Here is an 83364-nt window from a genome sequence, read left to right on the forward strand (position 1 = left end):
TCAAGAAAGATCACCATGTCCCGTATCGCCACCACCTTTGCCAATTTAAAATCGAACAACAAGACCGGCCTGGTCACTTTCATCACCGCCGGCGACCCCGGCCCTGACGCCACCGTGCCGCTGATGCACGCGCTCGTCGAGGGCGGCGCCGATGTGCTGGAACTGGGCGTGCCGTTTTCCGACCCCATGGCCGAAGGCCCCGTCATCCAGCGGGCCTGCGAGCGGGCATTGAAATTCAATGTCGGCATCCATGACGTGTTTGGCTATGTGCGCCAGTTCCGTAAGACCAACCAGACGACGCCCGTGGTGCTGATGGGCTATGCCAATCCGATCGAGCGCATCGGCAGCACCGCCTTCATCGCGGCGGCGCAAGCAGCCGGTGCCGACGGCGCCATCGTCGTCGACTATCCGCCGGAAGAGTGCGAGCAATTCGCGGCCGCCATGCGCGAAGCGGGCCTCGACCTGATCTTCCTGCTGGCACCTACCTCGACCGAAGAGCGCATCGCGCAAGTGGCCAAGGTTGGCGGCGGCTTCAGCTACTATGTGTCGCTGAAGGGCGTCACGGGTGCCGGCAACATTGATACGGAACAGGTGGCAGAGCGCCTCGCAGCCATCCGCCAGCATGTAAAATTGCCTATCGGCGTGGGCTTCGGCATTCGCGATGGCGCCACGGCCAAGGCCGTTGCCAAGGTGGCCGATGCCGTCGTGATCGGCAGCCGCATCATCCAGGAGATAGAAAATGCCCCGGAAGGCGGCGCCGTCGACGCCGTACGCAGCTTTACGGCAGGCATCCGCGCCGCACTGGATGCCTGAGCAAGCTTGTTGTTTACGCAAGCTCGGGTGGCGGCAAAGTTCGACAGCCCGGCGATAAACGGCTACACTTCGGCCACTGATTTGCCTGTTATTGTGCAATAGATAAAATTTTTGGTGGCGCCCTGCGGGGCGTCGCCGTTTACCGTCTGCCGGGGGCGTCCACCGACGCTACCCCTACAAGGGCCCAAGGAGAAAATATGAGTTGGTTGGAAAAACTGCTGCCACCGCGCATCCAGCGTTCGGACGCCGCCGCGCGCAAGACCATGCCGGAAGGCCTGTGGGTCAAGTGCCCGTCGTGCGAAGCCGTGCTGTACCGTACGGACCTGGAATCGAATCTGCACGTGTGCCCGAAATGCGACCACCACATGCGCATCCGCGCGCGTGAACGCCTCGACAGCCTGCTCGACGCGGGCGGCCGCTATGAAATCGGCCAGGAAATCCTGCCCGTCGATACCTTGAAATTCAAGGACAGCAAGAAATACCCTGACCGCCTGAAATCCGCCATGGAAGCGACGGGCGAGACGGATGCGATGGTTGTCATGGGCGGCGCCATCATGAGCTTGCCGGTGGTCGTGGCGTGCTTCGAGTTCGAATTCATGGGCGGCTCCATGGGCTCCGTCGTGGGCGAGCGCTTCGTGCGCGGCGCGCAAATCGCGCTGGAACAGAAAGTGCCGTTCATTTGCATCACCGCCACCGGTGGCGCGCGCATGCAGGAAGGCTTGCTGTCGCTGATGCAGATGGCCAAGACCACGGCCATGCTGACCAAGCTGTCCGAAAAGAAATTGCCATTCATCAGCGTGCTGACCGACCCGACCATGGGCGGCGTGTCCGCCTCGTTCGCCTTCATGGGCGACGTCGTGATCGCCGAGCCGAAAGCGCTGATCGGCTTTGCCGGCCCGCGCGTGATTGAAAACACCGTGCGCGAAAAACTGCCGGAAGGCTTCCAGCGCGCCGAGTTCCTCGTCACCAAGGGCGCCGTCGACATGATCGTCGACCGCCGCAAGATGCGCGAAGAAATCGCCCGCTTGCTGGCCTTGTTGCAAAACCAGGCTGTGGAAGTACTGGCGTAATTTGATTTACCCCAAAACCTGAACTGCCGGGGTCGGACCCGATGGGGAGATTCACTCCAGTGGAGTGAATCTCGATCCCGCAGGGACCGACCCCAGTCTTCGGTTCGGGTCTCATGTCTTTCCCGCCTCGCGCACTCTTTTCAAGAAGTCTCCCATGCAAAACCTCCCCACCACCTTGCCGGACTGGCTCGCCATGCTGGAAACCCGCCATTCGGAAACCCAGATCAACATGGGCCTGGACCGCGTGCAAGCCGTCAAGGCGCGCATGCAGCTGGCTTTTACCTGCCCCGTGATCATGGTGGCGGGCACGAATGGCAAGGGCTCCACCTGCGCCATGCTGGAATCCGTGCTGTTGCGTGCCGGCTACAAAGTGGGGCTGTACATCAAGCCGCATTTTCTCGACTTTAACGAGCGCGCGCGCGTGCTGGGCGAGATGGCCAGCGATGAACAGATTGTTGCCAGCTTCCATGCCGTCGACGCTGTGCGCGGCGACACGCCGCTGACGTATTTCGAATTCACCACCCTGGCGATTCTGCATTTGCTGTCGCAGGCCAAGCTGGATGTGGCCATCCTGGAAGTGGGCCTGGGCGGGCGCCTGGACGCCGTCAACGTGATCGACGCCGATGTGGCCATCGTCACCAGCGTCGACATCGACCACACGGATTACCTGGGCGACACGCGCGAAGCGATCGGCTTTGAAAAGGCCGGCATTTTCCGTCCGGGCAAGGCGGCCATCTGCAGCGACCCCGTGCCGCCGCAGTCGCTGATCGACCATGCCGAAGCCATCGGCGCCGACCTGTGGCTGATGGGCCGCGATTTCAATTATTCGGGCGACAAGCAGCAGTGGAACTACGGCGGACGCGAGCAGCGCCGCAATTCGCTCGCTTACCCGAGCTTGCGCGGCGCCAACCAGATCCTGAACGCGACGGCCGTGCTGGCCGCCCTGGAAGTGCTGAAGCTGAAACTGCCCGTGGGCGCGCAGGAAGTGCGCACGGGGCTGGTGACGGTGGAGCTGCCGGGCCGCTTCCAGGTCTTGCCTGGCCGCCCCAGCGTGATCCTCGACGTGGCGCACAACCCCCACGCGGCCTCGGCGCTGAACCAGAACCTGGGCAATATGGGTTTCCACCCGTATACCTATGCCGTGTTCGGCTCCATGCAGGACAAGGATATCGATGGCGTATTGGCTGCGATGAGCGAACATGTCGACCACTGGTGCCTGACGGGCCTGCCTTCGCCGCGCGCGGCCACGGCTTCCGAGCTGGCCGCCAAGGTGCAGATCATGCTCGAAGACAAGCCTGACAGCAGCGAACATACTGTGTCTATTTTCGATGATCCGGCACAAGCTTTTGCAAATGCAATGAGCCGGGCCGGTGAGAATGATAGAATTGTGGTCTTTGGTTCTTTCCTCACCGTTGCCGGCGTGATGAAGGCCCGAAAATCCTCACTTCACTGAAACGCACTCGACTGAAAATCACGCATGGGCTTGTTCTCGAAACTGTTTAAAAACAAGCAAGAATCCTCTGGCGAAGACAGCGGCTTTTATGTCCCTGGCGAAGCACAGTCGCCGACCCGCAAGCGCGCAGCCAACACCTCCGGTGGCGGTGGTTCGCGCCGTGGCGGCAAGGAAGCGCCGGATCCGGTCTTGCCTGAAAAAAAGCGCGCACGCCGCCGCCTGGTCGGGGCCATTGCCCTGGCCTTGGGCGTGGCTGTCGGCTTGCCGATGCTGCTCGATTCCGAGCCGAAGGCGCCGTTCAACGATATCGCCATCGACATTCCGTCCAAGGAAAAGGCTGTTGCGCCTGCACCGGCGCCCGTGCCGGCCGTCCCGGCGCAAGCTGCAGCGAATGGCCTGGACCAGTCCGAGGAAATCGTCGACGCGCCGCTGCCGCCTGCGGCCAAGCCGACGCCCACACCGGCACCCGTGCTGGCCGCCGCCCAGCCTGCAACGGTCAAGCCAACTTATGTGGAACCGAAACCCGAGCCCAAGCCTGTCAAGGTGGAGCCGAAACCGGAACCGAAACACGAAAGCAAGCCCGAGCCGAAACACGAGTCCAAGCCCGAGCCCAAGCCTGAGCCCAAGCATGAAGTAAAGCCGGAAGCCAAGCCTGAGCCGAAGCCTGCCAAGCCGGCGCAATCGGCTGACGATGCCGCGCGCGCGCTGGCGATTCTGGAAGGCAAGCCACAAGAGAAAGCACAAGACAAGGTGCAGGACAAGGCGCACGACGCCGGCAGCGGCAAGTTCGTGGTGCAGGTGGCGGCCCTGGCGACGCAGGACAAGGTCGACGAATTGCAGGACAAGCTGCGCGAAGCGGGCATCAAGTCGTACACGCAGAAAGTCTCCAGCCCGGCGGGCGAGCGCATCCGCGTGCGCGTGGGCCCGTTCGGCAGCCGCGAGGATGCCGAAAAGACCCGCGCCAAGCTGCAAAAGCTAGGCCTGGGCGGCAGTCTGGTGCCGGCGTGATGTTGCAAGGCTGAACGCGCGTGACGATCTTCGATTACCTGGTGCTGTTCGTGCTGGTGACGTCCGTGCTGATCAGCATGATGCGTGGCCTGGTCAAGGAAATACTGTCATTGGTCAGCTGGATCGTGGCGTTCGTCATTGCCAACGCGTATGGCGCCACCCTGGCGAAATTCCTGCCGGAAGCTGTGCCGGGCGAAGCCATCCGTTTGTTGCTGGCCTTCGTCGTGCTGTTCATCGGCGTGCGCATTTTGATGGGATTGCTGTCCATGACGGTCGACGCGCTCGTCAAGGTGACGGGCCTGAGCCTGGCCGACCGCACCCTGGGCACCCTGTTCGGTGTGGCGCGGGGCCTTGTGATCGTGCTGACCGCCGTCATCTTGTGTGGCATGACTTCCATACCGCAGCAGCCATTCTGGAAAAACGCGCAGCTCAGCCCGCTCGCGGAGCAGGGCGCGCGCGCCATCAAGCCTTATCTGCCTGCCGCTTACGCGCAGCATGTGAAATTTTGAATTTTTTTAAAATCAGTAGCACAGTTTAGGAGCACACCATGTGTGGCATCGTCGGCGTCGTTTCCCATCAACCTGTCAATCAATTGCTCTATGATGCATTGTTGCTCCTGCAACATCGCGGTCAGGACGCGGCAGGGATTGCGACCAATCACAGCAGTATGTTTTCCATGCACAAGGCCAATGGCCTCGTGCGTGACGTCTTCCGTACGCGCAACATGCGTTCGCTGCAAGGCACGACGGGCATCGGCCATTGCCGCTACCCGACGGCCGGTTCGTCGAGCGAAGAGGAAGCACAACCGTTCTATGTGAATGCGCCGTTCGGCATCACCCTGGCGCACAATGGCAACCTGACCAACTGGGAACAGTTGAAGCTGGAAATGTTCAAGAACGACCGCCGCCACATCAATACCGATTCCGACTCGGAAGTGCTGCTCAACGTGCTGGCGCATGAAATCCAGGAAGCGACGACGGGCCTGAACCTGGACCCGGAAGCCATCTTCAAGGCCGTTACCGTGCTGAACCGCCGCGTCAAGGGCGGTTATGCTGCCGTGGCGCAAATCGCCGGCGTGGGCTTGCTGGCCTTCCGCGATCCGCATGGCATCCGTCCGCTATGCCTGGGCATCAATGAAACGGAGCAGGGTCCCGAATACCTGATCGCTTCCGAATCCGTGGCCCTGGAAGGCATGGGCTTCCGCTTCGTGCGCGACATCGGTCCCGGCGAAGCCGTCTTCATCGATGCTGACAAGAAATTGCACAGCGCCCAGTGCGCCGACAACGCCAGCCTGAACCCGTGCGTGTTCGAATTCGTCTACCTGGCCCGTCCCGACTCCGTCATCGATGGCGCCTCCGTGTACGCCACGCGCCTGAAAATGGGCGAGTATCTGGCCGAGAAGATCCGCGCCGAGTTGCCAGGCGTGCATATCGACGTGGTCATGCCGATTCCCGATTCCTCGCGTCCGGCCGCCATCCAGCTGGCCATGGCGCTGAACATCGAGTACCGCGAAGGCTTCATCAAGAACCGCTACATCGGCCGTACCTTCATCATGCCGGGCCAGGCGGCACGCAAAAAATCCGTGCGCCAGAAGCTCAACGCGATCCCGTCCGAATTCAAGGATAAAGTGGTGCTGCTGGTCGACGATTCCATCGTGCGCGGCACCACCAGCCGTGAAATCGTGCAGATGGCGCGTGAAGCGGGCGCGACGAAAGTCATCTTCGCCTCGGCAGCGCCTCCGGTGATCTACCCGAACGTGTACGGCATCGACATGCCGACGCGCGACGAACTGATCGCCTACGGCCGCACGACGGAAGAAGTGTGCCGCGAAATTACGGCCGACTACCTGGTCTACCAGGATATCGGCGCGCTGAAGCAGGCGATTGCCGACGTCAACCCGGCGCTCACCAACTTCGAAGCATCGTGCTTCGATGGCGTGTACGTGACGGGCGACGTGTCGCAGGAATACCTGGACCGCCTGGAATATGCGCGCCACCATCCGAAGGCGGCAGCGCCCGAAGATACGCCGCGTTCCCAGCTGAACCTGAACCTGGCGACGACAGAAGCATAAGTAACCTGCCCGGCCGATGCCGGGCTTTTTTTCGGGGTCAGACCCGTCGGGGGAATGCGCGCCAGTGGTGCGCATTCCGATTCCGGAGGGACTGACCCCAGCATTTGCCTTGGGGTTGCGCGGCAAATCGAATATTCGGAATTCTCACCATGACCACCAAAAAAACCTACGGCTTTACCACCACCATCCTGCATAACGACCGCCGCAAGGGCATTGAGCACGGTTCCCTGCACAAGCCCGTGCACACTTCCGTTGCCTTCGGTTACGCCGATGCGCGCCAGCTCGCTTCCGTGTTCCAGGGCAAGGAGCCAGGCTTCCGCTACGGCCGCCAGGGCAATCCGACTGTCTCCGCGCTGGAAGACAAGGTCAACAAGATGGAAGACGGCGTGGCGACCTTGTGCTTCGCCACCGGCATGGGCGCCATCGGCGCCGTGGTGCAATCCTTGCTGCGCGCAGGCGACCATGTCGTGTCGTCGGCCTTTTTGTTTGGCAACACCAACAGCCTGTGGCAAACGGTGACGGGGCAGGGCATCGGCGTATCGTTCGTCGACGCCACCGATGTCGCCAATGTCGCGGCCGCCATCACGCCGGCCACGCGCATCGTCTTTGTGGAAACCATCGCCAATCCGCGCACGCAGATCGCCGACCTGGCGAAGATCGGCGACTTGTGCCGCGAGAAGGGCATTTTGTACATCGTCGACAACACCATGACGACGCCTTACCTGTTCCGCCCGAAAGCCGTGGGCGCGGGCCTGGTGGTCAATGCCTTGACGAAATCCATCGGCGGCCACGGCAATGCCCTGGGCGGCAGCTTGACGGACACGGGCGTGTTCGACTGGACGCAGTATCCGAACATCTTCGAGAACTACAAGAAGGCGGCGCCGGCCCAGTGGGGTATCGCGCAAATCCGCGCCAAGGCCTTGCGCGACTTCGGCGCTTCGTTGGGGCCGGAAGCGGCGCACCATATCGCCGTCGGCGCGGAAACCATGGCCTTGCGCATGGACCGCACTTGCTCGAACGCCCTGGCGCTGGCCACCATGCTGGCCGCCGACCCACGCGTGGCGGCAGTGCATTACCCAGGGCTGGCGTCGCACCCGCAGCACGCGCTGGCCACCGACTTGTTCCGCAGCTATGGTTCGCTGTTCAGCTTTGAGCTGAAGGATGGCATCGATTGCTTCGATTTCCTCAACCGTTTGAATTTGGCTATTCCAGCGAGCAATCTGGGCGACACGCGCACCCTCGTCATTCCCGTCGCCCACACGATTTTCTATGAGATGGGCGCCGAGCGCCGCGCCAGCATGGGCATTGCCGAATCGCTGATCCGCGTATCGGTGGGCATCGAGGATGAGGCTGACTTGCTCGCGGATTTCCATGACGCCCTCGCTGTATAAAACGCCCGGGCAATAAAAAAGGGCCGCAACAGCATGACTGTGGCGGCCCTTTTTGCATGCGGCAGTTTAATGCCAGCTGCGCATCAGTCCGACGGCCAAACCTTCCAAAGCAAACTCGTCTTCCGGTGATACGGTAATCACCTTGAAGTCCGGGTTTTCCGGCAGTAGTTCGATGACGGAACCCGTTTTCTTGTAGCGCTTGACGGTGACTTCGTCGCCGATGCGGGCCACGACGATCTGGCCGTTCTTGGCGCTGTCGACCTTTTTCACGGCCAGTAAATCGCCATCCATGATGCCGGCGTCGCGCATGGACCAGCCGCGCACCTTCAGCAGGAAGTCGGGTTTGGCCGAGAACAGGGCCGGGTCGACGTTGTAGCTCGCCTCCAGGTTTTCCTGCGCCAGGATGGGCGAGCCGGCGGCCACCCGGCCGATCAGGGGCAGCGACATCAGCAGCGCTGCCGGCACTTTCGATGGCGGCGCTTCGGCGGCCGCGCCGATCAGGCGGATGCCGCGCGAGGTGCCGGGCGAAATCTCGATCGCACCCTTGCGGGCCAGGGCCTGCAAATGCTCTTCGGCCGCATTGGCCGATTTGAAACCCAGTTCATTGGCGATTTCGGCACGGGTGGGAGGAAAGCCCGTGTTTTCAATCGCGTCCTTGATCAGGTTCAGGATTTGTTCTTGTCGTGCTGTCAGCTTGATCATGAGCGGTGGGTGCATACTAAAATGCTGTCTATATGAACAGTCTGTATTTTTGTACAGTATCGCCCACTATGCAAGGGGATTTCCGTGTTTTCGGCGGATTTCGCAAGAAATACTTGTGCACCGATGAAAAGCGGCACGGCGCGCGGGCTTTTCGGGCGCAGGTAGAAGGAATGATTGAAACGTTTGCAAAAGGCGGTTATAATCTTCGGCTGACCTTCCCACACCCGTCTTGACGCCGGGGTGGGCGATTATCAATCCGACCTGAAGGAGTTTGCATGCGTCATTATGAAATAGTCTTTATCGTCCATCCGGACCAAAGCGAGCAAGTGCCCGCGATGATCGAACGCTACAAAGCCAGCGTAACCACCCGCGGCGGTTCGGTTCACCGCGTGGAAGATTGGGGCCGCCGTCAAATGGCTTACTCGATCCAAAAGCTGCCTAAAGCACACTACATCTGCCTGAACATCGAATGCGACAACGAGACCCTGGTCGAGTTGGAAACAGCATTCAAATTCAATGATGCCGTGTTGCGTCACCTGACCGTTAAAATGAAGAAAGCTGAAACAGCTCCTTCGCCGATGATGAAATCGGTACAACGCGAAGACGCGGCCAAAAGCCACCGCACCGAAGCACCAGCAGCCGCTCCAGCCGCAGCAGCAGCTTAATTCTTGACCAGGATCGTGCGCTGAACCAGCTACAAGTCACTGCCATCATTGCCGAGCGCGAAATATTGCGCTATACCCCGGCAGGGCTGCCGATTGTGAATGCAGTATTGCAACACAGTTCGCAGCAGATGGAAGCAGGGATTGCCCGTTTGACCGAGTTTGATGTTGCCGCGCTAGCCGCTGGCGAAATTTCAGGCCGGTTCAGCCAGGCAAGCTTGGGCGGGGTCTATCAGTTCACGGGTTTCCTGGCCAGGAAGAGCCGCAACAGCAAGAGTTTGGTGTTTCACATCATTGATTTTAGTGCAGTCAATTCTGACTAGCGCATTTTAGATACAGGAGCCTGACATGGCATTCGGTAAAAAGTTCGACAAAAATAAGCTCAAGCTTAAAGAAAAACGCAAACAGCAAAACCCGTTGTTCAAACGCAAGAAGTTCTGCCGCTTCACCGCAGCTCACGTTGAGCAAGTCGACTACAAAGACGTCGACACGCTGAAAGACTTCGTCCAAGAAAACGGCAAGATCATGCCAGCACGCCTGACCGGTACCAAAGCGCACTACCAGCGCCAAGTTGACACCGCAATCAAGCGCGCTCGCTTCCTCGCGCTGCTGCCATACACCGATCTGCACCACGCTTAATCGGTCAGATATTCCTGGAGAAGAACTATGCAAATCATTCTGTTAGAAAAAGTTGTTAACGTCGGTAACCTCGGCGAAGTCGTCAAAGTCAAAGACGGTTACGCACGTAACTTCCTGATCCCGCAACGCCTGGCACGTCGTGCTACGGCAACCGCTGTGGCTGAATTCGAAGTCAAGCGCGCCGAACTGGAAAAAGCTGCTGCCGCCAAACTGGCCGCATCGCAAGCCCAGGGCGAAAAACTGAGCGGCCTGACCGTTCAAGTTGCTCAAAAAGCTGGTGTTGATGGCCGTCTGTTCGGTTCCGTCACCAACTTCGACATCGCTGAAGCGCTGACCAAGCAAGGTTTTGCTGTTGAAAAAGCACAAATCCGCATGCCTACCGGCCCGCTGAAGATCGTTGGCGAGCACAACGTTTCGGTTGCTCTGCACACCGACGTGGTCGTGGAAGTTGTTATCGCTGTCGTTCCAGACGCGAACGCGTAATTGTCTGCGGGCCTGGCCCGCAAGCATTGCCGCACGATGAAAAGCCGGGTTCGCCCGGCTTTTTTGTGGCCTTTTTTTCGCTCAATTTCAGCCCTTTATTTTTGCCAGCACGCCGAAGCGGGTATAATTCGCGCCATGAACGCCCCCTCTGATCCGCAACTGGATTCCCTCCGTATTCCGCCGCATTCGATCGAAGCAGAACAATCCGTTATCGGTGGTCTGCTGCGCGACAATGCCGCATATGACCGCATCGCCGACTTCATGCATGCGGAGGATTTCTATCGCTATGACCATCGCATCATCTTCGAGCAAATCGTCAAGATGGTTAACGCTTCCAAGCCAGCCGATGTCATTACTGTTTTTGAAACCCTGACCCAGCTCGGCAAGGCCGATGATGTGGGCGGACTCGCTTACCTGAACGCCATGGCGCAAAACACGCCATCGGCCGCGAACATCCGGCGTTACGCCGAGATCGTGCGCGACCGCGGCGTGCTGCGCAAACTCATCACCGTCGCCGACGATATCTCCGGCACGGCCTTCAGCCCGCAAGGCAAGGAAGTCAAGCAGATGCTTGACGAGGCCGAATCGAAGATTTTCGCCATCGCGGAAGAAGGCGCGCGCGGCGCCCAGGGCTGGACCGCCATCCAGCCCCTGCTGACGCAGGTGGTCGAGCGCATCGATGAGCTGTACAGCCGCGACAACCAGAGTGAAATCACGGGCGTGCCTACCGGTTTCATCGACCTCGACCGCATGACCTCCGGTCTGCAGCCGGGCGATCTGGTGATCGTGGCGGGCCGTCCGTCGATGGGCAAGACGGCGTTTTCCGTCAACATCGGCGAAAACGTGGCCATCGACAGCGGCTTGCCCGTGGCCGTGTTCTCGATGGAGATGGGCGGCGCCCAGCTGGCCATGCGTATGCTCGGCTCCGTCGGGCAGCTCGACCAGCACCGCCTGCGTACGGGCCGCCTGAACGACGAAGACTGGCCGCGCCTGACGAATGCCATTCAAAAGATGAACGACGCGCAGTTGTACATCGACGAAACGCCGGCGCTCAATTCCATCGAATTGCGCGCCCGTTCGCGCCGCTTGTCGCGTCAATGCGGCAAGCTGGGCCTGATCATCGTCGATTACTTGCAGCTGATGTCGGCCAATACGCCGGGCGACAACCGCGCCACGGAGATTTCCGAGATTTCACGGGGCTTGAAAGGCCTGGCGAAAGAACTCGGTTGCCCCGTGATCGCGCTGTCCCAGCTGAACCGCTCGCTGGAACAACGCCCGAACAAACGTCCCGTCATGTCCGACTTGCGCGAATCGGGCGCTATTGAGCAGGATGCCGACGTGATCCTGTTCATTTACCGCGACGAGGTGTATAACCCCGACTCGCCAGACAAGGGAACGGCCGAAATCATCATCGGTAAACAACGTAACGGTCCAATCGGCAGCATCCGCCTCACCTTCATGGGGCAGTACACCAAATTTGGCAATTACAGTGGTGGCCTGGCGCTTTACCAAGGCGACTAACACAGCAGCACTGATATTCCATTGGCCGCCCCCTCATACGGGGCGGCTTTCTGTAGTAAATAACACGACTCAATGCTTAACGGAGAATGACATGTTTGGACGCTTGATGCCCACTGAGGGCAAGTTTTTTGAATTGTTTAACCAGCACGCGGAACTGTGCGTCAAGGGCGCGAAAGAGATGCTCGGCCTGATGACCAATTTCGACGACCTGGAAAACCGCGTACATGCGATCGAAAGCATCGAGAAACAGGCGGACAAAGTCACCTACGCCACCGTGGAAATGCTGCACAAGACCTTCATCACGCCGATCGACCGCGATGACATCCATCAGCTGATCACGCGCCAGGACGACATCCTCGACCTGCTGGAAGATGCGGCGCAAACCGTCTCGCTGTACGACCTGAAAGCCGTCACGCCGGAAGCCAAGCGCCTGGCCGAACTGGTGCTGGCCTGTACCGAAAAAGTGCGCGACGCCGTCGCCATGCTGCACAACATGGACAACTCGCGCAAGATCGTCGCCATCTGCGAAGAGATCGACCGCCTGGAGTCGGACGCCGACCACGTGATGCGCGCCGCCATGTCCAAGCTGTTCCGCGACGAGCCGGACGTGCGCAATCTGATCAAGCTGAAAGCGATCTACGAAATTCTGGAAACCGTGACCGACCGTTGCGAAGATGTGTCCAATATTATCGAAGGCATCATCGTCGAAAACGCGTAAGCGTTGGGCCTGTCCTGAACCAGAATCAGAAAAGAAACTACAATGACCATACAAATCAGCATCTACGTGCTAGGCCTGTTGATCGTCCTCGCGCTGCTGTTTGACTTCATGAACGGCTTCCACGATGCCGCCAACGCGATCGCCACGGTGGTCTCGACGGGCGTATTGAAACCGCAGACCGCGGTTGCCATGGCCGCCACGTTCAACTTCGTCGCCATCTTCGTGTTCCACCAGCTGACCGTGGCCGCCACGGTGGGCAAAGGAACCATCGACCCGGCCGTGATCGACCAGTACGTGATCTTCGGCGCGCTGATGGGCGCCATCTTCTGGAATTTGTTTACCTGGTACTACGGCATTCCCTCGTCGTCCTCGCACGCGCTGATCGGCGGCCTGGTGGGCGCCGCTGTCGCCAAGTCCGGCACGGGCGCGCTGGTCGCCGCCGGCCTGTGGAAAACCGTCGCCTTCATCGTCATCGCACCGGTACTGGGCTTCGTCTTCGGCTCGATCATGATGCTGCTCGTGTCGTGGATTTTTGTCCGTTCGACGCCGCGCAAGGTCGACAAGTGGTTCCGCCGTTTGCAACTGGTATCGGCCGCCGCCTACAGCCTGGGCCACGGCGGCAACGATGCGCAAAAAACCATCGGCATCATCTGGATGCTGCTGATCGCCGCCGGTTATTCCAGCGCGGCCGATGCCATGCCGCCGATGTGGGTCATCATCTCGTGCTACACGGCCATCAGCTTCGGCACCCTGTTCGGCGGCTGGCGCATCGTCAAGACCATGGGCCAGAAGATCACCAAGCTCAAACCGGTCGGCGGCTTCTGCGCCGAAACGGGCGGCGCGATCACCCTGTTCGTCTCGACGGCGCTGGGCATTCCCGTGTCGACCACGCACACCATCACGGGCGCCATCGTCGGCGTCGGCTCGTCGCAAAAAATGTCGGCCGTGCGCTGGGGCGTGGCGGGCAATATCGTCTGGGCCTGGATCTTCACGATTCCTGCCTCCGCGTTTGTTGCCGCAGTCGCTTGGTGGATTGGCCACCACATCATGTGATGGATAGCCAACGCCAGTAAAAAGGGAGCCTTGCGGCTCCCTTTTTTTATGCGCCGGCCAATTCCACCGTCAGCCCCTCGCAGGCGAGGAACACCTGCAAGCCGGCCAGGCGGCTCGCATAGCGGCCCATCACGTCGGCAAACACGGCTTCGAGCTGTTCGTCGCTGCGGGTCGGTTCGTGGTGGGTGCAGTACAGGCGCCGCGCGCCGCAGCGCAGGGCCAGGTCGAAGGCGGCGTCGAAGGTGCCGTGGCCCCAGCCCTGCTTGCCCGGGTATTCCTCGCGCGTGTACGAACAATCCATGATCAGCGCGTCGACGCCGGCGACCAGCGCGTCGATGCCGGCCTGGCGCTGCGCATTGCGCGCCGCGCAGGCCGCATGCTCGGCATGGCCGGGCGGATGCAGGTTGTAGAACGGTTCATGGTCGCCGCTGAAAAACAGCGCGGCGCCGCCGCAGTCGATGCGGTAGCCGAGGTTGACGACGGGGTGGTTCATTTCCGCGCCGCGCACGCGCGCGCCGCCCACCTCGACCGCTTCGCCGGGTGCCAGGGTGCGGTACTCGATGCAGGCCGCCATGGCCGCTTCGCTGACGGGAAAATAGCTGTTTTGCAGCTGCACCGCCATCACGTGCTCGATGCCGCGTCCGGCGGCCGCATCGTGGGCGCCGTGCAGGCGCATGCGGTTGCCGGCCACGAACAGGGGCGAAAACATGGGCAGGCCGTGGATGTGGTCCCAGTGGCTGTGCGTGATGAAAACGTGCGCGTCGACGGGTTCGCCTGGCGGCAGGTGCTGCGCCAGCGAGAAGATGCCGCTGCCCGCATCGAGAATGATCAGGCTATCGTTGTCGGTGCGCACTTCGATGCAAGTGGTGTTGCCGCCGTAGCGCGCCGTGCGCGGGCCGGGGGAGGGGATGGAGCCGCGCACGCCCCTGAACGTGAATTTCATTCAGTACCTTGTTACGGTGTAATTATTGTTGATTCTATTCTAATTAATAAGATTGGCGGCAACATTTATGCGTGTTGCGATACGGAAAGTTATTTCATTTTGTTGTAACTAAGTAATGTACAGTGCGCGGGACGGCCGTTACACTGGCGCTTGCCGGTTTCCCTTTTCTTTACCTGATTGCCACCAACATGCCTCAGTTGCACCCTGAGAAAATCGCCCACAGACTGGAGCAATTGACCGAACTCAGTGTCGCGCTCGGCCACGGCCTGGGCGGCGAGGGGCACGATATCGGCGCGCTGTTGCAGCGCATCGTGCTGCTGGCAAAAAGCATGAGCGGCGCCGATGGCGCGACCCTGTACCGGCCCGTGGCCGAGGGCCGCCAGCTGGCGTTCGACATCAGCGTCAACGACAGCCTGGGCATCGCGCAGGGCGCGGACATGGGCTTGCCGGGCGTGGCCCTGTACGACGCCGCCGGCCAGCCCAATCTGGCGTCGGTGGCCGCGTATGCGGCGAACCTGCGCCGCAGCGTGAATATCGCCGACGTCTACCGCGACGAGGGCTTCAATTTTTCCGGCATGCGCGAGTTCGACCGCCACCACGGCTACCACACGCAATCGATTTTGACGGTGCCCATGAGCGACCACGAGGGCGACCTGATCGGCGTGCTGCAGCTGGTCAATGCCAAGGATGGCGAGACGGGCCAGGTGCGCGCCTTTTCCTCGACCGACCAGCGCTTCATCGAGGCGCTGGCCGCGCAGGCGGGCGTCGCGCTGACGAATCAATTGCTCATTTCGCAGCTGGAAGAGCTGCTCGAGTCCCTGGTCACCCTGATCAATATCGGCATCGATGAAAAGTCGCCGTACACGGGCCGCCACTGCCAGTTCGTGCCCGAGCTGACGATGCTGCTGGCCGACGCCGCGCATGCGACGGACAGCGGACCGCTGGCCGATTTCCGGCTCAGCGACAACGAGCGCAAGCAGCTGTGGCTGGCCGGGCTGCTGCACGATTGCGGCAAGATCACCACACCGGTGCACGTGGTCGACAAGGCCACCAAGCTGGAAACGATCTTCGACCGCATCGCCCTGATCGACACGCGCTACGAAGTGCTGCTGCGCGACGCCGAGATCGCGGCCCTGCGCCAGCAGGCGGCGCAGCCGCAGCAAACAGACGCCATCGCCCGCGCGCTGGAACTGGAGCAAACGGCGCTGCGCGAAGAGCGCGATTTCATCCGCACGGTGAACGTCGGCGGCGAAAGCATGGCGCAGGCCGATCAGGAGCGCGTGCGGCAGATCGCCAGGCGCCGCTGGCGCGCGGCCGATGGCGAACTGCGCGATTTTCTCGACGCCGACGAGACGGAAAACCTGACCATCCGCGCCGGCACCCTGACGGCGGCCGAGCGGGCCATCGTCAACAACCATATCAGCGTGTCGATCCGCATGCTTGAAGCGCTGCCGTGGCCCAAGCACCTGCAAAAAGTGCCGGAATACGCGGGCGGCCACCACGAGCGCATGGATGGCAAGGGCTATCCGCGCGGGCTGACGAAAGAGCAGATGTCGGTGCCGGCGCGGCTGATGGCCATCGCCGACATTTTCGAGGCGCTGACGGCGCGCGACCGCCCCTACAAGAAGGGCAAGTCGCTGTCCGAATCGCTGCGCATCCTGGGTAACTTTAGCCTGAACGGACATATCGACCCGGAGCTGTTTGACGTTTTCATCCGCAGCAAAGTCTATCTGACCTTCGCTGAAAAGCACATGCATCCGAGCCAGATCGATGCCGTCGACGAGGCGGCCATTCCGGGCTACACCCCTTGAAGCTGTCGCTGGCCTGGCGCAAGCATGGGGCGCGAACGCTGCTGGGCATATTCCTGAGCGTGGCGGCGGCCGTGCTGTGCCTGGCCGGCAATGACACGATTGCGCGGCTGGACGCCATGCTGGGCGACTGGCGCATGCGGGCCGAGACGCCGCAGCTCGACCGCCGCATCGTCATCGTCGACATCGACGAGCAAAGCCTGGCGCGCGTGGGCCGTTTTCCCTGGAGCCGCGACGTCCAGGCGCGCCTGGTGCGCCAGCTTACGGGCCATTACGGCGTGGCCGCGCTGGGCTTTGACATTGCATTCCCCGAAGCGGACACCAGTTCCGGCTACGCCGTGCTGCAAGGCCTGGCGCAGGGCGAACTGGCTGGCGTGGCCGGCTTGACGGCGCAGCTGGAAAAACTGCGCCCGGCCATGGATTACGATGGCCTGTTCGCCGAAGCCATGCGCGGCCAGCCCGTGGTGCTCGGCTACAGCGTCTCGGAGCAGCAAAGGAAGGGCGTGCTGCCCAAGCCGGCCTTCACCGTCGCCGACCTGAATGGCCGCACGGTGACGGCTTACGTGGCGCGCGGCTACGAAGCCAATATCGCGCCCCTGCAGGCGGCCGCGCAGGGCGCCGGCATCTTCACGGCGCTGACCGATGCCGATGGCGTCGTGCGTTCCTCGACCCTGTTGCAGCGTATCGGCGACGGCTATTACCCGTCGCTGTCGCTCGCCACCGTCGCCGTCTACCTGCAGGCGCGCGCCATCGCTCCCCGTTTCACGGGCACGGCCGACACCCTGTCGGCGCGCGAGCTGGCCGGCGGCGGGCTCGAACACATCATGCTGTTTACGCCGCGTGGCGCGCTGGCGATCCCCGTCGGCGAAGCCTTGACGACGACGGTGCAGTACCGCGGCGCGGGCGGCCCCGATGGCGGCGCCTTCCGCTATGTCTCGGCGTCCGACGTGCTGGCCGGCACGGTGCCTGCCGCGCTGCTGAAGGGCGCCATCGCGCTGGTGGGCACCACGGCGCCCGGTTTGAACGATATCCGCGCCACGCCCGTGAATGCCGAATATCCGGGCGTGGAAGTGCACGCCAACCTGATCAAGTCCATGCTCGACGGGCGCTTCAAGGCGCGGCCCGACTATGCGCTGGCATTGGAACTGGTGCAGATCGTGCTGTTTGGCCTGTTGCTGGCGGGCGCCCTGGCCGTGTTGCCGCCGGCCGGCGTGATGCTGGCGACGCTGGGCGCGCTGGCGGCCGCCATCGGCATCAACCTGTACCTGTACACCGCGCACGACTTGGTGCTGGGCGGCGCCGTGCTGCTGTTGCTGATCGCGGCGCTGTTCATCGCCAATCTGGCGTGGGGCTACTTTTTCGAGGTGCGCAAGGGACGCGCGCTGGTGGCCCGTTTCGGCGAATACGTGGCGCCCGAGCTGGTGGCCGAGATGGCCGACGATCCGCAGCGCTACACCATGGAGGGCGAGAACCGCGAACTGACGGTGCTGTTTGCCGACGTGCGCGGTTTCACGGCCATTTCCGAGCAGCTGGCGCCGGCCGCGCTGCGCGAATACATCAACACCTACCTGACGGCGATGTCGGAAGATATCCGCGACAGCCATGGCGGCACCCTGGATAAATACATCGGCGACGCCGTGATGGCGTTCTGGGGCGCGCCCGTCGCCTTTGGCGATCACGCCAGCCGGGCCGTGGCCAGCGCGCTGCTGATGCAGGCCAGCGCGGCGCGGCTGAACCTGCAGTTTTGCGCGCGCGGCTGGCCGGCGCTGCGCATCGGCATCGGCCTCAATACGGGGGCCATGCATGTGGGCGACATGGGCTCGCGCATTCGCCGCGCCTATACCGTGATGGGCGACAGCGTCAACCTGGCCGCCCGCCTGGAAGGCGCCAGCAAGCTGTATGGCGTGGGCATCGTGGTGGGCCAGGCCACGCGCGCCGCCGCGCCGGATTTCCTGTACCGCGAACTCGATCGCATACGCGTGCTGGGCAAGCAGGAAGCGGTGGCCATCTTCGAGCCGCGCTGCCTGCTGGCCGGCGCCCGCGCCGCCGAACTGGCGCAGCTCGAACGCTGGCACGCGGCGCTGGCCAGTCTGCGCGCGCGCGACTGGGCGGCGGCCGGCGCGCAGCTGGCCCGCTTGCAGGCGGACTTTCCCGACGACGGCTTGTACCGGCTGTACGCGGCGCGCGTGGAGCAGTACCGCGACGCGCCACCGCCGGCCGACTGGGATGGCGTGACGGAATTGCACAGCAAGTAAGGCTGGCAGCGCGCCGGAAAATGCTAGCGATTGCGGCATTTTTATCCTGCTGCGCGCATGGTTTGTTGCGCTGCGATGAAAATCGCGGAGAAATGTTAGAAATTTCTGACTGGAAACTAAAAGCCGTCTAAAATTTGTCTTCAATCCATTGCCGGACGTGCAGGCGCCTGCGGGCCGCGCGCTTGTCCGGTTACACAAGAAATCCTTCACATGACATATCGTTTGGTGCACCTGCTTGCGGGTTCCGCGCTGCTGTTCGCCGTCGGCGCCGCCGGCGCTGCCGTTTCCGTGGATGAGGCCGTCCCTGCCGCGCAGGACGACGGCGTGCCGCGCTTCGAGATCCGCCGCTTTGACGTCCAGGGCAATACCCTGCTCGCCTCCGCGCAGGTGGACGCCCTGCTGGCGCCCTTTACAGGAGCGCAGCGCGATTTTTCCGATATCGCCCGCGCCGTCGAGGCGCTGGAAGCGGCTTATCGCGAGCGTGGTTACAGCGCCGTGCAGGTGCAATTGCCCGAACAGGAACTGGAACGGGGCGTGGTGCGCCTGAGCGTGCTGCAAACGCCGCTGGGCAAGCTCGCCATCAGCGGCAATGCCTGGGTCGACGAGGCCAACGTGCGGCGCGCCTTGCCGTCCCTGCGCGAAGGCGAGACGCCAAATGTGCCGGCCCTGTCGCAAAGCCTGAAGCTGGCCAATGAAAACCCCGCGCGCAAGATCGAAGTGCGCCTGCAGGCCGACGAGCCGGCCGGCGCCATCGACGCCATCGTCACGGTGACCGATGAAAAGCCGTGGAAAGCCATGCTCAATGTGGACAATACGGGCAATGCGCAAACGGGCAAGACGCACGTGGGCGTAGTGCTGCAGCATGCCAACCTGTTCGGCCGCGATCACGTGGCCAGCCTGCAATACACGAGCAGCCTGGAAAAGCCGGACAAGGTGGGCGTGTATGGCGCCGGCTACCACTTGCCGCTGTATGCGCTGGGCGACTCGATGGATTTTTTCGCCAGCTATTCGAACGTCGATTCGGGCAGCATCTCGGCCGGCATTGTCGACCTGGCCGTCAGCGGCCAGGGCAGCATGGCCGGCATCCGCTACAACCAGAACTTTGCCCGCAGCGGCGATTTCGAACCCAAGCTCGTGTACGGCGTCGACTACAAGGCTTACCGCAACAGCGTGCAATTGTTCGGCATGGAACTGGGCGCCGACGTCACCGTGCACCCGCTCAGCGTCAGCTACATCGGCAACTGGACCTTGCCGACGGGCGAGACCAGTGTGGCGGTCACCTTCGCGCATAACATTCCAGGTGGCAAACACGGCGCGCAAGCCGATTTCGACCGGGTGCGCGCACACGCCAAGGCCGCCTACAACACCTTGCGCCTGAGCGCCAGCACGGGACGCGTGCTGGCCGGCGACTGGCAATGGCGCGCGCTCGTCAACGCGCAAGTCACGCCGGATGCGCTGGTGCCGGGCGAACAGTTCGGCGCCGGCGGCGCTTCGTCCGTGCGCGGTTTTGCCGAGCGCGAGGTATCGAACGATTCGGGCGCCAACCTGAACCTGGAATGGTACACGCCGAACTGGTGCGGCCAGGCGCTCGGCTACCAATGCCGCGCGCTGGCTTTCTATGACACGGCATGGCTGCGCCGCAACCATGGGCTGCCCGGCGAAAGCGCCTCGCAGGCCATCGGCAGCGCCGGGCTCGGCCTGCGTTTGCTGCTGAGCCGTTACGCCAATTTGCAACTCGATTACGCCCACGTCGTCAATGGCGGCGACACGGGACAGCGCGATGCCAATCGCCTGCATTTCCGCCTCGCCTTGGCCTACTAGTATCAGGATGAACACCATGCACAACCACGTTCAACACGCCTCCGTTTTCATCCTGACGCCACCGTTTGCACCACCCTTGCGCCGCACGGCGCTGGCGCTGCTGCTGGCCGGCTGCTTTGGCGCGGCGCAGGCCAACCCCGCCTTGCCGCAGGTGGTCAACGGACAGGCGACGTTCAACCAGCAGGGCAACATCTTTTCGATCACGAACACGCCCAACACCATCATCAACTGGCAGAGCTTTTCCATCCATGCGGGCGAAATCACGCGCTTCATCCAGCAAAGCGGCAATAGCGCCGTACTCAACCGCATCACGGGACACGACCCCAGCAAGATCCTGGGCAGCCTGGAATCGAACGGCAAGGTCTTCCTGATCAACCCGAACGGCATCGTCTTCGGCCAGGGCGCGCGCGTCGATGTGAACGGGCTGGTGGCGTCCAGCCTGGGCATGACGAACGAGGATTTCCTGGCTGGCAAGCGCCAGTTCACGGCCGGCGGCGTGGCCGGCGGCGTCGGCAATGCGGGCACCATCAATGCGGGCAAGGGCGGGCAAGTGCTCCTGATCGCGCCGAACGTGGAAAACACGGGCATCATCACGGCGCCGAACGGTGAAGTAATCCTGGCAGCCGGGCGCAGCGTGCAGCTGGCCGACCCCGGCAATCCGCAATTGCGCGTGCTCGTCTCGGCGCCGACCGACCAGGCCCTGAACCTGGGCCAGATCATCGCCCAGGGCGGCAGCATCGGCATGGCCGGCGCACTGCTCAGCCAGCGCGGCGTGCTCAACGCCAACAGCGCCATCGTCGGCGACAATGGCAGGATCGTCCTCAAGGCCAGCGGCAAGGCGCTGCTCGAAGCGGGCAGCGTCACCAGCGCCACGGGCGCGACCGATAAGGGCGGCGACATCCAAGTGCTGGGCGAGAAGGTGGGTTTGCTGGGCAATGCGAAGGTCGACGCCAGCGGCGCGGCGGGCGGCGGCACGGTCTTGCTGGGCGGCGACTACCAGGGCAAGAACGCGGCCGTGCAGAATGCGCGGCAAGTGCTCGTTGGCAAGGACGCCAGCATCCATGCTGATGCGATCGTCAGCGGCAACGGTGGCAAGGTCATCGCCTGGGGCAATGAATCGGCGCAGGTGCACGGCAGCATTTCCGCACGCGGCGGCGCGCAGGGTGGCGACGGCGGCTTCGTGGAAACCTCGGGCCATTACCTGGCCGTCGACGGCATCCGCGTCAATACCAGCGCGGCGCATGGCAAGCGCGGCAACTGGCTGCTCGATCCTTACGATATCACCGTGATCGCCGGTTCGGACGGCCAACTGGGCGACGTCGACCAGTTCGCCGATGCGCCATCGACTGGCAACGCCAGCATCGGCGCCGACCTCATTTCTGGCGCCAGCAGCAACGTCACCTTGCAGGCAACGCATCGCATCAATTTCAACAGCGCCATCAATATCATGCAGCAAGGCGTGGGCCTGACGGCGCAGGCGGGCGAAACGATCAATGTCAACGCATCCATCAGCACCAATGGCGGAGCCGTCAGATTGTTGGCCAATGATGCCAGCAGCGGCAGCGTTGGCGCTGTTGGCTCGCATGTGAATCTGGCCGCGCCGATCACCAGCAATGGCGGTAGCGTTTATCTGTCGGGCGCTGGCGTGAGTGGCGCCGGCGTGGTCAATGTCGGCAGCGGCCATCTGAGCCTGATCAGCAATTTCCAGGGCGGTGCTATCGACCTGACCGGTAGCGGAGATCAGTTGCAGGGCAGCGGCATTGCCGGCCAGACGGTGATCCTGCAGGCAGACAATATCGGCATTAACGGCACGCTCAACTTCGGCGGCACGGCCGGCGGCGCGAACGTGATCATCAAACCTTTGAGCAGTGCGCGCAGCATCGACCTGGGCACCAAATCGGGCTCGGCCCTCAGCTTGGACGCGATTGAACTGGCTGGCATCTCGGCCGCATCGCTGACCATCGGCGACGGCACGAACACGGGCGGCATGCGGATATCGGATGCGCTCGCGAGAACCGGCGATCTGCACCTCAATTCAGGTTCCGCCATCACGGCCACGAGCGCCGTGACGGTGGACGGCAGCTTTGTGCTCGACGGCGGCAACTGGGTGCAAAACGCGGCCGTCCTGCCAGGGTTCAGCGCCAGAAGCTTTGCCATCGGCAGCGGCGCCAGCTTCCTGCGTGCGGTCGGCGGCGATGGCGGCGCGTCCTCGCCCTATCTGATCGCCGATATCCATGGCTTGCAAGGCATCGGCAGCCTTGGCTTCGGCAACAGCTATCGCCTGGCCGGCAACATCGACGCCAGCGGCACCGCGAACTGGAACGATGGCCAGGGTTTTGTGCCGATCGCCGGCAGCGGCGGCGGTTTTTCCGGTGTGTTCGATGGCGGCGGATTTACTCTCAGCAATTTGAAAATCGACCGCAGCGGACGGTCCGGTTCGGCGGCAGGCCTGTTTGGCACCGTCCAGGGCGGCACCTTGCGCAACCTGACCCTGAGCGGCGGCAGCGTCACCGGTACGGCCAACGTGGGTGCGCTGGCGGGCGAGGTCGTCAGCGGCAGCATCGACGGCGTGAACAGCAGCACTTCCGTCAGCGGCCAGCGCAATGTCGGCGGCCTGGTGGGCAGCAACGGCGGCGCCATCACCATGTCCAGCAGCAGCGGCGCCGTCACTGGCGTCAATGCCGATGGCGGCGGCGCCATCGGCGGCCTGGCGGGATGGAATGCATCCAGCGCCAGCATCACGACCTCGTACGCCACCGGCGTGGTGACGGGCGCGCGCGAGATGATCGGCGGCCTGGTCGGCAACAACCAGGGCGCGCTGAGCCAGTCTTATGCCACCGGCAATGTCACTGGCGCGCGCAGCATCGGCGGCCTGGTGGGTCTGAACGGCGGCAGCATCGATGATGCATATGCCAGCGGCGCCGTGGGCCGGGCCGGCGTTGCCGATCCCATCCTGGCCTGGGAAAACATGGGCGGGCTGGTCGGCGAAAGCACGGGCAGCGTCAGCCATGTCTTCAGCAGCGGCGCCGTGACTGGCAACGGCTATGCGGCCGTGGGCGCGGTAGCCGGCCGCGTGGCCTCCGGTTCCCCGTTCAGCTATGGTTTTTTCAATTATGAAACGTCGCTGGTGCAGATGGATGGCGGTGGTTCCAGCGGACGCAGCACGGCGCAGATGCAGCAGCAGGGCAGTTTCAACGACTACAATTTCGGCAGCACCTGGCGTATCTACGAAGGCTACACGACGCCGATGCTGAAGGCTTTTCTCAAGCCGCTGCAAGTGAATCTTTCTGGCAATGCCGCGGGCAAGGTCTACGATGGCCAGCTGGCCGCCTTCCTCGGCGCGATCGGCTATGTGGGATTGCTCGATGGCGACACTGGCGTGAATGGCAGCCTCGGCTACGGCAACGCGCGCAACGTGGGCAGCTATGCGGCGACGGGCCTGTGGTCGACCAAGTACGACATCACGATGGGCGGCACGACGACCTTCGCCATCACGCCGCGCGCGCTGACGGTGAGCATCGGCGGCAATGGCAAGATCTATGACGGCACCCTGGGCTACGACGGCGTCAATTTCGTGCTGGGCAATGTGGTGGCGGGCGACAACATCAGCATCAGCGGCAGCGCCGCCTTCCTCGACAAGAATGCGGGCGGCAGCAAGGCGGTGCACGCCAGCGGCCTGGCTCTTGGCGACAATGAGCTGGGTAACTACAGCCTGGCCGCGACGACGGCGGACGGCACGGCGGCCATCACGGCGCGCGTGCTGAACTATAGCGTCACGGGCGCGCAAAGCCGCGTCTACGACGGCACCGTGCAAGCTGGCCTGAATGGCTACTTCGAAGGCATGGTTTCGGGCGACCAGGTCGGCATGGCCGGCTTGCAGGGCAGCTTCCGCGACAAGCATGTCGGCACTGACAAAACGGTTGATTACCAGGTGGCGACCGGCCAGCTGACGGGCGCCGATGCGGGTAACTATGTTCTCAATGGAAATGCGGGCAGCACCACGGCCGACATCACGGCGCGCACCCTGAACGTGAGTTTCAATGGCGTCAACAAGACCTACGACGGCACGACGGACGCGCAAGTGAACTTTGGCGACGACCGCATCCAGGGTGACGCCTTGACGGTGGCGGGCAATGCCGTGTTTGGCAACAAAAAAGCGGGTGTGGGCAAGGCAGTACATGTGACGAACGTGGGTGTGAGCGGCGACGACGCGGGCAACTACGTGCTCAATAGAAATGCGGGCAATACCACGGCCGACATCGCGGCGCGCACCCTGAACGTGAGTTTTAATGGTGTCAACAAGACCTACGACGGCACGACGGGCGCACAGGTCAACTTTGGCGACGACCGCATCCAGGGCGACGCCTTGAGCGTGGCGGGCAATGCCGCGTTTGGCAACAAGAATGCGGGTAACGGCAAGGCGGTCACGGTGACGAACGTGGGTGTGAGCGGCGACGATGCAGGCAACTATGTGCTGGTCAGCAATGCAGGCATCACCACGGCCGACATCGTGGCGCGCACCCTGAACGTGAGTTTTAATGGCGTCAACAAGACCTACGACGGCACGACGGACGCACAGGTCAACTTTGGCGACGACCGCATCCAGGGCGACGCCTTGAGCGTGGCGGGCAATGCCGCGTTTGGCAACAAGAACACGGGTAGCGGCAAGGCGGTCACGGTGACGAACGTGGGTGTGAGCGGCGACGACGCAGGCAACTATGTGCTGGGCACCAACGCCGGCAGCACCACGGCCGACATCACGGCGCGCACCCTGACCGTGAGTTTTAATGGCGTCAACAAGACCTATGACGGCACGACGGGCGCACAAGTGACCTTTGGCGACGACCGCATCCAGGGCGACGTCTTGACGGTGGCGGGCAATGCCGCGTTTGGCAACAAGAATGCGGGTAGCGGCAAGGCGGTCACGGTGACGAACGTGGCGCTGGGTGGCGACGATGCAGGCAACTATGTGCTGGTCACCAACGCCGGCAGCACCACGGCCGACATCGCGGCGCGCACCCTGAACGTGAGTTTTAATGGCGTCAACAAGACCTATGACGGCACGACGGGCGCGCAAGTGAACTTTGGCGACGACCGTATCCAGGGCGACGTCCTCACGCTGGCGGGCAATGCCGCGTTTGGCAACAAAAAAGCGGGTGTGGGCAAGGCAGTACATGTGACGAACGTGGGTGTGAGCGGCGACGACGCGGGTAACTACGTGCTCAATAGAAATGCGGGCAATACCACGGCCGATATCGGCGCGCGTGCGCTGAACCTGTCCGGCGTGGTCGGCAACAAGGTCTACGATGGCACGACTGGCGCGCAGCTGAGTCTGGGCGATGACCGTGTCGCCGGCGACAGTTTAGTGGCCTCGGCAGTGGCCAACTTTGCGGACAAGAACGTGGGCGTAGGCAAGGCCGTGCAGCTCGCTGGCGCGGCGCTGACGGGCGCCGATGCGGACAATTACTTTATCGTCCTGCCGACGGGCTTGCTGGCCAGCATTACGCCCGCCAGCCTGACCCTGGTTGGTCTGAGCGCCTCCGGCAAGGTGTATGACGGCAGCACGAATGCGGCAGTCAGCGCCACGGCGAGCGGCGTACTGGGCCAGGATGTGGTCAGTGTGGTTGGCGGCAGCGGCAGCTTTGCCGACAAGAATGCGGGTGCCGCAAAACTGGTGACGGCCAGCGGCTTCCGTCTGGCGGGCGCCGATGCGGGCAATTACACCCTGGAAACGACGGGCGGCACGGCGCAGGCATCGATTGCGCAAAAGCAATTGTCGACCTGGGTCGGCAGCGGCAGCGGCTTGTGGAGCGATGCGGCCAACTGGGACGGCGGTGTCGTGCCGGAAGGCGCGAACGTGCTGGCCGTCGACTTTAGCAACAGCAAGGGCATCGTTACCTACAGCGCGGCGGCCGGCAGCACCATCCTGAAAAACCTGAATTCGGCGACGGGCTTGCTGTTGACGGGCGGCAGCCTGACCTTGGGGGAAAGCGCGCTGGACCTCTCCGTGCTGGGCGGCCTGGCCGGCCTGGAAATCAGCGGCGGCAGCTTGTTGCTGAACGGCAGCCTGTCGGCGGACCGCTACGCGCAAGGCGGCGGCCTGCTGAGCGGCAATGGCAACTTGCTCGTCGCTAACAGTTTCAATCAGGCGGCCGGCGCCATCCGCCTGGCGGGCCAGCTGGCCATCACGCAAGCGGCTGGTGATTTGCGCTTCGCCAGCCTGGCGGCGAACGAAGTGAAACTGAGCGCCCTGAACGGCGCCATCGGCCAGGACGGCGCGCTGCTCGCCAGCAGCGTCACTGCGCAGGCGCGCGATGGCATCGTGCTGGGCCATGCGGGCAACCAGGTAGGCAGTTTTACCGCCAGCAATAGTGCAGGGGGCGGCATTGCGCTGAACAATACCTCGGCGCCGGGCACCCTGACCCTGGGAACGCTCACCACCGGCGCGGGCAATATCGCCATCGACAACACGGGCGGCGTCACGGCGGGCAATATCAATGCGAATGGCGGCAACGTCAGCGTGACGGCGCACAGCCCCGTCATCGTCAACGGCAGGATCGCGGGCAACGATATTGCGCTCGATGCCAGCACGGATGTGGTGCTGGGTGATGGCGCGCAACTGGCGGCGGTGCGCAATGTCAGCATGACGGCGGGCCGCGACATCAATGTCGGCGGCAATGCGCAGATCGCTGGCGGCGGCAATGTCAGCGCCAGCGCGGGCGCGAATGTGCGTTTTGCGGACACTGCCAGCGTCACCTTGCCGGCAGCGGCCAGCATGAGCATGCTGGCGAAAACGGGCAGCATCACAGGCGACGCGGGCGTGCGCATCAACCGCCAGCGCAGCGGCGTGACCCTGCTGGCGCCGAATGGCACGGTGAGCATGGCGGACGCCATCTTCCTGTCAGCGACCACCATCGACAAGCCCGTGATCGACGCCGCCACGAGCGCGGCCATCGATGATGCCTTGCGCATCATCAAGCAGGCCGATCGTGCCAACGATACGCTCGTGTCCGCGCCGCAAGCCAAGCCGGACGACAAGAAGAAAGACAGCAAGGATGTTGCCGAAGCCAAAGATAAACCCACAGGATACAAACTCGATGATGCCGCTAAAAAAATGTACTGCAATTAAGGCCTTGCTGTGGCTGGCCCTGACGTGCGTGGGTGCGCACGCCTGGGCCGGACAGGTGGCCGGCACCGTCATGCAACTGAGTGGTCCGCTGATGGCCAAGAAGATGGACGGCAAGGTGAAAATCCTGGCCATCAAGTCCGAGGTCGAGCAGGGCGATACCTTGCTGACGGAAAAGGAGACTTATGCCTTGATCAAGCTGATCGACAATAGCGAAATCACGCTGAAGCCGAATACCAGTTTCGTGATCGAGCAATTCAGCTACACGGCCGAGCAGCCCGATGGCGACCATGCCATCTTCAGCTTGCTCAAGGGAGGCTTGCGCTCCGTCACGGGCCTGCTGGGCAAGCGCAACAAGGAGCGCTTCGAGATGAAAACGCCGGCCGCCACCATTGGCATCCGCGGCACGACGTTTATTGCCAGCTATGTCGCTCCCTCGGCAATGCCGTTGCCAACGGCGGCGCCATCGGCAGGACCAGGCCTGGCTCCGGGCCTGTATGTGCACGTGCTTGACGGCCTGATTCAGGTGAGCAATCCGGCTGGCGCGCAAAGCTTTGCTCCGGGCCAGTTTGGCTTTACACCCAACTTCAGGCAGCCGCCTGTGTTGTTGCCCGTCAATCCAGGCCTGCCGTTCACGCTGCCGCCGGCCTTTTTGCCATCGCCCTCAAGCGGCGGCGCCCCTGCCGGCGGCACCAAGGCGGCCGCCATCGACTGCGTGGTGCGCTAAGTCTTCAAGCAAGCTCTGCACACCGTGCAAATAGGGCTTGACCTTCCCATCATGGGATAGCAGATCCTGACCCTATTCGTTAATCTTTCGTACAGGATCTGCCATGAACCAGAGTACACTCGCTCCCGCCAATTCCAGTCCGCCCCCTCCCGCCGCCGCGCATGCGCAGGCGCTGGCCATCGAAGGCATGACTTGTGGCTCGTGCGTGGGCCGCGTGGAAAAGGCCCTGGCCGCCGTGCCCGGCGTGACCCAGGCCAGCGTCAACCTGGCCACGGAAGTGGCCAAAATCACATCCGATACGCCGATTCCCCTGGCCACCTTGCAGGCGGCCGTGGAAAAGGCCGGCTACACGGTGGCGCAGCGCGAGATCGACCTGAACATCGCCGGCATGACGTGTGCCTCTTGCGTAGGCCGGGTGGAAAAAGCCTTGCTGAAAGTGCCCGGTGTGCTGGGCGCCAGCGTCAACCTGGCCACGGAAAGCGCGCGCATCAAGGTGACGGGCGGCTTGGAAGCGGGCACCCTGATCGCCGCCATCGACAAGGCCGGCTATGTAGCCAAACTGCCCGCCGCCAGCCAGTCCAGCGCGCCCGCTGCCGCACCGAACCGCGACGGCATGAAAGTGGCGTTCGCGGCCGTGCTGGCCTTCCCCTTGATGCTGCCGATGCTGCTCGAGTGGGCCGGCATCCATCTGATGCTGCCCGGCTGGCTGCAATTCGCGCTGGCGACACCCGTGCAGTTTTACTTTGGCGCGCGTTTCTACAAGGCAGGCTGGAAGGCGGCCCGCGCCGGCAGCGGCAATATGGACTTGCTGGTGGCGCTGGGCACGAGCGCCGCGTATGGCTTGTCCGTCTACCAATGGCTGACGGCGGGCGAAATGCTGCCGCACTTGTATTTCGAGGCGTCGGCCGTCGTCATCACCCTGGTGCTGCTGGGAAAATGGCTGGAAAGCCGCGCCAAGCGCCAGACGGCCTCGGCCATCCGCGCGCTGCAAGTCTTGCGTCCGGAATCAGCCCGCGTGCGCCGCGACGGCGTCGAAATCGACTTGCCCGTGGAGCAGGTAAAAGTGGGCGACCTGGTGGTCATTCGTCCCGGCGAGCGGGTGGCCGTCGATGGCGTGGTGGTGGAAGGCGCCAGCCAGATCAATGAGTCCTTGATCACGGGCGAAAGCTTGCCGGTCGATAAGCATCCGGGCGACAAGGTCACGGGCGGCGCCATCAATGCCGACGGCTTGTTGCTGGTGCGCACGCAAGCCGTGGGCGGCGAGACGACCTTGTCGCGCATCATCCGTCTGGTGGAAGATGCGCAGGCGGCCAAGGCGCCGATCCAGCACCTGGTCGACAAGGTCAGCGCGATCTTTGTTCCCGTGGTGCTGGTGCTGGCGCTGCTGACCATGCTGGGCTGGTGGTTCGCCACTGGCGAGCTGGAGAACGCCATCATCAATGCCGTGGCCGTGCTGGTCATCGCCTGCCCCTGCGCGCTGGGCCTGGCCACGCCGACGGCCATCATGGCCGGCACGGGCGTGGCTGCCCGTTATGGCATTTTGATCAAGGATGCGGAAGCGCTGGAAGTGGCGCACGCCGTCAATACCGTCGTGTTCGACAAGACGGGCACCTTGACCATTGGCAAGCCTGCCCTGGCGGCCCTGCATGCGCATGGCATCGACGATGCCCGCCTGTTGCAACTGGCGGCCAGCATCCAGCGTGGCAGTGAACACAGCCTGGCGACGGCCGTGCTCGATGCGGCTGGCGCGCGCCACATCGAGCCCTTGCCCGCCACGGCTCTGTCTGCCTTGCCGGGCCGCGGCCTGGCAGCCCAGGTCGATGGCCTGGAATTGAAACTGGGCAGCACGCGCCTGATGCAGGAGTTGCACGTGGACATGACGCCGCTGGCGGCACAGGCCTTGTCGCTGGAAAACACGGGCAACACGATTTCGTGGCTGGCTTCGGGATCGGAACTGCTGGGCTTGTTCGCCTTTTCCGACCAGGTCAAGCCGAACGCGCAGGCGGCCATTGCCCACTTGCACAGCCTCGGCATCCAGACGGTGATGTTGACCGGCGACAACCAGGGCAGCGCGGACGCCGTCGGCAAGCTGCTGGGCATCGACACGGTGGCGGCGAAAATGCTGCCGGCCGATAAAACCGCTAAAATTGTCGCGCTGAAAGGCGAGGGCGCGAAAGTGGCCATGGTGGGCGACGGCATCAACGATGCGCCCGCGCTGGCGGCCGCCGACGTGGGCATCGCCATGTCGACGGGCACGGATGTGGCCATGCATGCGGCCGGCATCACCCTGATGCGCGGCGATCCGGCCCTGGTGGCGGACGCCATCGATATCTCGCGCCGCACCTACAGCAAGATACGGCAGAATCTGTTCTGGGCATTCATTTATAACCTGATCGGCATTCCCTTGGCCGCCTTCGGCCTGCTCAACCCCATGGTGGCGGGCGCGGCGATGGCCTTCAGTTCGGTCAGCGTGATCAGTAATGCCCTGTTGCTGCGCCGCTGGAAAGCCCGCAGCGCGCATACCAAGGAGTCATAGGATGAATATCGGCCAGGCGGCAAGCGAGACGGGCGTATCGGCAAAAATGATACGCTACTACGAGAGTATTTCATTGTTAAAACCCAGCGCGCGTAGCGACGCCGGTTACCGCATCTACACGCCGAACGACTTGCACGCCCTGCGTTTCATCAAGCGCGGGCGGGGGCTGGGCTTTTCGCTGGAGCAGATCCGCGAGCTGCTGTCGCTGTGGCAAAACGACCAGCGCGCCAGCGCGGACGTGAAAGGCATCGCGCTGGCCCATGTCGCCGATTTGAATCAACGCATCGCCGAACTGACGGAAATGCGCGATACCCTGGCGCACCTGGCGCAATCGTGCCATGGCGACGACAAGCCCGATTGCCCCATCCTGCAAAGCCTGGGGCTGGCCGGTGACAAGGAAGCGAAAGCATGTTGCCCTTGATGTAAGTCAACGGAGGTGCCTATGGCGTATGAACTGTACTATTGGCCCGCGATACAGGGGCGCGGCGAATTCATCCGTCTGGCCCTGGAAGAGGCGGGCGCCGACTACCGCGACGTCGCCCGCTTGCCTGAGCGCAAGGGGCAAGGCGTTCCCGCGATGCTGGCCTGCCTCGATGGCGGCAGCACGCCACAGGCCGCCTACGCTCCTCCTGTGCTGCGCGAGGGCGACGTGCTGATCGGCCAGACGACGAATATCCTGTTGTATCTGGGCCGGCGCCTGGGCCTGGCGCCACGTGCGGAAAGCGGCCGTTTGTGGCTGAACCAGCTGCAATTGACGATGGCCGACTGGCTGACGGAAGTGCACGACACGCACCATCCGCTGTCGATGAATCAGTATTACGAAGAGCAAAAACAGGTGGCCACGCTGCGCAGCGCGGATTTCCGCCAAACTCGTTTACCCAAGTTTCTCGATTATTTCACGCAAGTGTTGCTGAACAGCCGCGGCCAGTATCTGGTGGGGGCCAGACTCACGTATGGCGACCTGTCGCTGTTCCAGATGCTGGCCGGCCTGCAGTATGCGTTTCCGCAAGCCATGGCGCGTCTGGCGCCGCAGTATCCAGTCTTGTTTGCGCTGCACGATATGGTGGCGGCGCGGCCGAACATCGCCCGCTACCTGAAGTCAAAGCGCAGGATACCCTTCAACGAGGAGGGCATCTTCCGCCATTATCCCGAACTGGATGGATAAAAAAACAGCCGGCGCAAGGGCCGGCTGTCTTGTCGAAGCGACTGCTGTTATTGCGCGCTGGTAACGGGAAATCCCGCCTCCACGATGGCGGCGCTGATGGCGCCCAGTTCGGCCGGTGATTCCACCGTGACGCGCTTGCTGGCCAGGTCGATCTGCACCTGGGCTTGCGGATCGATGGCTTGCACCGCTTTCGTGACCGAGCCGACGCAATGGCCGCAGCTCATGTTTTCAACTTGTAACTGGTACATGGCAAGCACTCCTTGAATGGTTAAGTGTGTCCACTGTAAGCCTTACCCCAATGGTAAGGTCAAGCTTAGTGCAGCAGAAAATCGTCAGCCTGCATGGGCGGCGGCACGTTCTCGTCCTGCACGGATTCGCGCAAGCTGATTTCGATGGCGCGGCACATGGCCGACAGCGGCAGATCGTTGGCGTCTTCGCCGAACGGTTCCTCGATCTCGTCGCCCAGCGCATCGAGGCCAAAGAAGGTGTAGGCGACGATGGCGACGACGAAGGGCGTCATGAAACCGAGCGAATCGACGAGGCCGAAAGGCAGCAGGAAACAGTACAGATAGGCCGTGCGGTGCAGCAGCAGCGAATACGAAAACGGAATCGGCGTGCTGCGGATGCGTTCGCACGAAGCGCCCGCGCCCACCATGGCCGAGACCGTGTTATCGATCTGCGTGGCCAGGATGCTGTCGATGCGGCCTTGCCGGACGCAGTCGGCCAGGTCGTGGCCCATCTGCAGCATCAGGTAGTCGGACGGATTCGATGCCTTGCAGGCCGCGTCCCATTCGGCCGGACGCAGCAGCGGCTGTAAATCGGCCGGCCCGCGCGTGTCGCGCAGCTGGTGGCGCAGGGCGTGGCAAAAGGCGATGGTGCGATAAATCATGCGCACGCGCACGTCTTCCAGGCCCAGCCTGGCGTGGGCCGGCGTGTCGCTGCGTATCATCGTCTGGCACTGGCGCGAGAAATTCCGGCTGCGCAAGACCAGTTCGCCCCACAGCTTGCGCGCTTCCCAGTAGCGGTCGTAGGCGGCCGTGTTGCGAAAGCCCAGGAAGATGGCCAGCGGCAAGCCGATCAGGGTGAACGGGATGGTCGTGAGGATCACCTTGTGGTCGAACAGGGTGCCGTGGCACCAGGTGACGAGGGTGGCGATCAGGGTATTGACGATGAGCGTGGTGCGGATGCGCGGCAGGACGGAACCGCGCACCACGAGGAACAAGCGCAGCGCCGAAGGACGCTCGCGCACGATCATGCGGTGCTCCCTGTGGGGAGCTGGGCCGGCGGGGAACGGCGCGCCCGGTGATCGTTAAAAGGGGTAAGGCGGAGTGGCAATGGCCGGGAACAAAAAGCCCGCGAGGTATGCGGGCTGAGCTGGGTGTGCATGGGAAGCAGTGTAGGGGAGACGGCTTGAGTATAGGCCGCTGACCCGTTTCCAGCCAATTCACAGTGATAATGGGCATCATTCATTTCATGAATGAATATTTCATTTGTAATTTAAATTCGCGTCATCACCTCAATGACGATTGTCTTTTTTCTTGCGCTGTGGCCAGTCGCAGCACTCGAAGATATCAGCAGTATCACATGCCTTGTCCAGGCAGTTCATCGATGGCAAGTCACAGGGCACGTCGCAGTCGCAATACCCCGCCTGTGCCTGGCGGCGCGCGCTGCGCCGTACTTGCGGATGCAGCGCGAGGTGTTGGCGATGCCGTTCGCCGCAGGCGCGCAAGCGGCGTTGCAACAGGGGCAGGCCCGTGCGCAAGCCATGACGTTCAATCACCCGGTAGCCATAGGCGGAGCAGCTGTCGCGCCCCGTCAGCACGCGGTAGGCGCAGGAAAAACCTTTCCATGGCGACAGGTAGCGCTGGTAGGCGCGAATGGCCCACAGGGCCAGGCGTGTGCCGCAAGTGTCGAACGAGAAAATGCCAGCTCCTTTGCCGAGGGCGTCAAGACGGTGGTGCGAGCATACGACAAGTGCCAAAAAAATAATAGCGCCAGCGGCCTAGGCTGCCATGATTTTCCAGCCATACCAGCCGAATGCCGCCACCCACGCCAGCAAGATCGCCAGCCCCGGCAGCAGCAGCCACTTCACCGCCGCCTCTTCCCACGCCGCATACGGCTTGCCGCCGCGCATGATGGCCAGCAGCGCCTGCCCCCCGTTCAAACCGGCAAACGGCAGCAGGTTGAAGGCGCACAGTTTCAACGAGAACAGGGCGAACGCCAGTGCAAAGCCGTGCGTGCGCGCAAACGTTTCCCCATCACCCAGCAATGCCTGCGCCGTCGACAACGGCGCCAGCGCACCGTGGACGATCTGCCCGAAGGCAGCGACAAAGCGCTCCCAGCCCGACGCCCCCATGATGCCCAGCGACAAGGCCAGCAGCACCCCCACGCCGCTCAATGGCAGCAGCACCTGCTTCCACAGCGGCTGGAAGTTATAGGCGTCAAGACATGGATCGTCGTCATACAAGGTTTCCTCGCGCGTATCCTTCAGCACCACGTTGCCGGCCAGGGGCAGCAGCTTGACCTGGACCTTTCCCACGGCCAGCAGGGTAGGTCCCACGCCGTAGCTGACGCTGCGCACGGTAATGCCGAATGCGCGAGCGCACGCGGCCATGACGGAAATGTGGATGAGCATGAAGAGGGCGGCGCAGAGCAACAACGGGAGAATGGGATGCATTGCAGGAAAGTTGGGATGGTCAAAGCCATGTATTAGAACATAGCGCCAGGAAAGCTCTTGCCCGGTAGCGCGCATGTCAATCGAATCACTCTTGCTAGAAAAATAATTCTGAGGTGTAATGTCTTTAGCAAAAATATATATTTAGTAATTTTCAGGCGCGAGATCGCCTATTGGGAGTCGCTGATGCTCGCTTCGCCGCTTACGGACTTCACGCAAGCCACCAGATTACTGCAATTGACCACGCCACTGGGCGAAAATCGCTTGCTTGCCGAATGCGTGCGCGGCGAAGAAGGGCTCAGCCAGGGGTTTGCGTTTCAGATCGCGGCCCTGTCCACGGACGCCGCCATCTCGCTGCGCACGCTGATCGGTCAGCCCGCCCTGCTGCAGTTGTTGACCGCCACCAGCACCGACGACTGGCGCCCGTTTCACGGCCACATCACCGCTGTCGAATTGGTTGGCGCGAATGGCGGCCTGGCGCGCTATCACCTGACTGTGGAACCGTGGACGGCGTTCCTGGCGCACGGCCGGGATAGCCGCGTGTTCCAGGACATGACCGTGTGCGACATCCTCGATGCGCTCTTTGCCACGTATGAGGGGCAAGGCAGGCTGGCGCCCGCATGGCGCTTCGATATTGCCGAGCGCGCCGTATATCCACAGCGCAGCCTGACCACCCAGTATCAGGAAAGCGACCTGGCGTTTGCCGAACGGCTGATGCTGGAAGAAGGCCTGTTTTACTATTTTGAACATATGGGCGACGCCAGCAGCCCGTCCCTGGGCGGCCACACGCTGGTCATCGCCGACCATAATGGCGCGTTTCCGCCAAATGCCCAGCCCGCCGTCAACTTCACGCAACCGGGCGCCGTGATGAAGGTCGACAGCATCGACCGCTGGCGTACCGAATGGCGCCAGCAAACCAATGCCATCGAAATAGGCAGTTGGGATTACCGCTCACGCGATCAGCGACCAGTCGCCGTCCATGGCGACTTTTCCGGCGCGACCTTGCTCAGCCGCGACGTGCCTGGCGCTTATGCTTACGCGTCGCGCGAACAGGGGCAGCGCATCGCCGTCAGGCAGTTGCAAGCGCTGCAGGCCTGCAAGGAGATCCATGTCGGCGCCGGTACCGTGCGCACGTTGTCGCCCGGGACCACTTTCACCTTGCACGGCCATGCGTTATTCGACGCGGCCAGCGATGACGAACGCCATTTTTTAATCGTACGCACGGTTCATTTGATGCATAACAACTTGAGCGCCGACTTGCAGGCCAGCATCAGGCAGAGAATCAGTACCGGCCTGCTGGCCATGGCGATCAGCAAGGAGCAGGACAGCGGCCTGCTCCAGGGGGCGGGCATCGCCGAACGGCCCCTTTACCGTAACCGCGTTGATGCGATCCGCAGCAGCACTCCTTATCGCGCCACAGGCGCCGACCAGCACGGCCGTCTGCTGCATCCGCGCCCGACCGTAGCCGGGCAGCAGACGGCGATCGTGGTCGGCCCTCCCGGAGCCGTGATCCATACCGACCGAGATCATCGTATCAAGGTGCAATTTCACTGGCAACGAGGCACGCTCAGCCACAGCCGCCTGCCACACCCGCATGCCGACAGCCATACTGGCGCGCCTGGCGACGATGGCGCCGGCACCTGGGTGCGCGTGGCTACCACGATGGCGACCATGGCGGGCGCCAACTGGGGCGCAAATGCAGTGCCCCGCGTCGGCCAGGAAGTGCTGATCGATTTTTTAGAAGGAAACATCGATCGTCCGGTGGTCATCGGCACAGTCTACAACGGCCAGGGGCAGTCGGATGCTCAGCAAAACCAGGTGACCCACGGCGCGGGCGCAGCGACCGGCAACTCCCCGGCCTGGTTTCCGGGCGCTGCGGCCGGCCACGCCCATCCGGCGGCCTTGTCCGGCATTAAGTCGCAAACAATGAGCCATAGCGGCTTGGGCAGCGGCGCCTACAGCCAGTTGGTGTTCGATGACAGCCCTGGCCAGTCGCGCCTGTCGCTGCAACGCCATGCCGCCGCGCACGAAGGCACGGCGGAATTGAATCTGGGCCACTTGCGCCACCAGACGGACAACCAGCGCCTGGCACCGGCCGGTTTTGGTGCCGAATTGAAGACCGAACATGGCGCCGCGCTGCGTGCAGGACAAGGCCTGTTGCTGTCGACGCATCAGCGCAGCGGCGGCAGCGTGATGGATGCAAGCGAGGCGGTGGCGCAAATCGAACACAGCCTGGCGCTGCAAACGACACTGGCGCAAACTGCGCAAAAACATAACGCCGGTCTGAAGGACGAGCAAGGGCAGGCCGAAGCGGCGCCCGACACCTTGCCCGCGCTGCGGCAAATGCGGCACAGCATCGACACACTCAAGGCTGGCGACGGCAGCGGCGCGGCCCAGGTCATCGCCTACAGCGCCCCCCTGTTGCAACTGTCCAGCCCGGCCGGCATCGCCGCCACCACGCCGGCCCATGCCATCTTTGCTGCAGGCAACACCATCAGCATCGTGGCCGGCCATGACATCAACTTTGGCGCGCAAGGTAACCTTTTCCACGCTGTACAGTCCGGTATCAGCCTGTTCACCTATGGCAAGGTCAGCAAGGCCGACAAGCCGAACCAGGAAACCGGCATCAAGCTGCACGCCGCCAGCGGCAAGGTCAGCAGCCAGAGCCAGTCGGATGAAACCAGGCTGACCGCCGACAAGGCGGTGACAGTGGCAAGCACCAGCAAAGGCATCAACATCGCGGCCAAGCAGCACGTGCTGATGACAGTCCAGGGCGCTTATATCAAGCTCGAAGGCGGCAATATTGAGATCCACGGGCCGGGTAAGATGGAGTTCAAGGCCAGCATGAAAGAGTTGACGGGGCCGGCGCGCAGTACGGCGAAGCTGCCCTATTTGCCGAAGGCTGGCCAGGCTAAAAATTTCCTGGAATTGAATTATCGCTGGGACGATCTGCAACCGATGGTTGGGGCACCGTACACGCTCTTGTTTGCCAACGGCGTCACGATGGAAGGCAAGCTCGACGCGCACGGCTTTGCCCGCCTGGATGATATTCCGAACAGCGGCGCAGTGGTGCTGTATGGAGAGGACGAGCGTGACGCCGAACCGCGCAAGAAACAGAAAACCAATCAGGTGATCGGCGCTAAACCGCGTAGCGATGAAGAGGCGCAAGCCGTCCTTGAAAAATATCTGGCGCAGGAAGATGCGTATTACAACGATAATTATTTTCCAGACGAATTAGCCGAGATGAGTGCTGAGCGAACACCGGGCGCGGGGAGCCGCACACTCGAATACGATTTCCACTATGACGATTACCGCTATGCCGACGAAGAGACACCTGAAGACAGGGAAACCGAGAAAAATTATCGCGAGCGGCACGACAATGGTGAGGGGCAGGCATGAGTAATGTCGTGGGCGCTGTAGGGCCGGGCCATGGCAATGTCGTCTCGCCTGCCGGACGCGCCCTGCGCGAAGCCGACGATGGTATCGGCGGCTGGCTGGCCGAACTGGTGACAGGAGCAGGGTCCTCTCCATCGCACATCATCGTCACCGGCATCCTCGGAGTGATTCCGGGCGTTGGCCAGGCTATGGATGCGCGCGATCTGATTTTGGGCGTGATCCAGATTTCCAGATATCCTGCGGCAGTGGGCGGCTGGGTGGAGTTGGTGATCACCCTGGTCGGCTGCGTTCCGGTAGTGGGCGACAGCCTGAAAGTGGGTTTTAAACTCATGAAGCAAGGCAGTCATTTTGGCCGCGTGCTTGAAGCGGTCTCGCCTACCCTGCGCGGCAACGTTGAAAAATTCATGCGCAAGATCGATTGGGGCGCGCTAAGCAAGGATAGCAAAGGCCTGTTCAACAGTGCCATCGAAACCTTCATCGACGGCATCGACAGCTGGGTGGTCAAAGCCATGGCAGGCGGACCGGAAATCAGACAGCTCATCGGCGAACTGAAGGCGTTGCAGAAGCAGGGGCCGCGCATGATCGACGATGCCTTTGCCGACCTGAAAAAAGTGCACGCGAAGATGATGGGAGATGAACTTCCTCACACCACGGCGGCGCTAGGAGCGGCCACGGGCAAGGTGGCGCGGCAAGAGGCGCAGGATCTATCCAAGATCGTTGCCACGAAAGAAGGAAAGGCCGTCGCAGGGGGCGACAAGAAACTGCTGGCAAAGAAAAACAAGGACGCGAAGGAAAACAAGGCCACGCCGAATACCACCAAGGTGAATACCAAGAAAAAAGGCGAGAAAAAGAAAAGTTGGCGTAGCGGGGTGCCTGCGGAGCACATTACTGACTACTCTGTGAAAAACAAACATATTGCTTTTCACAAAGCTAATAATGGGGGTGTTTTGACTGAAGAACATAGCATGCCGCACAACGGCCTTGATCACCTGTGGTCAAATCCCTTGAATTTGATACAACCATTCGTGGTTGGCGAAACCAAGTCAAGCATCTTTGATTCCTTTAATTTAATCAATGCGTTGCCTTGCGAGATGAAAGAAAAATTTAATGCATTGAGAGAAGATGAAGCTGCCAATCCTCTCAAAAATGGAAGACCTAATATATTTGATAGTGAAGGACGCGATGAATATGCCGATAAGATCGTAAATGTAGGGCGTTCTGGAAATACAGGAGCCATAAGAGGCGGCCTGAATAAAGCCAATCGTGAAACAAAACTGGCTGCCCAGATGAGCCACGCCTGGATTGTCAATGCTCTGGAAAAAGAAAATCTCACAGCGCAAGGTATGATTATTAAAAAACTGATTAGGAAATATGAAAAATCCCAAGCGTCTGATAAAAGTTGCAGCCGCCCTTATGAGCGCTGGATTTGCTTGGTAACCGGAAGGCAATTGGCGCAGCATAAAAAATCAAACGGAAGTAAACATGCGATACAATTAATTTTTAATATTCCAGATAATTTAATGAATAGATAATTTAGAGGGTGACTTGTGGAAAAAATTATTGAGATGGATGATTTTCATAAGAGTAAAAGAGAAAAATTATTATCCTATGATATCTATAAGGAAAAGTGCGAGGATATAATTGAAACTTTTGACGTTGTGGGTGATAGCCTTAATAAAAATCAAGTTCATCTAAATAAGATTGAGCCTGTAAAGCTAATGGTCGCCACAAGAAGGCGATCTTGGGATGCAATAGATTTTCTCTCTGTTCAATATAGCGCCGGCATCGAAATTAAAAAAATAAGAAATTTTTATCCTGAGGTGCTGAGTTATTGGGAATCCTACGCCAAGTATAACGAGATTTACGATTCTCGACAAATATCAGAAAGTGATAGAGGTTTTCCACATTTCGAATTACCTGGTAATGATTTTGATCGTGTAAATAGGATGATGTGTTTTGGTATTTTATTGGGCTGGGATAATGCAATTCCACTTCTGGTGCCAATCATTGATTTTAATAATTACCAAAAAGATGGGATGCTGGAGCGGATGCTCGGGTTCTTTGTCAGTAGCAGACCGGAACCTCCCGACTCTTGTTTGCGGCATCTGCCATATTTTAAGACATTGAAAATTTTTTCAGCAGCGGAAAAAGATCGTCCAGCTTTGATGGCCGAGTATTTGGACGATTGGTACCACGCCAGCCGGCGCGAGCCATATTACGATGCGCATACGCGCGATATCTCATTCTGGGGTTATTGGTCCTGGGAAGCCGCAGCCATCACTTTTTTGCTCGACATCGACGACAGCAGTTATGCCAGCGCGCAGTTCTATCCCAAGGATCTGGTCGATTTCGCAAGGCAGGCCAGAAAGGATTACGCGCCGGAAGGCAGCGACCCGATGGCGCCCAAGGAACTGCGCGCCAAGGCTGGCGATCCCTGCCCTAAGGCTGGATTATGGCAGTCGCTCGATGTGGTGCCGGAACTGCGTCGTTATCAACAGAACGAGGAAATGGACAATCTGGGTTCGGTGTATGGATTGACCGTCTGGCGATTTACTGAACATGAACAATGACTGCATTGCGTATCTATTTTCGAGTCTGAAAAAGCATCACTTGAAATCCAGGATATAGTCCGCTGCACGGGACGCATGGCCCTGCGGGGCAGCAGCCAAGCGCGGCACACGTAAAAAAGCCCCGGCCGCAATCGCTGCAGCCGGGGCTTTCGAATGAATGGGCAGCTTGCGCCGCCCGCTATCAGTTACTGCACGTTACAGCACTTCGCTGGCGTGGTCGGCCAGGCGCGAACGCTCGCCGCGGGCCAGGGTGACGTGGCCGCTGTGGGTCCAGCCCTTGAAGCGGTCGACCACGTAAGTCAGGCCGCTCGAGCCTTCCGTCAGGTAAGGCGTGTCGATCTGTGCGATGTTGCCCAGGCACAGGATCTTCGTGCCGGGACCGGCGCGCGTGACGAGGGTCTTGACTTGTTTCGGCGTCAAGTTTTGCGCTTCATCGATGATGAGGAACTTGTTCACGAACGTGCGGCCGCGCATGAAGTTGAGCGACTTGATCTTGATGCGCGAGCGGATCAGGTCTTGCGTTGCCGCACGGCCCCATTCGCCGCCATCGGAGTCGGACTTGTTCAGCACTTCCAGGTTGTCGTCGAAGGCGCCCATCCATGGCGACATCTTTTCTTCTTCCGTGCCTGGCAGGAAACCGATGTCTTCGCCCACCGGCACCGTCACGCGGGTGACGATGATTTCATTGTAGAGCTTGGTTTCCAGCACTTGCGCCAGGCCGGCGGCCAGGGCCAGCAGGGTCTTGCCGGTACCGGCCTGGCCCAGCAGGGTGACGAAGTCGCATTCCGGATTCATCAGCAAGTTCAGGGCGAAGTTCTGCTCGCGGTTGCGCGCCGTCACGCCCCACACATTGTTCTTCGTGTGGCTGAAGTCGCGCAGGGTTTGCAGCACGGCCGTCTTGCCGTTGATCTGTTTTACCTGGCCGTAGAATGGCGTTTCGCCGTTTTTCGGTTCCAGGTAGATGAACTGGTTGACCAGCAAGGATGGAATGAACGGGCCCGTCACGCGGTAGAACGTCGAGCTGTAGCCGTTCTTGCTTTCCTGCCAGGATTCCATGTCCTTGCCGTGCTTGTTCCAGAAGTCGTCCGGCAATTGCACGATGCCCGAGTACAGCAAGTCCGTGTCTTCCAGTACATGGTCGTTGAAGTAATCTTCGGCCGGCAAGCCCAGGGCGCGCGCCTTGATGCGCATGTTGATGTCTTTCGACACCAGCACGACGGGGCGGCCTTCCTGTTCCGACTCCAGCGAGCGCACGACGGCGAGGATCTGGTTGTCGGCCTTGCCAACTGGTAAGCCAGCCGGCAGGTCGGCGCTTTGCAGACGCGTCTGGAAGAACAGACGGCCCTTGGCATCCTTGTTGCCCAGCTTGGACAGCAAAATGCCGTGTTCGATGGCGTCGTCGTCCGTGTTGCTGATCAGGGCGTCGAGCGTGCGCGAAACCTGGCGTGCATTGCGCGCCACTTCCGTCATGCCCTTTTTATGGTTGTCCAGCTCTTCCAGGGTCATCATCGGCAGGTACACATCGTGTTCCTCGAAGCGGAACAGCGACGATGGATCGTGCATCAGCACGTTCGTGTCGAGCACGAACAGTTTGCTGATGCCGCGCTGGTCGGCGGCGCGGCTGGCGGACGACTTGAGCTGCACTTCGACCGCCTTGTGCTTGGCCGGATGTGGCTGCTCGGCTTGCTTGACGGGCTTGATCGGCGTGACCTTGCCTTTTGCCGCCGGCCTGGCTTTTGCTGCCGGCGCGGCAACGACGGCAGGAGCGGCCGCAGGCACAACAACGGCTGGCGCAGGCGCCGGCTTGGCGACCATCAGGGCCGCCACTTGCTTGATCTTCGTGGCCGCATTGCGGACCGGCTTGGCAACTTCGGCGATCGCCGCTTCAATGATCGGTGCAGCCACTTTCTTGGCTGCCGGGGTTTTGGTGGCCGGGCGCGCTGCGCCTGCGGTTGGGTAATCTTGGGTGGCCAGGATGGTGGCTGGCTTGCTCGGTAATTTTGGCAGTGGCATCAGGATCTCAATCAAAAAATTTCTGGAATGAATCGCCCATGGGCAGCCAGCTTCTGGCGGCACTTCTCATGGGGTGGATGCGGGGGAACAACAATGCTACAGGACGAGTAACTGCCGGAAGGCCGGCAGCATGGCCGGTCATGGACGCCATAGTCGGGCTACAGGCCCGCCTGGCGGAGTGGATGGAGGCGCTTCGTTGACTCAAAATGGCGATAGGTACCGTGAACTGAACTGCGGTTGAACCAGGCTCGCTGGAAGCCGACAACGCGCATTGGATCAATATGGACGATCAATTCAGATGCGCTACGAATTCCAGCACTTCTTCCACGTGAGTTGCGACCTTCACGCCTCTCCATTCTTTCACCAATCGGCCCTGGGCGTCAATCACAAACGTGCTGCGCTCGACGCCACGCACGGTCTTGCCGTACATCTGTTTCATCTTCATGACGTTAAACAGCAGGCAAACGGCTTCGTCCGGGTCGGAAATGAGCTCGAATGGCAGCTCCAGCTTGGCTTTGAAGCTTTCGTGCGAGCGCAGGGAATCGCGGCTGATGCCGTAGATTTCCACACCGGCAGCGACGAATTGCGAATACGCATCGCGGAAGGCGATGTTTTCCGTGGTGCAGCCAGGAGTGTTGTCCTTCGGATAGAAAAACAGCACCGTGGCCTTGGCCGGGCGGCCCAGCAACTGAAAGGTCTTGCCGCTGGTCATGGCGGCGCTAAAGTCGGGTATGCTAACGAGGGATTGGCTATCAGCCACAGGTTCTCTCCTGAACGGTGATCATCAGCGCTGGTTTTTAATCTGGCAACGCATCCAGGTGCAACAATACAGCATTCAGGCCGCTTTGCCCTGCACAATCAGGCGTCCCGAACGGCCTGGCAACTCATCCCAGGTGACGGGACAAACGGGCAAGTCCGTATTTTTTATCTTTTCATAATAATCGCCCATCGCTGCAAACTGGTAGCCCTGGGCTTTCCAGCCAGCCAGCAGTTGTTCGAAAATGGGGGCGAGTTTCTGTCCTTCAAGTTCCGCGTGCAAGGTATACACGTGATCGCGGGGATTATCCGCCGTCAGCGACAATATATGCGCGGCAACATTGCCGGTCGTGATCAGCTTGCCGTCGATTTCGCAGCCCAGCAATTCATCCAGGGTGGGCAGAGTGGTGGGCAATTGTACGCATTGCAGGATGGTGTTGCCATTGCGCACGCGGTGCGGGCCATTGCTGGCATGCACCATGGCGCCGCGCGCGTCGAGCATGGCGCGGCCGTCGGAGGCAAAGCGGTAGCCGGCCGTGTCGTGTTCGACAAAGGCGCTGACATTCATTTGCCAGCCGGCCGCGCCGTGCGTGTGCGGCTTGGCGCCAAACACTTGCTCGTAGCGGTTGGCGGCCTTGCGCATCATGTTGATGGTCCAGGCGGCGTTGCGCTTGGCCACGTTGTCTTGCCACAGGGTGTGATCCCAGGTGTGGATGCCGCACTCGAAACCGGCATCGCGCACGGCGCGCAATTGCGCCGCGCATTGCTTGCCGATATCGGGTCCCGGCAGCAAAGTGCCGTACATCAATGTTTTCAAGCCGTAGTGTTCGACCACCGAGGTGCGCGAGACCTTGCTGAAAAAGCCCGGTTTCAAGGCGCGCCGCAGGGCCCAGCCCGTATGGTCGGGGCCCAGCGAGAACAGAAAAGTGGCCTTGGCCTGGTGCGCGGCCAGCATGCGCACCAGATTGCCCATGCCTTCACGGGTGCCGCGATAGGTATCGACGTCGATTTTCAGGGTCAGGAACGGCTTGCTCAACATTAATCCATCAGTGCTTTGGCTTGGGCTACCTGGCTGCGGTAGGCGTCGAAAATATTGCGCAGGGAATCGGCCATGGTGGTGGTCGGCGCCCAGCCCAGCTCTTCGCAGGTATTCGTGATTTTCGGCACGCGGTTTTGCACGTCCTGGTAGCCGGCGCCGTAGTAGGCGCCCGAGGTCGTTTCCACGATGTTCACGTGTTTCGCGCCTTCGGCGTATTCCGGATATTCGGCGGCCAGGGTCAGCATCATGCCGGCCAGGTCGCGGATCGAATAGTTATTGATCGGATTGCCAATGTTGTAGATCTTGCCGCTGGCGATGCCGTTCTTGTTGGCGATGATGCGCATCAGCGCATCGATGCCGTCGTCGATGTAGGTGAACGCGCGTTTCTGCGCGCCGCCGTCGACCAGCGAGATGTTTTCGCCGCGCACGATGTGGCCGAAGAATTGCGTCACCACGCGCGAGGAACCTTCTTTTGGCGTGTGGATCGAGTCCAGGCCCGCGCCGATCCAGTTGAACGGACGGAACAGGGTGAAGTTCAAGCCTTCCATGCCGTAGCCCCAGATCACGCGGTCCATCAGCTGCTTGGCGTTCGAATAGATCCAGCGCGGCTTGTTGATCGGGCCGCAGATCAGTTCCGAGTTTTCCGGGTCGAATTCCTCGTCATGGCACATGCCATACACTTCCGAGGTCGACGGGAAGACCAGGTGCTTGCCGTACTTGGCGGCCGAGCGGACGATGGGCAGGTTGGCTTCGAAGTCCAGTTCGAAGACGCGCAGCGGCTGCTTGACGTAGGTCGATGGCGTGGCGATGGCCACCAGCGGCAGGATCACGTCGCATTTCTTGACGTGGTACTCGACCCATTCCTTGTTGATCGTGATGTCGCCTTCGAAGAAGTGCATGCGCGACTTGTAGTTGTCATCTTCCAGCAATTCCGTGATGCGGTCCGTGTTCATGTCCATGCCGTAGACATGCCAGTCGGTGGTTTCCAGGATGCGCTTGGACAGGTGGTGGCCGATGAAGCCGTTGACGCCTAAGATGAGGACTTTTTTCATGTGAGATTCTCTTGTGTGATATCAGTGTGTGCTGACGCGGGTGGTCAGACTTGCTTGCAACTGCTGAGCCGAAACCGGCTCCCCGGCAGCCCTCAGCGCGGAAATGGCCAGCATGCGGCCGTCTCCGCAGACGCCAAAGATGCAATTATCCACTACCGCCAAGCCAGGTGGCAAACTTCCTGCTGAAAGCTTGCTTAAACGGGCTTTTTCGATGATGTAAATGACATTGTTGAATTCGGTGAACGCGCCGGGATAGGGGGGCGCGACGGCCCGGTGCAGGTTGTATACCTGCTGCGCCGGTAACTTCCAGTCGATGCGGCCGTCTTCCGGCGTGCGTCCGCCAAAGTAGCCGCCCTGGCGCAAATCGTTGAGCTGGCGCGGCGCCGTGCCGTCTAGCAAGGCCGGCAGCACGTGCCACAAGGTTTGTTCCGCCGCCACGGTGACCTTGCCGAATACTTCGAAGGCCGTGTCGTCGGGCAGGATGGGCACGGCCGTTTGCGCGACGATGGCGCCGGCATCGGGCTTGACCGTCATTTCATGCAGGGTGGCGCCCGTTTGCGGGGCGCCATGCAGCACGGCCCAGTTGACGGGCGCGCGGCCGCGGAACTGCGGCAGCAGCGAGCCGTGCATATTGTAGGCGGGCGCGACTTCCAGGATGCTGGCCGGCAGCATGTGGCGGTAGTAAAAGCTGAACAGCATGTCCGGTGCCGCCGCCTGCACCTGCGCCAGCAATTCGGGCGCGCGCGCGTCCGAAGGCGTGATGTACGGAATGCCTTCGGCCTGGCACAGGCTGGCGACGGATTCGAACCACAGGTTTTCCGTGGGGCTGTCTTCGTGCGTGACGACGAGGGCGATGTCGACGCCGCCGGCCAGCAGCACCTTGATGCAGCGCACGCCGACATTGTGGTAGCCGAAGACGACGGCGCGTGGGGCGCCCATCAGCGGCCCACCTGGCGCTTTTCCAGGCGCACATACGATGCCGCCTCGGCTTCCGCCTGGACCATGCCGTCCTGCAAGATGGTTTGCACCACGTAGCGGGGTCGGGCGCGCACTTGCTGGAAGATGCGTCCCACGTATTCGCCCACCAGGCCGATGCCGAACAGGATCACGCCCATCAGGAAGAAGGCGATGGCGAACAGGGTAAACACGCCTTGCGCCTCGGCGCCGAACAGGAAGCGGCGCGCCAGCAGATAGATCACCAGCACGGCCGAACTGAAGGACAGCAGCATGCCCAGCATCGAAAAGATTTGCAGGGGTATCAGCGAAAAGCCCGTGACCAGGTCGAAATTGAGGCGGATCAGGCTATACAGCGAATATTTCGACTCGCCGGCCGAGCGTTCCTCGTGCTCGACGGTAATTTCCGTGGGCTTGCGGGCGAACGTGTAGGCCAGGGCGGGCACGAAGGTGTTGACCTCGGCGCACTGGTTGACCAGGTCGATCACGTTGCGGCCATACGCGCGCAGCATGTTGCCCTGATCGGTAATCTTGATATTCGTGATCTTTTCACGCAGACGATTCATCATCTTCGAGGCCAGGGTGCGCCAGGCGGAATCTTGCCGCTTGCGCCGGATCGAGCCCACGTAATCGTAGCCTTCGCGCATCTTCGCCACCAGGTTGCCGATTTCTTCGGGCGGGTTTTGCAGGTCGGCGTCGAGCGTGACCATGATCTGCCCGCGCGACGCTTCAAAACCGGCCAGGATGGCCATGTGCTGGCCATAATTACCGTTGAACAGGACGACGCGCGTGACGTCGGGGCGCTGGCGGAACTGTTCCGCCAGGATGGCCACCGAATTGTCGCGGCTGCCGTCGTTGACGAAGATGATCTCGTAGCTTGTCTGCAAGGCGTCGAGGGCCGGATACAGGCGGGCGAACAGGCTGGCCAGGCCATCCTGCTCGTTGTAGATTGGAATGATAATGGACAGTTCAGGTTTCATCGGCGCGCTGCTCATTTGATGAGTATGGATTTGACGGTGGCGACGGCGCGTTCCACGTCCTGTGTCGTCATGGCGTAGAACATCGGCAAGGTCACGGTCAGGCGGCCGATCTTTTCCGAGACGGGGAACATGCCCTCGGTAAAGCCGCGTTCGCGGTACATGGTAAACAGGTGGATCGGTGCGTAATGATAGCCCGTTCCCACGTTTTGCTGCGCCATTTGCTGCATGAAGTCAGCGCGCGTGCCGGGGCCATTATCGGGCAGGATGATCTGGAACAAATGCCAGTTGCTGTTCTCAAAATCCTGCACCGGCAGCTGGGCGCCGCTCAGGGCTTCGAAGTCGCTGCCGAATTGCGCAAAGTAATGGCGCGCCAGCGCGCGGCGGTGGGCCGTGATCGCATCGATATTGGCGAACTGGCCCAGGCCGATGGCGGCCATGATGTCGCTCATGTTGTATTTGCCGCCCAGCACGTCGACGTCGATGCCGTCGACGCCGCTGCGCGTGACGCCCTGCAGCCGGTATTTCTCGGCCAGCTTGGCTTCTTCCAGGTTGTTCAGGACCAGCGCGCCGCCTTCGCCCGTGGTGATGTTCTTGTTGGCCTGGAAGCTGAACGAGACGAAGTCGCCAAACGCGCCGATGCGCTTGCCTTTCCACGTGGAGCCGAACGCTTGCGCCGCGTCTTCCACGACGCGCAGCTTGTACTTGTCTGCAATCGCGTACAGGCGGTCCATGTCGACGGGCAAGCCGGACAGGTAGACGGGGATGATGGCTTTCGTGCGCGGGGTGATGGCCGCTTCCAGCTTGTCGAGGTCGATATTGCGCGTGACGGGGTCGATGTCGGCAAACACGGGCGTGGCGCCCACTTCGATGATGACGTTGGCCGTCGCTACCCACGACACGGGCGTGGTGATGACTTCGTCGCCGGGGCCGATGCCGGCGATGCGCAGCGCGATTTCCATGGTGCACGTGCCCGAATTGAAGGTGCGCACGGGACGCCCGCCGAAATACTCGGACAGCTGGGCTTCGAAGGCCTGCACTTTCGGGCCGCTGGTGATCCAGCCCGAGCGCAGCACGTCGCCGACGGCGGCGATGGTCGCTTCATCGATGGTGGGTTTGGAAAAGGGCAAAAAGGGCAGGGTAGAGGTCATGGGCGCAATTCTTGAATCTGTATTGGGTCAGGGTATCGGTATCGCCGAGGCTGCCAGTGCCGTGAAAGGCGCTGGCAGGCATGGCTATTTTATATCGTCAGTATGGCGGCGCAGCCAGTTCAGCGGTGAAAAATTCAGCTGATGCGGGGGCGGGGCAGGCTGGCCAGGGGCGCGGTCCGTGCTGCCTCGCTTCCCGGTTAAACATTATTTGTTGGCAATGACCATGCGGCGCGCATCTTCGGCAATCACGCGCATGGGCACGCCACGCGCTTGCAATTCCTTGTAACGGTTCAGGCTGATAATCGCCATGCCCCGCACGCCGGCATGGGCATCGTTCGTCCATTGCGTGATGAAAGTCTCGATGTCCGGAATGGACAGCTCGGGCTGCTGTTTCAGGCCAAACGTGAACTCATCCCAGTAATCGACGAGGATCACGGGCCGCTGCAGGTAATACGTCAGCGACTGCTCATAGATGCCGACCGAATAGAGCTTGGTATCGGCCGTCAGTTCGGCCTGGATCTGCGGCAGCATGTCGGTGCCTGCGCGGTTCTGGCCATACAGTTCGGAGCCGGCCAGGATGCAGTGCGTGGCCAGGAAGCCGGCGCCGGCGATGGTCAGCACGGTCATGTCGCGGCGCAGCTGGCGTGCATGCAGCAAGGCCAGGGCGCCGCCGGCCAGGGCGAAGAAGCCGGCCGCCATCAGCCATGGCTGGTAACCCTTGAGCGCGACCAGGGCTTCCGCGTCGCGTGCGCTGGCCTTGCCGAAGGCGATCGGTCCGCCGATCAGGATGGCCGCGCCCAGCACGCACAGCAGGCCGGCGGCGAACAGGCGCTGGCGGCGCGAAGCCGATTCCAGATACAGCGCCACCAGCAGGGCCAGCGCCGGGAAGACGGGCACGATGTAGCCAGGCAGCTTCGAGGTCGAATAGCTGAAGAAGAAGAAAATGAAGACGGCCCAGATCAGCAGCATCAAGCGGGGCTGGAAGGCGCCTTCCTGGCGCTGGAACGCGGCGACCAGGCTTTGCGGCAGCACGCCTATCCAGGGCAGGATGCCGGGAATGAGCAGCACCAGGAAGTAGTACCAGGCGCCTTCGCGCTTGTGGCCCTTCATCAGGAAGCGCTGGAAGTGCTCGTGGATGAAGAAGAAATGCGGCTGTTCCGGATTGCGCAGGGCGACCAGCACGAACCACGGCGTGGCGATGGCAAAGAACACCAGCAAGCCCTTGACAAGGTGCAAACGCGTCCAGATGCGCCAGTCGCGCGCGCACAGCGAATACAGCACCAGCACGCCGCCCGGCAGCACGATGCCGATCAGGCCCTTGGCCAGCACGGCCAGCGCCATGGCGGCCCAGCAGGCCAGCATCCAGTTGCGCCGCTCGTTCGCCGTGGCGTCGTCGCGCTGGGCGATCAGCAGGCTGCCCAGGGTGAGGGTCATCATGCCCGACAGGCCCATGTCCAGCGAATTGATCTGGCCGGAAGCGAGCCAGAACAGGCTCGACGCCAGCACCAGGCCAGCATACAGGCCCACGCGCGGGCCGAACACTTTTTTGCCCGCGTAGGCCGTCATGCACACGCCGATGATGCCGCACAGGCCAGTCCACAAACGCGCCTGCCATTCGCCCAGGCCGAAGGCGGCGAAGGTCAGCGCATTCATCCATGTTTGCAGCGGCGGCTTTTCAAAGTACTTGATGCCGTTCAGGCGAGTGGTGATCCAGTCGCCCGTGACGAACATTTCGCGCGCCATCTCGGCGTAGCGGCCCTCGTCGGGCGGTACCAGGGTACGGATACCCAGCGCATACAGGGTGACGACGATGAAGATGCCCAGCAGCGACCACATCAGCACCCGCGACGAGTGCAGCTCGTTGACGTTGATTTTCATGCGGCCTTGCCTGCGGCCGGGGCCAGAATCAGTGCCAGGGTGACTTTGCGGCCTTCGCCCATGAGGATATTGTAGGTGCGGCAGGCAGCCTGGCTATCCATGCACTCGACGCCGATGCGGCGCATGGTCAGCGCGGCCGTCAGCTTCGGGTGCACGAAGCGCTGGCGCTCGCCCGTGCCGAGGATGACCACGTCGGGTGCGTCGGCCAGGATTTGCGCGAAATGCGCCTCCGTTAATTCTTCGAAACTGGTGACTTCCCACGCGCGTGGCGGTGTTTCCGGCATGACGATCAGGCTGTAGTTGTAGGGCTGGGCATTGATCTCGACGCCGTTTTCGTCATAGCCGGTGACAGTCTGGTATTGTTGGGTGCTGCTGGCGTGGAGTTTCATGGCGATATCGGGGCTGGTCGTGTCGGTTGATCGGTGCGCGCGCGGCCAAACTGCGTGCCGCGGCCAAGGGCGTAAGCATGCCATAAATGACAGAAAAGAGCGACTGAAAAGCAATATCCTTTCCAAATTGCAATGTTCGGCGCCACAGTGGCAATGCCTGCCTGCGCCATGGTAATGCTGCAAGATTAAGGGAAGATGAAGATGGCGCCCGCCCGATTGCCGTGCGGAGACGCCGGCGTGGCAGAATCGGCGTCAAATGCTGGGGTTCGCCATGTTTAATTTGATAAAATGGCCTGTTTTCGGCGAGAATGGTTGTTTTCGCCTTGCAGTCTTTCGCATCGCAGTTTCACGGGTTCATAGTTCTGGCGCGGCTATCATGCTGCAAGCTTCGGTCTCCGCGCCGCATCACGACAGGGATTTATTTTGCGACCGATTCAGAAATCGAATAAATTGGCGGACGTCTGCTACGACATCCGCGGCCCGGTCCTGGAAAAATCCAGGCAAATGGAAGAAGAAGGCCACAAGATCACCAAGCTCAATATCGGCAATCTGGCCGTATTCGGCTTCGATCCGCCCGACGAGATCGTGCGCGACATGATGCTCAATCTGCAGAACGCGGCCGGCTATACGGATTCGAAAGGCATGTTCGCGCCGCGCAAGGCCGTCATGCACTACACGCAGGGCAAGAATATCGCCGGCGTGACCATCGATGACATTTACCTGGGCAATGGCGCTTCCGAACTGATCGTCATGTCGATGAACGCGCTGCTCAACAGTGGCGACGAAGTGCTGGTGCCGGCGCCCGATTACCCGCTGTGGACGGCCGCCGTCAGCCTGTCGGGCGGCAATCCCGTGCACTATGTGTGCGACGAGCAGAACGAGTGGTATCCCGACATCGAGGACATGCGCCGCAAGATCACGCCGCAAACGAAAGCCATCGTCGTCATCAACCCGAACAATCCCACGGGCGCGCTGTACCCGGTTTCCGTGCTGCTGCAGATCGTCGAACTGGCGCGCCAGCACCAATTGATCATTTTCGCCGACGAGATCTACGACAAGGTGCTGTATGACGAAGCCGAGCACGTGTCGATCGCCTCGCTGGCTGACGACGTGCTGTTCATCACCATGAACGGCCTGTCGAAGAATTACCGCTCCTGCGGCTACCGTTCCGGCTGGATGGTGGTCTCGGGCGAAAAGCGCCACGCAAAAGATTACATCGAGGGCCTCAACATGCTGGCCTCGATGCGGCTATGCGCCAACGCGCCGGGGCAGTTTGCCATCCAGACGGCGCTTGGCGGCTACCAGAGCATACAAGACCTGGTGGGGCCCGGCGGGCGCCTGTTGAAACAGCGCGACCTGGCGCACAAGCTGCTGACCGATATCCCGGGCGTCACCTGTGTCAAGCCAAAGGCCGCGCTGTACATGTTCCCGCGCCTGGACCCGGAGATCTATCCGATCGCCGACGACCAGCAGTTTGCCTATGAATTACTGGCCGAAGCGAAGGTCCTGATCGTGCAGGGCACGGGCTTCAACTGGATCGCGCCCGACCATTTCCGCGTCGTCTTCCTGCCCAACTCCGATGACCTGACCGAGGCCATGGGGCGCATTGCGCGCTTCCTCGAAGGTTACCGCAAGCGTCACGGCCGGGGCTGAACCAGCCAGCAGCAATCTCGATCAACCTGGCGCCGCCCAAAGGGGGTGCCACTTATGAGCAGTCAAGCACAACTATGAAATCCATCAAGATCGGCCTGCTGGGCCTGGGCAACGTCGGTTACGGCACGTTCAGCGTCCTGAAACGCAACCAGGAAGAAATCAAGCGCCGCGCGGGCCGCGGCATTGAAGTCGTCGCCGTCGCCGTGCGCGACGTGGCGCGCGCCGAAGCGCTCGTCGCCGGCGGCTGCAAGGTCGTCAATGACCCCTACCAGATCGTCAACGATCCCGAGATCGACATCGTCGTCGAACTGATCGGCGGCTACGACCTGTCGAAAACCCTGGTGATGCAGGCGATTGCCAACGGCAAGCACGTGGTCACGGCCAACAAGGCCCTGCTGGCCGTGCACGGCAACGAAATCTTCGCCGCCGCCCAGGACAAGGGCGTGATGGTGGCCTTCGAGGCGGCCGTCGCCGGCGGCATCCCCATCATCAAGGCGCTGCGCGAAGGCTTGACGGCCAACCGCATCGAATGGATCGCCGGCATCATCAACGGCACCACCAATTTCATCCTGTCCGAGATGCGCGACAAGGGCCTCGATTTTGCCACCGTGCTGAAACAGGCGCAGGAACTCGGTTACGCGGAAGCCGACCCCACCTTCGACATCGAGGGCGTCGACGCCGCGCACAAGGCCACCATCATGTCGGCCATCGCCTTCGGCATCCCGGTGCAGTTCGACAAGGCCTACGTGGAAGGCATCAGCAACCTCAATGCCGTCGACATCCGCTACGCCGAGCAACTGGGCTACCGCATCAAGCTGCTGGGCATCACCAAGCGCGCCACCGTCAACGGCGTGGAAGGCATCGAGCTGCGCGTGCATCCGACGCTGATCCCGGCCAAGCGCCTGATCGCCAACGTGGAAGGCGCCATGAACGCGGTGCTGGTGCATGGCGACGCCGTCGGCGCCAGCCTGTATTCGGGCCGCGGCGCGGGCGCCGAGCCGACCGCTTCGTCCGTGATCGCCGACCTGGTCGACATCACCCGCCTGGCCACGGCCGATCCGGAACACCGCGTGCCGCACCTGGCGTTCCAGCCGAACGCGATGACCGATATCGCGATTCTGCCGATGTCGGAAATCACCACCAGCTACTACCTGCGCATGCACGTGGCCGACCAGCCGGGCGTGCTGGCCGACCTGACGCGCATCCTGGCCGAACGCGGCATCTCGATCGACGCCATGCTGCAAAAAGAGCCGGCCGAGGGCGAGACGCACACGGACATCATCATGCTGACGCACCAGACGCAGGAAAAGAACGTCACGGCCGCCATCGAGAAGATGGAAGCCCTCAATAGCGTGGTAGGGACGGTCACCAAGATCCGCCTGGAAAACCTGAGCTGAGCGTTTGCAGCGATCCATGCAAAACGGCGCCCGCGGGCGCCGTTTTTTTATGCGTGATGTTGCCGGATGACGGCGCCCATGCCCATGTGGTCATGGCAAGTAGGTCGGATTAGTGCGGCAAGGCCGCACGTAATCCGACAACATTGTTGGCATGGCCGATGGTGCTGTCGGATTACGGCCCTTCGGACCTAATCCGACCTACGCCTACACCGCTCAAGGCGCGGCGACGGGGCCTACATCCATGCCGTCATAGCTGGCCAGCAGGTTGTCTTGCGCAAACGCCATCAGTGCGCCATTGCGCGCGTGCAGGCTGTCGACGCCATGCACTTCGGCCTTTTCCACGTGCAGTACCCACACGGGCGGTGCCGCCGGATCGTCGAGTTCCGGCTGATACAGCTCCACCGGGCGGTAGCCCTGCAGCGCCAGCAGGGTGGCGGCCTGCTCCAGCGGTTCGGACGTGGGGTTGGTGAAGTAATAGCCCCACAGCAGCGGCTGGGACAGGTCCCACGGCGCGTTCTCGGCGATATTGGCAAACAGTTCGGTTACATCTTCTTTGGTCATCATGGCGCTGCCTTCCTTAAAATCTCAGGACGCGATCTTAGCATCGACTGGCGCCGGGGCGAAATACACGCCGACTTTCAGCCCATGTCCATTCGCCGCCGTCGCCAGTTCCAGGCGCGCGCCGTGCAGGGCCGCGATGTCGCGCACGATGGCCAGGCCCAGCCCGGCGCCGCCCGGATTGCTTTCCAGCGCCGCGCCGACGCGGTAGAACGGCGTGAACACGCGTTCGCGTTCCGTTGGCGGGATGCCGGCGCCGCTGTCTTCCACTTCCAGCAGCGTTTCGTCTCCACGGCCGCCCGCGCGCACGCGCAGGATCACGCTGCCGCCCTGCGGCGTGTAGCGCAGGGCGTTGTCGACCAGGTTGGCCACCAGTTCATGCAGCAGCAGGGCCTGGCCATGCACGGGCGCTTCGTCGGGCGCTTCCAGCGACAGGTCGATATTTTTGCCGACGGCGGCCATGGCCATCTCCAGCCCAACCTGCTGCGCCACATCGCGCAAGGACACCGTCTCCATCGCCAGGTTCTCGCCGCCATGCTCGATGCGCGCCAGGGTCAGCAGGCGGTTGGCCAGCAGCACGGTCGAATCGGTGGTGACGGCGATCGAACGCACGATGTCGCGCAGGGCGGCGATGTCCGGCGGCGCGCCTGCCTGGCGGTCGCATTCGCGCATGGCCAGTTCGGCCTGGGTTTTCAGCACCGTCAACGGCGTGCGCAGCTGGTGCGAGGCGTCGGCGATGAAGCGGCGCTGGCTGGCGATCAGCTGCTGCAGGCGCGACATGGAGCCGTTCATGGCGCTCACCAGCGGGCGCATTTCCTTGTGCACCAGCGTGGGATCGACGTCGGACAGGTCGGACAGGGTGCGCGTCTCGACTTCCGTTTTCAATCGCATCAGCGGGCGCAGCACCAGGCGCACGGCAAACCACACGAGGGCGCCCATCACCAGTATCATCGCCGCCTGCCAGATCAGGGTATCGAACAGGATCTGGTTCGACAGGCCGCGCCGCGCGTCCAGCGTCTCGGCCACCTGGATCAGGGCGATGCCGCGCATCGAGTCGTCATACACGGGCTGCAGCAGGGCGGCGATGCGGATCGGCTTGCCGTGGTAGTCGGCGTGGTAGAAGCGCACCAGGGCCGGATAATTCTGCGAGCGGGGCACGTTTTTCGGCACGGGCGGCAAGTCGCCATAGCCCGACACCAGCTCGCCATTGATGCCCGTCACCTTGTAGTAGATGCGGCCCAGGGTGTCGGTCTCGAAGCTGTCGAGTGCCACGTACGGCACTTCGGCCACTACCTTGCCGTTGACGATGGAGACTCTTTCGGCCAGCGCCCGCGTCGACGCCAGCAGGGAGCGGTCGTAGGCCATGTCGGCCGCGTCGAGCGCATTGCGGTAGACAAAAACGGCATCGAGCAGCACCAGCATCACCAGCGGGATGAGCAGCCAGCGCAGCAGCTGGCTGCGCAAACTGCCCAGCGGCCGGCCCTGCGCCCGGCGCCGGCGCAGGCGTTCCAGCAGGGGCGGGCGTGGGGCGCGCTCGGTCATTTTGGCGCGGCCGGCGCCATCGCGCTGCGCGGCTGCAGCAGGTAGCCGATGCCGCGCAGGGTGGTGATGACGGCGCCGTCGGGCGAGCCGCTTTCCACGCCGCTTTCCAGCTTTTTGCGCACGCGGTGGATATACAGTTCGATGGCGTCCAGGTTGGCGTCGTCGGCCAGCGCGAAGACTTCGTCGAACAGCTTTTCCTTCGACACGGCGCGCCCCGAGCGCGTGATCAGCGCTTCGAGCACCGCGTGTTCGCGCGGCGTCAGCGCCAGCGCCGCGCCACCATAGCTGAACATGCGCGTGACGGTGTCGAAACTGAGGGCGCCGCAGGTGTGGACAAGGGCTTCGTTGCCCTGGCTGCGGCGCAGCAGGGCTTTCACGCGCGCTTCCAGTTCGGCCAGTTCGAACGGTTTGGCCATGTAGTCGTCCGCGCCCAGGTTCAGGCCCTGTACTTTTTCATCGAGGCCGCCGCGCGCCGTGAGTATCATGACGGGAGTCTTGCCGCGCGTGCCGCCGCGCGCGCGCAGGCGGCGCAGCACGTCCAGGCCATCCATCTTCGGCAGGGTCAGGTCGAGCAGCACCAATGAATATTCCTGCGTGTGCAGCAGGGCGTCGGCATCGGCGCCGTTGTGGGCGGTCTCCACCGTCAGGTGCGCGTCGCGCAGGGCCTTTGCCAGCCAGTGCGACAGCTCCAGATGATCTTCCACTAATAATATGCGCATGGTCTCCGCCATTCGTTTGAAACGATACAGTGTAAGCCTGCTGGCGCCGCGCCGACAGGGGCGGCGATGAATAAGTTTGTCCTCCTTGTGGCTGGCGGACGACACCTGTCAGTCTGAAAGCGAATTGAAAGGATCACGATCATATAGTGTGATCCTGATTCATGAAATTGATCAGGCATATCACCAATAACTATATCTAAGGGAGACACTTTACATGAAGAAAACCGCATTCTCGCTGGCCGCCATGGCAGTACTTGCCGCAGCTGGCAGCGCCCACGCCCAGTCGAACGTCACCCTGTACGGCCGCCTGGACGCCGGCATCAGCAACACCAGCAACGCCGGTCCGAACAAAAGCTCGATGACGCAAGTGAGCTCCGGCGGCATGAACACCTCGCGCTGGGGCATCCTGGGCAGCGAAGACCTGGGCGGCGGCCTGAAAGCCGTCTTCAATCTGGAAGGCGGCATCCTGGTCGACACGGGCGCGGCCGACGGCGCGCTGTTCAAGCGCCAGGCCAACGTGGGCCTGGAAGGCGCGTTTGGCCGCGTCGTGCTGGGACGTTCGTTCACCACCGTGTACGATTTCGTGCTGCCATTCGATCCGATGGCGTATGCGCCGTTCTACTCGTGGGCCACCTCGGCCAACGCGACGGGCCCGAGCAAATACGGCATGACGACGGCCTTCGACAACATGGTCAAGTACTCGGGCAAGACGGGCGACTTCAGCTACGGCGCATCGTACGGTTTCGGCGAACAGTCGACGGGCAACTCGGACAGCGCCAAGCTGTCCACGGCCGTCACCTACAAGACCGGTCCGGTCAGCCTGCTGGCCACGTATGAACAGGTCAACGGCAACACCATCGCCGGCGGCGCGCGCGACAAGACCACCGTGTACCACCTGGGCGCCATGTATGACGACGGCCCGTGGAAAGTGCAGGCGGCGGCGCGCGACTACAAGCTCGATCCTGCGGCAGCCGGCAAGGCCGACGTGCGCGGCACCCTGTACTGGGGCGGCGTCAGCTACAAGACCACGCCGGTCGTCACCCTGACGGGCGTGATCTACTACCAGGACGTGAAAAACGTGGCGGCCAACCTCAATGCCGATCCGATCATGTACGTGGCGCGCGTGCGCTATGCCCTGTCCAAGCGCACCGACCTGTATGTGGCGGGCGCCTACGCCAAGGCCAAGCACAACCAGCTGGTCAGCCTGTCGCGTGACGACGCCGGTTTCGGCGACACGCAGCGCGGCCTGATCGCCGGCATCCAGCACCGCTTCTAAGGCATGACCATGCTGCGCACCGCGTTCCTGTCGCTGTTGTTGTTGTCCGCGCCGCTGCCCGCGCTGGTGGCAGCGGCCGCGCCTGAAGTCGACTGCGTGGTGCCGTCCAAGCCGGGCGGCGCCATGGACCTGACCTGCAAGCTGGCGCAGAAAGGGCTGCTGCAGCCCGATCCGGCGGCGGCAGCGCCGTTCGCGTCCTCGGTGCGCATCAGCTATCTGCCGGGCGGCATCGGCGCGGTGGCGTGGCGCTCGATGGGGTCGCAGCGCCGGCGTGCCGAAGCCAACACCCTGGTGGTGTTTTCGGGCGGTTCGCTGCTGAACCTGGCGCAAGGCAAGTTCGGCAACGCCAAGACGGGCGACGTGCGCTGGGTGGCGGCGCTGGGCGCCGACTACGGCATGATCGCCGTGCGCAGCGACTCGCCCTACAAGAGTCTGGCCGACCTGATCGCCGCGCTCAAGCGCCACCCCGACAAGGTGCTGATCGGCGTGTCCGGCACCATCGGCAGCCAGGACTGGGTGAAGATGGCGCTGGTGGCGCGCCAGGCCGGCATCGACCCGAAAGTGCTGCGCTTCGTGGCGCTGGAAGGCGGCGGCGAGATATTCACGGCGATGCAGGCCAACTACGTGCAGGTGATGTCGGGCGACACATCGGAAGCGACCCTGAACGCGGGCGACAGCCATGCGCGCGTGCTGGCGGTGCTGTCGGAAAAGCGCTTGCCCGGCGTGCTGGCCAGCGTGCCGACGGCGCGTGAGCAGGGCGTCGACGTGGTCTGGCCTATCATCCGCGGCCTGTGGATGGGGCCGCAAGTGCCGGAGCAGGATTACCAGCGCTGGGTGGCCACGTTCGACCGTGCGATGGCCACGCCGCAGTTTGCCCAGTGGCGCACGCAATCGGGCATGTATCCGTTCGCGCTGACGGGCGACAAATTGACGCAGTACGTAAACCAGGCAGTCGAACGCTACTCCAGGCAGGCGGCCGAACTGGGCCTGATGCGCTGAATCCCATAGCAAACCATACAACAATCACAGACGGAGACAAACCATGCAAACCAAAACCATTCTCGCCATCGCCCTGGCCGCCGCTTTCGCGGGTAGCACCGGCGCCGCTTTCGCCCAGGTGCCGGCAGGTTATCCGGCCGATTACCAGAAAATCATCGACGCGGCCAAGAAGGAAGGCAAGGTGGTGATCTACAGCGCCACCGACAGCAAGGCCGCCGCGCCGCTGATCAAGGATTTCAGCGCCCTGTATCCCGGCATCTCGGTCGAATACAACGACATGAATTCGACGGAAGTGTACAACCGCTTCATTTCCGAAGTGGCCGCCGGCGGCAACACGGCCGACGTGATGTGGTCGTCGGCGATGGACTTGCAGATGCGCCTGGCCTCCGATGGCTACGCCCTGAAATACAAGTCGGTCGAAGCGGGCAAGATTCCCGGCTGGGCCATGTGGGACGACCAGGCCTACGGCACCACGTTCGAGCCTGCCGCCATCGTCTACAACAAGCGTTTGCTCGATCCGAAGGAAGTGCCGAAGAACCACGACGACTTCGTCAAGCTGATCGCCACGCCGAAATTCAAGGACAAGGTCACCACCTACGACATCGAAAAGTCGGGCGTGGGCTTCATGTTCATGTCGCAGGACGCGAAGGAATATCCGCAGTTCCTGGCGCTGCAAAACGCGTTTGGCACGGCCAAGGTGCGCGTGCAGTCGTCGACGGGCACCATGATGGAGCGCATTTCGTCGGGCGAAAACCTGATCGGCTACAACGTGCTGGGCTCCTACGCCCTGGTGCGGGCCAAAACCGATCCGTCGATCGGCGTGGTACTGCCCAAGGATTACACCCTGATCCTGTCGCGCGTGCAGTTCATCAACAAGAACGCGAAGAACGTCAACGCCAGCAAGCTGTGGCTCGACTACATCCTGTCGCACCGCGGCCAGACCATCATCGCGAACGGCGCCAAGCTGTTCGCCATCCGCGCCGACGTCACGGGCGAGACCACCTCGGCGGACCTGATCAAGGAAATCGGCGCGGCCAATGTCAAGCCGGTGCCCGTGCATCCGATCATCCTGCAATTCCTGGGACCTGCCAAGCGCATGGCATTCCTCAAGCAATGGAAAGAAACAGCCGGCAAGAAGTAACGCCGTTCTGGCCGTCCGCAGGCGCGTGCCCGCGGACGGATGCCGTACCCTTCATTCATTGGATTCATCATGCAAACTGCTATCTTGCCGCTGCCTGCACGGTCGCGCTCTCCCTTGTCGCGCCTGAACTGGCCGCGCGGCGTGGTCGTGGCGATCACCATGGTCGCCATTTTCCTGCCGCTGTTCCTGATTTTTTATCAGAGCTTTCTGAACGCGCCGTTTTTCATGCCGGTGCGCGAATTCGGCTTTGATTCCTATCGTTTCATCTTCGATGATCCCGATTTCTCGATGGCCTTCAAGAATGGCCTGATGCTTGCCTGCGGCCTGACCGTGATCGCCGTGCCGCTGGGCGGCATGCTGGCCTTCCTGATGGTGCGCACCGATTTGCCTGGCCGCGGCTGGGTGGCGCCGATGCTGCTGGTGCCGATCTTTGTGTCGCCGATGGTGATGGGTTTTGGCTACGTCGTCTCGATGGGGCCCGTGGGCTTCTACTCGGTCTGGGCCAAGGAGCTGTTCGGCTTCGTGCCCTGGAATATCTATTCCTTCACCAGCATCGTCATCATCGCCGGCCTGACGCACGTGCCGCACGTCTACCTGTATGCCTCGTCAGCGCTGAAAAGCCTGGGTTCGGACGTGGAAGAGGCGGCCCGCGTGGCCGGCGCTTCGCCGGTGCAGGTCATGCTCAACGTGTCGCTGCCGATGATCATGCCGGCGCTGGCGTATGCGGGCGTGCTGGTGTTCTTCCTCGGCTTCGAAGTATTCGGCCTGGTGCTGGTACTTGGCGATCCGGAAGGCCATCTGGTGCTGCCGACCTATCTGTACAAGCTGACGAATAAACTGGGCACGCCGTCGTACCACCTGATGGCCGCCGTCGCCGTCTGCCTGGTGATGGTGACCATGCCGCTGGTGATGATACAGCGCTGGCTGCTCAAGTCCGCCAACAAATATGTGTCGATCAAGGGCAAGGGCGCGCGCAGCAAGGCGATGCCGCTGGGCCGCTGGAAGTGGCTGGCGTTTGCCTTGCTGGCAGGCTGGCTGATCTTCACCATCATCCTGCCTTTGAGCGGCATCGTGCTGCGCTCCTTCGTGCAGTACTGGGGCGAGGGCGTGCATCTGGCCGACGTATTGACCTTGCAGCACTTCCGCGATATTTTCGACCAGCCATCGCTGGTGCGCGGCATCGTCAACACCATCCTGATCGGCGTCGTCGGCGGTGCGCTGGCCGTGGGCTGCTACAGCTTCATCGCGCTGGCCATGCACCGCAAGCAGGACGGCATTACGCGCCTGCTCGATTACAGCGTGCTGGTGCCGCGCGCCGTGCCGGGTTTGCTGGCCGGCCTGTCGTTCCTGTGGGTGTTCCTGTTCGTGCCGGCCTGGCTCGACGGCATATTGAAAGGCATGGACAACGGCGTGGCCCTGTGGCTGAGCGGTCATGTGATTCCCGTGCTGCGCGAAGTGCGCTCGACGATCTTCGCCCTGTGGCTCGCGTATTCAGTGGTGTGGATGGCCTACGGCATGCGCCTCATTTCCACCGCGCTGTTGCAAGTGGGCCCGGAACTGGAAGAGGCGGCGCGCGCCGTCGGCGCCAACCGTGGCCAGGTGACGCGCGACGTGACCCTGCCGCTGATCAAATACGGCTTGCTGGGCGCCTGGCTGATGGTGTTCCTGATCTTCGAACGCGAATATTCGACGGGCGTGTACCTGCTCTCGCCGGGCACGGAAGTGATCGGCGCCATGCTGGTGTCGCTGTGGGCGGGCGGCTCGACCGATCTGGTGGCGGCGCTGTCCTTCATCAATATCACCCTGGTGGCCATCGGCCTGGGCATCGCGCTGCGCTTCGGCGTGAAGTTACACAACTGAGCCGCATAACTAAATACAAAGACTGAGACCACATCATGAATGAATTGACCGTCAATGAGCTGTACCTGGACTACGGCACCGGCGCCTCCGCCAACCAGATCCTGAAGGGTGTCTCGATGCACCTGAAAAAAGGCGAAGTGGTCGCCTTGCTGGGGCCTTCGGGCAGCGGCAAGACCACCTTGCTGCGCGCCGTCGCTGGCCTGGAAAGCCCGAAGGCGGGCACGATCCAGATCGGCGAGCGCAATGTCTTCGATGGCGCGAAGCATTTCGAAATGCCGGCCGAGCACCGCAACCTGGGACTGGTGTTCCAGTCGTACGCGCTGTGGCCGCACAAGACCGTCTTCGACAACGTCGCCTACGGCCTCAAATTGCGCAAGATGGGCAGCACGGAAATCGCCGCGCGCATCAAGGAAGTGCTGACGCAGCTGGGCCTGGGTCACCTGGGCGAGCGCTATCCGCACCAGCTGTCCGGCGGCCAGCAGCAGCGCGTGGCGATCGCCCGCGCGCTGGTGTACAACCCGCCCGTGATCCTGCTCGACGAACCGCTGTCGAACCTGGACGCCAAGCTGCGCGAGGAAGCACGCGCCTTCTTGCGCGAATTGATCGTGCGCCTGGGCCTGTCGGCTCTGATGGTGACGCATGACCAGGGCGAGGCGATGGCCATTTCCGACCGTATCTTGCTGCTGAATAATGGCAAGATCGAGCAGCAGGGCACGCCGCAAAGCATGTATGAAACGCCGGACACCCTGTTCACGGCCGAATTCATGGGCAGTAACAACCGCCTTCCCGGCAAGGTGGTGCAGCGCGAAGGCAATCAGGTGCGCCTGCTGGTCGATGGCGCCTCCATGCAGGGCGTGGCGCGCGGCGCCAACGTGGGCACGGAGGTGACCACCATGATCCGCGTCGAGGAAGTCAAGATCAGCGCCACGCAGGTCGACAATGCCATCGAGCTGCCGCTGCTGACGTGCATGTACCTGGGCGACCGCTGGGAGTGCCTGTTCGAACGCGGCGGCGCCGAGAACATCAGCCTGCGCGCCTATTCGCGCCACAAGCTCGAAGCGGGCAAGTACTGGCTGCACATGCCGGCCGATAAGCTCTGGGTGTTTTAACGGTGACGAGGTGGCCACCCTGGCCACCTCGCCCATGCTGCCACGTCCTTAATTCCCCCGCACGACGATTTCCTGCGCTTTCGGTTCGCGCTGGCGCATGAAGCGCACGATGGAATCGACGCTGACGACGTCGATCTGGCGCGTCATGCGGCGCTCGAACGGGTGATCGTCAAAAGCGATATTCGCGCGGAACATGCGCGCGCCCAGGCGCGTGGCGGCGGGTATGCTCAGCGTTTGCGGCGCGTAGCTGGCGCTGCGCAGCCAGGCTTGCGCTTCGGCGCGCGTTTCTATTTTGCCAGGCTCGTTGCCGGCAGCGGCCAGGATTTCCAGCACCCACTGATTCGAGTTCTGGTATTTGGTGGAAAACGGGTAGGCCAGCATATTGTAGTGCGGCTCATGCATACGTTTGGGCGTGCTCGACGTCAGCAGGCGCGCCAGTTGCTGCTGCGTATCCTGGCCGGGAATCAGGATCAGGGATTCATACATGAACACATCATCCATGAAGAAATTGCCCAAGCCTTCATTGAACAGCGACGATTGCGCCGTGCCGCATTCGTTGAGTTCATGCACCACCAGCCAGCGCCCTTTCGGGTGGTCGCGCCAGGCCAGGGCCACGTGCGAATAACGCAAATTGTACTTCGACAGGTCCTGGCCGACGCGCGCCACCAGGGCCACTTGCGCGCCCGAGCCATCGAGCGCCTGCAAGGTTTTTTGCGCCAGGTCCATCGACTTGACGAGCGTGGTGGCGTCGGTGGGTTTTTCCTCGCACGAGCGCCCCGCATGGGCGGTGCCGGCCAGGGCCAGGCTGATGAGAATGGCAGACAGGCGTTTCATGGGTTCACGCTTTCGAATGGTGGAGGATGGCATTGCCGGCCGCATTCGGCACATAGGCGATGGCCTTGCCCGACAGCACCAGCATGTGTCCCGTCGAGACGGCCACCACCTGGACCACCGTGCCGGCCGCCAGCGACAGGCCCTGCGCGGCTTGCTTGCCCAGCTTGACCGATGCCGTGGCCGCCTTCGAGGCGCCCTTGGCCGTGCTTTTGAGCACGACGACGCTGCCGTCGGCCACGTCTTCCACCGTGTCGATGACGATTTCACCGGCGGCGGCCAGCACGGACATGGAGCCGATCAGCACGATGGCCGACGCTGTGCTGGCGTTGTCGGAGGCCCTGCTGGCATCGGAATTGGCGGCCTGCGATGTCAGGCTGACGGCGCACAGCAAGGTCATGGCGAGTAAGTGTTTCATGGATGTCCTGTTCTTCTTGATGGGGGCTTACACTTGGGAGTGATGCAGCAGTGCCTTGCCCAGTTCATTCGGGATGAAGGCGATGGCCTTGCCGGACAGCACCAGCATGTGGCCGGTGGACATCGCCACCACGCTGACCACCGTGCCGGCGGCCAGTGACAGGCCCTTGGCCGCTTGTGTGCTCATCTGTATCGACGCGCCACCGGCCTCGGACGCGCCCTTGAGCACGATGACGATGCCTTCACCTACCGTCTCCACGCTGGCAACGATGATCTGTCCGGAGGCGACCAGCATCGACATGGAACCGGCCACCACGATGGCGGAACCCTGGCTCAGGTTTTGCGATCCTTTCGACAGGTTTTCCGAGACGGCAGCATGGGCCGAACCCGCCATGGAAGCGGCCAGCAGCGACAAGGACAAGCAGATGGGTAGCAAGCGTTTCATGGATGTCTCCTTCTTGATATGCCTGATTGGCAGAGGCATGATTGTCGACGGCAGCATTTCGGTCAATCAAAACGCTACTCGTAGTGGGCAGTCATACTCATGGTATTACTTTTTGATACTATATTGGCTTGTAGTAATTAAAGGATCGCCATGCCCCAGACCCACGCCTTGATCGAAGCCCTGAAACGCCTGTTGAAAGCGCGCTCCGTCACGTATGCCGAACTGGCGCAGCGCATCGGCATATCCGAAGCCAGCGTCAAGCGCATGTTTTCGCAGAAGCAATTCACGCTGCAGCGGCTGGACCAGATCCTGGTCGCCATCGGCAGCGATTTCCAGCAACTGGCGCAGGCCGTACATGCGGCGCAGGCCACGCCGACCCTGATCACGGGGCTGACGTATGCGCAAGAGAAGGAAATCATCGACGATCCCAGGCTGTTCGTGGTGGCCGTCTCCGCCTTGAACCTGCTGCCGCTGGAACAGATCATCGCCATCTACGACATCAGCGAGGCGCAAGCCGTGAAATACCTGCTGCGTCTCGACAAGATCGGTTTTCTGGAACTGCTGCCGAATAACCGGGTCAAACTGCTGGTGGCGCGCACGTTTGCGTGGATACCGGACGGCCCTATCCACACGTATTTCAAAAAGGAAGCCTATGGCGACTATTTGAACTCGCAGTTCGATGGTGAGACGGAATTGCTGCGCCTGGTGAACGTGATGCTGTCGAAAAAATCCACGGCAGCCTTGCTCGAACGCCTGAAGCAAGTGGCCGTGGAATTCTCGCAGCAGCACCAGGAAGACGCGCGCCTGCCTGGTGATGAGCGCCTGGCCATCAGCTTCATGCTGGCGGCGCGGCCGTGGATGCCGCGGACGTTCAAGGCACTGCTGCGGCAGTGAGTCGGCGCGTGCCGCGTTCAGACGGTTAAGGTTAAGGTTAATGTTCCTGCTCCTGCTTGTCGGCACTGCCATGTTCCGCTTTCATCTGCGACAGCAAACGCCAGGCAAAAGAGCCCAGCACGGCCACGCCCAGCAGCAGTGCGGCCCACAGCGCGGCCAGGCGCCATGGCGCCCCGTCCTTTGTGACGGGTGCTGGTGCCTCTACGCCCCCGTTGGGTTTGAGCGGACCGGCGCTGGCAGTCTTGAGCGCCAGCAGTTCGTCCGCCCTGAAGCCGGGCGCCACCTGCGCCAGCGGTTGCGCAACGGCGGCGGCGTTGCTGTTGCCGAATGCCAGCTGATAGGGCGGCTTGCCGCTGGCCAGGAAAACGACGGTGGCCGGTGTCCAGCCCAGGCGCAAGGAGGGCGCATTGGCTGCGGGGACAGGATGTTCCGTGGAGGTCTGCAGCACCCATTCGTTTGTTTGCGTCACGGGCATGGCCAGGTCGCCCGAGATCCTTTCTTTGCCATCGAGGCCGATGCGGTAAAACGTGGTGCTCAGCAGGGGATCGAAATAGGCGCCTTGCGCGGGACGCGCCTGGTGGCGCAGGTGCAGCCGGTGCCGGGGAACATAGCTGTTCTGGCGATACACGCCCAGGGTTACGGGCAGTACCGTATTGGTCTGTGTCAATTGCAGGGCGATGCTGTCGGCGGGAATGGCGAGAGGAGTGGCGTAGCGCCATTCATTTGCCTGCTTGCCGGGCGCGCCTTGCAGCACGACGCTGGCGCGCGGTGGGGGGATGTCCGTTTCGCTGACGGCTTGCGCCGTAATCGCCGCAAAGGCCAGCGGTTCGCCTGCTTGCCAGCTCAGGCGCGCATAGCGAAACGCGCGTGGTGCAAAGGCGATGCTGTCGTTGGCCAGGGTTTGCGTGTCGCTGTTGCTGAGCCAATTCAGGGTGGTGGTGCCGATGGCGTCCCATTGCTTCAGGTCGTCGCTTACTTCCAGCAGCACTTGCGCACTGTAATTGTCCGTGCGGGGCGGCGGCGTGAAGCGCAAGGCGGCGATGCGCTTGTCTTGCGTTTGCTTGCCCAGATCGAGGATCAGCGCTTGCAGCGCCGCCGTCGCCGCGGCCGTGCCGGCGCGAGCGCTGACCGACAGCAAGCGGCCATCGTCGGCCGTGCGGATGTCGATGCCTTGCAAGCCGTCGCCAGTTGCCGGCGCGCCCGTCACCGGGAAAATGCGCACTGGAATGGCTGTCCGCTGTGTGGCCGATTGCGCGGGCGGCGCGCCGATGGCATAGGCCAGGCGCTTGCCGTCGGCGTCGAATAACCGAACGTCGGCCAGGCTGGCCGAGCTGGCGTGCAGGTAGACTTCCCTGGGCAATGTTAGCTGCACGACGCCGGCGCCGGCCGGCGACTGGATGGGCATGCTCCAGGCATAGTCCTGTGGCCGGTCCTGGCCAGGCGCGGCCAGCGCGGCGCCTGCCACCAGCAGGCTGCAGCAGATCAATGAGGCTTTCATGCGGCTCCTTGTTGCGGTTCGGCCGGCGCTGGCGCGGCAGCCTTGGGGAAGGGCGCCAGGTAGCCGATCAAGACCATCAGCAAGCCGACACCGACAAACGAGATGATGCGTTCGATGCCGCCCACGTTGGACAGGTCGATCAGAAACAGTTTCACGACTACCAGCCCCAGCAGCACGGCGCCCATGCTCCATTGCTGGCGCCGCTGCTGGCGCGCCGCGTGGCGCATCAGCAGCAGGGCCGTGACGCTCCACACGAGCGACAGCATCGCTTGCACGAACTGCGAGGCCAGCATGGCGTCAAAGGTATATGGCACGCCCAGGTAATGCGACACGGTGCGCAGCAGCATCAGGTTGAACCAGCCATACAGCAAGCACGCGGCCACGACAGGCAGGCGCGTTTGCCACACGGCGGGCAGCGGGATCTGGCCGGCCGGGAATAAACGGTAGCTGGCAATGGCCAGCAGGACGGCAAAGCCCGTGCTCAGGTCCAGCGGATTGAGCAGCGGCAAATAGGGCAGCGGGGCCATGGCGCCATCGTCGAAAATGTTCCATGCGGCGATCAAGAGCAGCGACCATGCCGCCGCCAGCGGGATCAGATAACGCTGGTACCACTCTGCAATCGGCGCCACTGGCCAGGCGTTCGCTCGGCAGCGGCGGATCAGCAAGGCCAGTACCAGCATCATGGCCCACGCCGGCAAGTAGCGGGCCCAGGCAGGGCTGACCTTGTCTTCATGCTGTGCCAGCCAGGCGCTGACATGCATGGCGCCAACCGGCCACAGCATCAGCCAGGGCGCGCTAGTGCGCAGCGTATGCAACAGGCGCAGCGCCCGCACGTCGAGTTGCCAGCCCGCTTGCGGCCAGGCCCGCAGCAGGTATTCGCCGGCCGCCAGGGCGCTGGCCAGGGCCAGCCAGCTCAAGCCCGTCGGCAGGTAATCGCGCAGGTACAGCGCCAGCAGCATGTTGACGCTCCACAAGCCCAGGCCGAGCCAGGCGGCGACGGTGAACCAGCGCAGCTGCGGCCAATCGAGGCGCCGCGCCAGGAGGGCGAACGCGGGCGTCGTGACGGATACGGCGATCAGGTACAGCGCCAGCCAGTGCTCGCCCGCGTGCGGCTGCACCGTCAGGTCGCCGTCGATCAGGCGCAGCAGCCAGCTGGTGAAGGGCACGAGGATGGCGGCAAACCACAGCAAGCCGCTCCACACCAGCAGGGGACGCGCTACCAGGGCCGGCAGTTCGTCGCCGCCGCGCGCGCGCAGCGCAAGGAAGCGGGCGCTGGCGAAGGCGGCGGCGCCCAGCAGCAGCGCGCTGAGGAAGGAGCCGTCGAACAGGCTGGCCGGGTGCTGGTCCCAGGCCCAGCTGGCGCGGCTGAGCATGACCATGCCGGCCAGCACCTGCACGGCCAGCAGCAGGGCGCGCGGCGCATGCCATTGTTCGCGCCGCGCCAGCGCCGCCAGCAGGGCTGCCACTGCCAGCGCGCTGACGGTCAGCAGGTTCAATTGCGTGGCGGCATCCGTGCGCAGCAGGATTTCCGTCCAGATGCCGCCCAGCAGCCAGACCGTGGCGGCCGTCAGGAACAGCACGGACAGGCTGCGCATGAACTCCGGGTGCAAGTGACTGCCGTGGCGGCGGAAATTGTAGGCCATCACCAGCGCGGCGGCGGCCAGCAGCGTGCAGCCGAGCCAGATGTTGGCGTCCAGGGCCGCTGCCGTATTGAGTTCCTGCATGGCGCCAAGGAAAGCCAGCCAGGCGGCCCCCTGCACCAGCAGACCGAAGACCCAGGCCAGTGTCTGGCGCTGGCGCAAGCCGACCCAGACGATGCCCGCGCCTTCCAGCGCCCAGGCGGCGGAGGTCCAGCGGCCATCCAATGCGAACGGGATGGCCAGGGTGCCGAAGACGATGCCCAGCGCGAGGAAGGCTTCGGCCAGCAGTTTGAAGCCGTTCCTGCGCCACAGGGCCACGGCCAGTCCCGTGTAGGTCAAGCCGGCAAGCAGCGCGGAAAACGCCAGGCCGAAGTCAAAGTGCCGCACCAGGCCATATTGCAGGCCCATGGCCGCCAGCGGCGTGCCGAACACGAGCGTGCCATCCACGTAATGCTTCAAGCGTGGCGCCTGGCGCGCGCAGTAGGCAATCGCGATGCCGATATAGAACAGCACGAACAGGATCAAAAACAGCTGCGTCGACAGATAGTGCTCGGGCGTGTAGCGTAGCAGGCCCCAGGTGGTGGCGACGACAAAGGTAAAGCCAAAGCTCAGCACATTCAGCACGCGCCAGGCGCGTTTCAGAGCGATGGCGAAGACGCCCGCGTTGAGCAGCGCGTAATAGCTGAACAGGCCGATATGGTTGCCGCTGCCCGTCGATACGAGCAGGGGCACGGCAAAGCCGCCGACGATGCCGAAGACGGCCAGCCAGACGGCGTTTTGCAGCACGGCCAGCAAACACGTGAACGCCGTCAGCACGAACAGCACGGCAAACGCCATGCCGGCCGGAATCAGTTCATACAGGCGGAAGGCGCCAAACGTCACCAGCATCAATATCGCCAGCGCCGTGCCCTGCAGCGGCAGGCTGATGCCGGGACGGCTGATGCGGATGCGCCAGGCCCAGGCCAGCAGGGCGATGTCGGCCAGCGCGATGCCGGCCAGGCGCAGCTCGATGGGCAGCGTGACCTGCGCCGACACGTACTTGAGCAGGAAGCTGACGCCGAGGAAGAGGATCAGCAAGCCCAGCTTGGCGACCAGGTTGCCCGTGAACAGCCAGTTCTTCGCCCTGGCAACGAGACCGTTCGGGTGCGCGATCCAGGACGGGGTGTTGGGGACGGCAGGGGCGGCAGGGGCGGACTTGGGGAGGATTGGCGGGGCAGGCGGAACTGGTTTCGGCGGCACGGGTGCGGCTGGCGCGGGGGCTGCTGCCGGCGCGGCCTTCGCCACTTCGGCCACCTTGATCGCAGCGGCTTGGGGCGCGGGTGGGGGCGCCGGCACGGCCACTGGCGCCACGCTGGCAGACGCGGCCGCTGGTGCTTCGGCGCGCCCTTCCAGCGTGTGCAGGCGTGCCTGCACGCTGTCGACGTCCTTGCGCAGGCGCGCCGTCAGCAATTCCAGATCGGCCACTTTCCTGCGGTATTGCAGCACCTGCACGAAGGCGGTGATCAGCAAGCCAAATATGATCAGCGATATCAATCCAAACATGGGGCAGCTTTCCTGGATGGTCAGGGCGAAGGCGCCCGATGTATGCGCACATTACCTTATTATCAAGAAAAAGGCGTTTTTTGTTGTGCCATGGAAGTAGTAGGGTGCGGGGCCAGCATGGCGCGGCGCGGTGCTTTACGTATTGATGCCAAGCAAGATGACGACATTCAGATTGTCGTGCGCAAGATAGTGCTGTATTTTAGCAATTCCTTAATTGCCCGTTCCCCATGCCATGAGTCAAAGCAGCCAGTTTTCCTTATTGTCGCAGCGCCGTTTCGGGCCCTTCTTCTGGACCCAGTTCTTTGGCGCCTTCAACGACAATCTGTTCAAGACGGCCCTGATGGTGATCCTCGCCTACGATGCGCTGAGCTGGACCACGCTCGACCCGTCCACCATCACCAACCTGATCCCAGGCCTGTTCATTTTGCCGTATGTCGTGTTTTCGGCCACGGCGGGCCAGCTGGCCGACAAGTTTGAAAAGGCGGGCCTGGCCCGCTTCGTGAAATGGATGGAACTGGCCATCATGGCCGTGGCCGCCGCTGGCTGGATGACGCATACCCTGTGGCTGCTGGTGGCCGCTGTGGTGGGCATGGGCGTGCATTCGACCCTGTTCGGCCCCGTCAAGTATGCCTACCTGCCGCAGCAGCTCAAACCCGAGGAATTGGTCGGCGGCAATGGCCTGATCGAGATGGGGACGTTTGTCGGCATTTTGTTGGGCGAAATCCTCGGCGCCGTCTTGATCGTGCACAAGCCGCTGGGCGTGGAGCTGGTGGCCGGCGCGACCATCGCCGTGGCCGTGTTCGGCCTGCTCGCCAGCTACCGCGTGCCGCGCACGCCGGCGCCCGAGCCGGACTTGAAGGTGAGCCTGAATTTCGTCGCCGAATCGTTCCGCAACCTGAATTTTTCGCGCAAGAACCGTCCCGTCTTCCTGGCCATGCTGGGCAACTCCTGGTTCTGGTTTTACGGCGCCCTGATCCTGGCCCAGTTCCCCGTGTATTCCAAGGATTTCCTGCATGGCGACCATAGCGTGTTCGTGCTGCTGCTGACCGTGTTTTCCGTCGGCATCGGCACGGGTTCGCTGCTGTGCGAGCGCCTGTCCGGCCACAAGATCGAAATCGGCCTGGTGCCGTTCGGCTCCATCGGCCTGTCGCTGTTCGGCATCGACCTGTATTTCGCCAGCAATGCGTATGCGAATACGCAAGTGGTCGACGCGCTGGCGTTCGTCAGCCAGGCGGGCGTGCCGCGCATTCTGATCGACATCGTCATGATCGGCGTCTTCGGCGGCTTCTTCATCGTACCCCTGTTCGCCCTGATCCAGACGCGCTGCGATCCGAAACACATTTCGCGCACGATCGCCGGCATGAATATCCTGAACGCGCTGTTCATGGTGGCGGCGGCCGGCGTGGCCATCGTGCTGCTGGGACAAGGGTTTACGATTCCGCAGCTGTTCCTCGTCACAGCCATCCTGAATGCGCTGGTGGCCGCCTACATCTTCTCGCTGGTGCCGGAATTCCTCATGCGTTTCCTCGCGTGGATATTGATCCAGACCGTGCACAGGGTCAAAGTCGTCGATGGCGAGCGCATCCCCACGGAAGGGGCGGCCGTGCTGGTGTGCAACCACGTCAGCTATGTGGATGCCATCGTCATCATGGCGGCCAGCCCTCGCCCCATCCGTTTCGTCATGGACCACCGCATCTTCAAAATGCCGCTGATGGGCTGGATTTTCCGCACGGCCAAGGCGATTCCCATCGCGCCGGCCAAGGAAGATCCTTTCCTGATGGAAAAAGCGTTTATTGATATCGCGCAAGCGCTGCATGAGGGCGAGCTTGTCTGCATCTTCCCGGAAGGCAAGCTGACGCGCACCGGCCAGATCAGCGAATTCAAGGGCGGCATTGCGAAGATAGTCGAGCGCAGCAAGGTGCCCGTGATTCCGCTGGCGCTGCGCGGCTTGTGGGGGCATCTGTTGAGCCATCGCAACGGCCATTTGTTCGAGCGCGCCTTCAAGGCGGGCTTGCGCTCGCGTTTGTCGCTGGCCGTCGGCATGCCCGTGGCACCCGAGGCCGCCACGCCGGAACTGCTGCAACAGAAAGTGCAGGAATTGCGCGGCAAGTGGAAATAAGCGCTATTGCGTCTGCGTAGCCGCACCTGCCTGCCGCGCGAGGTGTGCGCGGAGCAGGGCGGCAATGGCGTCGAAATCCACCGGTTTCGTCAGGTGGTGGTCGAAACCGGCTTGTTCCGTGCGTGAGCGCGCCTCGCTTTGGCCCCAGCCCGTCAGGGCGATCAGCAGTACGTCGCGCCCTTGCGCACGCTGGCGTATCTGGCGCGCCGCTTCATAACCATCCATGTCCGGCATGCCCAGGTCCATCACCACTAGTTGCGGCCACGCCATGTCGACGGCCGCCAGCGCCTGCACGCCGCCATACGCGACCTTGGCGGCATAGCCTTCGAGCTGGAACAGGCTTTGCAAGGAATCGGCCGCATCGAGGTTGTCGTCCACCACCAGCACTTGCACGGGCTCGCTTGCGCCGGTGGGGGGCTCCTGGACGGCAGCCGGCGGCATGACGGCCGGGGCGTCGCCGGCGCTGGCCGGCAAGGTGACGATGAAGCGGCTGCCGCGGCCGGGGCCGTCGCTGTAGGCGTCGATGCTGCCGCCATGCATTTCGGCAAATTGGCGCGCCAGGCTCAGGCCGATGCCCAGGCCGCTGGCCATCTGGCCCTCCACCGTGCGCCCCTGTTCGAACATGGAAAAGATGCGCGCGATGGCGTCCGGTTCGATGCCGATGCCATTGTCTTCGATCATCACCTGCAGCAGGCCCTGTGCCAGGCGCACCGTGATGTGGATGTGCCCGCCGTCCGGCGTAAACTTCACAGCATTCAACACGAGATTGGCAAATATCTGCACCACCCTGGCATAGTCGGCGTGCAGCGTGATGGGCAGCGGCGGCAACGCCTGCGTGATGCTGATGTGCCGGCTGTCGGCGGCGGCCTGACACAGTTCCATCACATGGTCGAGCACTTGTTGCAATTCAATATCCTCGCGCTGCAGCAGTACCTTGCCGCTGGTGATGCGCGCCACGTTGAGCAAGTCATCCACCAGCCGCGTCAGGTGCGTCACCTGGCGCTCGATCACGCCGCTCACTTTGCCGATCTGCTCCGATGCCGGGTACAGGTGCTTGAGCAGGGCCACCGAAGTCTTGATGGGCGCCAGCGGATTGCGCAGTTCATGTCCGAGGCTGGCAAGAAATTCGTCTTTGCGCCGCTGCGTCTCGCGCACCTGGTACTGGCGCTGGCGCGCGCGCAGCATGGCATGGGCCGAGGTGATCAGTGTCAGTATGTGCACGGGGCGTTCCAGCAGGGTCAGGTTGCCCAGGGTGGCGACGGCTTGCTGCAAGGGCAGCGAATCGAGGCCCGCGTGCGTCAGCAGGAGGATGGGCAAATCGGACCAGTCCGGCTGCTGGCGGGCGTAGGCGTCGAGCACGGCGTAGGCGCCAGCGTGCAAGGCCTCGTCCACCGTCAGCACGCCGCCGGCGCCCAGCGCCAGCTGCTCGGCCATCTCGCCGGCGGAGCGGCAGGCGTGGCTGGCGATGGCTTCGCCGGCGAGTACCCTGGCGGCCAGGGCGGCGTCCTGGCCGCCAGGTGCGTAAATCAGGATGCGCTGCTCCATGGCCGTTCCTAGGGGAAGGGCGTGCCGCCGATGGTGGGCAAGCCCGACAGGATGCCGTGAAAGCCGGCCAGGGCCGGGCCGATGCGGATGCCCTGCGGGCTGATCTCGAAGCGGCGGATGCTGCGCTCGTGCGCGCTGCCGCGCTTCTTGAACACGGAAATGGCTTGCCGCACCTCGCCTTCCGTTTCGTAGTAGCGCAGCATGATGACGCTGTCGGCCAGGTAGCTGGCGTCGGCCGCCGTCGTCATCGAGGTGCCCAGCATGTTTTGCTGCACCCCGACGAGCAGGGTGGCCACGCCGCGCTGGCTCAGGTAATTGAGCAGTTCATGCAGATAGGTGCTCTGGAAACGTTCATCGGGCACCGCATGCATGTAGCCGTTCAGACTATCGATGACGATGACCCGCGCGCCCCTTTCTGCCGCGTCGACGACGGCCTGGGCGAATTCTCCCGGGGCCAGCTCGGCCGGATCGATTTGCTGTGCGCTCAGCAGGCCGGAGTCGAGCGCCGCCTGCAGGCGCATGCCGACGCTGTCGGCGCGGTTCAGCAGCTTGCTGCGCGCTTCCTCGAACAGGAACATGGCGCACGGTTCGCCGCGCGTTGTTGCCGCGTGCACGAATTGCGCCGCCAGGGTGGACTTGCCGCTGCCGGCCGGGCCGGAAATGAGCGTGCTCATGCCTTCTTCCAGGCCGCCGCCTGTCATGGTGTCGAGTTCGGGTACGCCGCTCGACAGGCGCTGATGGCCGCCATCGCGGCGCGTGTCGGCCGCCACCAGGCGCGGATAGACGACCAGGCCGTCACGGGCGATCTTGTAGTCGTGCGTGCCGCGGCGAAACGGCACGCCCCGGTATTTCACCACCCGCACGCGGCGCCGGTCATTGCCATAGTCCTGGTTTTGCAGCTCCAGCGAAATGACGCAATGGGCCACGCTACGCACTTGCAAGCCGTCGTCCAGCGCCGAACGGTCATCGATCAGCAGGGTGGTGCAGTGCCGGCTGGCCAGGTATTGTTTCAACGCCACCACCTGGCGCCGGTAGCGCAGGGGGTTTTCCGCCAGCAATTGCAGTTCGGACAGCGAATCGAGCACGAGGCGCGCAGGGCGATGCTTTTCGATGGCGGCCAGGATGCGCTGGTTGGTCGAGGCCAGTTCGATTTCAGACGGGTGGAAGATGGTGTACTGGCGCTCGGGGTCGAGGATGTCGTCGCTGGGCGCCACCTCTTCGATGGCGATGCCGGCCAGGTCCCAGCCATGCGACAGGGCCGCGCCGCGCAGCTCGATCTCGGATTCCGCCAGGGCAATATACAGCACCGGCACGCCGTTGCGCGCCCCTTCGGCCAGAAATTGCAGCGCCAGGGTGGTCTTGCCCGTGCCGGGCACGCCTTCGACCAGGTACAGGCGCTCGGCCAGCAAGCCGCCATCGAGTATGGCGTCGAGGCCGGCGACGCCGGTCGACAGCAGTGGCGGCGCCTCCGTGCTGCGCGCGCCATCCTGCTGTCTTGTATGTCGCTCCTGTGCTGTCATCGTTGCGCCCCCGCTTGCCACGCTGTGGTCACGTGTTGGTCACGCGTTGCTCAATATACTAGCGCGTCCGCTGTGGCATGTCTTTTCGATACCATTGGTAAATATTCATGGCGATCTGGCGTGTGTGCGCCAGGCAGTGTTGTGCGCGCGATCAAGGCTTCAGCAAAGAACGCATTACCCTGCTACAGTATTCATTCAATCCAACTTTCCGCATTGCCGTTTTGCCGCCGCCCGCCAGCTCCCTGTTCGAACTGGCTGACGTGCAGACGCTGTCGCTGTCTTCATTTTATTGCTTCATTGATAATTTAATTCGCTTGATAGTTACTATGTTTCAATTGTAACGATGCTTGACGATTTTAGAATGATCGTTCATTCTTTGATCTGCGTTAATAAATTTAGTCATTTCTAACGACACTAGCCAGCTTCTTTTTCAGAAAGTCCAAGATGCAACCAACCTTTTCCCTGACGTCGCCGCGTACGAGCGGCGCTATTGCCGTTCTGTGCGCCACTGTAATCATGGCCGGCTGCAGTAAAAAACAGGAAGCACCTCACGCGCAGCAAGCGCCACAGGTGGTCGTGTTTACTGTTAATCCGGCCGCGTTGCCGATGAGCGCCGAATTGCCCGGCCGTACGAATGCCTACCAGGTCGCCGATGTGCGCCCGCAAGTCGGTGGCTTGATCCAGAAGCGCCTGTTCGTCGAAGGCAGCGATGTGAAAGCGGGCACGGCCCTGTATCAGATCGATTCCGCCACGTACCAGGCGGCCGCCAATTCGGCCAAGGCCGCGCTGTCGAAAGCCAAGGCCAACTTGCTGACGGCCGGCCCGAAAGCGTCGCGCTACAAGGAACTGGTTGCCATCGAAGGCGTGAGCCGCCAGGAATACGATGATGCCGTCGCCGCGTTCGAGCAAGCCAAGGCAGACGTCGAGTCCGCCACTGCGGCGCTGGAATCGGCGAACATCAACCTGCGCTACAGCACCGTGACGGCGCCGATCAGCGGCCGCACCAGTCGCTCGACCGTGACGGCCGGCGCGCTGGTCACGGCGGGCCAGGCGGAAGCCCTGACCACGGTGCAGCAACTCGATCCGATCTACGTCGACGTGACGCAGTCGAGCACGGACTTGCTGCGCCTGAAGCGCCAGATGGCCGACGGCTCGCTGAAAAAAGTCGGCGAAGGCCAGGCCAAGGTTGACTTGCTCCTGCCGGACGGCAGCAAGTACAGCGAATCGGGCAAGCTGCAGTTTTCTGGCGTGAGCGTCGATCCGACCACCGGCAACGTGGTCTTGCGCGCGCTGTTCCCGAACCCGAAAGGCGAATTGCTGCCAGGCATGTACGTACGTGCTCAGCTGGAAACGGGCGTCGATGAAAAAGCCATCACCGTGCCGCAAGTGGGCGTGACGCGCAACCAGAAGGGCCAGGCAACGGCCCTGATCCTGAACAAGGAAAACAAGGTCGAGCAACGCGTGCTGACTACCAGCGGCACCGTCGGCACCAACTGGCTGGTGACGTCCGGCCTGGCCGCAGGCGACCGCGTGATCGTGGAAGGCTTGCAAAAAGTCAAGCCAGGCGCCCCCGCCGTTGCCGTGCCGGCCAAGGCTGAAGCTGCTCCTGCGCCTGCCGCTGCCGCTTCTGCCGCAGCATCGGCTGCCAGCGCCCACTAATTCAGGAGAATATTAATGGCCCGTTTTTTCATTGACCGCCCGATTTTTGCCTGGGTGGTCGCGATCGTCATCATGCTTGCCGGCGTGATTTCGATCCTCAGCCTGCCGATCGCGCAGTACCCGAGCATTGCCCCGCCGTCGATTTCGATCAGCGGCTCCTACCCTGGCGCCTCCGCCAAGACCGTGGAAGACGCCGTCACCCAGGTTATCGAACAAAAGATGAAGGGCATCGACGGCTTGCGTTACATGTCCTCGTCGAGCGATGCGACTGGCGGCATCAGCATCACGCTGACGTTTACCAGCGGCACCAATCCCGACATCGCCCAGGTGCAGGTACAGAACAAGCTGCAGCTGGCTACGCCACTGCTGCCGACGGCTGTCACGCAACAGGGTCTCGTCGTGTCGAAAGCGACCAAGAACTTCCTGATGGTGTTCGGCTTCATTTCCGAAAACGGCAAGATGGACCAGACCGACTTGAGCGACTATGTGGCCGCCAACGTCGTCGATCCGCTCAGCCGCGTGCCGGGCGTGGGCGACGTGACACTGTTCGGTTCGCAGTACGCGATGCGCATCTGGCTTAATCCGGCCAAGCTGCAAAGTTTCAACCTGACCCCGGCGGACGTGATCACGGCCGTGCAGGCGCAGAATGCGGAAGTGTCGGCCGGTGAACTGGGCGGCACGCCGTCCATCAAGGGCCAGCAGCTGAACGCCACCGTGTCGGCGCAAAGCCGCTTGCAAACGGTGGAACAGTTCGGCGCCATCTTGCTGAAAACCACGACCGACGGCGCCATGGTGCACCTGAAGGATGTGGCCAGCATGGAACTGGGCCGCGAGAACTACAACACCGTGGCTCGCTACAACGGCCATGCGGCAACCGGCGTGGCGATCAAGCTGGCGACGGGCGCCAACGCGCTCGATACGGCCAACGCGGCGAAAGCCATGCTGGGCAACCTGAGCAAGCAATTCCCTGAAGGCATGAGCTACCAGGTGGCGTTCGACACGACCCCGTTCGTGAAACTGTCCATCGAAGAAGTGGTCAAGACCCTGGTCGAAGCCGTCATCCTGGTGTTCCTGGTGATGTATTTGTTCCTGCAGAACTTCCGCGCCACCCTGATCCCGACCATGGCCGTGCCGGTCGTGCTGCTCGGTACCTTCGGCATCCTGAACGCGTTCGGTTACTCGATCAATACGCTCACCATGTTCGCCATGGTGCTGGCCATCGGCTTGCTGGTCGATGATGCGATCGTGGTGGTGGAAAACGTCGAGCGCGTGATGAGCGAAGAGGGCTTGTCGCCGCTGGAAGCGACGCGCAAGTCCATGACGCAGATCACGGGCGCGCTGGTCGGTATCGCCATGGTGCTGTCGGCCGTGTTCGTGCCGATGGCCTTCTTCGGCGGTTCGACGGGCGTGATTTACCGTCAGTTCTCGATCACGATCGTGTCGTCGATGGTGCTGTCCGTCATCGTCGCGCTGGTGTTTACGCCAGCCCTGTGCGCCACCTTGCTCAAACCGGTCGAAAAAGGCCATCACGCGACCAACAAGGGTTTCTTCGGCTGGTTCAACCGCAGTTTCGATAGCAGCAGCAACAAGTACCAGGGCCTGGTCGGCAGCATGATCCGCCACCGCGCCCGTTCGATGCTGTTGTACGTGTTGTTGCTGGCAGGCCTGGTGTTCGTCTTCATGCGCCTGCCGACCTCCTTCCTGCCGGAAGAAGACCAGGGCATCCTGTTTACGCAGATTCAATTGCCGACGGGCGCCACGCAAGAGCGCACCCTGAAAGTGATCGAACAGGTCGAAGACCACTTCATGAACAGCGAGAAAGACAACGTCGCTTCCGTGTTTGCCGTCGCCGGTTTCAGCTTCGGCGGTAACGGCCAGAATACGGGTATCGCCTTCGTGCGCCTGAAAGACTGGTCGCTGCGCAAGGATGTGGCGCAAAAAGCGCCGGCAGTTGCCGGTCGCGCCATGGGCAAGTTGTTGCAGATCAAGGATGCGATGGTGTTTACGTTTGCTCCGCCTGCCGTGCTGGAACTGGGTAACGCCACCGGTTTCGACATGCAGCTGCAGGATATCGGCGGTGTCGGCCATGACGCCCTGATGGCGGCGCGTAACCAGTTGCTGGGCATGGCGTCGCAGAATCCGGCCATGGTCGGCGTGCGCCCGAACGGCCAGGAAGATACGCCGCAGTACAAGATCGACATCGACCAGCAAAAAGCGACCGCGCTGGGCTTGCAGATATCGGAAATCAACCGCGTGCTGAGCGTCGGCTGGGGTAGTTCGTATGTGAACGACTTCCTCGACCGTGGCCGCGTGAAGAAAGTGTTCATCCAGGGCGACGCCAGTTCGCGCATGCTGCCGGAAGACTTGAACAAGTGGTTCGTGCGCAATACCGCTGGCCAGATGGTGCCGTTCTCGGCCTTCGCCACCGGCAAGTGGATTTACGCGTCGCCACGCCTGGAACGCTACAACGGCTTGCCGTCGGTAGAGATCCTGGGTACGCCGGCGCCGGGCCAGAGCACGGGCGCCGCCATGAACGCGATGGAAGAAATGGTCGCCAAGCTGCCGCCTGGCATCGGCTTCAGCTGGACCGGCGTGTCGCTGGAAGAGCGCGAATCCGGTTCGCAGACGCCGCAGCTGTATGCGCTGTCCTTGCTGATCGTGTTCCTGTGCCTGGCCGCGCTGTATGAAAGCTGGTCGATTCCGTTCTCCGTGCTGCTGGTGGTACCGCTGGGCGTGATTGGCGCCGTGCTGGGCACCTGGTTCTTCGGCCTGTCGAACGACGTGTACTTCCAGGTGGGCTTGCTCACGGTGGTGGGCCTGTCGGCGAAGAATGCGATTTTGATCGTCGAGTTTGCCAAGGAAATGCAGGAATCGGGCATGTCGCTGCTGGACGCGACCTTGCATGCGGTGCGTCTGCGTCTGCGTCCGATTCTGATGACCTCGATTGCCTTCGGCCTGGGCGTGTTGCCACTGGCCATTTCCAGCGGCGCCGGTTCCGGCAGCCAGAACGCCATCGGTATCGGCGTGCTGGGCGGTATGTTGACGGCCACGTTCCTCGGTATCTTCTTCGTGCCGGTGTTCTTCGTGCTGGTGCGCGGCTTCTTCTCGAAGCCGGACGCGCCCGCCACGCCGGCGACGCCTGGTTCGCCAGCCGTCACGCTTTCTAAGGATGCGCATTAATATGAAAAAAACGCTACTCTCCATGGCGGCACTGGCCTTGCTGGCCGGTTGCAGCCTGGCTCCCACGTACGAGCGTCCGGCAGCGCCGGCGCCCACCGCGTGGCCGACCGGTCCTTCCTACAAGGCCGACACGGCCGCCGCCGACGCCAAGCCGGTGGCGGACGTCGCTTGGCGCGAGTTCTTTGCCGATGCGCGTTTGCGCCAGGTACTGGAACTGGCGCTGGCCAACAACCGCGACCTGCGCGTCTCGATCCTGAACATCGAGAAGGCGCGCGCCACCTACGGCATCGAACGCGCCGCGCTGATCCCGACCCTGTCGGCGTCCGGTGGCCAGTCGGCCACGCGCATCTCGAAAAACCAGAGCGCCACGGGCGAAGCGTCCATCAATCGCCAGTACACGGCGAACCTGGGCGTGTCGGCGTATGAGCTGGATTTCTTCGGCCGCGTGCGCAGCCTGTCCGACAGCGCGCTGGAACAATACCTGGGCACGGAAGAAGCACGCCGTGCGCAGCAGATCAGCCTGGTGGCCGAAGTGGCCAGCACCTATCTGAACCTGGTGGCCGACCAGCAGCGCCTGCGCGTGGCGCAAGATACCTTGAAGAGCCAGCAGTCGTCGTATGACCTGGCCGTGCGCCGCTTCAGTGCCGGTGCGACTTCCGGCCTGGACAAGTACGATGCCCAGACCAGCGTCGAGTCGGCCCGTTCCGACGTGGCCGTCTACACGAGCCAGGTTGCGCTGGATCAAAACGCGCTGGTGCTGCTGGTGGGCGGCCCCGTGCCGGCCGACCTGCTGCCGCCAGCCGAGTTCGGCGCCGTGACGGCCCTGGCGGACATTCCGTCCGGCGTGCCGTCGGATGTGCTGCAACGCCGTCCCGACGTGCTGGCGGCCGAGCGCACCTTGCGCGCGGCCAACGCCAACATCGGCGCGGCGCGCGCGGCCTTCTTCCCGCGCATTTCGCTGACGGCGACGGCGGGTTCGGTCAGCGACAACCTGTCCGGCCTGTTCAAGGCGGGCAGCGGCACCTGGAGTTTCTTGCCGCAGATCAGCTTGCCGATCTTCGATGGCGGCGTGAACCGCGCCAACCTCGATATCGCCAAGGTGCAGCGTGAAATCTCCGTGGCGCAATACGAAAAAGCGATCCAGATCGCCTTCCGTGAAGTGTCCGATGCGCTGGCCCAGCGCGGCACCATCGACGAGCGCCTGCAGTCGCAGGTCTCGCTGGTCGAGGCGTCGACGAAGAGCTACACCATCCACGACGCGCGTTACAAGCAGGGCGCCGAGTCCTACCTGAACGCCCTGGTGGCCCAGCGCGCGCTGTACACGGCGCAGCAAAGCCTGATCACGGCGCGCCTGGCCAAATCGACCAACCTGGTGACCTTGTACAAGGTGCTGGGCGGCGGCTGGCAGCCTGAGCAGACAGCCGTCGCGGCGGCTGGCGGCGCCCAATAATCACGGGGACGCCGACGCCGGCCTTGCCCTTGTCCGCAGGGGCAAGGCCGGCGCGCTACTGGAAAATCATGAACCAAGTTGAAAAGAAGCATCCGGATTCCGAGCGCGCCAACACGCGGCGCAAGCAGGTGCTCGATGCGGCCGAAAGCTGCTTCAGCCGCCGCGGCTTCCACGGCGCCAGCATGGCCGAGATCTCGAAAGCGGCCGGCATGAGTGCGGGCCACATCTATAATTATTTTGACAGCAAGGATGCGATAATCGCCGCCTTCGTGCTGAAGAATATGGAGCGTGTCACCAACCTGATGCAGGATCTGGCGCAGCGCGAAGATCCGCTGCAGGCCGTGATCGACAATGCTGGCGAGCATGTGCTGGAAAGTCTGGATCCGAAAACGTGGGTGATGCCGCTCGAGATTTTTGCCGAAGCATCGCGCAATCCCGTCATTGCTGAAATGCTGCATTGCGCGGACGTGCGCTCGCGCAAGCTGTTTCTCTCCATCATACGGGATGCGCGCATCAAGCGCGGCTTGCCGGCCGACGAAGAGATGCTGGAAGGGCGACTCAATACCATGATCGCCATGTACCAGGGCTTGCCCGTGCGGGCGGTGCACAATCCCGACATGAAGGTCGAACCCCTGATCGCCGGTTTCCGCATCGTCCTGACGGCGCTGCTGCTGAACGAATAGGGCGCCTGGACGGGCCATGCAAAAAAGTTTGCGCAGTTCGATATGAATCATGCGCAAAGCATGGCAAAAACCTAAAAGCCTCTGCTATAATTCCCACCTCGTCGGGGCGTAGCGCAGCCTGGTAGCGTACATGCATGGGGTGCATGGGGTCGGAAGTTCGAATCTTCTCGCCCCGACCATTAGATTCAAGGAGTTACGGCGCAAGCTGTATGAAACCCGGTACCGTATATTGGACATTGGTCTGGTATCGGTGCCGGGTTTTTCCGTTTACGCGACGTATGATTTGCGCATCGCCGCATGCCGATGGCTGCGATCGGCTGTCAGAAGCGGTCATTGCCGGAGTTTGATTGATTATTATTTTTATGCCTTTCTACGCCAGCCATGGCGTTCACCCCGCCATTCAGGGAGGTGGCACCTTCCATTGTGGCCGATTGCTTGACGATCAGGTTTTTCATGACGATCAGGTCGCCCGTGCAGATGGTGCTGTGCACGTTCGACGTGACCTTGTTGGCCGTGATGTTGGCGGTATCGTCGGGCAGCTTGGCTGTCGGGGTAATGCGTAGTGTGGATGCTGTCGCTGGTGTCTGGCGTGTTAAATTCCTGCGAGTACAGGGAGGGCAAGATAATGCCGCGCGTCATGTCGCCGCCCGGGGAAAAGATAATCACCTGTTCGCCGACCAGGTGCGCGTGCTGCTGGCGCGCAGTGTGGCTCGGTTCAGCCATTCGGTGGTGAGGCTCGGCCCAAGCCGCACGCTCGCCTTGTCCCCTTTGACCTCGGCAATGGTGCCTAGGCGGCTCACGTTTTGCAGCAAGCGGGTGAGATCGGACAGGTCGGCGTTCATGCAGTGCATGTTGCCGAAGTCCGCGTGCGGA

65 protein-coding genes, 1 tRNA gene and 1 pseudogene are annotated in these 83364 nt (G+C 62.3%); 40 read left to right on the forward strand and 27 right to left on the reverse strand.

Features of this window, described 5'->3' with window-relative positions:
* Positions 1-15 precede the first annotated feature (15 nt).
* The 7 genes from trpA to HWE17_RS17185 all read left to right on the forward strand — a co-directional run bounded on the left by trpA (position 16) and on the right by HWE17_RS17185 (position 7806).
* Positions 16-813, forward strand: a complete 798-nt coding sequence (gene trpA / locus HWE17_RS17155; RefSeq protein ID WP_176389560.1) for a tryptophan synthase subunit alpha — start codon at positions 16-18, stop codon at positions 811-813.
* Between the two features lie 197 nt (positions 814-1010).
* On the forward strand, positions 1011-1883 hold the full coding sequence (gene accD / locus HWE17_RS17160; protein WP_010400390.1) for an acetyl-CoA carboxylase, carboxyltransferase subunit beta: 873 nt from the start codon (positions 1011-1013) through the stop codon (positions 1881-1883).
* A 154-nt stretch (positions 1884-2037) separates the two neighbouring features.
* On the forward strand, positions 2038-3336 hold the full coding sequence (folC, locus tag HWE17_RS17165) for a bifunctional tetrahydrofolate synthase/dihydrofolate synthase (protein ID WP_176389561.1): 1299 nt from the start codon (positions 2038-2040) through the stop codon (positions 3334-3336).
* Between the two features lie 24 nt (positions 3337-3360).
* A complete protein-coding gene (locus tag HWE17_RS17170) occupies positions 3361-4344 on the forward strand; it encodes an SPOR domain-containing protein (protein ID WP_176389562.1) in 984 nt (327 codons plus the stop codon).
* Positions 4345-4364: 20 nt separating this feature from the next.
* Positions 4365-4853, forward strand: coding sequence for a CvpA family protein (locus HWE17_RS17175; protein ID WP_046685790.1), 489 nt, complete (start codon positions 4365-4367; stop codon positions 4851-4853).
* Positions 4854-4891: 38 nt separating this feature from the next.
* Positions 4892-6415 (forward strand): amidophosphoribosyltransferase, encoded by a 1524-nt coding sequence (gene purF, locus HWE17_RS17180; RefSeq protein WP_034750508.1) that lies wholly within the window; start codon positions 4892-4894, stop codon positions 6413-6415.
* A 149-nt stretch (positions 6416-6564) separates the two neighbouring features.
* The gene (locus HWE17_RS17185; protein WP_176389563.1) at positions 6565-7806 is read left to right on the forward strand and encodes a cystathionine gamma-synthase family protein; all 1242 of its coding nucleotides are present in this window, start codon (positions 6565-6567) and stop codon (positions 7804-7806) included.
* 66 nt (positions 7807-7872) lie between these two features.
* Here HWE17_RS17185 and lexA read toward each other — a convergent pair whose 3' ends face one another.
* On the reverse strand, positions 7873-8508 hold the full coding sequence (lexA, locus tag HWE17_RS17190; protein ID WP_034750502.1) for a transcriptional repressor LexA: 636 nt from the start codon (positions 8506-8508) through the stop codon (positions 7873-7875).
* Between the two features lie 275 nt (positions 8509-8783).
* On the opposite strand from lexA, the gene rpsF reads away from it, so the two are divergent.
* From rpsF to HWE17_RS17225, 7 genes are all read left to right on the forward strand, one after another.
* Entirely contained in the window at positions 8784-9173 is a 390-nt protein-coding gene (gene rpsF, locus HWE17_RS17195) for a 30S ribosomal protein S6 (RefSeq protein ID WP_034750499.1), read from the forward strand.
* Positions 9174-9193: 20 nt separating this feature from the next.
* Positions 9194-9493, forward strand: coding sequence for a primosomal replication protein N (gene priB, locus HWE17_RS17200; RefSeq protein ID WP_034783455.1), 300 nt, complete (start codon positions 9194-9196; stop codon positions 9491-9493).
* Between the two features lie 25 nt (positions 9494-9518).
* A complete protein-coding gene (gene rpsR / locus HWE17_RS17205; protein ID WP_010400024.1) occupies positions 9519-9809 on the forward strand; it encodes a 30S ribosomal protein S18 in 291 nt (96 codons plus the stop codon).
* A 27-nt stretch (positions 9810-9836) separates the two neighbouring features.
* Complete coding sequence (rplI, locus tag HWE17_RS17210; protein ID WP_034783456.1) at positions 9837-10292, forward strand: 50S ribosomal protein L9; 456 nt, start codon at positions 9837-9839, stop codon at positions 10290-10292.
* A gap of 135 nt (positions 10293-10427) precedes the next feature.
* The gene (locus tag HWE17_RS17215) at positions 10428-11813 is read left to right on the forward strand and encodes a replicative DNA helicase (protein ID WP_034750488.1); all 1386 of its coding nucleotides are present in this window, start codon (positions 10428-10430) and stop codon (positions 11811-11813) included.
* 91 nt (positions 11814-11904) lie between these two features.
* The gene (locus tag HWE17_RS17220) at positions 11905-12531 is read left to right on the forward strand and encodes a DUF47 domain-containing protein (protein WP_010400015.1); all 627 of its coding nucleotides are present in this window, start codon (positions 11905-11907) and stop codon (positions 12529-12531) included.
* A gap of 42 nt (positions 12532-12573) precedes the next feature.
* Positions 12574-13584 (forward strand): inorganic phosphate transporter, encoded by a 1011-nt coding sequence (locus HWE17_RS17225; protein WP_034783457.1) that lies wholly within the window; start codon positions 12574-12576, stop codon positions 13582-13584.
* A 46-nt stretch (positions 13585-13630) separates the two neighbouring features.
* Here HWE17_RS17225 and HWE17_RS17230 read toward each other — a convergent pair whose 3' ends face one another.
* Positions 13631-14527: an MBL fold metallo-hydrolase gene (locus HWE17_RS17230; RefSeq protein ID WP_099403659.1), complete on the reverse strand. Its 897-nt coding sequence runs from the start codon at positions 14525-14527 to the stop codon at positions 13631-13633.
* A 188-nt stretch (positions 14528-14715) separates the two neighbouring features.
* Between HWE17_RS17230 and HWE17_RS17235 the strand changes: the two genes are divergently transcribed.
* The 8 genes from HWE17_RS17235 to HWE17_RS17270 all read left to right on the forward strand — a co-directional run bounded on the left by HWE17_RS17235 (position 14716) and on the right by HWE17_RS17270 (position 31965).
* Positions 14716-16338, forward strand: coding sequence for an HD family phosphohydrolase (locus HWE17_RS17235; protein ID WP_176389564.1), 1623 nt, complete (start codon positions 14716-14718; stop codon positions 16336-16338).
* Complete coding sequence (locus tag HWE17_RS17240; protein WP_255206284.1) at positions 16335-18590, forward strand: CHASE2 domain-containing protein; 2256 nt, start codon at positions 16335-16337, stop codon at positions 18588-18590. The genes HWE17_RS17235 and HWE17_RS17240 overlap by 4 nt, the downstream gene beginning before the upstream one ends.
* A 210-nt stretch (positions 18591-18800) precedes the next feature.
* A complete protein-coding gene (locus HWE17_RS17245; RefSeq protein WP_176389565.1) occupies positions 18801-20411 on the forward strand; it encodes a ShlB/FhaC/HecB family hemolysin secretion/activation protein in 1611 nt (536 codons plus the stop codon).
* A 16-nt stretch (positions 20412-20427) separates the two neighbouring features.
* Entirely contained in the window at positions 20428-27540 is a 7113-nt protein-coding gene (locus HWE17_RS17250) for a YDG domain-containing protein (protein ID WP_176389566.1), read from the forward strand.
* The gene (locus HWE17_RS17255) at positions 27509-28264 is read left to right on the forward strand and encodes a FecR domain-containing protein (RefSeq protein ID WP_255206285.1); all 756 of its coding nucleotides are present in this window, start codon (positions 27509-27511) and stop codon (positions 28262-28264) included. Before HWE17_RS17250 ends, HWE17_RS17255 begins: the two co-directional genes overlap by 32 nt.
* Before the next feature lie 103 nt (positions 28265-28367).
* On the forward strand, positions 28368-30800 hold the full coding sequence (locus tag HWE17_RS17260; RefSeq protein WP_176389567.1) for a heavy metal translocating P-type ATPase: 2433 nt from the start codon (positions 28368-28370) through the stop codon (positions 30798-30800).
* Between the two features lies 1 nt (position 30801).
* Complete coding sequence (gene cueR / locus HWE17_RS17265) at positions 30802-31221, forward strand: Cu(I)-responsive transcriptional regulator (RefSeq protein ID WP_035821007.1); 420 nt, start codon at positions 30802-30804, stop codon at positions 31219-31221.
* 21 nt (positions 31222-31242) lie between these two features.
* Entirely contained in the window at positions 31243-31965 is a 723-nt protein-coding gene (locus HWE17_RS17270) for a glutathione S-transferase (RefSeq protein ID WP_176389568.1), read from the forward strand.
* Between the two features lie 47 nt (positions 31966-32012).
* On the opposite strand, the gene HWE17_RS17275 is transcribed toward HWE17_RS17270, so the two are convergent.
* From HWE17_RS17275 to HWE17_RS17290, 4 genes are all read right to left on the reverse strand, one after another.
* The gene (locus tag HWE17_RS17275; protein WP_034750458.1) at positions 32013-32213 is read right to left on the reverse strand and encodes a heavy-metal-associated domain-containing protein; all 201 of its coding nucleotides are present in this window, start codon (positions 32211-32213) and stop codon (positions 32013-32015) included.
* Between the two features lie 65 nt (positions 32214-32278).
* Positions 32279-33220: a bestrophin family protein gene (locus tag HWE17_RS17280; RefSeq protein WP_176389569.1), complete on the reverse strand. Its 942-nt coding sequence runs from the start codon at positions 33218-33220 to the stop codon at positions 32279-32281.
* Between the two features lie 261 nt (positions 33221-33481).
* The gene (gene yidD, locus HWE17_RS17285) at positions 33482-33946 is read right to left on the reverse strand and encodes a membrane protein insertion efficiency factor YidD (protein ID WP_217916806.1); all 465 of its coding nucleotides are present in this window, start codon (positions 33944-33946) and stop codon (positions 33482-33484) included.
* Positions 33947-33967: 21 nt separating this feature from the next.
* Complete coding sequence (locus HWE17_RS17290; RefSeq protein WP_176389570.1) at positions 33968-34600, reverse strand: site-2 protease family protein; 633 nt, start codon at positions 34598-34600, stop codon at positions 33968-33970.
* A gap of 225 nt (positions 34601-34825) precedes the next feature.
* On the opposite strand from HWE17_RS17290, the gene HWE17_RS17295 reads away from it, so the two are divergent.
* The 3 genes from HWE17_RS17295 to HWE17_RS28960 are packed head-to-tail and all read left to right on the forward strand — an operon-like array spanning position 34826 to position 40605.
* Complete coding sequence (locus HWE17_RS17295) at positions 34826-38038, forward strand: type VI secretion system Vgr family protein (protein WP_176389571.1); 3213 nt, start codon at positions 34826-34828, stop codon at positions 38036-38038.
* Complete coding sequence (locus HWE17_RS17300) at positions 38035-39567, forward strand: hypothetical protein (RefSeq protein WP_176389572.1); 1533 nt, start codon at positions 38035-38037, stop codon at positions 39565-39567. The genes HWE17_RS17295 and HWE17_RS17300 overlap by 4 nt, the downstream gene beginning before the upstream one ends.
* A gap of 15 nt (positions 39568-39582) precedes the next feature.
* On the forward strand, positions 39583-40605 hold the full coding sequence (locus HWE17_RS28960; RefSeq protein WP_176389573.1) for a PoNe immunity protein domain-containing protein: 1023 nt from the start codon (positions 39583-39585) through the stop codon (positions 40603-40605).
* A 195-nt stretch (positions 40606-40800) separates the two neighbouring features.
* On the opposite strand, the gene HWE17_RS17310 is transcribed toward HWE17_RS28960, so the two are convergent.
* The 9 genes from HWE17_RS17310 to HWE17_RS17350 all read right to left on the reverse strand — a co-directional run bounded on the left by HWE17_RS17310 (position 40801) and on the right by HWE17_RS17350 (position 50814).
* On the reverse strand, positions 40801-42618 hold the full coding sequence (locus HWE17_RS17310; RefSeq protein ID WP_176389574.1) for a PhoH family protein: 1818 nt from the start codon (positions 42616-42618) through the stop codon (positions 40801-40803).
* Positions 42619-42907: 289 nt separating this feature from the next.
* Entirely contained in the window at positions 42908-43378 is a 471-nt protein-coding gene (locus HWE17_RS17315; protein ID WP_034785468.1) for a peroxiredoxin, read from the reverse strand.
* Positions 43379-43453: 75 nt separating this feature from the next.
* The gene (locus HWE17_RS17320; protein ID WP_099403673.1) at positions 43454-44413 is read right to left on the reverse strand and encodes a polysaccharide deacetylase family protein; all 960 of its coding nucleotides are present in this window, start codon (positions 44411-44413) and stop codon (positions 43454-43456) included.
* On the reverse strand, positions 44413-45465 hold the full coding sequence (locus HWE17_RS17325; protein WP_035820989.1) for a bifunctional UDP-4-keto-pentose/UDP-xylose synthase: 1053 nt from the start codon (positions 45463-45465) through the stop codon (positions 44413-44415). Before HWE17_RS17325 ends, HWE17_RS17320 begins: the two co-directional genes overlap by 1 nt.
* A 21-nt stretch (positions 45466-45486) precedes the next feature.
* Positions 45487-46404: a formyltransferase gene (locus HWE17_RS17330; RefSeq protein WP_099403674.1), complete on the reverse strand. Its 918-nt coding sequence runs from the start codon at positions 46402-46404 to the stop codon at positions 45487-45489.
* Complete coding sequence (locus HWE17_RS17335) at positions 46404-47399, reverse strand: glycosyltransferase (RefSeq protein WP_035827954.1); 996 nt, start codon at positions 47397-47399, stop codon at positions 46404-46406. Before HWE17_RS17335 ends, HWE17_RS17330 begins: the two co-directional genes overlap by 1 nt.
* 11 nt (positions 47400-47410) lie before the next feature.
* Positions 47411-48547 (reverse strand): DegT/DnrJ/EryC1/StrS aminotransferase family protein, encoded by a 1137-nt coding sequence (locus HWE17_RS17340; RefSeq protein WP_176389575.1) that lies wholly within the window; start codon positions 48545-48547, stop codon positions 47411-47413.
* Positions 48548-48751: 204 nt separating this feature from the next.
* Positions 48752-50425 carry a glycosyltransferase family 39 protein gene (locus HWE17_RS17345; RefSeq protein ID WP_176389576.1) on the reverse strand — a complete coding sequence of 558 codons (1674 nt, stop codon included), beginning with the start codon at positions 50423-50425 and terminating at the stop codon, positions 48752-48754.
* Positions 50422-50814: an Mth938-like domain-containing protein gene (locus HWE17_RS17350; protein WP_176389577.1), complete on the reverse strand. Its 393-nt coding sequence runs from the start codon at positions 50812-50814 to the stop codon at positions 50422-50424. The genes HWE17_RS17345 and HWE17_RS17350 overlap by 4 nt, the downstream gene beginning before the upstream one ends.
* 423 nt (positions 50815-51237) lie before the next feature.
* On the opposite strand from HWE17_RS17350, the gene HWE17_RS17355 reads away from it, so the two are divergent.
* Together HWE17_RS17355 and HWE17_RS17360 are read left to right on the forward strand one after the other, a co-directional pair.
* Positions 51238-52467 (forward strand): pyridoxal phosphate-dependent aminotransferase, encoded by a 1230-nt coding sequence (locus HWE17_RS17355; protein WP_034750427.1) that lies wholly within the window; start codon positions 51238-51240, stop codon positions 52465-52467.
* 74 nt (positions 52468-52541) lie between these two features.
* Positions 52542-53864 carry a homoserine dehydrogenase gene (locus HWE17_RS17360; RefSeq protein WP_035820979.1) on the forward strand — a complete coding sequence of 441 codons (1323 nt, stop codon included), beginning with the start codon at positions 52542-52544 and terminating at the stop codon, positions 53862-53864.
* 213 nt (positions 53865-54077) lie between these two features.
* Here the strand turns inward: HWE17_RS17360 and HWE17_RS17365 are convergent, their stop codons facing one another.
* The 3 genes from HWE17_RS17365 to HWE17_RS17375 are packed head-to-tail and all read right to left on the reverse strand — an operon-like array spanning position 54078 to position 56683.
* Positions 54078-54428 carry a ribonuclease E inhibitor RraB gene (locus HWE17_RS17365; protein WP_099403678.1) on the reverse strand — a complete coding sequence of 117 codons (351 nt, stop codon included), beginning with the start codon at positions 54426-54428 and terminating at the stop codon, positions 54078-54080.
* Positions 54429-54449: 21 nt separating this feature from the next.
* Positions 54450-55964 carry a sensor histidine kinase gene (locus HWE17_RS17370; protein WP_255206286.1) on the reverse strand — a complete coding sequence of 505 codons (1515 nt, stop codon included), beginning with the start codon at positions 55962-55964 and terminating at the stop codon, positions 54450-54452.
* A complete protein-coding gene (locus HWE17_RS17375; protein WP_099389262.1) occupies positions 55961-56683 on the reverse strand; it encodes a response regulator in 723 nt (240 codons plus the stop codon). The genes HWE17_RS17370 and HWE17_RS17375 overlap by 4 nt, the downstream gene beginning before the upstream one ends.
* Before the next feature lie 214 nt (positions 56684-56897).
* Here HWE17_RS17375 and HWE17_RS17380 point away from each other — a divergent pair, with 214 nt between their 5' ends.
* From HWE17_RS17380 to HWE17_RS17400, 5 genes are all read left to right on the forward strand, one after another.
* Positions 56898-57959 (forward strand): porin, encoded by a 1062-nt coding sequence (locus tag HWE17_RS17380; RefSeq protein WP_099403680.1) that lies wholly within the window; start codon positions 56898-56900, stop codon positions 57957-57959.
* 3 nt (positions 57960-57962) lie between these two features.
* The gene (locus tag HWE17_RS17385) at positions 57963-58958 is read left to right on the forward strand and encodes a tripartite tricarboxylate transporter substrate binding protein (protein ID WP_176389578.1); all 996 of its coding nucleotides are present in this window, start codon (positions 57963-57965) and stop codon (positions 58956-58958) included.
* Between the two features lie 43 nt (positions 58959-59001).
* Positions 59002-60099 carry an ABC transporter substrate-binding protein gene (locus HWE17_RS17390; protein ID WP_176389579.1) on the forward strand — a complete coding sequence of 366 codons (1098 nt, stop codon included), beginning with the start codon at positions 59002-59004 and terminating at the stop codon, positions 60097-60099.
* Positions 60100-60168: 69 nt separating this feature from the next.
* Entirely contained in the window at positions 60169-61959 is a 1791-nt protein-coding gene (locus tag HWE17_RS17395; RefSeq protein ID WP_035820976.1) for an iron ABC transporter permease, read from the forward strand.
* Between the two features lie 35 nt (positions 61960-61994).
* Positions 61995-63068: an ABC transporter ATP-binding protein gene (locus tag HWE17_RS17400; RefSeq protein ID WP_046685768.1), complete on the forward strand. Its 1074-nt coding sequence runs from the start codon at positions 61995-61997 to the stop codon at positions 63066-63068.
* A 48-nt stretch (positions 63069-63116) separates the two neighbouring features.
* Here the strand turns inward: HWE17_RS17400 and HWE17_RS17405 are convergent, their stop codons facing one another.
* Genes HWE17_RS17405 through HWE17_RS17415 form a run of 3 tightly spaced genes read right to left on the reverse strand, consistent with a single transcriptional unit; the run spans position 63117 to position 64761 of the window.
* Positions 63117-63902 (reverse strand): DUF2145 domain-containing protein, encoded by a 786-nt coding sequence (locus HWE17_RS17405; protein WP_176389580.1) that lies wholly within the window; start codon positions 63900-63902, stop codon positions 63117-63119.
* Between the two features lie 4 nt (positions 63903-63906).
* Positions 63907-64317, reverse strand: a complete 411-nt coding sequence (locus tag HWE17_RS17410) for a hypothetical protein (RefSeq protein ID WP_176389581.1) — start codon at positions 64315-64317, stop codon at positions 63907-63909.
* 27 nt (positions 64318-64344) lie between these two features.
* Entirely contained in the window at positions 64345-64761 is a 417-nt protein-coding gene (locus HWE17_RS17415; RefSeq protein WP_051958932.1) for a hypothetical protein, read from the reverse strand.
* Between the two features lie 150 nt (positions 64762-64911).
* Here HWE17_RS17415 and HWE17_RS17420 point away from each other — a divergent pair, with 150 nt between their 5' ends.
* Positions 64912-65655, forward strand: a complete 744-nt coding sequence (locus HWE17_RS17420) for a helix-turn-helix transcriptional regulator (RefSeq protein ID WP_035820941.1) — start codon at positions 64912-64914, stop codon at positions 65653-65655.
* A 37-nt stretch (positions 65656-65692) separates the two neighbouring features.
* Here HWE17_RS17420 and HWE17_RS17425 read toward each other — a convergent pair whose 3' ends face one another.
* Both HWE17_RS17425 and HWE17_RS17430 read right to left on the reverse strand, forming a co-directional pair.
* Positions 65693-67153 (reverse strand): DUF3999 family protein, encoded by a 1461-nt coding sequence (locus HWE17_RS17425; RefSeq protein ID WP_176389582.1) that lies wholly within the window; start codon positions 67151-67153, stop codon positions 65693-65695.
* Entirely contained in the window at positions 67150-70335 is a 3186-nt protein-coding gene (locus tag HWE17_RS17430; RefSeq protein WP_176389583.1) for a DUF2339 domain-containing protein, read from the reverse strand. Before HWE17_RS17430 ends, HWE17_RS17425 begins: the two co-directional genes overlap by 4 nt.
* Before the next feature lie 232 nt (positions 70336-70567).
* Between HWE17_RS17430 and HWE17_RS17435 the strand changes: the two genes are divergently transcribed.
* The gene (locus tag HWE17_RS17435; RefSeq protein WP_176389584.1) at positions 70568-72454 is read left to right on the forward strand and encodes an MFS transporter; all 1887 of its coding nucleotides are present in this window, start codon (positions 70568-70570) and stop codon (positions 72452-72454) included.
* A gap of 3 nt (positions 72455-72457) precedes the next feature.
* On the opposite strand, the gene HWE17_RS17440 is transcribed toward HWE17_RS17435, so the two are convergent.
* Both HWE17_RS17440 and HWE17_RS17445 read right to left on the reverse strand, forming a co-directional pair.
* Positions 72458-73999, reverse strand: coding sequence for an ATP-binding protein (locus tag HWE17_RS17440; protein WP_176389585.1), 1542 nt, complete (start codon positions 73997-73999; stop codon positions 72458-72460).
* A gap of 8 nt (positions 74000-74007) precedes the next feature.
* Complete coding sequence (locus tag HWE17_RS17445; protein ID WP_176389586.1) at positions 74008-75519, reverse strand: ATPase domain-containing protein; 1512 nt, start codon at positions 75517-75519, stop codon at positions 74008-74010.
* Between the two features lie 107 nt (positions 75520-75626).
* On the opposite strand from HWE17_RS17445, the gene HWE17_RS17450 reads away from it, so the two are divergent.
* The 6 genes from HWE17_RS17450 to HWE17_RS17475 all read left to right on the forward strand — a co-directional run bounded on the left by HWE17_RS17450 (position 75627) and on the right by HWE17_RS17475 (position 82670).
* On the forward strand, positions 75627-75860 hold the full coding sequence (locus HWE17_RS17450) for a hypothetical protein (RefSeq protein WP_176389587.1): 234 nt from the start codon (positions 75627-75629) through the stop codon (positions 75858-75860).
* A 103-nt stretch (positions 75861-75963) separates the two neighbouring features.
* On the forward strand, positions 75964-77178 hold the full coding sequence (locus HWE17_RS17455) for an efflux RND transporter periplasmic adaptor subunit (protein ID WP_278316634.1): 1215 nt from the start codon (positions 75964-75966) through the stop codon (positions 77176-77178).
* Between the two features lie 15 nt (positions 77179-77193).
* Entirely contained in the window at positions 77194-80358 is a 3165-nt protein-coding gene (locus HWE17_RS17460; RefSeq protein ID WP_035820931.1) for an efflux RND transporter permease subunit, read from the forward strand.
* Position 80359: 1 nt separating this feature from the next.
* Positions 80360-81808, forward strand: a complete 1449-nt coding sequence (adeC, locus tag HWE17_RS17465) for an AdeC/AdeK/OprM family multidrug efflux complex outer membrane factor (RefSeq protein ID WP_035820929.1) — start codon at positions 80360-80362, stop codon at positions 81806-81808.
* Between the two features lie 68 nt (positions 81809-81876).
* Positions 81877-82491, forward strand: coding sequence for a TetR/AcrR family transcriptional regulator (locus HWE17_RS17470; RefSeq protein ID WP_176389588.1), 615 nt, complete (start codon positions 81877-81879; stop codon positions 82489-82491).
* A gap of 102 nt (positions 82492-82593) precedes the next feature.
* Positions 82594-82670: transfer RNA gene (locus HWE17_RS17475), tRNA-Pro, on the forward strand.
* Positions 82671-82851: 181 nt separating this feature from the next.
* Here HWE17_RS17475 and HWE17_RS28965 read toward each other — a convergent pair.
* The gene (locus HWE17_RS28965) at positions 82852-83214 is read right to left on the reverse strand and encodes a phage baseplate assembly protein V (protein WP_176389589.1); all 363 of its coding nucleotides are present in this window, start codon (positions 83212-83214) and stop codon (positions 82852-82854) included.
* Positions 83154-83364: pseudogene (locus HWE17_RS17485) on the reverse strand (phage baseplate assembly protein V); the annotation flags it as partial. The gene HWE17_RS28965 and the pseudogene HWE17_RS17485, both read right to left, overlap by 61 nt.

It is taken from the genome of Janthinobacterium sp. BJB401, from assembly GCF_013372745.1.
GTDB lineage: Bacteria > Pseudomonadota > Gammaproteobacteria > Burkholderiales > Burkholderiaceae_D > Janthinobacterium > Janthinobacterium rivuli.

What these genes read in the sequence shown, in the direction of transcription:
- purF (WP_034750508.1), top strand. Translation starts at nt 4,892, where the DNA reads ATGTGTGGCATCGTCGGCGTCGTTTCCCATCAACCTGTCAATCAATTG.
- HWE17_RS17270 (WP_176389568.1), top strand. Translation starts at nt 31,243, where the DNA reads ATGGCGTATGAACTGTACTATTGGCCCGCGATACAGGGGCGCGGCGAA.
- HWE17_RS17425 (WP_176389582.1), bottom strand. Translation starts at nt 67,153, where the DNA reads ATGAAAGCCTCATTGATCTGCTGCAGCCTGCTGGTGGCAGGCGCCGCG.
- HWE17_RS17435 (WP_176389584.1), top strand. Translation starts at nt 70,568, where the DNA reads ATGAGTCAAAGCAGCCAGTTTTCCTTATTGTCGCAGCGCCGTTTCGGG.
- HWE17_RS17430 (WP_176389583.1), bottom strand. Translation starts at nt 70,335, where the DNA reads ATGTTTGGATTGATATCGCTGATCATATTTGGCTTGCTGATCACCGCC.
- HWE17_RS17455 (WP_278316634.1), top strand. Translation starts at nt 75,964, where the DNA reads ATGCAACCAACCTTTTCCCTGACGTCGCCGCGTACGAGCGGCGCTATT.
- HWE17_RS17460 (WP_035820931.1), top strand. Translation starts at nt 77,194, where the DNA reads ATGGCCCGTTTTTTCATTGACCGCCCGATTTTTGCCTGGGTGGTCGCG.
- HWE17_RS17360 (WP_035820979.1), top strand. Translation starts at nt 52,542, where the DNA reads ATGAAATCCATCAAGATCGGCCTGCTGGGCCTGGGCAACGTCGGTTAC.
- HWE17_RS17230 (WP_099403659.1), bottom strand. Translation starts at nt 14,527, where the DNA reads ATGAAATTCACGTTCAGGGGCGTGCGCGGCTCCATCCCCTCCCCCGGC.
- HWE17_RS17410 (WP_176389581.1), bottom strand. Translation starts at nt 64,317, where the DNA reads ATGAAACACTTACTCGCCATGACCTTGCTGTGCGCCGTCAGCCTGACA.
- HWE17_RS17400 (WP_046685768.1), top strand. Translation starts at nt 61,995, where the DNA reads ATGAATGAATTGACCGTCAATGAGCTGTACCTGGACTACGGCACCGGC.
- HWE17_RS17185 (WP_176389563.1), top strand. Translation starts at nt 6,565, where the DNA reads ATGACCACCAAAAAAACCTACGGCTTTACCACCACCATCCTGCATAAC.
- HWE17_RS17255 (WP_255206285.1), top strand. Translation starts at nt 27,509, where the DNA reads ATGATGCCGCTAAAAAAATGTACTGCAATTAAGGCCTTGCTGTGGCTG.
- cueR (WP_035821007.1), top strand. Translation starts at nt 30,802, where the DNA reads ATGAATATCGGCCAGGCGGCAAGCGAGACGGGCGTATCGGCAAAAATG.
- adeC (WP_035820929.1), top strand. Translation starts at nt 80,360, where the DNA reads ATGAAAAAAACGCTACTCTCCATGGCGGCACTGGCCTTGCTGGCCGGT.
- HWE17_RS17470 (WP_176389588.1), top strand. Translation starts at nt 81,877, where the DNA reads ATGAACCAAGTTGAAAAGAAGCATCCGGATTCCGAGCGCGCCAACACG.
- accD (WP_010400390.1), top strand. Translation starts at nt 1,011, where the DNA reads ATGAGTTGGTTGGAAAAACTGCTGCCACCGCGCATCCAGCGTTCGGAC.
- rpsR (WP_010400024.1), top strand. Translation starts at nt 9,519, where the DNA reads ATGGCATTCGGTAAAAAGTTCGACAAAAATAAGCTCAAGCTTAAAGAA.
- HWE17_RS17350 (WP_176389577.1), bottom strand. Translation starts at nt 50,814, where the DNA reads ATGAAACTCCACGCCAGCAGCACCCAACAATACCAGACTGTCACCGGC.
- HWE17_RS17365 (WP_099403678.1), bottom strand. Translation starts at nt 54,428, where the DNA reads ATGATGACCAAAGAAGATGTAACCGAACTGTTTGCCAATATCGCCGAG.
- HWE17_RS17215 (WP_034750488.1), top strand. Translation starts at nt 10,428, where the DNA reads ATGAACGCCCCCTCTGATCCGCAACTGGATTCCCTCCGTATTCCGCCG.
- rplI (WP_034783456.1), top strand. Translation starts at nt 9,837, where the DNA reads ATGCAAATCATTCTGTTAGAAAAAGTTGTTAACGTCGGTAACCTCGGC.
- HWE17_RS17310 (WP_176389574.1), bottom strand. Translation starts at nt 42,618, where the DNA reads ATGCCACTGCCAAAATTACCGAGCAAGCCAGCCACCATCCTGGCCACC.
- HWE17_RS17420 (WP_035820941.1), top strand. Translation starts at nt 64,912, where the DNA reads ATGCCCCAGACCCACGCCTTGATCGAAGCCCTGAAACGCCTGTTGAAA.
- HWE17_RS17220 (WP_010400015.1), top strand. Translation starts at nt 11,905, where the DNA reads ATGTTTGGACGCTTGATGCCCACTGAGGGCAAGTTTTTTGAATTGTTT.
- HWE17_RS28965 (WP_176389589.1), bottom strand. Translation starts at nt 83,214, where the DNA reads ATGGCTGAACCGAGCCACACTGCGCGCCAGCAGCACGCGCACCTGGTC.
- HWE17_RS17370 (WP_255206286.1), bottom strand. Translation starts at nt 55,964, where the DNA reads ATGACCGAGCGCGCCCCACGCCCGCCCCTGCTGGAACGCCTGCGCCGG.
- HWE17_RS17235 (WP_176389564.1), top strand. Translation starts at nt 14,716, where the DNA reads ATGCCTCAGTTGCACCCTGAGAAAATCGCCCACAGACTGGAGCAATTG.
- HWE17_RS17320 (WP_099403673.1), bottom strand. Translation starts at nt 44,413, where the DNA reads ATGTTGAGCAAGCCGTTCCTGACCCTGAAAATCGACGTCGATACCTAT.
- HWE17_RS17290 (WP_176389570.1), bottom strand. Translation starts at nt 34,600, where the DNA reads ATGCTCATCCACATTTCCGTCATGGCCGCGTGCGCTCGCGCATTCGGC.
- folC (WP_176389561.1), top strand. Translation starts at nt 2,038, where the DNA reads ATGCAAAACCTCCCCACCACCTTGCCGGACTGGCTCGCCATGCTGGAA.
- HWE17_RS17280 (WP_176389569.1), bottom strand. Translation starts at nt 33,220, where the DNA reads ATGATCGTGCGCGAGCGTCCTTCGGCGCTGCGCTTGTTCCTCGTGGTG.
- HWE17_RS17375 (WP_099389262.1), bottom strand. Translation starts at nt 56,683, where the DNA reads ATGCGCATATTATTAGTGGAAGATCATCTGGAGCTGTCGCACTGGCTG.
- HWE17_RS17330 (WP_099403674.1), bottom strand. Translation starts at nt 46,404, where the DNA reads ATGGGCGCCCCACGCGCCGTCGTCTTCGGCTACCACAATGTCGGCGTG.
- HWE17_RS17295 (WP_176389571.1), top strand. Translation starts at nt 34,826, where the DNA reads ATGCTCGCTTCGCCGCTTACGGACTTCACGCAAGCCACCAGATTACTG.
- HWE17_RS17395 (WP_035820976.1), top strand. Translation starts at nt 60,169, where the DNA reads ATGCAAACTGCTATCTTGCCGCTGCCTGCACGGTCGCGCTCTCCCTTG.
- HWE17_RS17405 (WP_176389580.1), bottom strand. Translation starts at nt 63,902, where the DNA reads ATGAAACGCCTGTCTGCCATTCTCATCAGCCTGGCCCTGGCCGGCACC.
- HWE17_RS17385 (WP_176389578.1), top strand. Translation starts at nt 57,963, where the DNA reads ATGACCATGCTGCGCACCGCGTTCCTGTCGCTGTTGTTGTTGTCCGCG.
- HWE17_RS17260 (WP_176389567.1), top strand. Translation starts at nt 28,368, where the DNA reads ATGAACCAGAGTACACTCGCTCCCGCCAATTCCAGTCCGCCCCCTCCC.
- HWE17_RS17225 (WP_034783457.1), top strand. Translation starts at nt 12,574, where the DNA reads ATGACCATACAAATCAGCATCTACGTGCTAGGCCTGTTGATCGTCCTC.
- HWE17_RS17325 (WP_035820989.1), bottom strand. Translation starts at nt 45,465, where the DNA reads ATGAAAAAAGTCCTCATCTTAGGCGTCAACGGCTTCATCGGCCACCAC.
- HWE17_RS17345 (WP_176389576.1), bottom strand. Translation starts at nt 50,425, where the DNA reads ATGAAAATCAACGTCAACGAGCTGCACTCGTCGCGGGTGCTGATGTGG.
- HWE17_RS17340 (WP_176389575.1), bottom strand. Translation starts at nt 48,547, where the DNA reads ATGACCTCTACCCTGCCCTTTTTGCCCTTTTCCAAACCCACCATCGAT.
- HWE17_RS17445 (WP_176389586.1), bottom strand. Translation starts at nt 75,519, where the DNA reads ATGACAGCACAGGAGCGACATACAAGACAGCAGGATGGCGCGCGCAGC.
- lexA (WP_034750502.1), bottom strand. Translation starts at nt 8,508, where the DNA reads ATGATCAAGCTGACAGCACGACAAGAACAAATCCTGAACCTGATCAAG.
- HWE17_RS17275 (WP_034750458.1), bottom strand. Translation starts at nt 32,213, where the DNA reads ATGTACCAGTTACAAGTTGAAAACATGAGCTGCGGCCATTGCGTCGGC.
- HWE17_RS17250 (WP_176389566.1), top strand. Translation starts at nt 20,428, where the DNA reads ATGCACAACCACGTTCAACACGCCTCCGTTTTCATCCTGACGCCACCG.
- HWE17_RS17245 (WP_176389565.1), top strand. Translation starts at nt 18,801, where the DNA reads ATGACATATCGTTTGGTGCACCTGCTTGCGGGTTCCGCGCTGCTGTTC.
- HWE17_RS17390 (WP_176389579.1), top strand. Translation starts at nt 59,002, where the DNA reads ATGCAAACCAAAACCATTCTCGCCATCGCCCTGGCCGCCGCTTTCGCG.
- HWE17_RS17450 (WP_176389587.1), top strand. Translation starts at nt 75,627, where the DNA reads ATGGCGATCTGGCGTGTGTGCGCCAGGCAGTGTTGTGCGCGCGATCAA.
- HWE17_RS17440 (WP_176389585.1), bottom strand. Translation starts at nt 73,999, where the DNA reads ATGGAGCAGCGCATCCTGATTTACGCACCTGGCGGCCAGGACGCCGCC.
- HWE17_RS17380 (WP_099403680.1), top strand. Translation starts at nt 56,898, where the DNA reads ATGAAGAAAACCGCATTCTCGCTGGCCGCCATGGCAGTACTTGCCGCA.
- HWE17_RS17415 (WP_051958932.1), bottom strand. Translation starts at nt 64,761, where the DNA reads ATGAAACGCTTGCTACCCATCTGCTTGTCCTTGTCGCTGCTGGCCGCT.
- HWE17_RS17300 (WP_176389572.1), top strand. Translation starts at nt 38,035, where the DNA reads ATGAGTAATGTCGTGGGCGCTGTAGGGCCGGGCCATGGCAATGTCGTC.
- rpsF (WP_034750499.1), top strand. Translation starts at nt 8,784, where the DNA reads ATGCGTCATTATGAAATAGTCTTTATCGTCCATCCGGACCAAAGCGAG.
- HWE17_RS17170 (WP_176389562.1), top strand. Translation starts at nt 3,361, where the DNA reads ATGGGCTTGTTCTCGAAACTGTTTAAAAACAAGCAAGAATCCTCTGGC.
- trpA (WP_176389560.1), top strand. Translation starts at nt 16, where the DNA reads ATGTCCCGTATCGCCACCACCTTTGCCAATTTAAAATCGAACAACAAG.
- HWE17_RS17335 (WP_035827954.1), bottom strand. Translation starts at nt 47,399, where the DNA reads ATGAAACCTGAACTGTCCATTATCATTCCAATCTACAACGAGCAGGAT.